98 protein-coding genes and 1 pseudogene (1 of these 99 running past the window's edge) are annotated in these 115,343 nt (G+C 55.1%); 44 read left to right on the forward strand and 55 right to left on the reverse strand.

What is annotated here, in order from left to right:
• On the forward strand, window positions 1–1,179 hold a 1,179-nt coding region (locus KO499_RS11565), incomplete at its 5' end, for a flagellin (RefSeq protein WP_266100644.1).
• A gap of 193 nt (window positions 1,180–1,372) precedes the next feature.
• The gene (locus tag KO499_RS11570; RefSeq protein WP_215983916.1) at window positions 1,373–3,373 is read left to right on the forward strand and encodes a tetratricopeptide repeat protein; all 2,001 of its coding nucleotides are present in this window, start codon (window positions 1,373–1,375) and stop codon (window positions 3,371–3,373) included.
• Window positions 3,374–3,428: 55 nt separating this feature from the next.
• Here the strand turns inward: KO499_RS11570 and sbcB are convergent, their stop codons facing one another.
• Window positions 3,429–4,874 (reverse strand): exodeoxyribonuclease I, encoded by a 1,446-nt coding sequence (gene sbcB / locus KO499_RS11575; RefSeq protein ID WP_215983917.1) that lies wholly within the window; start codon window positions 4,872–4,874, stop codon window positions 3,429–3,431.
• Between the two features lie 49 nt (window positions 4,875–4,923).
• Window positions 4,924–5,805, reverse strand: coding sequence for a hypothetical protein (locus tag KO499_RS11580; protein ID WP_215983918.1), 882 nt, complete (start codon window positions 5,803–5,805; stop codon window positions 4,924–4,926).
• Between the two features lie 374 nt (window positions 5,806–6,179).
• Between KO499_RS11580 and KO499_RS11585 the strand changes: the two genes are divergently transcribed.
• Window positions 6,180–7,208, forward strand: coding sequence for a response regulator (locus tag KO499_RS11585; RefSeq protein WP_215983919.1), 1,029 nt, complete (start codon window positions 6,180–6,182; stop codon window positions 7,206–7,208).
• A gap of 3 nt (window positions 7,209–7,211) precedes the next feature.
• Window positions 7,212–8,165, forward strand: coding sequence for a sensor domain-containing diguanylate cyclase (locus tag KO499_RS11590; RefSeq protein WP_215983920.1), 954 nt, complete (start codon window positions 7,212–7,214; stop codon window positions 8,163–8,165).
• Window positions 8,166–8,202: 37 nt separating this feature from the next.
• Here the strand turns inward: KO499_RS11590 and KO499_RS11595 are convergent, their stop codons facing one another.
• The 12 genes from KO499_RS11595 to KO499_RS11650 all read right to left on the reverse strand — a co-directional run bounded on the left by KO499_RS11595 (window position 8,203) and on the right by KO499_RS11650 (window position 23,664).
• Window positions 8,203–8,571 (reverse strand): histone-like nucleoid-structuring protein, MvaT/MvaU family, encoded by a 369-nt coding sequence (locus tag KO499_RS11595; protein WP_215983921.1) that lies wholly within the window; start codon window positions 8,569–8,571, stop codon window positions 8,203–8,205.
• A 181-nt stretch (window positions 8,572–8,752) separates the two neighbouring features.
• Complete coding sequence (gene tviB, locus KO499_RS11600; protein WP_215983922.1) at window positions 8,753–10,015, reverse strand: Vi polysaccharide biosynthesis UDP-N-acetylglucosamine C-6 dehydrogenase TviB; 1,263 nt, start codon at window positions 10,013–10,015, stop codon at window positions 8,753–8,755.
• Window positions 10,016–10,058: 43 nt separating this feature from the next.
• Window positions 10,059–11,471: an MBL fold metallo-hydrolase RNA specificity domain-containing protein gene (locus tag KO499_RS11605; RefSeq protein WP_215983923.1), complete on the reverse strand. Its 1,413-nt coding sequence runs from the start codon at window positions 11,469–11,471 to the stop codon at window positions 10,059–10,061.
• A gap of 76 nt (window positions 11,472–11,547) precedes the next feature.
• Window positions 11,548–13,491 carry a polysaccharide biosynthesis protein gene (locus tag KO499_RS11610; protein WP_215983924.1) on the reverse strand — a complete coding sequence of 648 codons (1,944 nt, stop codon included), beginning with the start codon at window positions 13,489–13,491 and terminating at the stop codon, window positions 11,548–11,550.
• Window positions 13,488–14,045: a sugar transferase gene (locus tag KO499_RS11615; RefSeq protein ID WP_215983925.1), complete on the reverse strand. Its 558-nt coding sequence runs from the start codon at window positions 14,043–14,045 to the stop codon at window positions 13,488–13,490. The genes KO499_RS11610 and KO499_RS11615 overlap by 4 nt, the downstream gene beginning before the upstream one ends.
• A 6-nt stretch (window positions 14,046–14,051) precedes the next feature.
• On the reverse strand, window positions 14,052–15,023 hold the full coding sequence (locus KO499_RS11620) for a UDP-glucose 4-epimerase family protein (protein ID WP_215983926.1): 972 nt from the start codon (window positions 15,021–15,023) through the stop codon (window positions 14,052–14,054).
• 3 nt (window positions 15,024–15,026) lie between these two features.
• Window positions 15,027–16,166, reverse strand: a complete 1,140-nt coding sequence (locus KO499_RS11625; RefSeq protein WP_215983927.1) for a glycosyltransferase family 4 protein — start codon at window positions 16,164–16,166, stop codon at window positions 15,027–15,029.
• Complete coding sequence (locus KO499_RS11630; RefSeq protein ID WP_215983928.1) at window positions 16,166–17,053, reverse strand: GDP-mannose 4,6-dehydratase; 888 nt, start codon at window positions 17,051–17,053, stop codon at window positions 16,166–16,168. The genes KO499_RS11625 and KO499_RS11630 overlap by 1 nt, the downstream gene beginning before the upstream one ends.
• Before the next feature lie 23 nt (window positions 17,054–17,076).
• Window positions 17,077–18,111 carry a GDP-mannose 4,6-dehydratase gene (gmd, locus tag KO499_RS11635; protein WP_215983929.1) on the reverse strand — a complete coding sequence of 345 codons (1,035 nt, stop codon included), beginning with the start codon at window positions 18,109–18,111 and terminating at the stop codon, window positions 17,077–17,079.
• A gap of 32 nt (window positions 18,112–18,143) precedes the next feature.
• Window positions 18,144–19,250 carry a glycosyltransferase gene (locus KO499_RS11640; RefSeq protein ID WP_323133345.1) on the reverse strand — a complete coding sequence of 369 codons (1,107 nt, stop codon included), beginning with the start codon at window positions 19,248–19,250 and terminating at the stop codon, window positions 18,144–18,146.
• Window positions 19,251–19,361: 111 nt separating this feature from the next.
• The gene (locus KO499_RS11645) at window positions 19,362–20,165 is read right to left on the reverse strand and encodes a SapC family protein (RefSeq protein ID WP_215983931.1); all 804 of its coding nucleotides are present in this window, start codon (window positions 20,163–20,165) and stop codon (window positions 19,362–19,364) included.
• A gap of 229 nt (window positions 20,166–20,394) precedes the next feature.
• Window positions 20,395–23,664 carry a DUF4214 domain-containing protein gene (locus KO499_RS11650; RefSeq protein WP_215983932.1) on the reverse strand — a complete coding sequence of 1,090 codons (3,270 nt, stop codon included), beginning with the start codon at window positions 23,662–23,664 and terminating at the stop codon, window positions 20,395–20,397.
• Between the two features lie 438 nt (window positions 23,665–24,102).
• On the opposite strand from KO499_RS11650, the gene KO499_RS11655 reads away from it, so the two are divergent.
• Window positions 24,103–25,110: an acyltransferase gene (locus KO499_RS11655; protein WP_323133343.1), complete on the forward strand. Its 1,008-nt coding sequence runs from the start codon at window positions 24,103–24,105 to the stop codon at window positions 25,108–25,110.
• Here KO499_RS11655 and KO499_RS11660 read toward each other — a convergent pair.
• From KO499_RS11660 to KO499_RS11690, 7 genes are read right to left on the reverse strand one after another with little or no spacing between them, the layout of a single operon-like run.
• Window positions 25,091–28,843, reverse strand: coding sequence for a glycosyltransferase (locus tag KO499_RS11660; RefSeq protein WP_215983934.1), 3,753 nt, complete (start codon window positions 28,841–28,843; stop codon window positions 25,091–25,093). The two genes, KO499_RS11655 and KO499_RS11660, sit on opposite strands and share 20 nt — an antisense overlap.
• The gene (locus tag KO499_RS11665) at window positions 28,843–30,150 is read right to left on the reverse strand and encodes a class I SAM-dependent methyltransferase (RefSeq protein ID WP_215983935.1); all 1,308 of its coding nucleotides are present in this window, start codon (window positions 30,148–30,150) and stop codon (window positions 28,843–28,845) included. Before KO499_RS11665 ends, KO499_RS11660 begins: the two co-directional genes overlap by 1 nt.
• The gene (locus tag KO499_RS11670) at window positions 30,147–31,358 is read right to left on the reverse strand and encodes an ABC transporter ATP-binding protein (RefSeq protein WP_215983936.1); all 1,212 of its coding nucleotides are present in this window, start codon (window positions 31,356–31,358) and stop codon (window positions 30,147–30,149) included. The genes KO499_RS11665 and KO499_RS11670 overlap by 4 nt, the downstream gene beginning before the upstream one ends.
• Window positions 31,355–32,149 (reverse strand): ABC transporter permease, encoded by a 795-nt coding sequence (locus KO499_RS11675; protein ID WP_215983937.1) that lies wholly within the window; start codon window positions 32,147–32,149, stop codon window positions 31,355–31,357. The genes KO499_RS11670 and KO499_RS11675 overlap by 4 nt, the downstream gene beginning before the upstream one ends.
• A gap of 32 nt (window positions 32,150–32,181) precedes the next feature.
• Window positions 32,182–33,492, reverse strand: a complete 1,311-nt coding sequence (locus tag KO499_RS11680) for a TolC family protein (RefSeq protein ID WP_215983938.1) — start codon at window positions 33,490–33,492, stop codon at window positions 32,182–32,184.
• 6 nt (window positions 33,493–33,498) lie between these two features.
• Window positions 33,499–34,977, reverse strand: a complete 1,479-nt coding sequence (locus tag KO499_RS11685) for an HlyD family type I secretion periplasmic adaptor subunit (protein WP_215983939.1) — start codon at window positions 34,975–34,977, stop codon at window positions 33,499–33,501.
• Window positions 34,978–34,980: 3 nt separating this feature from the next.
• The gene (locus KO499_RS11690; protein ID WP_215983940.1) at window positions 34,981–36,744 is read right to left on the reverse strand and encodes a type I secretion system permease/ATPase; all 1,764 of its coding nucleotides are present in this window, start codon (window positions 36,742–36,744) and stop codon (window positions 34,981–34,983) included.
• A gap of 303 nt (window positions 36,745–37,047) precedes the next feature.
• Here KO499_RS11690 and KO499_RS11695 point away from each other — a divergent pair, with 303 nt between their 5' ends.
• Both KO499_RS11695 and KO499_RS11700 read left to right on the forward strand, forming a co-directional pair.
• Window positions 37,048–37,239 (forward strand): DUF6447 family protein, encoded by a 192-nt coding sequence (locus tag KO499_RS11695; protein WP_215983941.1) that lies wholly within the window; start codon window positions 37,048–37,050, stop codon window positions 37,237–37,239.
• 60 nt (window positions 37,240–37,299) lie between these two features.
• Complete coding sequence (locus KO499_RS11700) at window positions 37,300–37,650, forward strand: DUF6447 family protein (protein WP_215983942.1); 351 nt, start codon at window positions 37,300–37,302, stop codon at window positions 37,648–37,650.
• A 122-nt stretch (window positions 37,651–37,772) separates the two neighbouring features.
• On the opposite strand, the gene KO499_RS19740 is transcribed toward KO499_RS11700, so the two are convergent.
• Both KO499_RS19740 and cysQ read right to left on the reverse strand, forming a co-directional pair.
• Window positions 37,773–39,179 carry a hypothetical protein gene (locus KO499_RS19740; protein ID WP_228339923.1) on the reverse strand — a complete coding sequence of 469 codons (1,407 nt, stop codon included), beginning with the start codon at window positions 39,177–39,179 and terminating at the stop codon, window positions 37,773–37,775.
• Window positions 39,180–39,313: 134 nt separating this feature from the next.
• Entirely contained in the window at window positions 39,314–40,081 is a 768-nt protein-coding gene (gene cysQ / locus KO499_RS11710; RefSeq protein WP_215983943.1) for a 3'(2'),5'-bisphosphate nucleotidase CysQ, read from the reverse strand.
• Window positions 40,082–40,171: 90 nt separating this feature from the next.
• On the opposite strand from cysQ, the gene KO499_RS11715 reads away from it, so the two are divergent.
• The 3 genes from KO499_RS11715 to KO499_RS11725 all read left to right on the forward strand — a co-directional run bounded on the left by KO499_RS11715 (window position 40,172) and on the right by KO499_RS11725 (window position 43,893).
• Window positions 40,172–41,533 (forward strand): MBL fold metallo-hydrolase RNA specificity domain-containing protein, encoded by a 1,362-nt coding sequence (locus KO499_RS11715; RefSeq protein ID WP_215983944.1) that lies wholly within the window; start codon window positions 40,172–40,174, stop codon window positions 41,531–41,533.
• 247 nt (window positions 41,534–41,780) lie between these two features.
• Window positions 41,781–42,875 (forward strand): glycosyltransferase family 4 protein, encoded by a 1,095-nt coding sequence (locus tag KO499_RS11720; protein WP_215983945.1) that lies wholly within the window; start codon window positions 41,781–41,783, stop codon window positions 42,873–42,875.
• Window position 42,876: 1 nt separating this feature from the next.
• The gene (locus KO499_RS11725; RefSeq protein ID WP_215983946.1) at window positions 42,877–43,893 is read left to right on the forward strand and encodes a glycosyltransferase family 4 protein; all 1,017 of its coding nucleotides are present in this window, start codon (window positions 42,877–42,879) and stop codon (window positions 43,891–43,893) included.
• Here the strand turns inward: KO499_RS11725 and KO499_RS11730 are convergent.
• The 7 genes and pseudogenes from KO499_RS11730 to KO499_RS19970 form a co-directional block, all read right to left on the reverse strand.
• Complete coding sequence (locus KO499_RS11730) at window positions 43,853–45,088, reverse strand: lipopolysaccharide biosynthesis protein (protein WP_215983947.1); 1,236 nt, start codon at window positions 45,086–45,088, stop codon at window positions 43,853–43,855. The genes KO499_RS11725 and KO499_RS11730 overlap by 41 nt on opposite strands.
• 16 nt (window positions 45,089–45,104) lie before the next feature.
• Window positions 45,105–45,962 (reverse strand): FkbM family methyltransferase, encoded by an 858-nt coding sequence (locus KO499_RS11735; RefSeq protein WP_215983948.1) that lies wholly within the window; start codon window positions 45,960–45,962, stop codon window positions 45,105–45,107.
• Window positions 45,959–47,155, reverse strand: coding sequence for a glycosyltransferase family 4 protein (locus KO499_RS11740; RefSeq protein WP_215983949.1), 1,197 nt, complete (start codon window positions 47,153–47,155; stop codon window positions 45,959–45,961). The genes KO499_RS11735 and KO499_RS11740 overlap by 4 nt, the downstream gene beginning before the upstream one ends.
• A gap of 35 nt (window positions 47,156–47,190) precedes the next feature.
• On the reverse strand, window positions 47,191–48,078 hold the full coding sequence (locus KO499_RS11745) for a glycosyltransferase family 2 protein (RefSeq protein ID WP_215983950.1): 888 nt from the start codon (window positions 48,076–48,078) through the stop codon (window positions 47,191–47,193).
• A 72-nt stretch (window positions 48,079–48,150) separates the two neighbouring features.
• Window positions 48,151–49,011 carry a glycosyltransferase family 2 protein gene (locus KO499_RS11750; protein WP_215983951.1) on the reverse strand — a complete coding sequence of 287 codons (861 nt, stop codon included), beginning with the start codon at window positions 49,009–49,011 and terminating at the stop codon, window positions 48,151–48,153.
• Window positions 49,008–50,855, reverse strand: a complete 1,848-nt coding sequence (locus KO499_RS11755; protein WP_215983952.1) for a DUF3488 domain-containing protein — start codon at window positions 50,853–50,855, stop codon at window positions 49,008–49,010. Before KO499_RS11755 ends, KO499_RS11750 begins: the two co-directional genes overlap by 4 nt.
• 362 nt (window positions 50,856–51,217) lie before the next feature.
• Window positions 51,218–51,341, reverse strand: a pseudogene (locus KO499_RS19970) (prepilin-type N-terminal cleavage/methylation domain-containing protein); the annotation flags it as partial.
• Window positions 51,342–51,768: 427 nt separating this feature from the next.
• On the opposite strand from KO499_RS19970, the gene pilB reads away from it, so the two are divergent.
• The 12 genes from pilB to KO499_RS11820 all read left to right on the forward strand — a co-directional run bounded on the left by pilB (window position 51,769) and on the right by KO499_RS11820 (window position 65,707).
• Entirely contained in the window at window positions 51,769–53,493 is a 1,725-nt protein-coding gene (pilB, locus tag KO499_RS11765; RefSeq protein ID WP_215983954.1) for a type IV-A pilus assembly ATPase PilB, read from the forward strand.
• 2 nt (window positions 53,494–53,495) lie between these two features.
• Window positions 53,496–54,719, forward strand: a complete 1,224-nt coding sequence (locus KO499_RS11770) for a type II secretion system F family protein (RefSeq protein WP_215983955.1) — start codon at window positions 53,496–53,498, stop codon at window positions 54,717–54,719.
• Between the two features lie 82 nt (window positions 54,720–54,801).
• Entirely contained in the window at window positions 54,802–55,677 is an 876-nt protein-coding gene (locus KO499_RS11775) for a prepilin peptidase (RefSeq protein WP_215983956.1), read from the forward strand.
• A gap of 3 nt (window positions 55,678–55,680) precedes the next feature.
• Complete coding sequence (gene coaE, locus KO499_RS11780) at window positions 55,681–56,280, forward strand: dephospho-CoA kinase (protein ID WP_215983957.1); 600 nt, start codon at window positions 55,681–55,683, stop codon at window positions 56,278–56,280.
• Window positions 56,252–57,367 carry a hypothetical protein gene (locus KO499_RS11785; RefSeq protein WP_215983958.1) on the forward strand — a complete coding sequence of 372 codons (1,116 nt, stop codon included), beginning with the start codon at window positions 56,252–56,254 and terminating at the stop codon, window positions 57,365–57,367. The genes coaE and KO499_RS11785 overlap by 29 nt, the downstream gene beginning before the upstream one ends.
• Before the next feature lie 29 nt (window positions 57,368–57,396).
• Entirely contained in the window at window positions 57,397–58,140 is a 744-nt protein-coding gene (gene tsaA, locus KO499_RS11790) for a tRNA (N6-threonylcarbamoyladenosine(37)-N6)-methyltransferase TrmO (RefSeq protein ID WP_215983959.1), read from the forward strand.
• A 43-nt stretch (window positions 58,141–58,183) separates the two neighbouring features.
• Window positions 58,184–60,535: a response regulator gene (locus KO499_RS11795; RefSeq protein WP_215983960.1), complete on the forward strand. Its 2,352-nt coding sequence runs from the start codon at window positions 58,184–58,186 to the stop codon at window positions 60,533–60,535.
• A 48-nt stretch (window positions 60,536–60,583) separates the two neighbouring features.
• Complete coding sequence (yacG, locus tag KO499_RS11800; RefSeq protein ID WP_215983961.1) at window positions 60,584–60,772, forward strand: DNA gyrase inhibitor YacG; 189 nt, start codon at window positions 60,584–60,586, stop codon at window positions 60,770–60,772.
• Window positions 60,773–60,884: 112 nt separating this feature from the next.
• Window positions 60,885–61,442 (forward strand): YfaZ family outer membrane protein, encoded by a 558-nt coding sequence (locus tag KO499_RS11805; protein ID WP_215983962.1) that lies wholly within the window; start codon window positions 60,885–60,887, stop codon window positions 61,440–61,442.
• A 139-nt stretch (window positions 61,443–61,581) separates the two neighbouring features.
• Window positions 61,582–63,768 (forward strand): hypothetical protein, encoded by a 2,187-nt coding sequence (locus KO499_RS11810; RefSeq protein WP_215983963.1) that lies wholly within the window; start codon window positions 61,582–61,584, stop codon window positions 63,766–63,768.
• 76 nt (window positions 63,769–63,844) lie between these two features.
• Complete coding sequence (locus tag KO499_RS11815; protein WP_215983964.1) at window positions 63,845–64,780, forward strand: glucosaminidase domain-containing protein; 936 nt, start codon at window positions 63,845–63,847, stop codon at window positions 64,778–64,780.
• Between the two features lie 12 nt (window positions 64,781–64,792).
• Window positions 64,793–65,707 (forward strand): acyltransferase, encoded by a 915-nt coding sequence (locus KO499_RS11820; RefSeq protein WP_215983965.1) that lies wholly within the window; start codon window positions 64,793–64,795, stop codon window positions 65,705–65,707.
• On the opposite strand, the gene KO499_RS11825 is transcribed toward KO499_RS11820, so the two are convergent.
• The 5 genes from KO499_RS11825 to zapE all read right to left on the reverse strand — a co-directional run bounded on the left by KO499_RS11825 (window position 65,673) and on the right by zapE (window position 74,589).
• A complete protein-coding gene (locus KO499_RS11825) occupies window positions 65,673–68,378 on the reverse strand; it encodes a LuxR C-terminal-related transcriptional regulator (RefSeq protein ID WP_215983966.1) in 2,706 nt (901 codons plus the stop codon). The genes KO499_RS11820 and KO499_RS11825 overlap by 35 nt on opposite strands.
• 211 nt (window positions 68,379–68,589) lie before the next feature.
• The gene (locus KO499_RS11830) at window positions 68,590–69,951 is read right to left on the reverse strand and encodes a DUF1329 domain-containing protein (protein ID WP_215983967.1); all 1,362 of its coding nucleotides are present in this window, start codon (window positions 69,949–69,951) and stop codon (window positions 68,590–68,592) included.
• A gap of 34 nt (window positions 69,952–69,985) precedes the next feature.
• Window positions 69,986–71,818: a DUF1302 domain-containing protein gene (locus KO499_RS11835; protein WP_215983968.1), complete on the reverse strand. Its 1,833-nt coding sequence runs from the start codon at window positions 71,816–71,818 to the stop codon at window positions 69,986–69,988.
• A 402-nt stretch (window positions 71,819–72,220) separates the two neighbouring features.
• Window positions 72,221–73,405, reverse strand: coding sequence for a thiolase family protein (locus tag KO499_RS11840; protein ID WP_215983969.1), 1,185 nt, complete (start codon window positions 73,403–73,405; stop codon window positions 72,221–72,223).
• Between the two features lie 86 nt (window positions 73,406–73,491).
• Complete coding sequence (gene zapE, locus KO499_RS11845) at window positions 73,492–74,589, reverse strand: cell division protein ZapE (protein WP_228339932.1); 1,098 nt, start codon at window positions 74,587–74,589, stop codon at window positions 73,492–73,494.
• Window positions 74,590–74,820: 231 nt separating this feature from the next.
• Between zapE and KO499_RS11850 the strand changes: the two genes are divergently transcribed.
• The gene (locus KO499_RS11850) at window positions 74,821–75,261 is read left to right on the forward strand and encodes a YhcB family protein (protein WP_215983971.1); all 441 of its coding nucleotides are present in this window, start codon (window positions 74,821–74,823) and stop codon (window positions 75,259–75,261) included.
• Between the two features lie 123 nt (window positions 75,262–75,384).
• On the opposite strand, the gene KO499_RS11855 is transcribed toward KO499_RS11850, so the two are convergent.
• The 11 genes from KO499_RS11855 to KO499_RS11905 form a co-directional block, all read right to left on the reverse strand.
• Entirely contained in the window at window positions 75,385–76,128 is a 744-nt protein-coding gene (locus KO499_RS11855) for a Nif3-like dinuclear metal center hexameric protein (protein ID WP_228339925.1), read from the reverse strand.
• Between the two features lie 77 nt (window positions 76,129–76,205).
• Window positions 76,206–77,258: a histidinol-phosphate transaminase gene (gene hisC, locus KO499_RS11860; RefSeq protein ID WP_215983972.1), complete on the reverse strand. Its 1,053-nt coding sequence runs from the start codon at window positions 77,256–77,258 to the stop codon at window positions 76,206–76,208.
• Window positions 77,259–77,326: 68 nt separating this feature from the next.
• On the reverse strand, window positions 77,327–78,631 hold the full coding sequence (gene hisD, locus KO499_RS11865) for a histidinol dehydrogenase (RefSeq protein WP_215983973.1): 1,305 nt from the start codon (window positions 78,629–78,631) through the stop codon (window positions 77,327–77,329).
• Between the two features lie 51 nt (window positions 78,632–78,682).
• Window positions 78,683–79,324 carry an ATP phosphoribosyltransferase gene (gene hisG / locus KO499_RS11870; RefSeq protein ID WP_215983974.1) on the reverse strand — a complete coding sequence of 214 codons (642 nt, stop codon included), beginning with the start codon at window positions 79,322–79,324 and terminating at the stop codon, window positions 78,683–78,685.
• Between the two features lie 29 nt (window positions 79,325–79,353).
• Window positions 79,354–80,616 (reverse strand): UDP-N-acetylglucosamine 1-carboxyvinyltransferase, encoded by a 1,263-nt coding sequence (gene murA, locus KO499_RS11875; RefSeq protein ID WP_215983975.1) that lies wholly within the window; start codon window positions 80,614–80,616, stop codon window positions 79,354–79,356.
• A gap of 28 nt (window positions 80,617–80,644) precedes the next feature.
• Window positions 80,645–80,887 carry a BolA family protein gene (locus tag KO499_RS11880; RefSeq protein ID WP_215983976.1) on the reverse strand — a complete coding sequence of 81 codons (243 nt, stop codon included), beginning with the start codon at window positions 80,885–80,887 and terminating at the stop codon, window positions 80,645–80,647.
• 104 nt (window positions 80,888–80,991) lie between these two features.
• Window positions 80,992–81,324: an STAS domain-containing protein gene (locus KO499_RS11885; RefSeq protein ID WP_215983977.1), complete on the reverse strand. Its 333-nt coding sequence runs from the start codon at window positions 81,322–81,324 to the stop codon at window positions 80,992–80,994.
• Entirely contained in the window at window positions 81,321–81,974 is a 654-nt protein-coding gene (locus tag KO499_RS11890) for an MlaC/ttg2D family ABC transporter substrate-binding protein (RefSeq protein WP_215983978.1), read from the reverse strand. The genes KO499_RS11885 and KO499_RS11890 overlap by 4 nt, the downstream gene beginning before the upstream one ends.
• Before the next feature lie 32 nt (window positions 81,975–82,006).
• Window positions 82,007–82,456, reverse strand: coding sequence for an outer membrane lipid asymmetry maintenance protein MlaD (gene mlaD / locus KO499_RS11895; protein ID WP_215983979.1), 450 nt, complete (start codon window positions 82,454–82,456; stop codon window positions 82,007–82,009).
• A gap of 34 nt (window positions 82,457–82,490) precedes the next feature.
• Window positions 82,491–83,273, reverse strand: coding sequence for a lipid asymmetry maintenance ABC transporter permease subunit MlaE (gene mlaE / locus KO499_RS11900; RefSeq protein ID WP_215983980.1), 783 nt, complete (start codon window positions 83,271–83,273; stop codon window positions 82,491–82,493).
• Window positions 83,270–84,082, reverse strand: coding sequence for an ATP-binding cassette domain-containing protein (locus tag KO499_RS11905; protein ID WP_215983981.1), 813 nt, complete (start codon window positions 84,080–84,082; stop codon window positions 83,270–83,272). Before KO499_RS11905 ends, mlaE begins: the two co-directional genes overlap by 4 nt.
• A 188-nt stretch (window positions 84,083–84,270) precedes the next feature.
• Here KO499_RS11905 and KO499_RS11910 point away from each other — a divergent pair, with 188 nt between their 5' ends.
• The 12 genes from KO499_RS11910 (at window position 84,271) to yjgA (ending at window position 93,480) form a co-directional block, all read left to right on the forward strand.
• Window positions 84,271–85,251: a KpsF/GutQ family sugar-phosphate isomerase gene (locus KO499_RS11910; protein ID WP_215983982.1), complete on the forward strand. Its 981-nt coding sequence runs from the start codon at window positions 84,271–84,273 to the stop codon at window positions 85,249–85,251.
• Between the two features lie 25 nt (window positions 85,252–85,276).
• Window positions 85,277–85,825, forward strand: coding sequence for a 3-deoxy-manno-octulosonate-8-phosphatase KdsC (gene kdsC / locus KO499_RS11915; protein ID WP_215983983.1), 549 nt, complete (start codon window positions 85,277–85,279; stop codon window positions 85,823–85,825).
• Window positions 85,822–86,406: an LPS export ABC transporter periplasmic protein LptC gene (lptC, locus tag KO499_RS11920; RefSeq protein ID WP_215983984.1), complete on the forward strand. Its 585-nt coding sequence runs from the start codon at window positions 85,822–85,824 to the stop codon at window positions 86,404–86,406. Before kdsC ends, lptC begins: the two co-directional genes overlap by 4 nt.
• On the forward strand, window positions 86,390–86,944 hold the full coding sequence (gene lptA / locus KO499_RS11925; protein WP_215983985.1) for a lipopolysaccharide transport periplasmic protein LptA: 555 nt from the start codon (window positions 86,390–86,392) through the stop codon (window positions 86,942–86,944). Before lptC ends, lptA begins: the two co-directional genes overlap by 17 nt.
• Window positions 86,922–87,647, forward strand: a complete 726-nt coding sequence (gene lptB, locus KO499_RS11930; protein ID WP_215983986.1) for an LPS export ABC transporter ATP-binding protein — start codon at window positions 86,922–86,924, stop codon at window positions 87,645–87,647. Before lptA ends, lptB begins: the two co-directional genes overlap by 23 nt.
• 157 nt (window positions 87,648–87,804) lie before the next feature.
• Complete coding sequence (locus KO499_RS11935; RefSeq protein WP_228339926.1) at window positions 87,805–89,325, forward strand: RNA polymerase factor sigma-54; 1,521 nt, start codon at window positions 87,805–87,807, stop codon at window positions 89,323–89,325.
• A gap of 100 nt (window positions 89,326–89,425) precedes the next feature.
• Entirely contained in the window at window positions 89,426–89,734 is a 309-nt protein-coding gene (gene hpf / locus KO499_RS11940) for a ribosome hibernation promoting factor (protein ID WP_215983988.1), read from the forward strand.
• A gap of 87 nt (window positions 89,735–89,821) precedes the next feature.
• A complete protein-coding gene (gene ptsN, locus KO499_RS11945) occupies window positions 89,822–90,292 on the forward strand; it encodes a PTS IIA-like nitrogen regulatory protein PtsN (RefSeq protein WP_215983989.1) in 471 nt (156 codons plus the stop codon).
• A gap of 28 nt (window positions 90,293–90,320) precedes the next feature.
• The gene (gene rapZ, locus KO499_RS11950) at window positions 90,321–91,205 is read left to right on the forward strand and encodes an RNase adapter RapZ (RefSeq protein WP_215983990.1); all 885 of its coding nucleotides are present in this window, start codon (window positions 90,321–90,323) and stop codon (window positions 91,203–91,205) included.
• Window positions 91,206–91,212: 7 nt separating this feature from the next.
• A complete protein-coding gene (locus tag KO499_RS11955; protein ID WP_215983991.1) occupies window positions 91,213–91,482 on the forward strand; it encodes an HPr family phosphocarrier protein in 270 nt (89 codons plus the stop codon).
• Window positions 91,483–91,575: 93 nt separating this feature from the next.
• Entirely contained in the window at window positions 91,576–92,937 is a 1,362-nt protein-coding gene (gene mgtE / locus KO499_RS11960; RefSeq protein ID WP_215983992.1) for a magnesium transporter, read from the forward strand.
• A gap of 15 nt (window positions 92,938–92,952) precedes the next feature.
• Complete coding sequence (gene yjgA, locus KO499_RS11965; RefSeq protein WP_215983993.1) at window positions 92,953–93,480, forward strand: ribosome biogenesis factor YjgA; 528 nt, start codon at window positions 92,953–92,955, stop codon at window positions 93,478–93,480.
• A gap of 35 nt (window positions 93,481–93,515) precedes the next feature.
• Here yjgA and KO499_RS11970 read toward each other — a convergent pair whose 3' ends face one another.
• The 7 genes from KO499_RS11970 to KO499_RS12000 are packed head-to-tail and all read right to left on the reverse strand — an operon-like array spanning window position 93,516 to window position 102,701.
• Window positions 93,516–94,361: a carbon-nitrogen hydrolase family protein gene (locus KO499_RS11970; RefSeq protein ID WP_215983994.1), complete on the reverse strand. Its 846-nt coding sequence runs from the start codon at window positions 94,359–94,361 to the stop codon at window positions 93,516–93,518.
• A gap of 30 nt (window positions 94,362–94,391) precedes the next feature.
• On the reverse strand, window positions 94,392–98,147 hold the full coding sequence (locus KO499_RS11975; protein WP_215983995.1) for a YhdP family protein: 3,756 nt from the start codon (window positions 98,145–98,147) through the stop codon (window positions 94,392–94,394).
• Between the two features lie 40 nt (window positions 98,148–98,187).
• Window positions 98,188–99,669, reverse strand: coding sequence for a ribonuclease G (gene rng / locus KO499_RS11980; RefSeq protein ID WP_215983996.1), 1,482 nt, complete (start codon window positions 99,667–99,669; stop codon window positions 98,188–98,190).
• Window positions 99,666–100,271, reverse strand: a complete 606-nt coding sequence (locus KO499_RS11985; protein WP_215983997.1) for a Maf family protein — start codon at window positions 100,269–100,271, stop codon at window positions 99,666–99,668. The genes rng and KO499_RS11985 overlap by 4 nt, the downstream gene beginning before the upstream one ends.
• A gap of 2 nt (window positions 100,272–100,273) precedes the next feature.
• Window positions 100,274–100,750 (reverse strand): rod shape-determining protein MreD, encoded by a 477-nt coding sequence (gene mreD / locus KO499_RS11990; RefSeq protein ID WP_215983998.1) that lies wholly within the window; start codon window positions 100,748–100,750, stop codon window positions 100,274–100,276.
• Window positions 100,750–101,658: a rod shape-determining protein MreC gene (gene mreC / locus KO499_RS11995; protein WP_228339935.1), complete on the reverse strand. Its 909-nt coding sequence runs from the start codon at window positions 101,656–101,658 to the stop codon at window positions 100,750–100,752. The genes mreD and mreC overlap by 1 nt, the downstream gene beginning before the upstream one ends.
• Window positions 101,659–101,660: 2 nt before the next feature.
• Window positions 101,661–102,701 carry a rod shape-determining protein gene (locus KO499_RS12000; protein WP_008170134.1) on the reverse strand — a complete coding sequence of 347 codons (1,041 nt, stop codon included), beginning with the start codon at window positions 102,699–102,701 and terminating at the stop codon, window positions 101,661–101,663.
• A gap of 445 nt (window positions 102,702–103,146) precedes the next feature.
• On the opposite strand from KO499_RS12000, the gene gatC reads away from it, so the two are divergent.
• From gatC to gatB, 3 genes are read left to right on the forward strand one after another with little or no spacing between them, the layout of a single operon-like run.
• Window positions 103,147–103,434: an Asp-tRNA(Asn)/Glu-tRNA(Gln) amidotransferase subunit GatC gene (gene gatC, locus KO499_RS12005; protein WP_215983999.1), complete on the forward strand. Its 288-nt coding sequence runs from the start codon at window positions 103,147–103,149 to the stop codon at window positions 103,432–103,434.
• Window positions 103,435–103,485: 51 nt separating this feature from the next.
• Window positions 103,486–104,943 carry an Asp-tRNA(Asn)/Glu-tRNA(Gln) amidotransferase subunit GatA gene (gene gatA, locus KO499_RS12010; RefSeq protein WP_215984000.1) on the forward strand — a complete coding sequence of 486 codons (1,458 nt, stop codon included), beginning with the start codon at window positions 103,486–103,488 and terminating at the stop codon, window positions 104,941–104,943.
• Window positions 104,944–104,977: 34 nt separating this feature from the next.
• Window positions 104,978–106,429: an Asp-tRNA(Asn)/Glu-tRNA(Gln) amidotransferase subunit GatB gene (gene gatB, locus KO499_RS12015; protein ID WP_215984001.1), complete on the forward strand. Its 1,452-nt coding sequence runs from the start codon at window positions 104,978–104,980 to the stop codon at window positions 106,427–106,429.
• Window positions 106,430–106,497: 68 nt separating this feature from the next.
• Here gatB and rimO read toward each other — a convergent pair whose 3' ends face one another.
• The gene (gene rimO, locus KO499_RS12020) at window positions 106,498–107,844 is read right to left on the reverse strand and encodes a 30S ribosomal protein S12 methylthiotransferase RimO (protein WP_215984002.1); all 1,347 of its coding nucleotides are present in this window, start codon (window positions 107,842–107,844) and stop codon (window positions 106,498–106,500) included.
• Window positions 107,845–108,158: 314 nt separating this feature from the next.
• Here rimO and KO499_RS12025 point away from each other — a divergent pair, with 314 nt between their 5' ends.
• The 4 genes from KO499_RS12025 (at window position 108,159) to KO499_RS12040 (ending at window position 112,534) form a co-directional block, all read left to right on the forward strand.
• Window positions 108,159–108,569 carry a PilZ domain-containing protein gene (locus tag KO499_RS12025; RefSeq protein WP_215984003.1) on the forward strand — a complete coding sequence of 137 codons (411 nt, stop codon included), beginning with the start codon at window positions 108,159–108,161 and terminating at the stop codon, window positions 108,567–108,569.
• 159 nt (window positions 108,570–108,728) lie between these two features.
• The gene (cysD, locus tag KO499_RS12030; protein WP_215984004.1) at window positions 108,729–109,637 is read left to right on the forward strand and encodes a sulfate adenylyltransferase subunit CysD; all 909 of its coding nucleotides are present in this window, start codon (window positions 108,729–108,731) and stop codon (window positions 109,635–109,637) included.
• Between the two features lies 1 nt (window position 109,638).
• Window positions 109,639–111,297, forward strand: coding sequence for a sulfate adenylyltransferase subunit CysN (gene cysN, locus KO499_RS12035; protein ID WP_215984005.1), 1,659 nt, complete (start codon window positions 109,639–109,641; stop codon window positions 111,295–111,297).
• A gap of 220 nt (window positions 111,298–111,517) precedes the next feature.
• Entirely contained in the window at window positions 111,518–112,534 is a 1,017-nt protein-coding gene (locus KO499_RS12040) for a nucleoid-associated protein (RefSeq protein ID WP_215984006.1), read from the forward strand.
• On the opposite strand, the gene trmH is transcribed toward KO499_RS12040, so the two are convergent.
• On the reverse strand, window positions 112,470–113,249 hold the full coding sequence (gene trmH / locus KO499_RS12045; protein ID WP_228339927.1) for a tRNA (guanosine(18)-2'-O)-methyltransferase TrmH: 780 nt from the start codon (window positions 113,247–113,249) through the stop codon (window positions 112,470–112,472). The genes KO499_RS12040 and trmH overlap by 65 nt on opposite strands.
• A 186-nt stretch (window positions 113,250–113,435) precedes the next feature.
• On the opposite strand from trmH, the gene miaB reads away from it, so the two are divergent.
• Together miaB and KO499_RS12055 are read left to right on the forward strand one after the other, a co-directional pair.
• A complete protein-coding gene (gene miaB / locus KO499_RS12050) occupies window positions 113,436–114,782 on the forward strand; it encodes a tRNA (N6-isopentenyl adenosine(37)-C2)-methylthiotransferase MiaB (protein WP_215984007.1) in 1,347 nt (448 codons plus the stop codon).
• A 57-nt stretch (window positions 114,783–114,839) separates the two neighbouring features.
• A protein-coding gene (locus tag KO499_RS12055) for a PhoH family protein (protein WP_215984008.1) crosses the window boundary here: on the forward strand, window positions 114,840–115,343 show its 5' portion. It continues 480 nt past the right edge of the window; only the first 504 of its 984 coding nucleotides appear in the window; its start codon is at window positions 114,840–114,842; the stop codon falls past the right edge of the window.

Below are 115,343 nucleotides of genomic sequence, written 5' to 3' on the forward strand. Positions count from 1 at the left end.
TCTGCCAACGCAACGAACAGCATCTCGGATCGCCAGGCGCTAAATCAGGAAGTGCAGCAGCGGATAGAAGAAATTAACCGGATTGCCAGCCAGACTTCATTCAACGGCTTGAAAGTCCTCGATGGTACGTTCGGCACGCAAACATTTCAGGTAGGCGCCAATACAGGCGAAACGATCGGTATCAGCGGACTGGATTCCAGAGGCAGCCAGCTTGGTGCCACAGCAGGAGCGACAACCGGTTTTGTTGCGCAGAGTGTTCCGTTTGCGACTGAAACAGATCCGACTGGTCTTGATTATACGACAGCCATAACAGGTACCATTAACCTTAATGGCACTGACTACGCTGTTGACAACGATGACGGCGGGAGCCCGGGCGATATCACCATTCTTGCAGCAAATATACAAACAGCGATTGCAGGTGATTTCCCAGACGTCACTGTCACCGGAGATGCGACCTCTGACACGCTTACATTCACCAACCCATCTGGCGAAACAATCCAGACCTCCTTTGCTCTCACTGACGCTGCTGTCACACCAAGCACATTTGCTCAATCCTTCAATGTCGAGGGCGGGTCGCTTGCAGAGTATTTTGAGAGCAATCAACAAGCTTCGGTAGACTTCACAGTAAATGGAGTTTCTTTCAACTCAACAGACATTACTTCGCTCAATGATCTGGTGGGCGCCATAAATGCCCGCTCAAACGAGACTGGCGTAGAGGCAAACCTTGACCGGACCAACGAAGAGATCATTTTCTCTTCACAGTTCGGAAATGATATTTCGGTCCAGATCACCTCGGATCTCGACGGAGATACCGTTAACGATATCGATCTGGACGAAACCTACACCTCTGCGGCCAACACCGTATCTCTTAATGATATTGACATTTCAACATCAGACGGAGCAGATTTGGCGATGATCTCGATTGATTTCGCAATCGACAAAATCAACGGCTTCAGGGCCGAGCTGGGCGCCGTCCAGAATCGGTTCGAATCCACCATCGCGAACCTGGCAACCACCTCCGAAAATCTCTCGGCTTCCAACAGCCGGATCCGGGATGCCGATTTCGCTGCAGAATCGGCCGAACTGGCCAGAACCCAGGTACTCCAGCAGGCCGGCCTCTCTGTACTGGCCCAGGCCAACGCCAGACCTCAGCAGGTACTTCAGCTGCTGCAGGGATAACGGCAGAGCCTCCCCCAAAAAAAGGGCCCGGTGCAAACCGGGCCCTTTTTTTATCCCCCCCTTCCGTCGCTTGAAACAGCCGGTTAAACGAACTGGCACGCCTTTCGCAACATATCCCTCAAAGCACGGCAAAACGCCCAGAAACTGCAGACCTTTGCCGCTTCGAACAGCGGCTATATTCACGAGGTGTCACATGCAAGCCAAGCATCAAATTCAGGTATCCCAGTCCCAACAGGCCCAGGTAGCTCGTCTGCTTTTGCAGGCCAATCTTGCCTACCGGGAATCCAACAGCAACCGCCTCAGCCATATCCAGCGGCTGAAGGCCCGGCAGGAATGCCGGGACTACCTGAACGAGGCGCTGGCCCTGGAGCCGGAGAACGCCGGAGCCCTTGGCCTGCTCGGCCGGGTGGAGATGGACGACGGGCAGCTTGAGAAAGCCCACACCCTGTTTAACGCCAGCCTGGAGCATCAGCCTGGCCAGGCCCAGCAACATTGCAACCTGGGCTACTGGGCTCTGAAAACAGAGCGCCCGACGCTTGCCGAGCAATATTTTGTGGAAGCTCTGGAATGCGACCGGCAATCTGCCGCCGCTTTCTGTGGCGTTGCCCACGCCAGACGTTTGCAGGGGCAGTTCGATGTGGCCTACCTGCACTACCGTAAACTTCTGCAATCTGGCGCTGAGTGGGATTCTGTGTACAGCGGCATGCTGTCCTGCGCCCAACACCTGGAAGTGAACTCGGCAGATTCGGCTCTGGCCAGGGATGCGATCGCCCTGTTGCAGAAGGAGGGTTTACCACACCAGGAGCTCGGCCGCTTTGTCGGCACGATCATTCATCAACAGTACGGCCTGGATAACCCGGACGCACAGATCTATCTGGATGCCGTCAGTGCCGACGAACTGTTGATCCTTGCCCTCAGGAAGACCCTGATGCCCAACCCAGCCGTTGAAGAGCTGGTAACCATGCTGCGCCGGGCCATCATTGCTGAAGTGGCGCAAACTGTTGAACTTCGGGACGAACTGCAGCGCTTGACACTCGCTATTGCCGAGTACGCCGACCGAACCGGTTATGCCCTGGCAGCCGAAGATGATGAGGAGCGTCTTGTCTGTGCCATCAATGACAGCATTCAGGCCCAGCTCGCCCTTGGCGAAGAACAGGATGGTCTTATCGGTTCGTTGATGATCAGCGCGATGTATGGCGCCCTCTTCCACCAATCCTTCGCCGTCCAGCTCGGCCAGTGGAATCTGGTGGACTGGCCTCTGGCTCTGCAACCCGTGCTGGCCGCCAGCTATTACAACCGGGCCCAAGAAGAGGCCATCAAACAGAACTTCGAAGAAAAAACGGAAGAACTCTGCCTGAAGAAAACCGATGTGCCTCAGGCATGGCCTTCCTGGTCTCAGTTGGCCTACCGCACACAAAGCAGTCTGAAATCTCTGATGGCTACGGAATTGGGACTGCCCACCGAGCATCTTCCGGCCACCCTCCGCATCATGGTGTGCGGTGCCCAGTCGGGTCAGCGAGCGATGGAGCTGGCCAGCTATCTGGATGATGTGGAAGTGATCGCGGTGGATGAATCCCTGGCCAACATCGCCAAAGCCACGCGCATGGCGAACGACATGGGCATGGACAACATCGTATTCTGGCCCTGGTCCATTGCCCGGCGCTTCGTAGCTGATGGACACCAGGTTCACTGGATCGAAGTCGGTCGCCTGCCCTCACCGGCCATGACCACCCTGTCTCTGGCAGCGCTTGCCAACGAAGCCACCGGCTCCGGCGCGGTGGTGCATTTACACACGGCCGTTGCCGAACAAACGGCGGGCGACAAACAGATTCGCAAACTGGTGAAAGAACACAGGCTTCAAGCCACCCGCCAGACCCTGCGCCAGCTCCGCCGGATGGTCCTGTCCAATCGGGGCGATGCCACCTGGCAGGAGCTGACTGCTGATGCCGATTTTTACAGCCTCGGCGGCTGCCGGGACCGCTGGTTCCGGGCACAGGATACTGCCCAGCTGAAACAACTGATGGCGATGGTCAGCAACGAGGTGGAATGGAAGCTGGTCAAAGCCCGGGATGTGGATGGCCATAGCCTGGCAACCGGGCCGGTTCAGAAACAGATTCAGGCGGAGGCGCTGGGCAGTGAGGTGCAAAGTCTGATGGGGCAGAATTTGAGTGTCTATTTCCTGAAGCGACGCTGAGCACACTCCGGGGTCAGGTGTGCTTTTCTCCTGACCCCGCCGTCCACCCTGCTTCTCAGACGTACGGAATCAAAGACTCGCCGTACAAATGCAGTTCCTCAAGCACATATCGGCGCTGGGGCGTCAGCTCCGGATCCGCCGCCAGGCGCTGTAATTCCTGAGCGTATGCCTCCAAAGACCGCCAACCCTTCTTCGGATGCATCAGCCGCTGGCTGCGAAACGCCTCCCAGCGCTCCATCTCTTCACCCATCAGGCTGCCTGGATAGTTTCTCGCCCGATAACGGAACAGCAGCTCCTGCAGTCGATCATCTTCAAAGTTTACTTCCAGCTCACCCAGGGTTTCCACTGGCTGCTCCAGCACCCAATTCAGCTTCTCGCGGTCAGTCTTGCTGATAAAACCGCCGGCATAGAGCTGCTCATCCGGATCGGTAAGATCGCTTTCGTGAGGCTGGTCAAAGGCTTCGGCAATTCTGGCTGGCAGATCCGGCGCTTTGCGTAACATCGCCAGATTGGCACGCAGAGTGTCACCATCCAACGCCAGCTCTTCGAGCCGTTCCGCAGAAAGCGTGGAAAGCATGGTCGCCGGCGCCAGCACCGGGCATTTATTCAGTTGCACACCTTTCAGAGGAAAGCGGCTCACGCCCTCCCCCAGTTCCGCCCGGGAGGTAAATACCCGCTCTCGAATCTGCGCCGGACTGGCGTTGATCAGCTCCGAGGGATCTTCCCTCAGATCGTAAACAATCACCAGATTCTTGTTGGTGGGATGATCGGCTACCGGTGCCACCATCGCGCAGCATCCGCGGCTGGCCGGATACTTGGCGGATATATGGAACACCGGCTTCATGGTGGCGGTATCCAGCATGGTGCGGGCAGAATGTTTGTCTTTGTTCTGCAACACAAAATCAAAGAGCCTCGGCTGCTTCTCCTTGATCAGTCTGGCCACCGCTATCGTTGCCTCAACATCCGACATGGCATCGTGGGCTGCCTCGTGCGTGATGCCGTTTGCGACTGTCAGCTCTTCCAGCCTGAAACTGGGGCTGCCATCTTCCTTGCGGGGCCAGTTGATACCTTCCGGACGCAGGGCGTAGGTTAGCCGCACCATATCAATGATGTCCCAGCGGGAATTACCGTTTTGCCATTCACGGGCATAGGGATCACGCAGGTTCCGGTACAGGGTGTGGCGACTAACCTCGTCATCGAAGCGCAAACTGTTATAACCCACCACACACGTGCCAGGTTGACTGAACGCTTCGTTGATCTGGGCAATAAACTCGGCCTCCGGGAAGCCGTCTTCCAGCGCTTTCTGCGGGGTAATGCCGGTAATCAGACAGGCTTCGGGTGATGGCAGGTAATCGTCCGCCGGCTTGCAGTAGATCACCAACGGGTCTTCGATGATATTGAGATCCGCATCCGTTCGCACGCCGGCAAACTGGGAAGGCCTGTCGTGAACCGGGTCTACTCCGAAGGTTTCATAATCGTGCCAGTAAAACGAGCGGATCAAGGGACTAAGCTCCTGCCAGGTAAGTTATACACGGCCCGAAGTCTAGCATTTAAAACAATTGGGTACCCATATCCACCTGATGGGTCTGCAACCGATCTACGCCCTGGGTAATCAACTGGCTCATGTCGACCTTCATGCTTGTGGGCAGATTGATAAACACCCCCTTGTCAGCATTGATAACGGTTGCGCCGTCCGGGCTCTGCCACTCTACGCCTTCCCGCTGAAAACCGATGAAGAAATCGCTGGTGAAGTCCGTAACGCCGTTGCTGCCTTCTTCGCCAACGTACAGAGACTGAAGGTGGGTCAGAGGCGCACAATTAATGCCCTGGGCACAATCTGCCGTGCCGTCGTCGATTCCAATATGGCTCGCGCGGTAGTTGGTGGCCTGCGTGTTGTCGTCGAACAGGGTAGCATCGTACTCCTGGCCACCACTGGTCAGCGTCAGTCCAATATCACCACTGAAACTGCTGGTCAGCGAAGAAACCGACCCTCTGGCTTGCTCAAACCCCATGCGAAAGCCGGAAAGCTTACCTTCGATCGGATCTTCGGCCAGTTCGATATAGGGTTTGTAAGCTTCGAAATGGACGGTATCACCGGCACTGTAGGTCGCGCCGTTGAATTGCTCACCGTCATTACGGGCAATATGGCCCAGCGCTACATGCTGAGCCGCGAAGTCCACGCCGCCGTTAATCTCACCAGCCTGCACATCATCCACGTTCAACCGGGTTTCCACATCCATGGTCAACGTCATGCGCGTAAACTCATGGGGGTTTCCCGGAATGTCCTGAATGTTCTCGATCTGCATAAAGGCCTGCCCGGTCACCTCACCCATGCTTGCATCGGAAATGGGTTTCAGTTCGGCCTGGACAACGGGCGCAATACCCAGGCAAAACAGGGTAACGACAGCGCATCCATACGCATGCTGTGTCATAGTTTTTGTCTCTGAAGTTGTTTTTAGAGTCGGTTTTCGACGCCAGACTCCACTGCGGCCCGGTTTGTTTTCGTTCTCCGGTACTCACAGGCGGCCGGGTTATACACTCTTTTTGTCAGCCGCAGGCACACTATAACCAAGGCAGTCCGGGCAAGAGAGTGAGCAGAGTCACAATCACCATTTACAATTCAGTAATACTCAGTCAATTTTGAATACAGTCACAAAACCTTTGGCCTATTATATTTACAGCATCTTACGAAACGTTACAGCTGCTGTAGCAAACGTGTACATAATAAATACTACTGGTATACTTCCGCACCTTATGACCAACCCTTTACGGCCCCACCAATGACCAACCCTTTACGGCCCCGCCAATGACCACTCGCATATTGATCTGCGATGACTCTGCGCTTGCCAGAAAACAAATGGCCCGGGCCCTGCCAGAGGGATTGCGTGGGGATGTCAGCTTCGCAAAGGACGGTGTTGAAGCTCTGGAGAAACTGCGCCGGAACGAAGCCGAGCTGATGTTTCTCGATCTGAACATGCCCGAGATGGACGGCTATCAGGTGCTGGAACACGTTCTTAAGGAAGATTTGCCGGTCATGACCATTGTCGTTTCCGGCGATATCCAGCCTGAGGCCCGGGAGCGGGTGAAGAAGCTCGGAGCGCTCGACTTCATCAAAAAACCCACAGAAACCTGGGTCGTTCTGGATCTGCTGGTCGAATACGGGGTGTACCGGCCCGGCGAGCTGGAAGACACCGCGCTGCACGACAACAACCTCAAGAGCACATCCAGCAACCGTCCTGAAATCTCGGTATCTCTGAACGACTACCTGCAGGAAATTTCCAACGTCGCCATGGGCCGGTCTTCTGACTTGCTGGCGAGGTTGTTGAAAGTCTTTGTCAAACAACCCATTCCCAAGGTTGCCTTCCTGGCCAATTCTGAATTGCACATGGCCATTTCCTCGGTCAGCGACAGTGATACCTACTCGGCCGTTTGCCAGGGGTTCACCGGTGCCGGCATTGCCGGTGAAGCACTGCTGCTGTTCGCAGACGCCAGCTTCCGGGAAATGGCCGAGATGCTGCATTATGAGAACCTTGAGGGTGAGGCAGTAAACGTCGAAGTACTGATGGATATGTCCAGCATTCTGTTCGGCGCCTTCCTCAAAGGGATTGGCGACCAGCTCGATCTGAACCTCGGCCTTGGCCACCCCACCGTCCTTGGTCAGCATCGGCAAATTAACGAATTGCTGGAACACCACAGTGCCCGGGAAGAACAGCTTTTGTGTATTGAAATATGCTACACCCTGGAAAACCGCGACATTGAATGCGACATGCTGATCCTCCTAACTGAGGATTCAGTGCCTTTTCTGGAAGATCGTCTGCAATACCTGGTGGACTGACTCATGGCCATAGAAGAATCTGAAGCCAACTCTTTTCACTGGCTCATGGACATGCTGGAATCAGTGGAAGTTGGCCTGGTGGTCCTGGATCTGGACTTCAAAGTTGAAGTCTGGAACGGGTTTATGGAGAACCACAGTGGCATCACCGCCAGCAAGATCCAGGGACAGAACCTGTTTGATGCCTTCCCGGATATTCCCGAAGCCTGGCTAACCCGCAAAGTGGACGCCGTAGCCCTTCTGAATACCAAAGCCTTCACATCCTGGGAGCAGCGCCCTTACCTGTTCAGGTTCCGCAACACCCGGCCGATAACCGGCACCGAGAAGTACATGTTCCAGAACCTCACCATCAGCCCGCTTTCCGGCACCAATGGCCAGGTCGAGAAAGTGTGCCTTATGGTGTACGACGTAACCGAATTTGCCAGCAGCAAAATGGCTCTGGAACGGGCCAACGAGCAACTGGCGAAGCTCAGTATGACCGATCGCCTCACTGGCCTGCTGAATCGCGGTACCTGGGAAAACCTGGTCGACGCCGAGTTCGAACGCTTCCGCCGCTACGGCCATGCCACCAGCCTGGTGATGTTCGATATTGACCACTTCAAACCGGTGAACGACACCCACGGCCACCTGGCCGGAGATGAAGTCATCAAACACACCGCCAGCGTTACCCGAGGTGCCATTCGCCAGACGGACAGCGCCGGGCGTTACGGCGGAGAGGAGTTCGGCATCATATTGCCGGAAACCGACGCCGAAGGCGCCCGCATCATCTGCGAACGGATACGGGAAACCATAGAAAAGAGTGTGGTGAACACCAGCGTGGCATCCATCCGCTATACCGTCAGCATTGGCATTGCCCAGTTAACCGCCGAACCGGAAAACTATATGCAGTGGATGCAGAAAGCAGATGAGGCACTGTATGAGGCGAAGGAAAGCGGAAGGAACCGGATAGTAGTGGGTTAAGCAGCCCCTCTCCGGACAGGAGAAGGGCCAACTCAGATCAGTCCTGCTGCCAGCTTTGCACAGCTTCCTTACCGTGTTTCTGACGCCACTCGTTCAGCGTCTTGTGATTGCCACCACGGGTCTGGACTACCTCACCGGTGTGCGGATTCTTGTAGGTTTTCATCGGGCGCTTGGGACGGCTACCAGACGTTGAATCGCCTTTACCACCCGCCACCGAGGGATCGATTGCAGAAAGAATCTGAAGTACATCCTTGGGTGACTTGTCATACTCCTTCATCAAGGCGCGAACCTTGTTTTCAAACTCCAGTTCACCTTTCAGAGCCTGGTCTTTTTCAAGCTTTTCCAGCTCTGCAGCAAGCTTTTCCATAAGCTGTTTTTTCTGGTAATAATCGTTGATCTTTGCCATGGAATTAAAACCTTATTCATATAGGGGTTTTAAAAACTTTATTCGGAGTTGACTAAAAGTCAGCCACAATAGTAATCAAATAAATGTAACCTGGCAAAATTATTTATTTATAACTTCTTAATAAAAAGCCGATCTACTTGATCGGCTTTTAAATCACATACCATCTGTACAAAAACCGTACTTACAGCCTGAGTTCAGCTTCACCCAACGGTAAAACACCCTTCAGATCAAACAGAACACCATTGCCTTTCAAATAAGCCCGCAATTCTTGCGCAGATCTTACGATATATTCACGATGAGGCACGGCCAGAAGCAGTGCATCATAAATGCCAGATTCCGGAGACTCTACCAGAGATATACCGTATTCATGCTCCGCCTCGGCATTGTCTGCCCAACAATCCGTTACATCCACAGAGCAACCGAAGTCCTCCAATTCCTGGATAACATCAATAACACGGGTATTTCGCAAATCCGGACAGTTTTCCTTAAATGTCAGCCCCATGACCAACACCCGGGAGGAAGCTACGGTATGCCCGGATTTAATCATCGCCTTAACAAGTTCAGCTGCCGCATAGGGGCCCATATTGTCATTTACGCGCCTGCCCGACAGAATAATTTCCGGATGGTAACCAATAGCCTGAGCTTTATGGGTCAAATAATACGGATCCACACCAATACAATGCCCACCTACCAGACCGGGTTTGAACGGCAGGAAGTTCCATTTAGTGCCGGCTGCAGCCAGAACCTCATGAGTATCAATTTTCAGGCGTGAGAAAATCATTGAAAGTTCGTTCATCAGTGCGATATTCAGGTCGCGCTGGGTATTTTCGATCACCTTGGCGGCTTCGGCCACTTTAATAGAACTAGCTTTATGGGTACCTGCAATAATCACACTGGCATAAAGCGCATCCACTTCATCGGCAATGTCCGGTGTGGAGCCAGAGGTCACCTTTATAATACTTGTTACCCGATGCTCTTTATCGCCCGGATTTATTCTCTCGGGACTGTAACCGGCAAAGAAATCCTTGTTAAACACCAGTCCCGATACTTTTTCCAGGACCGGCACGCAGACTTCTTCTGTCGCACCCGGGTATACCGTGGATTCATAAATCACGATATCGCCCTGTTTCAAAACCTGACCCACAGTTTCACTGGCCTTTACCAGAGGTGTTAAATCAGGCGTTTTAAACTCATCGATGGGCGTGGGAACCGTTACAATAAAAATCTGGCAATCGCGAATACCTTCAAGATTATCGGTGAAGGACAAGCCCGATGCCGCCGACAACTCTTCCCGGGAAACCTCCTGAGTAACATCAACGCCATCCTTTAACTGCAGAACGCGCTTACTGTTGATATCAAAGCCAACGATTTCCCGCTTTTCACCGAACGCTGCGGCAAGAGGAAGCCCGACGTAACCCAAACCAATGACTGCAATTTTTTTCATCTGAAGTCCTTTCCCAGGAAATGAAGCCCGGCGCCGATCCGCCCTACTCTGATGGAATGATTATGTCTGTAGCAGACAGGGATTGAAAACATCTTTTCAACGCCAACTTTGACTCAGGATCACCATGAACAATCCGGATCTCCCGGGGCGGCGAAGAAATACCGGCAACAAATTCCAGAAGATCGGATTGTCCCGCATGCGCTGAATAACCTCCGACCTGGTGAACCTGCGCCCGGATGTCATAGCGCTCGCCGTCCAGCTGCACCCAACCGCCCCGGGGCCCATACGTGAGAATATCCCTTCCGGGAGTCCCGGCCGCCTGATAACCGACAAACAACACATCATTGCGGCTATCCGCCAGCATCGCCTTGAGATAATTGACCACACGACCACCCGCACACATACCAGAACCCGCCAGAACCACGCAAGGGCGATGGGAACGAGCCAGATACTCCACGGTATTGAGATGCTCTTCGTGGGAATTGATAACCGTCAGCTGCTCAAAGGACAAGGGGTGGCGACCCTGAACAACCAGATCCCTGGCCTCGGCATCCCAATAGGGTTTCAGATTACGGTATATCTGAGTAAATTCGGCCGCCAGCGGCGAATCAACAACGATTTCCAGATTGCTCCAGAGCGCCCCACCAAAATCGTGAATCAAACTCTCAATTTCATACAGCAGCTCCTGCGTCCGGCCAATACTGAACGCCGGCACCAAAACCGTCCCGCCATCCTCAAGAGCGTGCTCAAGCACTGACTTCAACCGGTAGCGTCGTGTTTCCCGGTCTTCGTGGTCCTTATCCCCGTAGGTACTCTCAATCACCAGGCGATCTGCCCGCTCGGGGGATTCGGGAGCGGTGAGCAGCGGGGCATGGGCGGCTCCGAGATCGCCACTGAACACGATCCGTTCCTCAGCATCGTCCTCACGGGCGTCGCATTCTACGTAAGCCGAGCCGAGAATATGCCCGGCTCGCTGCAAACGAACTGACAAGGAACAGCCTTCGCCAGAAAACACCGAATGCCACTGGCCATAGGGCAAGGGCACCAGGCGTGAACGAATCAAATCCAGAACCCGCTCGATCAACTGGCGATCCCGGGTAAACCCGATCTTCAGAGCATCCTCCAGAATCTCGGGCAACATAATCGCGGAGGGCTCAGAGCATATGATGGGCCCATCAAAACCGGCGGCCAACAGATATGGAATACGCCCGACATGGTCGATATGGACGTGAGTCACTACCAGAGCCCGGATGTGCCCGATGGGAAACCGGATCGTCAGATCCGAACTGGAGGCGCCCCCGCCTTCGTCATGCCCCTGAAACAGACCGCAATCCACGAGTATGCCTGCAGCCCTGGCATCAGAAACGCCGGATTCCCGGCTCCCCCCGCCAAGCCTGACCTCGTGGCAGGACCCGGTGACACCGGCAGTAGCTCCGTGGTGACAAATCTCAATCATAGTCAACAATCCCTGTTGAAAGACGCAAAGACAAACTCAATTGCCTGACAAAGAAAACCCGGCCGCGGCTGCCCGGTTATCCCAATGGAAGCCGGCGGACCTTATCTCCCGTTAAACCCTGATCAACGTTTTCGCGGCCGCCGTTACACCATACGAGATCCGCAAGATGATCGCTCGGTGCGAATGCGGTCGGTGCTTCCTTGAGAATGTCGACAATGTCGCGGCAGTTAAATTCCTGACTGGCCCGCATCAAACGGTTCAGAGTAGACTCAAGTTCTTCCCAGGGCATAGAGACCTCTCTGGCCATCATAACCCGACTGTGCGCGGTGCCCTGCGGGTCATCCCCGATCAGAAGTTCTTCATAAAGCTTCTCGCCCGGACGGAGTCCCGTGAACACGATCTCTATATCACCATCCGGTCGGTCAGGGGTCTTTTCAATCATCCCCATCAAGTGGATCATCTTGCGGGCCAGATCCGCTATTTTAACGGGTTCGCCCATATCCAGAACAAATACCTCACCCCCAAGCCCCATACTTCCCGCCTGCAGAACAAGCTGACTGGCCTCGGGAATGGTCATGAAATAGCGAGTGATATCCGGATGCGTCACCGTCACCGGTCCGCCATCCCGAATCTGATCTCGGAACAAGGGCACCACGGACCCCGAAGAACCCAGAACATTTCCGAACCGCACCATAGAGAATATGGTTGCCGTTTGCCTCGCCGAAAGCCCCTGCAAGACCAGTTCAGCCATGCGCTTGCTGGCCCCCATCACATTGGTGGGTCGCACGGCTTTATCTGTGGAGATAAGAACAAAACGCTCCACATTGGCTGCTATCGCCGCTTCCGCCAGATTGAAGGTACCAAACACATTGTTCTGCACGCCCTCAATGATGTTGTGCTCGACCAGAGGAACGTGTTTGTACGCAGCCGAGTGATAGACGGTCTGAACATTGAACGCCCTCATTATGGACTCACATCGTCTGCGATGGATAACGCTGCCCAACAGCGCATGTATCTCTACCCCCAGCCCTTCTACCCGATTAATCGAAGACAACTCGCGCTCAATGAAGTAGAGCAAATATTCGCTCTGTTCCAAAAGCACCAGCTTACGGGGCTGGTTCCGCAATATCTGGCGACACAGTTCCGAGCCTATCGAACCTCCGGCACCGGTTACCATCACGGTTTTTCCAAACAGGCTGGCCGCCACCCTGGCCGAATCCGGGCGTACCGGCTCCCGGCCCAGCAAATCTGATATATCCAGGTCTCGTATGTCGTTGATCCTGGCCTGGCCGGCAACCAGTTCGGTCATGGAGGGCACGGTCTGTACGGGCACTTCCAGACTTTCGAGTTCCATCAGGAGCTGCTTTCTGTCCACGCCAGATACCGGATCAAGCGCAAGCAGTATCCGGCGTACGCCATACTTGATGATGTTCTTGGCCACAAGATCAATGGTCACCACAGGCAATCCATCAATCATGGATTTGTGGTGGTCGGGCTCCAGAGTCACGAACACTACGGGCCTGTATTCCGTCCCCTGGCGCAGTGCAGACGCCAGGGCCATACCCGTCTCGCCGGCTCCGACAATCGCCACCGGCTCCTTATGACGCTGTCCTGGATGGTTAACAAGGACACGCACCCCAAGACGCGTTCCCCCTACAAATACAAACGCCAACGCACCGTATATGATTGGCACCGAACGCGGCACGGGCACCTGCAAAATGTAACCAAAGACAATCAGCGCCAAAGAAGACGCAATCACACCATAAACAATCGTCAGAAACGCCTGATCACCCAGAAACCGGATCACGGCCCGGTACAGACCGAGCCGGATGAACACGGCAATGGTTAAAACAACCGTGATTCCTGCCACCAGCATGTGGCCACGGGTGGGAATCCACAAATCCTGCTCAAGACGGAGAGAGAAGGCCGCCCAGATGGCAAAAAACAGCACCACCATGTCCGAGGCGACCGAAATCAATCGTTTAACCAGCCTGGGCATTTGCAAAAAAGTATCTATCATTCTGCGTCCTTTACCCGGTCGCCCGTTCCTTTACCAATCACCGTTAGAAGCACATAGCGAAAATAAGCCTGCACGTTCAGATTATCGAGCATTTTCGCATCCATCTTTGCCAGTAATCGGGGCGTCGACATATCAACATGATGAATCTGGGCCAGCCCTGTAATGCCTGGTCTGGCGTTGAACACTCCACGGCATTGCCTCTCACAGACCAGCTCTTCCTGGTCCGGAAGACACGGCCGCGGCCCTACCAGACTCATGTCACCCTTAAGCACATTCCACAGTTGGGGTAACTCGTCAAGCTTGGTACGCCGGAGAAACCGGCCGAATCGCGTCACCGATGAACTGTCCACAAGATGGCTCGCTGTGGAAATAGTCCCCACGGTCATCGTTCGAAACTTTATCAACGTGAAAGGCTTCGAATGTCGACCGACCCTTCGCTGCCTGAAAAGCGGCGACCCCGTATCGAAAAAGCCGATCAACAACAGCACCACGAACACGGGAAAACCGAAAATCAAACCAAGCAATGAGAAACAGATATCCAGGAACCGGAGCATAGTGTGTTAGTGCCTGTGCCCGATTGTCTGTTTTCCGTGGCCGGAGAAGCACCGTTGCAACCCTTCGTCCAGGGTCAATGGCGGCACCCAACCCAGCCGTTCCCTTGTCTTCGAAATATCCACGGTCAGGGAAAAGAGCAAACGTCTGGCCAACGCTTTCTTTCCCGCCAGCGAGGCCAGGGTTTCCAGGAACCAGACCGGTACTGAAAACACTCTCGACGGCTTACCGGCCGCACCGGCCAATCGTTCAAGAATCTCCGGCAGAGAGAGATCTTCATCGTCACTTGCGAGAAACACCTCATTCGCCGCCGACGGGTGGTTTATACAGGTCACAATCAGGTTCGTCAGATTATCAACACCAATCATCGAGCGGCGATTCCGGACCGCACCAAACGGCAGAGGCAATCCTCTCTCGACCCAGCCGATCATACTGGCGAAATTCCCCTTCACCCCCTTACCGTATACGAGCGGTGACCGAATAACCACAACCTCCATGCCGGTCTCACGGGCAAGCTTCCCGAGCTCCTGCTCGGCCTGCCATTTTGACCGGCCGTAGGGCTCCTCAGGGGCCGGGGTATCGTCGGCCGTAAAACCGTCGTCGCCAGCTGTGTTCTCACCGTTCACTTTAATACTGCTCATAAAAATGAAACGCCGAACACCGGCCCTGGCAGCCTGCCTGGCAAGATTCAGTGTCCCGGCAACGTTCACCTCCCAAAGCGCCTGCGACAAGGCTCCACCGGGATCCTTCATTGCCTGAACCTGCGCTGCCGTATGAACGACCGCGTCTACCCCGGCCAGCGCCACGGACCAGTCGGTTTGACCATCGACTGAACCCACTACCCTTTCATCCGGGCCACCACGCCCGGACCGCACCGCACCGATAGCGGTAAACGCCCGGTCAGCGGCGAGTTCACGCATGAGATTCTGGCCAATAAAACCAGAAGCACCTGTTACCAGCACACTGCGTTGCTCGTTCATACTTCAGACACTCTGGTAAGCACTCAGTGTTTTCTCCGCCGTGGTCTTCCAGGAGAAACGATACGGCGGCAACCGGTCCGGCATGGTTGCCAGGGCCTCCTCGAGACTACCGGACAGATTGCCCAGGTCTGCCAGAAACGCCTGTTTACCGGCAACCTCCGCCATGGCACCGAAGTCCGAGGTTAATACCGGTGTACCGCAAGCTCGGGCTTCCGCAATCGGCAGGCCAAACCCCTCGTAAAATGAGGGGTAAGCAAACAATCGCGCCCCCGAAATAAGCCCCGCCAGATCAGCGCGCGGAACGCGACCTGCGAGAATGACCTTGCCGCCCCTTTGGCCAACCGATTCCACAATGCGGTAGAGCCGGTCACTGTCCCAGCCAGAACCACCAACCAGAACAAGCGGATAATCGTTCTTAAAGCGCTCAGGCAACCTGTCGTACGCCTCAACCAGACCAACCAGGTTTTTCCTCGGTTCAAGGGTAGCAACCGAAAGAATATACCCTTTGTAATCCAGGCCAAACCGGGACAGAACCTGCTGTGCCTCCGATGCCTCGAGTTGCCGGAGGTCCTCTTCCACGCCGAGGTGAACGGGCACCACTTTCCGCGCTACATCAGGAAAAAAGGAACAGATCTCGCTCTGGATGAATTCACTGTCGGTAATGACAAGATCCGCCCGATCCAGAGCACCTGGCAATTGTTTGTTCAGAAACCGCACCCGGCCCGCCGGGTGATACTCCGGATACCGCAGATGGGACAGATCGTGCACGGTCACGATCAGGGGCCCACTGAACCTGAATGGAACAAAATTAGGCTCATGGTAAAGGCATTCGCCCAGGCCCGAGACCGCTCGTGAGGCGCGCTGATCCCGCACCCATTGGCGCAGCGGGTAAGCACCCGGAACAGACCGTAAAAACGGCTTCCATCGGTTCAGGAGACCGGACGCAGAGCCCGAACCACCGGCCTGGCCACCCTCCTCATCGAGCAACTGCTCAAGAGCGCCGCCTTCAATCAACTGCCCCCTGAGAACGCCCTTTACATCAACACCCGGCAATCGGCCGAGCTCTCTGCAGAGGTGCTCCGTGTAGTAACCAATCCCCGTTCTCGGATGATCAAGCGAGTCCAGCCTGAGCACTACCCTCATCAACGGGTCTCTTCGTACATGCTTTCCAGCGTTTCTCGAAGAGGGGTCGTTCTGAGACCGCCAAGAGTTTCCCGAAGGCGGCTGTTGTCCCCCACAAGCACCGGAATCTCGTTACTGCGAACGAAGGCCGGATTTACCACAACCTTGATCCTGTAGCCGGCAATCTCAGCCATCATATCCAGCACGTCGGAGATCGAATAGGCATTACCGGAGCATAGATTGACCGGAGACGCTTCGTTCTTGGCTTCCAGCAGACCAATGTAATAGTTCACCACATCCCTGACATCGGAAAAATCACGACTCACATTAATATTGCCCAGCTCGATCATGGGCTCACCACGGGAAAAGTGGTTAACAACCTTGGGAATCAGAAATCGCTCGTTTTGCCCTGGCCCGGTGTAATTGAAAGGCCTGGTCACCGTTACTGGTAAATGCCCAAACCTGGCCGCCACCAGGTGCTCCATCGAGAGCTTGCTGGTTCCGTAGTGATTAACAGGTGATGGGCAAAGACTCTCGTCAATCCGTGACACCGAGGGCGTCCCATAGACGTTGGCGCTGCTCGCAACAATGATACGCGACGGACCGGGCTGCAGTTCGTCGATGGATTCAAGGAGGTTGAGGGTACCGATGGTGTTCACCCGGTAAAAATCCTCTGCCACGCCGTGCCCGACAAATGACAATGCCGCCAGATGGATTACGCCATCGGGGCGAACCGCACGAACCATCTCCGAGAGCGAGTTCCTGTCCAGCAGGTTTGCGTCTACAACCTTTTCACCAACCGCTCCACTGGCACCCATCGCATAGACATCATAGCCTTTCGCCAGGAGCAACGGGACCAGAAACCGGCCAGTGAAGCCACCGGCCCCAGTGACCAGAATTCGTTTCATATTTCCTCCTAATACCAACCGGCTCAGAATGAAGCGCCTTTATCGATACGCTCCAGATCCGCCTTGACCATCATGTTGCACAAGGTTTCCAGAGACGTTGCCGGCTCCCAGTTCAGCTCTTCCCGGGCCTTGGACGCATCCCCTATAAGCATATCCACCTCCGCAGGGCGGTAAAACGCCGGGTTCACCTTTACAATGGTGCGTCCGCTTGAACGCTCAATACCGCGCTCATTTTCTCCTTCGCCTTCCCAGACGATATCAAGGTCGGCCGCCTGTCCTGCCAGGCTCACAAACTGACGCACCGATTCAGTCCGGTTGGTTGCAAGAACAAATGTATCCGCTGTGGGCGCCTGCAAAATACGCCACATCCCATCCACGTAATCTCTGGCAAACCCCCAATCCCGCTCGGCATCAAGGTTACCCAGCTCCAGACAATCCAGTTTGCCCGTCGCAATGCGTGCAATGCCATCGGTGATTTTGCGGGTTACAAACTCAAGCCCACGCAACGGCGATTCATGATTAAACAGAATGCCGCTGGCTCCGAAAATGTTGTGGGATTCCCGGTAATTCACCGTCATCCAGTGAGCGTACAGCTTGGCGACGCCGTAGGGACTGCGTGGATAGAATGGCGTCTGCTCGGTCTGCGGAACCGATTGAACTTTGCCGAACATCTCAGAGGTAGATGCTTGATAGAAGCGAATTGCGGGATTCACAATACGAATCGCTTCAAGCAGATTCACCGCGCCAATGCCGGTGATTTCCCCGGTTGTAATCGGCTGATCAAAGGAAACCCCTACAAAGCTCTGTGCCGCAAGGTTATAAACTTCCTCCACCTGCGTTGTCTGCAAAAGACGGATGGCCGCTCCCATATCCGTCAGATCGAACTCGAGCAGATGCAGAGAGGGATGAGACTCAATCCCCAACTCCTGGATCCGCCAGAAATTCACAGAACTGGTTCTGCGATAGGCCCCGTAGACCTCGTAACCTTTAGAAAGCAATAATTCCGCCAGATAGGCGCCATCCTGGCCAGTAATGCCGGTGATCAACGCTTTTTTCATATATCTACCTCAAAACCTTACTCGAAGGCGACTCAACGCTGAGCCACATTTTTATATAATTCGTAATAGGAACGCCCAACCAGATCACCGGAGAATACCGATTCCAGCCGTTCGCGCCCTGCCTGGCCCAGGCGCTCTGCCCGGGCCGGCTCCCGCTCTATCTCCAGCATGGCACCTGCTAACGCCTCTGCGTCATTGGGCGGAACCACCAGCCCGGTCTCATCGGCCAGATTCACAAAGGTGGTGCCAGTCCCAATCTCACAGGTGATCAGAGGCTTGGCATGCAGTTGCCCCTCAAGAAGGGTCACACCAAACGCTTCTGAGCGAACGTACGACGGAAAAACCACCGCACGACAGCGCTCTAACAGAGCCTGCTTGAAATCGTCCGTTACAAAACCGGCAAAATGCACGTTACGGGCATCCAGCCTGCTGGCTAACTGGCGCAGACGGGCCTCTTCCGGCCCCCGCCCCGCTATCACTACCTTCAGACCGTTACGGGCCGCCGCCCGCACCAGTGTGTCCAGTCCTTTGTAGTAACGCAGGACCCCCACAAACAGATAAAAGCCCGAGCCGTAAGAGCGCTCAACCGCGGCGCTCGCTTCGGCGCTTGGCGGCGCATAGCTTTCCGGACTCAACCCGAGGGGAATAACAGAACATTTATCTCCCAGGCGACTCAGGAGCGGGCTCGACGCAAGATAATTCGGCGAGGTTGCCACAACCGCCTGCACCCTCGAAAAAAAACATGAGCGCAAAGGCCTGTACAGTGCCTCGAGACGGCGCTGCCGGATGATATCGGAATGGTAGGTTAACACTACTGGCTTGCGAACACCGGTTAACATATGGACAAGATCCGCGAAGGGCCACGGATAATGTACATGGATAACATCGGCCCACCTGGCCTGTTCCCGGTACAACCGGAACAGCCCCATACCCATGGAACAGGAGGCCGGGTCGAAATGCAGCGGGGCCCGGATGACGGTTGCCTCCGGGCGTTCCAGCGTGTCGACTGAAGGGGTTTTTGCCAGCGTTAACACCCGGTGACGAACACCGTGTTTCCCGGAAGCAATGCAAATCTGCCGTATGGCTTCTTCCACTCCTCCATGTGATTCCGGCATGTATGTGCGATAAAACTGTAGCACGTTCAAGCGCCGCATCTCCTCGAATGACCGTTCCGGGGTCAACAATTAAAAGGCAGCGATTTTATCACAAAACAATGACACTATGTGGTCAGAGGGGCGTGATTCCACCCATCAGAAATTAAAACTCAGGTCGTCGTCATCCTCCCCGAACAGATCCTCCAGATCGACATCGTCTACAGACCTTGACTGCCCGCTCGCCTGATGACGCAACTCGTAAAGCCGGGAAAGCCCCTTCAGACGATGTTCGGACAGCAACTGGGCGTAAGCCACCGATAGCGCACCACTGGCGTTCAAGGCGCTGAGCACCTCTGGATCCAGACTTCTCAGTGCGCGCTCATCTATGTGGTACAGACCCTTTACCTCAAAACCCGCTTCACTATTCGGATTACGGGCGGTGAGATCCCAGGCAACAATCACGCCGGCATCTTGTAACTGCTTCACCAGGGCGGAGGTTACTGCCGTGGCCTCCCCCAACTTTTTGAGAAACGCCACGGCGTTGCGGCCCCGCTCGGCCAGCTCTCCATGGCTGTCAAACAATCGCTCCCCTTTCTCACTGCAGCGCTGCTCAAAGGCCGGCGACTGCTCATCCACACAGACAACCTCTTGCCTGGATGAGGCATCCACAAGAACACGAAATGGATGCGCCCGATACCATGCAGGTCGATAGCCGCCAATCCAGCGACCGTTGGTATGAACATAGACGTTCACACCGGCCTGCAATGATTGCAGCGCCGCCAGCTCCAGCCCGTCATCTCTGTCGGACTTCACAAAAGCCATGGCCATGGTTGGCAACACATGGGGAACTTCCTCTGCCACTACAGGCACAACGGCCTGCTCCAACGCGAACTGATGGCCGGTTGCAACCAACCCTGACTCACGGTGGGCACTCTTACTCAAGGGAACAAAACGAGACATGACACCTCTCAATCAACTAACCAGAAAACGACGCCCAGAATAACATATCCCGGGACCTCAAGGCCGCATCACGCCAAAGACCCAGATAAAACCACCAGGAAACAAAAAACCCCCGATTGGCGAACCAACCGAGGGTTTTCTTTCGATCCTTTCCAGCTCCAGGAGCTTCGAGGATCCAGGCTACTAAGCCGAAGCTGTTCGCCTGTTTGGCCTAACCAACACTTATGCCTTAGGCAACGTTGGAATCGTCCATTCCACCCAGGCCTGTCGCCAGCTGATCTGTGAAGTCTACAGAACCAACCAGTGAAGCTGAGCTGAACGTACCGCCAACAGTGTCGTAAGACACTTCATAAACCTTGTATTCACCAAGGTTGTCACCAGCAGCACCAGAGTCAGAGTTCTCGATCATCACGATAGACTTCTGAATGTTACCAACGAAGTTAGCCGTTGGTGCGGCAGCCGAGGCGCCAGTGTTCAGAGCTTCCAGAACCTGAGCGGTAGTCAGGGTCGCGAAGTCTACAGCAGCGACAGTCGATCCGTCGATCTCATCCATCTGAGTGATAACAACATCGTTCTCACCGATTGCACCCAGACCAGCAGTCTGATCCAGCAGTGAAGTGGCGATGCGCACCTGAGAAGTGCTGGAACCAGAAGCTGACTCAACGTTATCCAGCCAAGCTGTGAAGTCCAGAACGTCTCCGCCGGCAACATCGTTGTAGTGAACAACGGTGTCGTTACCGAATCCACCTTGGTCGAAGACCAGGGTATCAAGAGTAGTGTCATCGGAGCTCAGAACAACTACGTCGTCGCCAGTGCCAGCGTTCACAACGTTGAAGCCACCCTGAACAACGGAGTCTGTACCGTTGACGGTAGTGACTGCGTAGTCGCTGATGGTATTAACGTTGTCGTACAGAGTACCAACGTCAGTAGCATCGATGTCGGAATCCTGATAGAACTCCTGCAGTGCAGACACCAGGTTGTTCTGGTTAGATGCAGAAACATCAGTCCAGTCGCCCAGTACTTCCAGCTCAACCATGTTGTCCGGAACAGCAGTATCAGATGCGCCGTCGATCAGGTAGGACACGATCAGGTGACCGTTGCTGTCAACTTCTGCAAAAACCAGCTTGTTAGCAACCGGATCTTCGTTGATCGCAGCAGCCGCAGCTTCGTACAGATCACGCTCGGTAGTCACGCCACCGTCGGATGCTTCGATCTGCGCAGTAACTTCGATACCGTCAATGAAGGAGTCAGCGCCGATAATAGGAGCTTCTTCCGGCATTGCCACGGTTACCTGAACGGTACGACCCGCCAGAACCTGAGCACCATTGATGGTTGAAGTTGAGCTAAGCTGAGTTGCAGCCAGAACATTACTAGTACCGGCGTCCAGCTGAGCAACAGTCTTGTCGCCAGTGTTTTCAGCGTAAACAACATCGTTGCCGCCGCCAGTGTTGGTAATCAGGTCGGTAGAACCGCCAGTTACCACATCAGCGCCACTGCCCAGAACAACCGTTGCAGTGTTTGACTCAGGATCGTTCAGATCTGAAGTCAGAGTAACAACGTTATCACCGCCTGTTGAGTTGATGGTCAGGCTGGCTTCGGTGCTTCCAGAGGTAGAGGTACCGTCCAGATCAGCCACGATGAGATCATCACCAGAACCGGTGTTGATAGTGAACGCCTGTGCGTCAGACGGACGGCCATCACCATCATAGTCAGCGATGAAGGTTACGTCAGTGTTGGAACCAGCGCTGTTGAATGAAACCAGGTCGCTTACAACCGCACCTTCACCAATGCTCAGCTCTTCGCCATCAAACGCAGTCGCGTTGATCACGTTCAGGTCGCTATCTACGGCACCGATCCACAAAGAACCGTCATCACCCATAGAGTCGATGTAGATCTCTTGCAGCGCAGCACTGTTTGTGGCTGTTTGGGTCAGGGATTCAATCTTGCTGCTACGATCAACGGTTACGTTGAAACGCTCAACACCGATAAGAGAATCGGACTCACCACCAATTTGAACGTCACCAGCAGTTGAACCACGACCGGCGTTGTCCAGAATCAGGTTGGACTCGATCAGGTTGCTGCTTACAGAAGGATCAACCGGCTCAGCGTTACCCGCTACCAGGAAGCCACCTTCTACAGACTCGATCGCCGCCTGGGTGAAGTCAACTTCACCGAACTCTGCACCATCCGGATCAGTGATCAGGATTTCCTGAGCAGTGAACGGCAGGTTTACGGTGTTGTTAGCAACAGTAACCTGCTCGTACGGAGTAGACAGGGTTACGTTCAGTGAGCCCAGACCCTGAGCAGCCAGAGCTGCATCAATAGCAGTTACCAGACCCTGGTAGGAACCGTCGGTAGATACAACGTCATCCAGAGTGAAGGCATTGCCGTCCAGCTCAAAACCAAGCGTTACGCTTACGTTGGCAAGCGGAGTTGCCGGAGTTTCGGTGGATACGTCAGCGATGCGGATCAGCAGCTGGGAGTTAGAAGCTTCTTCCGGCGCGCGCAGCAGAGACTGGCTGTCGAAGGTCGCAGTAAAGTCGGTTCCGAACTGGGTATCTTTGATACCGAAGGTAACATCCTTGGTGATGTTCAGGTTGTTGCCTTGCAGGTTAACGTTGTTCACTTCGAAGTCGCCGCGACCGAAATCGGCCCAGAACTCTTCAACGTTTTCCATGCGAGTCGCATCAAGAACCACGTCTTCCAGAGCTTCGATGTAAACTTCTTCGACGTTCTGGGTGTAAGGACGCGGAGCCTGAGCATCGAAAGCATCGCTTTCGTTATCGTTGATCATGGACGCCTGGATCGTGTCACGACCAGAACCACCGTCGATGCTGTCGCCAGTAGCGAACTCGTTGGTCAGCGAACCATCTTGGTTCTGACCTACGAAGCCAACAAAGACGTCGTCGTTGTCAGTACCGGTCAGGTAATCACGGCCTTCGGTCAGCTGGAGGGTGTCACCAGGCTCGCCGCCCGGAGTACCGCCAGAACCGGCCAGGTCATCAACTTCAGACTGGGCAGAAGCGATAGTTGTAGGATCAGAGGTAACGATCAGGCCGTCGCCAAAGGTAACGTCGTCCAGGCTATCGAGCTCAACAGATGCCAGGTTATCTGCGGTGTAATCAGAAACTGCAACCCGATTCAGGAACTGATCCTGAGCAGCACCGGCGTTGGCTGGATCCTGTGCAGCGGCTACCAGGTCAGCAATGACCTGACCACGGCTGGTGCCGCTATCGAGAGCGTCAACCCAGTACTGGATGCCTGTAGGATCGTCAGCAAGAGTCTTGCCGAGTGTGTTCAGGTAGATGTGCTCAATGAAAGCCTGGTTGGTGTCGAGAGAGCTGCCGAAGTAATCCTGTGCAGCGTCCGTTTCCAACATGGCAGTAGCTGCAGCAGCAACAGATGCTTCGCTCTGCCAGAATTGATTCCCTTCACCTTCTGAAGCCCTGTTAAAAATGGCGACATAAAGTTCGGAAACTTGAGTCTTGGTTAGTGCCATTGGTTATTCTCTCCTAATCGGATTGCGATCTAAAACGACCAGTTTTAGCGTTGTTAAAAAACAACTCGGGCAAAGATGCACGAGCTAAGAAACGAAGTCAACACTCTAACGTCAAAGAACCATGAACTTTAATCCCTGTTTACAGGCTGTTACATGGCACGGTCAGCTAGCTTTTAAAATCCTCCTTAATTTCGTCACAGAAACCCAGTATGATTTCCGGCTCTTCTAATTATATGAACAGACGCTTCGCATGGTCTGCGGCAACCAATGCGCTGCGACCTGTTATGACGTTCCGACATTGACGATTAGAGAATATAGCACGTTTCCGTTAGGTTGCAACGCTGTTGAAGCCCGCAGCATGGCGTGTTTCGCAAAATACCGTGCGGGTCACAGTTGTGCACTGTTCCGCTGCCCAATGACTGAGGTTCATTCGTTTCCGTGGGTTTTTTTCGCTTTATACTGGCATCGTTGGTTCTGGTAAGTCACATGGGGATAACCATTTCCGGGCTTAATCCCGGCGTCACGGCCGTGGTGATATTTTATCTGCTGGCCGGGCAAGTGGTATGCAGACTCTGGCAGCGACAGGCCCAGCTGCCGTACCCACAGCGGGTGCGGTGGTTTTACCGTGACAGGCTTTGGCGCATCCTCCCGATGTACGGTTATGTGCTTATAGTGGGTTATACGGCCTGGCTGGTCGGGGCAGACTCCTACTTTCTGTCGTCCACACCCGGATTAACAGACTGGCTGAACAATGTGCTGGTCATTCCGCTCAACTATTACATGTTCAACCAGTCTGATACGTTTACCCTGCTTCCGCCGGCGTGGTCGCTGGCCGTAGAGCTTCAGTTCTATCTGCTGGTGCCGATTCTGCTCCTGCGGTCGCACTGGCTCGCACTGGCCTGGTTAATGAGCGTTGCGGTTTTTGTTGCCGCGCAAAGCTCCCTGCTTGATACCGACGTCTTTGGCTATCGCCTGCTGGCAGGCGTGGGCTTTGTGTTCATCTGCGGGTGCTGGCTGGCGACTTCGGAAGACAGGAAACACGCCATTCAACACCCTCTGGCCCTGACTCTCTTATGGTCTGGCATCTCAGTGTATGTGGCCATTCTTCTTTATTACCCGGATCTGCGCCAGCCCTTCAATCTGGAAGTTGCCCTGGGCTTTGCCGCAGGGCTACCTGCGGTGATCCTGGTCTCCCGCTGGAAACTCTCTGGTCGGCTTCACAAGGCGCAACGGCTCGCAGGGGCCCTCAGTTACGGCGTATTCCTGGCACACTTCCCGGTGATCTGGCTATTGGAACTCTGGGCACCGATGCTTTCACACAATGTGGCAGCGGTTCTTGCCGGTTCCACTCTGGTGGCTCTGATCGGGCATCTGGGGGTCGAACGGCCGTTATGGCGACGCCACAGGGCGTTTGTCGACCCGCCCGTCACCTCGCCTGGCTTTTGATAAGTATGTCAACCAGCTGTGCGGCGCTCTCTTTCCAGGTAAGCCATGGCATGTCATCAGGTTTCGGGTGAGCGCCTTCCTGATAAGCCGCCAGCCAGCCCTTGATGGCTTCGGGCAACGCCCTATCCGAGGGGTAGAACCATGCCGCGGTACCAGCCACCTCCCGAAAAACTGGGATGTCGCGAGCCATAACCGGCAGCTTATGCTGGGCAGCCTCAATCAGTGGCAAACCGAAACCTTCACCGTATGAAGCGGCAATCAGACAGGTGCTGGCACCGTAGACCTTTCCCAGATATTCATCACTGATGCCGGGCAACCAGAACAGCCGCTTGCCATCCTCCGGATGGGCTTTGAGTCGCTCAAGGGTCTTGAGTATCCCGGCGCGCTCCGAATCTGCCAAACCTTTCCATCCCTCCTGCCCTACAATCACCAGGTTAACATCCACACCCTGGCTCCATAGCTGTTCAAAGGCGTCCAGCACCGGCAGGTGGCCCTTTCTCGGCTCAATGGTACCAACCATTAAAAAGGTCGGTCGCGCACCCAGGAGGCCCAGCGTGCGCTCTGCACCAGGCAGCACCCCGCGGCTGGGCGCAGAGCTGGCAACGTCCGCCCCCAGATGGAACCACCTGACATCAAAGGCTCGCCCTTGCTCACGCGCCAGACCCACTTCCGCCTGCCATTCCGACAGATCCCCGGCCACCGTTCTGGAGATACACACGGCACCATCGAACTGTGAAACCGTTCTTAACCATTCGGTGTGACCAGAACGGGCGCCAGCAGGAAAAACATCCGGCATTTGCACCGGAAGCAAATCAAACACCGTGAAATAGACACGCACCCCCCGGTTCCGGTAATCGACAAACAACCCGGATTGCGCCGCCTGCACCAGTACATCACCGGACAAATCCAGCCCGAGGAGAATATCGCCAGACTCCGGCTCCACGATCTCATCCTCCAGCGCGTCGGTCGGACAGCCCAGCAGACCAAGAACATAATGGCTGGCATAACGATAATGCCAGCGTCCGCCCGTATTACTCAGATAAACCGGTTCAACACGGTAGCCTTCGGGACAGGACTCAAGCAGTGCCATCAAAACAGATCGGGCAACCCGCTCAATGCCGGTCTTGAGGTCATTGCGACAGGTGGCGGTCAGATCCAGGAAAAGCCGGCGCGCCGGCTTTGGCAATGGTAGCGAGGCCGCAATGCATTCAGACAGCGGAATCAGGGCACTGTCAGGTACTTCAGATTTTTGTGACGCCACGGCCCGGATCAGGCTCTCGGAACCTGTAGCGGCGCGACCATGGAAACGCTCCAATGATTCAGCATACTGGCGGGCGCACTCGGCGGGGGCATGACGGCTCAGGATTATGTCTCTTGCATGCTGCCCAAGTGCCTCTCGCTTCTGCGGTTCGCCCCACAAGGTTTCGAGCGCACCTGTGAGGTCCGTATCGGCAAACTCATCGTCCAGCAGCCAGACAGCCTCGTTGTCCAGCTCGGCCATTGATCCGTTCGCGTTGACAATAACGGGCAAGCCATGCCCCATGCAGTCCAGAACCGCCGCCGAGGTTTCACCACGTGAATGGGCGCGCAACTGTACCGCGACGTCGGCCGCCAAAAGATAGTCCCGGAACTGCTCAGCCGAGGCGAATCCCGTAATGTGAATGCGATCACCGCAACCGCTGGCATCAATGGTTTTCAGCAAGCCTTTGCCGTAGTCGTCCTCCGGACATTGACCGACAAACACCAGTTTCGAGTTTGAGCTCTGCGAAACCGCGCTCTGCAACCACGATTCGAGCAGCCTGTGGTTCAGCTTGGTGGCATCGAGAAAGCCGAAACTGCAAATCATGAAGTCGCCGTCGCCCAGCCCCAGCTTCGCCCGGGCCTGCTGCCGGTTGTTCTCTTGCTCTGGTTGGCGAACAAGAGGAATGACATCCACCGAATCAACAAGTTCGCGACCATACCACTGGTGCATCAGACGGCGCGAATAGTCGGAATGAACAATCATCCCCTGGGCATTCTGGAGTACCTGAAAGTTGGCCGGGTATTTCAACTTTGCGGCTTCAACATCACGGAAGCGTTCCCGCACTGCTGAATAACCATGAGCGTTATACAGAGCGCGCGTCCAGGCGTGTTCGTGGCCAGCCTGAATCTCCAGCCAGGACATCAGTCCACTGAGGTAAAAGTCGTGCATGACCACCGTGCCAGGCACTTCTTCGAGCAACGACAGCATGTGGGTGTGGAAGGGCGCATTACCCATCTGGTAAAGCACACGATCCATCTGGCCGGCATTTTCCCTGAGCCAGTCCACGTCCCGTACCTGGAACTGCTCCCCAATCCGGGAAGGGGCAACTTCTTTCTGGGCAACGACCAGTTCAATGTTGTAGTACTCGGCCAGTGCTGGCAGCAATTCCGCGCTGTAATCCGCGATTCCCGTGCGCTCCGGGGGCATGGGAGAAACAAATGCCAGCCTGGGCTTGCCATCAGGACGAGGGGCGCAACACTCCTCGACTCGCGGTTTATCCAGCGTGCCCCACGCGCTGAGCGCGCGTTGTGCTGTAATGTCCCATGAAAAAAGCTCAGCCTGCCCCAGACCATGGGTGCGAAGCTCATTCCTGAACGCTTCATCCATCAACGCACGGGCCATTTTCTCGCTGATGCTGTCAACATCGAATGGATCAAACATTGCAGCGTCCAGCGCGATGACTTCCGGCAAGCTGGACGTATTTGCGCCTATTACAGGCGCGCCGCAGGCCATAGCTTCAAGGGCCGGCAAACCAAACCCTTCATGCCACGATGGAAATACATAGAGCCGGCAGAGGTTGTAAAGGAGTATCAGATCATGATCCGTTACGTAGCCTGTGAAGCACAGGTTGTCGGGGGCCAGGCCGCACTCCCTGGCGCACCGGCGCAACTCCGCAATGTTGGCCTCCGACATTTTCCCCGCAAACACCAGCTGATGTTCGGTCTGGATTTGCTGAGGGAGTTTCGCAAATGCCTCAATAAGCCGAGGCAGGTTTTTTCGCTCATCGGCGCCGCCGGTATACAGTACGAAAGGCTGCCTGATACTGAATTTGCCCAGCACGGATGACGCCACCGCCGCGTCCACGTCCAGCTTCTGGAACTCGGGATCGATGGCCGACGAGACATTGACGAAACAATCGCCTGAGCGTTGAAGATTCTCCATGCCCTCCTGTTTTGCGGAGTCGGAGATCGCAAGGAACAGTTCTGCTCGCGTCAGATGTTCAATTTTTTGCTTGTAAAAGCGCTGGAACGGGGGATTTGGCGTGAGGTAGTGATCCGGGTTCAGCAGGGGAATAAGATCGTGAATCGTCACGCTGACGGGTGTTGAGCTGTCAAAACAGCCAATACTGCTGACGGCGTCGTCAACAAACCCTTCGAACATGCTGACGATATGGATAACATCTGCATTGAGGCTCGCGAGAAACGCTTCTCTTACGAGCTCTGCCGACCGGCGTCGGGATTCGTTGCCAGGTTCGCATTCCCTCACTGGCCCTGGCGCATACCAGACCCGGATATTTTCCTGCGGCAATAAACCGTCGAACGCTGTGCGGATAGACTCAACGGTGTCGGGAAAGAGTCCGTTCAGCGCAAGTATGACGTCATGATCGCCCCGGTTACGGGCTACTGCCTGGGCAAAAGAAAGCGTATGCCGCCCAATACCACGGAAACGACTTTCCGTCTGGGCACCCTGCATATCAATAACAATGCGCATTACGCCTGCTTCCTTTTTCTATCCATTGCCGTGCGAAGCTTGAAATAGGTTTGACGGGCGTGGGGCGTGAGCTCTCCCAGGGTTTCTGACGAGGAGCGGAATTCCTGAAACGCCCCCCCACTTGTGCCAACCTGTCTGAAAAAACCACCTCCGTGGTACAGACTCCTCATGCGGCTGTATAACCCCAGCCGCTGGGCCATGGTCACACACCACGTCCGCAGGCGTGGCCGGGAACCGATAAAGGCCACCAGGAACGCGATTACTGGCAACATGATTTTACGAATCAGGGCCTTACCACGCGCGGCCGGACCAAGTTTCCGCAGTAGCGAAACCTGAAAAGCCGACCACCGCAAAGGCGCTGTTATTCGCCAGGAGCGGCTCCTGTAGACGCTGGCCAGCTCTGTCTCGGTCGCCGTGGCTCTGGCTTGAGCCTCATCAGCAATCACTTCCGCGCGCCCGGCTCTTTCTGCCGCCAGCCTGGCTTCGGCCATGGCACGCTCGGCATAATCCGCACTCTGGTTGGCCAGTTCGGCAGTCCGAGCCAATGCCGTATCAACCTGGCTGTCGTAGCGCCCGGTCAGCGCCGCGAGTGTCACACCTCGCTCCGTGCTGAACGCATCGTTCAGTAGCCCGGTGACCTCTTCGCTGGCTGCTTTCTGTGCCACCACCGCATAATCCGGACTTACGCCTTCAAAAACATCCAGCAACCGAAGTGGAGAGGCCCCCTCCGAGACCCATTTCTGCTCCTGCAGCCTCAACACACGGGTCCGGCAGAAGCCGTAATATTCGGGCAGAAATGACAGCAGTTCGGGGGGAATCGGTCGCTCGTGGGTGGGGTCCAGATAAAAGCTGTTGGCGCCGACCGTGACGTTTTCAGGATTGGGTGTTTCCAGTATCAGCAATCCTCCGGGAATCAACACCCGGTGAGCAAGCTCGATAAGACGCTGCAAGACGTCGAAGGGCAGATGCTCGGCAATATGAAATCCCGACACCACGGAAGCGCTGGCTTCCGGTTGCTTCTGCAAATAGGTAACAACATCCTCAAGCTCGACTTTCAGCCCCCGGCTCTTTGCCGCTTCCAGCATGCCGGAGCTCAGATCAACGCCAACCGCCTCAAAACCAATGTCGCCAAGAAGCTCCAGCCACTCACCTCTGCCGCACCCCAGATCAATGGCGTGGGCACCGCCACCAACTTCCAACAACGGCTCGACGAAAGGCCGGTACACATCAAGGCGACCTTTGATCGACTCCCGGGAACCCCGGTATTTATCCTCGAAGGCCCTGTAAAAATCCTGTTGATCGTTCATACGGTAATCTTCGGCTCAATCCAATTGCAGCCCTGGAACTGCATCCTGTTGACATTCACCACATTGAAAACCATCGCAAGATCCCGCCATTCGTAATTGGCCTCAATGTGCGAATCCATGGCATGAAGCGCAGTAACCACTGAATAACTGCCCACGCCCAGATTGGCGGGAAACGCGATAACAAACCGGTGAACACTGCCTACTTCGGGATCAACAATCGCCTGGCGGCTATGCCATGTGTTGGTACCGTACATTACCTGTCCGAGACGATCCTTGATCCCGTAGCCAAGCACAAGGCTGCTGATCGGTTTATGAACCTTGACCGATATTCGAAGCTCGACGTTCTCACCCACTTCAATGTATTCCGCCATCTCGCCCCGGGCGTTGAAAAGCGCAATGTCTTCGATTTTCGCTTCGCCGGTGCCGGATTGCGTCTGCACCTTGCCACTGTCGAGTTTTTTGACTTTTACGGTGCTGTTTTCTTTTTCTGCAATCAGCGCGTTATAAAAGTCCATAACTTCTTCGGGCGCGCCGTCCTTGATCACGGCCCCTTTTTCCAGCAGAAGAACACGATCACACAGAGCCTGAATCGAGGTACGGTCATGAGAAACAATAAGGAGCGTTGTTCCCTCGGCCTGGAACTCGCGGATTCGACCAAAACTCTTGTGCTGGAAATAGGAATCGCCGACGGAAAGCGCCTCGTCCACAATCAGAACGTCCGGACGCCAGGCGGTGGCCACCGCAAACGCCACTCTTACCTGCATCCCGCTGGAATAGGTGCGAACCGGCTCGTCGAAATAAGCGCCTACTTCCGCGAAGGCTTCAATCCGGTCAATGGCTTCGTCGACCTCGGCTTTGCCAAACCCCATGATCGACGCTGCGTGATAGACATTCTGGCGGCCGCTTAACTCCGGGTTAAAGCCCATCCCCAGTTCGAGAATGGCGGATACCCGCCCATTCAGAACAACGTTGCCACCACTGGGCTGCAATGTGCCGGTGATCAACTTGAGCAGCGTGCTCTTCCCTGCACCATTCTGACCAACCAGCCCGACAGCCTCCCCGGCGCCGACCTCGAAGGTAATATCATTGATTATCCTGGATACGGCCACTGGCCTGACCGGCACGCCAAACCAGGTGGCCACGCGTTTCCATTCCGAGCTGAACTCACGGAACTCTTTGGTCAGACGCTGAACACTCAGGACGCTCACAGTTTGTCCACCATTTCTGCATTGGCCTTACGAACCAACCACAGCCCCAACACCAGAAGCACGGCCCCGATCAGCCCAAGGATACCCAAATCGAAAAGGTTCGGTGATTGCTGATACGCCAGTACGTCATGGTAGGCGTTTACCAACAGGTACACCGGATTGAAAAACAGAAACCCCCTGACGTCTTCAGGAATGATCACAACGGGATAGACTATTGGCGTAAACCAGAACAAGAATTGCAGGACGATGGGGACCACCTGCGCCAGGTCTCTGAGGAAAACGTTCAAGACGCCAATGATCACGCCCAGCCCCAATGCAAACAGCAGCAACACTCCAGTAATGACCGGCATCCAGACTATTGTCATTGTTGGCGCGTGTCCTAAAAATGCGAAGATCACGATGATCGCCGCAAAAAGGACCAGGTTGTTTATCAGTACCGTGCCAGCGGTTATGAGAGGCAGCGTTACTTTCGGTATACGCATTTTCTTGAGCAAATCACCATTACCCACGAACAGGTTCAGGCAACGCGAGAGAGTGTCGCTGAACAGCGTCCAGGCGAGTATTCCGGATGTGAGATAGATGGCATAGGCATACCGGTTGTCAATGCCATCAAATTTTGCAGACAACACCGCAGAAAGGACAAAAGCATAGATCGCAACCATCACCAGAGGGTGGATGATTAACCACAATCCCCCAAGACGGCTGCGCGCAAACTGGTTTACCAGTTCATTGCGAATGGAAGAGGCCAGAAAATGCCGGTAAAGATAGACTCCCTTAAGCCAGCCGTTCATGAAACATCTCCCCAGGGCAGAGGCATCATGGCCTACTGGCTTACCGCGATCATGTCATTTACAGAAAGCGTGCCCGCAATCTGGCGCAATTCAAACTGAAGCAACGCATTGGAAAATACTTCCCGGGTTTTATCACGACGTATGCCGGATAACCTGTTGCGACTGTCCAGCACCTCATTGAGCCCGCGCACGCCTCCCAGAAAACCCTGCTCAGCAGCATCAAGGGCAGCTCGTGCCGAACTTTCTGCGGTGCGCAGCGCCTCGATCCGGCTGTAGCTTCCCCGAAGTTTTTCTGTGACCCGAGAGACCTCCACCTGCACCTGGTTCAGGGTATCTTTCACAGAATACTCTGCGGCATACATGCGGGCGGTGGCCTGCCTCACACGAGACGAGGTTCCGCCCCCTTTGTACAGGGGAACCCTCAACTGGAGCTCAACCCGCGCTTCCTTCCGGATGGTGGTCGCAAAGGTGTCGTTATCGGTGTAACTGGCACTCAGATACAGCTCAGGCCAGTGCGCAGCTTTTTCAGCCTTTCGTGTTGCTTCTGCCAGACCGAGTTCACCTTTCGCACGCAACAGTTGCGTAGCATTCTGAGCCGCCAGCTCCGCCCAGTTCTTTTCCAGAAGAACCGGCGTACTGCGCCAGATATCCCTGGGGATGGGCTGCAACTCCTGGTCCTCCACCCGAATACCTGAAACCGCCTCGAGGTTTTTTATGGCGGCCCGGAAGTCATGACGCAAACCGGCAAGTTCCGCCGAAACCTCGTCAATTCTTGCTTTCGCATCCAGAGTGTCCGCCTTGGTGGCAAAGCCACGGGCGCGCATGTTTTCTAGCTGATCGAGCCGCCGCTCATGGCTTTCCCGCTCTTCTTCAACAATCTCTGTTTCAGCGAGCAACATTTGCGCGTGAAGGAACGCCTCAATTGCAGAGTACCCGATTTCAAGTTCGCGCCCGGCAAGCTGGTCCGCCGCGAGTTTTTCTCCCGCTTTGGCCCGATCAATTGCCCTGAAAGCCCTTTCCGAATAGACAACCTGATCCAGGCTAACGTCATAGCTGGTGTGCTGATCCCGGTCAGTAAGACTGCTTTGCACGTCAAAATCCCGGGTATATTCAGAGGTACCGTAGCTGGCGGTAGCCTCAACCTGTGGCAAGACTCCTGCCCAGGCTTCCCGCACGCCTTCTTTTTCTGCCTGATAGATGTACTGCTCACTCTGAATACCAAAGTTCTTCTCTAAAGCGCTCTGGTACACGTCAGCCAGGCCAACCCTGCCAACAGGCTCTGCGGCGACAGACAACGTCGACAAAAGCGAGAACACCGAAACAATCGTTCGCTGAAACTTCATACTGTGTTACTCCTCCCGAAACGCGCGCTGGAACATGCGAGTAACCGGATCAAGAAGATACTGAAGCGCTGTGCGCTCTCCGGTCTTGATCATGACCTCGGCGGGCATCCCGGGTAACAAATACATACCCTGATGCTGCATGGTTTCTCTTCCGGCCTTAGTGACTTTCACTTTGGCCTCGTAATAGCGCTCCTCGCTTTTCTCGTCTTCCAGCGCATCGGCAGACAGGCCAACCAGCTCACCTTCAATGATATCGGCGGTTTGCTGATTGAACGCAGACAGCCTGACATCGGCGGTCTGACCAATCGCTACCCGATCAATATCCTGTGGCTGCACTCGAACCTTGATCGTGTATTCCTGATTGCTTGGAACAATCTCCATGACCGTGTCTCCGGACCTGACAACCCCTCCGACGGTGTGCACAGCCATAGCGACCACGGTACCGGTAACAGAAGCCGTAATCGTTGTTCGCTCAAGCGTATCCCGCAGCGCTGTTCTCCGGGCCCGCAGATCCGCCATGGTTTGCTGTGTTTCTCTCAGGCGCTCTGCAACTTCTTCGGCATAGTTCTGCTTAGTGACCAGCAACTCGGACCGTGTTTCACCAATCTTGATTTCCAGTTCAGCCAACCGGGATTCATTGCTCGCCTTTTCGCCTTGCAGGCGATACAGCTCCCGCTGCATTTCGTTTATCCGGTTCCGGTCTGCAAGTTCCTGCTCGAAGAGCTCCTGCCAATTTTTCAGCTCTTCCTGATAGCTCTCGATGCGAGAGTTCAGGTTACGGTTCATCGCGCGCAGGCCATCCATTTGCTGGGTAAGTGCCCGAATCCTCTGGCTGTAGATATCAATCTGACCATCCAGAGCCTCGGTTCGGGACTCAAACAGGCCTCTCTGGCCTTCCACGATGTTACGCGCTGAAGGAATATCCTGCTGCAAGAGCTCCTCGGGAAACTCGATTTCGTCAGCACCAACCCGTTCCGCCCGAAGCCGCGCTTCCCGGCCGAGCACTTCCCGGAGTTCGGATTCAACAACATCAAGCTCCGCACGGGCTCTGGTGTCGGACAGAACGATTAACGGATCACCTTTTTCAACCTGATCTCCGTCTTGCACCATCAATTCGTCGATAATTCCGCCTTCCAGGTGCTGAACAACGCGGTTCTGGGACTCAACAATGACCTGCCCCGGAGCAATAGCCGCTCCATCCAGCGGGGCCAGTGCGGCCCAACCGCCCGCACCAACAAAGGTCACCAGAAGGACCGTCAGGCCTGCTCGTATGCGACGACCATAATCCGTAGGGATGCGTTCCATCCCCTTGGAGACGTTCCCCGAACCTTCTTTGGTCTCCCGGGTATAGGTTCCGGGAAGAGCGCTTTCATCCACTTCTTCCCACGCTTCTTCCTGTTCCTCACGGGGGGATGCTTCAGCTTCGGAGGGCTGAGTTTCTTTATGAGCTTCCGATTGCTCCCGAAGATCTTTGTCGTTCGCCATGGATTAAGCCCCGCCCCCTTGTTTGGTTTGTCCGGACTTCGCCTCTTTGGCTTTCCCCTGTCCGATGGCAATCTGCCCGTCCTGGAGCGCTCGCATCACATCGTCTCTCTCACCAAATCCTGCAACCTGCCCATCTGACAGCACAAGCATTTTATCCACCAGCCGGAGAATTGGCTTACGATGAGTAATCAGAGCCACCGTGACCTCTCGCCGCTTGAGCTCTTCAAGCGCCACCAGAAGGGCCTGTTCGCCCTGATCATCAAGGTTTGAATTCGGCTCATCCAGAACAACAAGGCTCGGCTCACCGTAAACAGCCCTTGCCAACCCGATTCGTTGCCGCTGCCCGCCGGACAAAACGCCACCAACAACAGCTATCTGGGTGTCGTAGCCATTCGGAAGGCGAAGAATCAACTGGTGAACACCAGCCAGCTTGGCAGCCTCCACCACTTTTGCAGGATCCAGCTCGCCAAAGCGACAGATGTTTTCACTGATTGTGCCTTCGAACAGCTCTATGTCCTGTGGCAGATAGCCAATATGGGGCCCCAACTGGTTCTTGTCCCATTGATGAATATCCGCGCCATCGAGCCTCACCGTACCGTTGGCCACAGGCCAGACACCGAGCATGGCTCTTGCAAGACTCGATTTTCCGGCAGCACTGGGGCCGACAATCGCCAGCATATCGCCTTTCTGGAGCTCAAAACCCACGCCCCTGAGGGAGGGCGCCTGAGCGCCAGGCGGCACAACCACCAGCGAATTGATACTTACCGAACCCTCAGGCGATGGCAGCGGCATGGATTGACGCTCTGAGTAGTAACTGCGGAATAACTCCTGCAGGCGCTCATAGGCCGATCTGGCTCCGGAAAAACCTTTCCAGGAGCCAATCATTAGATCCAGAGGCGCCAGAGCCCGCCCCATCAGAATAGAGCCGGCAATGACCATGCCCGGCGTGATTTCCTGTTCGATAGCAAGATAAGCACCAAGGCCCAGCATCAGAGACTGAAACATCATCCGAAGCGTTTTGGAGGCATTGGTAAGGATGCCAGCGCGGTCACTGGCGTCGCCCTGGTTCAGAAGGAAGTCCAGGTGACGGTTGCCCCAGCGACTCTTAAGGTTATTCTCCATGCCCATGGCGTGAACCACCTCGGCATTGCGAAGGCAGGAACTTGCATACTGGGTTGACTGAATACTGGCCTGGCCAGCCTCTGCCAGCATCTTCCCGGTCATTTTTTCGTTCGCGTAAGCCAATGCGAGAAGAATGAGCGCAGCCACAATGGCAAAGACGCCAAACCAGGGATGGAACATAAACAGGACAGCAATGAATATCGGCAGCCAGGGACCGTCGAAAAATGCGATCGGGCCCTGCCCCGTGAGGAACTGGCGTAGCGTGGTGAGGTCCGTGAGAGGCTGAGCACTCTGTCGCTCCGGCTTGTCTATTGCTTGCTTGAACATTGACGAGAAAATCTTTTCGCCTAGCTTCTTATCAATGTTGTTTCCAACGCGAACAAGAATGGCCGAGCGCACCATCTGCAAGAGCGCCATTGTCACAAACAGGCCGACGACCACCAGGGTGAGCATGATGAGGGTGTCGACACTCCTGCTGCCCAGAGCCCTGTCGTATACCTGCAGCATGTAAATAGCCGGAACCAGCATGAGTATGTTGATAAACAGACTAAACAGACCTACCGAGAGAAACCCCCGCTTGCATTCCTTGAGGGCGCGCTCCAGCTCAGTTGGCTCAGCTTGCTCTGGATTCGCTTTGTTCGACATAACAGCGGTACCGGTTGATTAACAGGAAAGAAAACGTCACACGCCTGCAATAGAGCGCCGGGATAGTTGAAGCCGGCCATTCTAGGGAGGGTGCCCAAGGGTGTCAACGAAGCCTGATTGGCCAGTCTCCACACTAAAAATCGCGCAACGATAGCCTTCAATGGTTACAAAAGGTCAGAGTTCAACCCCGGCAGATTATACCTTCATTAACTTTTGCCAATCCTGTTGCCAACCGCTGCGTTTCGCGTGCGTTTCCGGCTATGTTATATTCCACCTTTTACGATGATTCGAATTGGTGGTTTTATGGAAAGCATTACTGTTGATGGCAAGACATACAAACTTAAGGATCTATCAACCGAAGGGCGGCTTCTGGCCCGCCAGGCCTCTGCCACAAATGATCACATCAAGAGGTTGGAGGCAAGACTGGCCGTAGCCCGAACCGCCCAGTCCAGCTACGTGGATCGCCTGAAATCAATTGCTGGCAAGAAAGCCTGAAGTAGCGGATCCACCTGGCACCTCAATTTATCCCAGTAAAATAGTCAGTCGGAGTTCTTCATGACGGAAAAGAAAACAAGCGCAACATCAAAGCCCCGCAAGACAACAGCCTCAAAAACAACGGCAAGCAAGCCTGCGGCAAGAAAAACGGCTAGCACTGCGGCCACAAAAAAGACAACGCGCAAAACTGACACCAAAAAAGCATCAGGTGAAACAGTCACTATTGATGGCAAAACCTATCCAGTGGATGCGCTGAACGAGAATGCCAAAGCTCAAATCACCAATCTGCGCGTCACAGACCGACTGATCGGAGAGCTTGAAACAGAGCTCGCGATCACCCGCACAGCGCGCCAACGGTATGGTGAAGCTCTGGAGCACGAATTGAAAACACTCAACACCACTATTCAGTGAATTAGACTAGCAATTCGCCGTTTATTAAGTTAGTTTAAAGTTTGCGATCGGACAGTTAGCACTAGCCGGCCTTCAAGGCCGGCGTTTTTCCCTCCTCAATTACCGAACGCCGAAAGCTCCCCCTATCTGGCAATCGTTTTACTCACAACGCCTGACCAGGCACTGGCGAGCCCATTCACATCCAATGTCCGGATGGCAAAAAACCAGGTACCCTCTCCAAGACCTGAAATCTCGAATGCCATTACCTGACCATCTTCGATAACAACCTCGCTCGACATCGCCTGGACATCCTCTTCCAGACCATAACGGACAACGTACTGGTCAATTTCTCCCATAGCCAGAGATTCCCCATTTTCACGAGTCAAAGGGGCCTGCCAACGCAACTTCGCTGACCCTGTAACCTGACCAGGGGCAGGCTCGGGGCTTATCCCCGGGACTGGTTCGGATTCCGATGCGGGTTCGGGCTCTGGTGCGGGTTCCGGCGCACGCTCTGTAGTCGGCACAGACTCTGGCGCGGGGGCGGGCTCGGGCACGGGCACGGTGACAGAATCAGGCTCTGGCACACTGGAGCCGGGGACATAGCCAATATTGAGCAAAGACGCGTCGATGGATGCCAGCGCCGACGTCAGACTGCTCTCCACCGCCCCCCTCTCAAGCGCAGCCTCATGATGCATGTCCGCTTGCTCACGCGCCGCCAGCAGCACCAGCTCAGCGCTTGGGGAAAGGTAGTACCCGGAACGTTCGGGCAGGTAACCATTGCCGGCAATGACCACCTCAAAACTATTGATGACACTGGCCAGCGTGCCCCAACGATCATCCCCCGCAAGAGCCAGAAAGCCCGCATTAACGAGAGATGACAAAATCATTTCAGAATCAGAACCCAGGGCATCGGGCGACGCCAGATCGACTTGTGGCTGGCTCAGAACACCGTCCGACAGACCAAATTCGGCTTCCAATGTGCGAAGCGCAGACTGATAGCCACCCTCTCCGAGTGCGCCGTTATTCAGCGACAATTGATAAGCAAGGGAACCGACAGGAGACAGGACGGCCTGCGATGAGGCAGTTGATGATGGATTAACCACGGTAACCATGGAGAGATCGTTGCCCGGCCAGAAGTGCTCACCAAAGGTGACCCAGCCTCCTCCCGGTGTCCTGCATGCAGGGCGGACATCACAGCGCATCTGAGTAGCGCTGTCGGACCCCAGGACCACTTTCAGCCCCTGCCCCGTGAACTCCACCGGAACTCCAATGCGAAAGCGCCCCTCACCATCGGTGCGAACACTCTCCCCTACCCGGAGCCAGACATTACCTCCAGCCGGCCGGTAAATAGAGATCAAGCCCTTGCTGATCGTACCCTTTACCGCAGAGCCTTCTACCCAGACCATCTGCCCAGAAGTCTCAGCGCCGGACCTAACCCCGTCCTGGCCATCCGCAGACTGCCCACTGCCGCCACCACCACAGGCGGCGAGCAAAAGGCTAAACACAACTATCAGTGAGGGCCTGACCCACCAATTGGCTGAGGAAAACATTGCAGCTCCGAAATAAAAAATACAACGGTGCCATAATATCCACCACAATTGTCAAATAACGTTAAAAGCGTTGGGTTTCTGGCGATGATCTTCGTCATTTTTTCGCCAGTCACCGTGACGTCTTCAGGCCAAAACTATTGAAACCAGTCCCCCGAGGCGATAAAGAAGGGATTAAGAACATCTTCCTTACCATAGCTTAGCGGCTTGCCATCCAGAGTCTGGACCTTGCCCCCGGCAGCCATCAGGACAGCCTGCCCCGCTCCTGTATCCCATTCACAGGTGGGACCCAGTCTGGGGTAAATATCCGCATGTCCCTCTGCGATCCGACAAAACTTGAGAGAACTACCGGCCCGCACCAGTTCATGCTCGCCGAGCTTATCAATGAAGCTTCTGGTTTCTTCATTGAGATGGTTCTTGCTGGCCACAACACGCTTTACTGCCGTTGGCTCCGCCACCCGGATTCGCCGAACCTTTCCAGTACGATCCCGCAAATGCGCGCCCTCACCAACAACGCCCCAAAACGCTTCCTTCAGGGCCGGCGCAATCACCACACCCATCACCGGCTCACCGTCTTCGATCATCGCGATGTTGACCGTGAATTCCCCCGAACGCTGGGTAAAGTCCCTGGTTCCATCAATGGGATCAACCAGCCAGAAGCGGCGCCAGTGTCTGCGCTCCTCCCAGGGAATGTCTTTGCCTTCTTCGGAGAGTATGGGAATGTCCCGACTGATGTGGCGCAAGCCCCGAACAATGATCTCGTGGCTCGCCGTGTCGGCAGCGGTTATGGGCGAATGATCACTTTTGAAACCGACTTTGAAATCCGACTGGTAAATATGAAGCGCCTTTTCACTGGCTTCGTCAGCTACCTTTATGACATCCGGGAGAATGGAGCTGTAATGCATGCGATTCCCTTCCTGATTCAGATCAAAACGGAATGAACTATGATGGATAATAGTAACACTCCCCAAACAAAGAACCAGAAGGATGCCTCTATGAAACTTCGCTTCCTTGGCGGCACAGGAACGGTCACCGGCTCCCGCTATTTGCTCTCGGATGAAAAGCATCGGGTACTGGTAGACTGCGGCATGTACCAGGGCGTAAAAACTCTGCGCCGGCGCAACTGGGCGAAGTTTCCGGTGGATCCATCCACCATTGACGCAGTCGTACTGACCCATGCCCATATCGACCATTCGGGCTATCTTCCGGCGCTGGTAAAGAACGGCTTCAAAGGCAAGGTCTTTTGCACCAAGGCGACCCATGAACTGTGTAAGGTTCTGTTGCCCGATGCAGGCTTTCTTCAGGAGGAAGACGCAAAATACGCGTTCCGCAAGAAATTCTCGAAACATGAAAAGCCGGAGCCCCTGTTTACCGAAAAAGACGCCCGGGAAGCTCTCAAACATTTTGAATCCCTGCACTATCACGAAGCCTTCGAACCCGTGAAAAACTTTGAGGTAACCTTTACTCCTGCCGGACACATACTGGGCTCGTCTTGCGTTCATGTTCGTCATAAGGTTGCAGACAGAACCGTTGTATTCAGCGGAGACGTTGGCCGACAGAGCGACCTCATCATGCGCCCGCCGGAGCCACTGCAAAAGGCGGATGTACTGCTGTGTGAATCAACTTATGGGGACCGCATCCATGGCGAGACAGATCCGGAAGCAGAACTCGCAGAAATCATCACCAGAACGGCCGGCCGGGGTGGTATCGTTCTTATTCCTGCGTTTGCGGTTGGTCGCGCTCAGATGCTGCTGTACGCGATCCACAAGATAATGGGAGACGGGAGGATTCCCAAACTACCGGTGTTTCTGAATAGCCCCATGGCCATCAAGGCAACTGAGATCTTTTGCAAACACCATAAAGAGCACAAACTGAATGCAGCGCAGTGTGAGCTGATCGACGAAAAAACAACGTTCGTGCGCAAAGTGGAAGAATCTATTGAACTGGATGCGGTACGTTATCCATGCGTAATTATTTCCGCGAGCGGCATGGCCAGTGGCGGACGGGTACTGCACCACCTGAAGACTCTGCTTCCAAATCCTCGAAATAGCGTTGTGTTCGCTGGTTTCCAGGCACCCGGAACACGAGGCGACGCCTTGGTAAACGGCACCAGATCTGTGAAAATTCATGGCGAATACTGGCCTGTTAAGGCCGAAATCCATAATCTGGATTCCCTTTCCGCTCATGGGGATTACAATGAGATTCTGTCCTGGCTCGAACAAGGCACTCTGAAGCCAGAAAAGGTTTACGTTACGCACGGAGAAATGCTTGCCAGTGACGTAATGCGCAAACGGATTCAGGAAAAATTTGGCTGGGATGTGGAAGTGCCTGAGTTGTTTGAGGAGGTTGAGATTTAGGGCAAACAACACAGCAAAGGCAAGAAGAGTCAGAAAGCAAAGGCTCGGGATTATTACGTCGAGCCTTCAGGAATCTGGTCAGACTTGATGTCATCAAGATATCCCACTCCACCCTTCTCTAAGATTACAAGCCGGAACATGCGCCCAATTTACCAGGTAGCGAGTTAAAGTGACGCATCAACAACACCCGCCCAAGAGAATCAAGGTCCTACTCCTCACACGTAATCTGCCGCCCCTGGTTGGCGGTATGGAACGCCTCAATTGGCACATGGCCGACGAACTATCTCAGTACACCCAGGTTCAGGTAGTGGGCCCGAAAGGAGCCGCGGCAACGAAACCAGAAAAAACCACACTGAGTGAGGCACCGCTCAAGCCTTTACCCGGCTTTATGTTCATAGCCTTTTGCAAGGCGCTATGGGTGGCTCTGCGCTGGAACCCCCACTATATCATTGCCGGTAGTGGACTCACGGCACCTCTGGTCTGGCTGATCAGCAAATGTTCCGGAGCGCAGTCTGCCGTTTACCTTCATGGCTTCGACATCACAGCTCCGAGTTCAATCTATCAAAAGCTATGGAAACCGCTATTCAAAAAAATGGACTGCATCCTCGTTAACAGTACGCCTACCAAACAGTTGGCACTCTCTGCAGGCGTGCCAGAAAACAAAATCCACCTTGTTTTCCCCGGCGTCAGTCTACCCGAAGCCCCTCAATCGGCAGAGATGATCAGTGCATTCAAGCGAAAGCACGGACTGGAAGGTAAGAAGATTCTGCTTTCAGTTGGTCGGCTGACCACTCGCAAGGGGCTTCGCGAGTTTGTAGAGCATGCTCTACCTGAAATTGTAAAACTGGAACCCGATGCCGTACTGGCAGTCGTTGGCGAAGCCCCTAAGAACTCCCTTGGAGCCGGCATTCAAACGGAAGACAGTATAAGAGAACAAGCCCAAAAATCGGGTGTGTCCGGACATGTGCTTTTTCTTGGGGTCATTACCGACAAGAGGCAACTGGCAACGGTATACGAGGCAAGCGATGTACACGTATTCCCTGTCCGTCACATTCCAAATGATCCGGAAGGGTTTGGCATGGTGGCAATTGAAGCTGCCGCTCACGGTTTGCCAACGGCGGCCTTTGCAACCGGCGGGATTGTCGATGCAGTTTGTCACGGGAAATCCGGACTCCTGGCCGAGCAAAACGATTATACCCAGCTCTGGCAACATACAATGCAACTGCTGCAAAACCCCTTGTCCGATGGGGATATGAAGGACTTTGCACAAGACTTTGCGTGGCATAATTTCGGTACACGTATCACCAGCGCCCTGACATCCAGTGCCGTTGTGGAGTGGTAAAATGGAACGAACCCCAGCAGTCTGGTTTCCTACTGTGCGAACCAACACTGGCACGGATATTTTTACCGAACGACTCGTAAAAGAGTTGAATCAGAGAGGTATTCGGGCCGAAATCACCTGGCTACCGTTACGTTCAGAATATGCGCCCTGGACTGTTCCTCTACCTGAAGCCCCCAATTGGGCGACAATAGCGCACGTAAATACCTGGCTTCACCCCAGATTTGCTCCCCAAAATCTGCCATTTGTAGCGACAATTCACCACTCTGTGCATCATCCGGATGCTCTCAGCTATAAAGGATGGCTCAGAGCCGCCTACCATAAATTCTGGATTGCCCCCATCGAACGAGAGATCATGCGGCGTGCAGCCAAAGTCATTGCAGTCAGCCATTTTGTTGCGGATACAGCAAAACAGACTCTGGCCGACGTACCTATCGAGGTCATCTACAACGGTGTCGATACGGCAATATTCAAGCCCAGGAATCGCATACGCACTCCGGGGGAACCGTTCCAGCTACTTTATGTAGGTAGCTGGATGGCCCGAAAAGGCGTGGATCTGCTGGCACCAATCATGCGCGAACTGGGCGATCAGTTTGAACTGCGATACACCGGCGGGCCCGCAGCTGAGAAAGACAAACCCGACATGCCCTCCAATATGAAAGATATTGGTCGCCTTGACGGTGATGCTGAGGTGGCACGGGCAATGCAAAACTCTGATGCTTTTCTGTTTCCATCCCGGAGTGAGGGACATCCTTTGGTCGCTATCGAGGCAATAGCCTGTGGGATACCCGTGGTCGCGACGCGTGGATCATCACTGACAGAAGTCATTAAGGACCAACAAACAGGCGTTTTATGCACGCAAGATGACGTCCACGCATTCACCAAAGCTGTAAGACGAATAGCCAGTACTCCTACAACCGCCTCCCAACAGCCCAGCGTCGCGCCACCATCCATTAGTCAGAACAGCAGCTCACATATAGCTATTTATGAAAACGTTTTGAGGAAAAGCTCCCCCTCTTGAAGAAAATGACAGCTATGAGGATCCAGAAGATCTCTGCTGCCATAATACCGACAGACGTACCAACGGCCCCATACAGAGGAATCAGGTAGACAGCGAGTCCCAGAAAGAAGAGGCCCGATGCAATATCCAGATACACCCTCTCTTTCACTCTGTCTGTGGTAGTCAGTACAGCACCGATCAACTGCCGTATGGAATAAAATGGTAACCAGGCACCCAATATCAATACCAGATCACCTATAGATCCAAAGCCCTCCCCCAAGAGCAAACCAATATAATCGGACAGTATCCAGAAAAACAAAAAGCAAACAGAACCATACAGCAAGAATGCCAGCACATAGCGGAACAGGAATGTGAAGTGCTCTTCCTTCAATACAGACCCATAACCAAAAAGACGATAGGACTGCGACTGAATAACAGAGTTTATTGGCAAAGCAGCGGCCGACACTACTCTCATGGCCGCCCCATACAGCCCCACATCAGCCACGCCTGACATCCCCATTGTTAGCGGTTTACTCCCCTCCAGGGTTCCCTGATTGGTCAGACTATTCACAGAATAGAGAATATCACTCCCCACTTTCCAGGCTTCGGAAGTGGAAGGCCAAACCACCGAAGGAAGAAACTTGATCGCAAGGATCATGGATACCGCCGAAGCCACTGCAGTGCTCCCGGCCATTATGAAAAAGAATGCTTCTAACTCCAGAGAACCACCAGCGACGAGAAATACCAATAACAGACAGGTTTTCAACAGTGGCGCGACTAGCTGCATCAGCAGCGACACCCTTACCCGACCGTAGGCCATAAACGCATATGCGGTAACCATACACAGGGGAAGCAACACAACTTCTGACAGGGCAACAAGCGCCCATGACAGATAGCCCATGGTTTCATCAACAAACCACAAGCCAAGAAACAAATACAGCAATCCCAGCAGCAGCCCCGAGCATAAATACCTTAGCAACGCGGATCCCCAGGCCAGGGAGAAAGACTCTGGATCCCTTGCGGATTCACGAATGCTGGCGACGCCTGAGCCTAGCCCTACAAACTGAACAAACAACAAGGCGACACTGGTAGCAACAGCAACATAGCCATAGCCCTCTGGCCCAAGAGCACGAGTAGCAAGTATCAAGTAAGCAGCCAACAGCAACACTTTCGTGCCCTGTGCGCCGATAGCAACAACCTGATGGCTGAGCAACATCCTGGAGAGCGACGCTCTAAATGGCAATTTCGTCAACCGATGCAAAAATGGTGGGATAGAACCTGTTTTCAATCTTATCTATTTTTCTGAGAGAATAACTTTTCTTGAAGGAGAGCAGATCTCTTAAATTAATACTATTCCACTGAAAAACTCTGGTTGCCTTTATCTCATAAAAGTAGGAATACCCTGACTCAGAAAGACATCCAACGACTGCCTCCCCCTCTTCGGCATTTCTAGATTCAAAGGCAATCAACGGTTTGTCTCGTATAAGACATTCACGCATCCCTTTAAAAACAGAAACCTCCATCCCCTCCACATCCACTTTCACAAAACCAATAGGACGTTTCCTGTCCAGAATCAGATCATCTGCCTTGCATATATCAACCGTTCCTTCCCTGTCTGTCTCACCGGTGATAATTCCTTCCAGCTCAACCATGCCTGTATTTTGCTCATTAACATTTTTTACAAAGGCAGTTCCTTGCTCTTCGCCCAAACCACAACAAAATACCTCTACATTCTTTCGCCCATTGCGAAGTACGTTTGCCCTTAAGACCAGATTAAGTGTCTGACTTGGCTCAAAGGCAATAACTGCGTCAAAAATTCTCGAGAAGTATAAAGTATGGTTTCCTATATTCGCTCCCACATCCAGAGCTGACTTATCGGCAATACCGAGCCGTTTTACCAGCACATCAAGGCACGAAAGAAACTCTCGCTCATAACTGCCATAAGCTTGAATTACAGCACCTATACGGTCATTGTGCGACGCGAAAAAAAGGTCCTTCCTCTCAGAGATAGGTAGCTCAGACCTTCTCAATATATGGTAAAGCACCTTTCTTTTAAAAAACTCGAAGTATGTTACGGAGTACAATTTCATGAGTTCATTCTCATCCTGTTGGAAAGAGAGCTATAACCATGAACCATCTTTCGCAAATCATATCTAGCTGCTACTCGGCGTGAACGAAGGCTCAAGGACTCTGGGGTTTCCGTTGATAACAAGTCTTCAACTGCATCAACAACTGATTGAGCCTCAAACCCTCTGGCAGTGTAGCCCGCCCCATTGATCGTTTCAGGTAAGCCGCCGCACGGTGTAGCAACCACAGCTAATCCGCTAGCCATCCCCTCCACCGCAACTCGGCAAAATGCTTCTTCCCAACCGTCTTCTGTACTCTGTGAACAGACCATCAATACATCGGCCTCCTGCATCACAGCCGGCATAGCGTGATAGTCCAGGCCGCCAAGGTAGCAAACCCTGTCTGACAAACCGGCTGCCTGAGCCTGTTCTACAAGAGCCTCATACTCTTCCCCGCTGCCCACAATCGAAAGCCGGGAATCCCATTCCGGATGACGGGAATGAAGGATTCTCAGAGCTTCAATCGCCACATCATGCCCCTTGCAGCGGGTCAACCTTCCGACTGACATAAATCTCAACGGGCGCGGCCATTGTTGTCCTTTTTCAACATTCGGCACAAACCGCCCGGTATCAACTCCCATCACTATGGATTCAACCTTGCTGCCCATATTCTCCCGAAGCCTGCGACGGACAAATTCACTGTGTCCCACTAAAACAGCTCTATTCAAATGGCACTGATACAGGCCCCACCCATTCTTCTTGGTATACGAAGTAACGTCGTATCCATGAAAATTTACAACTAAAGGCAAATTCAACCCTTTCAGTGCTATAGCTGCCAAAACACCATTTGATCCAAAATGTGCGTGGATCAGGTCGGGACAAACGTCCCGTATCACGCCTGACAGGCACTGAGCCTTGACGGCCATGGCCCGGGCATTTAAAGAGCCTGGCACCGGATGACATTCAATCCCCTCAAACGCTTTGCCCGCCAATGTAACAACACCTTCCCCCAATAGTCGCGACGGAGAAAAATACGTCAGCAACTCAGGTCTGCTTGCCTCACCAGCGAAGAAAGCGTCAAAGAGTTTTCTGTCGATATTCTCGGCTACAACCGAAACCTCCCAGCCGGACTCCAGCATGCCTTTGACATGGTCGACAACAAATGTCTCGGAGTACACAGGAAAACTGGAGACCACTACTAAGACATGCTTTCTCAATTTCGGCTCCCTCGCAGAACGTAGCAGCTCGGCAACTAACGCCTTTCCATTTTGCTACCTAGCCTGAGCCGGATAGTTTCAAGCTTTCTGGCGAGAAAAATAAGAGTGGCAACCCCAAAAACGCGGAGCCTCATGCCCACCCCGAAATCGGAATGCCCAAGAACAAACCCAGCCTTGTCTACCAAACCTTTCTCAGAGGAAGGGCGACTGGTTGTAACGGCCTCACCTGGCTTCTGGCTCTCCAGCATGACATACCGGCCTCCGGCCACTCGCCTGGCTTGAGTGATCGCCTGCATGAGCGTCTTTCTTGGCTCGGTATAAACAATGGCTGATGCATCAAAAACAACCGGGCACCCTGCCTCTCCGGCTCTCAGGCACCACTCCTTATCGCCTCCAGACAGCAACCCCTCATTGAATCCACCAACCTCTCGGATGGTTGTCATTCTGGTAAAGAGATTTGCTGTTACGGAGAAATGCCTTTCTCTGATATTTTCTTCCTGACCGAACCCCACCATCAGTTGATACACTTCAGTTGCTGAAGGCTTTTCTGACTTGAAGAAACGGACATCCCCACCCACGATACAAGGCCCGTCATAACCCAGCAGCGTTTTCAGGCCATTCAGAAGCCAACCCTCTGCCGGCACACAGTCTGCATCCAGAAACACAAGAACATCGGCATTCGATTCAGCCACACCGGCATTCCGTGCCGCATATGATCCAGGCGTTTCACACCTGACCAGCCGTACTGGAATACTGGCGGCAACAACTGGTTCAACCGGCGGCGATGAACCGTTATCCACGACAATAACACCACAGGACGGAAACGCCTCCAGTTGCTCCTCAAGGGCAAGCAGACAGCGCTTCAAACCGATGGGATCATTGAAAACAGGGATTATGATGTCGACCTTGCAACCACTGAACATTTCATTCCTATATAGAATCGTTTAGTCCGCCGATCAAAGTCCCGGTTACCGGCACTCCATGAGCTTGAGCAGTCAGCCTTTATCCTTGTACATCAATGCCGTTATCTGTTCCGAGACCAACCCCATCAAAAAAACCAGTATTGCTGTCGTAAACAGCAATGCACTCATATTGGTAAAACGACCTTCCGTAAGGTAGGTATAGGCATAGTAGCTGACCCCGCCGCCGCCCAGCCCCACGGAGATAGGGAAAAACAGCTTCAAGGGTGAATACAAGGTACCGATTTTGAAGATAATCAAAAGAAAACGCAGGCCATCTTTCCAAAGACTGATGTGACTCTTGGAACCTTCAGCACGGCTTAAAACAGAGATAGGCACATAAGCAACAGAATGACCTGCGCGGAAAAAGGCCATGGTGCTTGTGGTCGGGTAGGAGAAACCATTGGGCAACAAGTAGAGAAATTCCAAAAACATCGTTCTTCTGACCGCCCTGAATCCAGAGGTCAGATCATCGACCTTGTGCCCGGTCATGAACGAAGCCAGTCTGTTGTAGAAACGATTCGCCAAACCGCGACCAACACTGGCCTGGGAACCAGCCCCCCTGGCTCCCACTACCAGATCGAATCCTTCTTCGATTTTCTCGAGCAATAGAGGAATATCTTCCGGTCTATGCTGCCCATCAGCATCCATAAAAACAATCACATCGCCCGTCGCGGCTCTGGCCCCCGACTTTATTGCTGCCCCATTTCCCTTGCTGTACCGGTGAGATACAACCCTTGCTCCGGCAGTCTGCGCTATCTCCGCAGTATCGTCGTCAGAACCATCATCAATTACGATAACCTCGGCCTGTGGCAGAAGGCGGCAAATGGACTGGATTACAGGACCAATGGCTTCCGCTTCATTTTTTGCAGGAAGAACTATGGATACGCTGTTCATCGGATCTCATCATCCTGTTTGGCTTGCTCGATTTCTCTTAGCTGGTCAGACCACTCACTGTGACCAGCGTCCGTCAGTTCCTGAATTATTCGGATGAGATTATCATCACCTGCAGCGGCGCTCTCGGCAAATTTGAGAAAATACGGCAGCGCATCCTGCTGTTCTCCAAACTTGTAGATGAATACCGCCATGCGAAGATACTGATCCTGACTCAAGCGGGTTTTGGCCGTGAGTACATCGATTGCTTTTACTACCCACGACGGGTCTATATCAATGCCGCGCTCAACGTTCGTCATCATGGTCCAAACAACGAACTTGTTTTGCCAGCTTCGGGGTGCATCGCGCAAGGAATCCAGGAAACGCTGCCAGTCATTATCAGTAACCTCACCCAGCACGGATTTGTAGATTACCAAATTGCCTGCGAACTGAGGGGCCTCGACTGCGGCGAAGCCTTCGGCATTGACTCTTATGGCATTTCGTAAATCGCGTTCCTCTTTCGTTGCCTTGTAAAGGTCAAAGTGAGCCCCGCCCAACTGTGTCCAGGCCCTGACTGAGTAGGGATGCAATTCTACCTGCTTTTCACCATGGCGAACCGGATCACCCCAGGTATAAGCCCGAGCAACCGTTGCCGTACTCACAATGATCGACGCGGCCGCCAGGCATACTCCGGCCTGAAGGCGACTGAACCGAAAACGACGGCCCACCAATATTGCCAGATCAGCAATTGCCAGGACTGCCCCAATCAGCGGGAAATGATTCCTGTGTTCAAAAACCAGTTCCAGGCCAATCACGTTGCTGGTAATGAAGTGGCCCGAGAAGAACAGAAACACACCCAGGGAAAAGAGCGGTCGACGAGCACGCCAGCGCCAGGCCCATATCAGCAACCCGAGAATCAATAATAAACTCGGCAGCGTTGTCCAAGGGCTCCAGAGACTGCGAGACACCGCCAGACTGTCGTACAAGAACGTCATATTGTCCGGATAGGGAAACACAATCTGGCCGAGGTGCATGACCAGCACCCGAGCCTGGGTCATCAAACGCTCCAGAGAGGAAAAATCTCTTCCAGTGTACGCCTCCCATTGCCAATAATGAGGCACCACCACAAACACGTAGATCGCTCCAGCCAGAACGGTCAGAACCAGAAAGCTCTGGCGCAGGCCCCTGGCAATATCAGGTTGCACCGCCCGAAAGCGCAAGACGGTTAATTCAAGAGCCAACACATAGAAGAACAACAGAGGCGCATCCTCTTTACATGCAACTGCCAGCAAAAAGAACACCAGGACCAGAATGCCGTGGAGACGCCCACGGCTGCTGCCAACAATCTGAAGCTGTCGCATACCAAGGTATGCCCAAAGCGCAAGAACCAGAAACATCGTCGCCATGGTTTGCATGCGCTGAACCACATACATAACAGAAGAGACCTGTAACGGGTGAACCGCCCAGGCCAGCGCCAGAACCAGAGCACCCCATGCGGCTTTCTCTGGCGCACAACCTGCCAACACCAATAAACGCCGAAAAAAGAAAGCGAGAAAAACGGTGGTTAACAGATGAATAATAAGGTTGGTGGTTTTAAAAGCAGTGGCATCCATGCTGCCAGCGCGCCAGTAGTCAAGCGCAAAACTCAACATGGGCAATGGGCGGGCACCATTTCCATCATGAAAACTGAATGCAGCATTAATTAGCGAATCTGAACTCAAGTTTTCCAAATACAGAACCCGATTGTCCAGGATATTGAATCCGTCATCGAGAACAAAGTCGCCGCTCAAGCCGGGGGAAAAAACAAGAAAAACGAAGAAGGCACTACACAAAGACAGAAATATGAACTGCGCCGTTAATCTATTCATCTACCCATTACCTAACAATTGGCGCACAGGAATTCCATTCTCTTTTGTTTAAAAAAACAAAAAGCGCCCGGAGACGCTTTTTGTTCAATCTATGCGATTAGCTTTGCGATATTACTGAAGCTCACACGCACCGGTGCCTGCATCACACTGAGTGTCCTGCTTGATAGCAGTATTACCCTGCTCTTTCGCAGCGAAGGTCAGTGAGTTACCAGCGTTGTAATCAGCAATGGTCATGGTAACGGATGTTGACGAATCACAAGCACTTGCCTCAAAAGCGGTCGGTGTGCGGTTATCAGCTGCGTCAGAAACCGCTGCGCTCATGTAAGCCTTGGCTTCTGCCAGGCAAGCACCGTTAGCGGAGCGCTGAGTGTAGTCACGATACTGCGGCAGAGCGATGGCTGCCAGAATACCAATGATCGCAATTACGATCATCAGTTCGATAAGTGTGAAACCCTTTTGAGCGTTAGTAGCCTGAATCTTCTTCATTTTTCGACCTCTATGGTTGTCGGTAATCAACTCGGTATGGCCCTGGCCTCGCGCTACTGCACCGGATGACCTTTTCGTCGAGCCTGATCATCAGAAAGCACACGCCGTGCCAGAACCCAGGGAACTATATCGAAAAAACGGAAAGGTCGGTATTTTCAAGCAGATAATGATTACTCACCGGTATTCCCCGAACCTTCCAAAACCCTCCCCCACTGCCCCCGAACGTCGATGACTGACAATATTTGTCACTCATCGTCATTTTCTCATTCCACCAAACAACGAGTTGCGTAAATAAAAGTGAGGCACAGGCGCTTTCCAAAATGAGGCCATGCATCTAAACTCACTGGAATTGACAAAACCCCGGTTTCAATTACTTAGACTGTGGTTTTCACTTCATTTATGTCTTGCAACAGAAGCACAATTATCTATGTCTACCGATAGAAGCAATGTCACTCTAACTGGCCTGGCGAGGCGCTTCGTAGATGACGGGCTCCTTGACGAAGCCACTGCAAAAGATGCCTTTTTGCAGGCTTCAAAAAACCGAATTCCGTTGATCACCTATCTTACTCAGAACAGTCTGGCGGATAGTTCGAAGCTCGCCTTTTCAGCGGCGATGGAATTTGGCGTGTCAGTTCTGGACCTTGCTGCGTTCGCGCCAGAGATGATGCCCGAGAAATCCGTCGATGAGAAACTGATCCGGAAACACAACGCCCTGCCTCTGTATAAACGCGGAAACCGGCTGTTTATTGCTGTATCGGACCCCACCAACCTCCAGGCCCTGGATGAGATCAAATTCAATACCGGGCTAAGCACAGACGCCGTTCTGGTTGACGATGCCAAGCTGCGGGCAGCCATAGAAAAATATCTTGAATCGCAAGATACCACCATGGGCGACCTCGAAGATGCCGACCTGGGTGACGTGGAAACCGAAGGCGGTGATGGCAGCGAGGATTCGGAAGACGGCGCACCCCCGGGTACCGATGTTGATGATGCACCGATCGTAAAATACGTGAACAAGATGCTCCTGGACGCCATTCGTGGCGGAGCGTCAGACATTCATTTCGAGCCCTACGAAAAAGCCTATCGTGTTCGCTACCGTACGGACGGCATCCTGAAGGAGGTTTCTCGCCCGTCGATCAAACTGGCGCCAAAGATCTCAGCCCGGGTCAAGATCATGGCCCAGCTGGACATCTCCGAGCGCCGGGTGCCTCAGGATGGCCGCATCAAAATGAAGCTCTCCAGAACCAAGGCGATCGATTTCCGGGTGAACACGCTGCCCACGCTGTGGGGAGAAAAGATTGTTCTGCGTATCCTGGACCCGAGCCAGGCCAAGCTTGGCATCGATGTTCTGGGCTACGAAGAAGACCAGAAGCAGCTATTCCTCGATGCCCTCGAACAACCTCAGGGCATGATTCTTGTTACGGGGCCAACGGGGTCGGGTAAAACCGTTTCTCTGTACACGGGCCTGAACATACTCAACACGCCGGGTATCAACATTTCCACAGCAGAAGACCCGGCCGAGATAAACCTTGAGGGCATAAACCAGGTCAACGTTAACGCCAAGGTCGGGCTTGGTTTCGCCGAGGCGCTCAGGGCCTTCCTGCGTCAGGACCCTGATGTCATCATGGTGGGTGAGATCCGGGACCTTGAAACCGCAAATATTGCCATAAAAGCGGCGCAAACCGGTCACCTGGTACTTTCTACGCTGCACACGAACAGCGCAGCGGAAACACTCACCCGAATGATGAACATGGGCGTGCCTGCCTTCAATATTGCCACGTCTGTGAGCCTGATTATTGCACAGCGATTGGGGCGCCGGCTTTGCAGCAGCTGTAAACAACCGGCCTCGATTCCCGAAGACGTACTTTTGGCGGAAGGGTTCACACAAGAACAAATTGATACAGGCTTTACGTTGTACCGCCCCAAGGGCTGTGATAAATGCACTATGGGATACAAGGGCCGCGTTGGTATTTACGAGGTGGTCAAGATCACCGATGAGCTGGCGAACATGATTATGGAAGAAGCCAGCTCCATCAAAATTGCAAAACAGGCTCAAGTTGAAGGTTTCCGTAATTTGCGACAGTCCGCGCTTCGCAAAGTCATCGAAGGCGTAACCAGCCTTGAGGAAGCCAACCGCGTGACGAAGGATTAAGCATGGCTGAGAAAGCACAGAAGCTGGAATCGTACATTTGGGAAGGGAAAGACCGGAAGGGCAACAAGTCCAAGGGCGAGCTTACTGGCTCGAACATGGCTCTGGTCAAGGCACAGCTACGCAAACAGGGTATTATTCCTGACAAGGTCAAAAAGAAGCCCAAGCCTCTTTTTGGCGCGGGTAAAAAGAAGATCAGCCCGTTTGACATCGCCCTTCTGACCCGCCAACTGGCGACCATGATGAAGGCCGGTGTGCCTCTGGTGCAGAGTTTCGATATTGTCGCCGACGGGATGGACAACAAGACCCTTCAAGAGCTGGTGGTTACGATTCGCAATGATATTGCATCGGGTACTACCTTCGCCGCTGCCCTTCGCCGACACCCGAAGCACTTTAATGACCTGTACTGCAACCTCGTTGAATCGGGCGAGAAAGCCGGTGCGCTGGAGCATATGCTGAGCCGGATTGCGCTCTATCTGGAAAAAACCGAGCTACTGAAGAAGAAGGTCAAGAAAGCAATGACCTACCCAATTGCGGTAGTTGTAGTTGCAATCATAGTTTCAGCCATTCTGCTGATTAAAGTGGTGCCCCAGTTTGAGGAGCTGTTCAGTGGCTTCGGTGCAGACCTCCCCGTTTTCACCCAGTTTGTCATCAATATATCTGAGTGGCTCCAGACGTGGTGGTTTGTTGTACTGATGGGAATTTTCGGCTTTCTCTACATTTTCAAGGAAGCGAAGCGACGATCAAGGGTTTTCTCAGATGCAGTGGACAAATACGTCCTCAAGCTACCAATTGTCGGGGAGATTCTGGACAAGTCGGCTGTTGCCAAGTTTGGCCGGGTGCTTTCCACCACTTTTGCCGCCGGTGTTCCATTGGTTGATGCCCTGGATTCCGTGGCAGGGGCAACCGGCAACGCGGTTTACCGGGATGCCATTAACAACATCAAGAATGACGTATCCAGCGGTACTCAACTGCAGGCAAGCATGCGCCAGCAGGAAGTGTTTCCGGTCATGGCCATACAGTTGACGGCAATCGGCGAAGAATCCGGTAATCTGGACGACATGCTCGAGAAAGTGGCCATACATTACGAAGGGGTGGTTGATGATATGGTCGACAACCTGACCGCGCTCATGGAACCCATGATCATGTCGGTCCTTGGCATTCTGGTTGGTGGCTTGATCATTGCCATGTACCTGCCCATCTTCCAGATGGGTCAGGTTGTCGGCTAAACCGGACCCACCCTCATAAAGTGGGGTCAGAAGGATCAACTCTTCTGACCCCGATTTAGTTCTGCTGCTCCCCGGATAATTGATGCTAACTCTGGACTCCCTTCTTGCTACGCCCTGGCTTCTGTACCTCATTACGGCACTGGTTTCGCTCTGTATCGGAAGCTTCCTGAACGTTGTAATTCTTCGTTTGCCCAAAATGATGCATCAGGACTGGCGTTGCCAGTGCGAGGAATTCCTGGAACTGCCCGATGCACAATGCAAGCAGGAGGAGCGGGTTACCCTCTCCAAACCAGCCTCCACCTGCCCTTCCTGCGGCCATAAGATACGGGCCTGGGAAAACATTCCGGTGGTAAGCTGGCTGATACTTCGTGGCAAATGCGCTTCCTGCAAAGCCCCTATCTCGCCCCGCTATCCGATTATCGAGGCCGTTACTGCGATTTTTTCAGTGGTGACCATTGCGGTTATCGGACACAACGAATCTGCGCTCTGGGCTCTGCTGTTGGTTTGGGCTCTGGTTGCCCTGACCGTGATTGATTTTGACACCCAACTGCTGCCAGACAGTATGACTTTGCCCCTGATGTGGCTTGGCCTCGTGTTGAACTATTTCGGCATACTCACCGACTTTAACAGTGCTTTCTGGGGCGCAGTGGCCGGTTATCTGTCTCTGTGGTCTGTTTATTGGCTGTTCAAGTTAGTAACAGGCAAGGAAGGCATGGGCCATGGTGATTTTAAATTGCTCGCGGCACTTGGTGCCTGGCTGGGGTGGCAGTTGTTGCCGGCGGTCATTCTGCTGTCTTCATTGGTGGGCGCCGTGGTCGGTATCAGCCTGATGGTATTCAAGCAGCACGGACGGGAGGTGCCGATTCCATTCGGTCCTTACCTGGCAACGGCGGGGCTGCTTTGTTTGTGGTTCGGTAGTGAGATTCAGGCCTTCTGGTACGGTTTCCTGGGAGCCTGATTCATGAATATTGTAGGCCTGACCGGCGGGATTGGTTCCGGGAAATCCACGGTGGCGCGTATGTTCGGTGACCTCGGTGTGCACTGGGTGGACGCCGACGATGTTGCCCGGGAGGTTGTTGAGCCCGGGACACCGGCACTTGTGCGGATTGCGGAACATTTTGGCGACGAAATTCTCACGTCCGGAGGGGCTCTGGATCGGGCCAGGCTTCGCGACATCGTCTTTCAGCAGCCGGAAGAGCGGGCTTGGCTGGAATCACTTTTGCATCCTGTTATTCGTGACGAATTGATTCGGCAATTAAACCCGGAGAACGGCCAGTTACCCTATGCGCTTCTGGTCTCCCCTCTGCTCCTCGAGACCGATCAGCACAAACTGGTAGACCGTATTGTGGTAATCGATGTGCCAAGAGAGGTTCAGTTGGAACGCACGATGGCCAGGGATACCAACTCCCGGGAGCAGGTTGAACGGATTATCGGGGCTCAGATGTCCCGTAAAGATCGGCTGGCGCAGGCGGATGAGGTGATTGATAATGATCGCCCTGTGGATGATGTAACGCGTCAGGTGCGGAAACTGCATGAAAGGTTGTTGCTGGAATTTGGTTGATTGTTGTTTGCGCTACCGTATCGCTGGAGTTGCGGCGGCATTCTCTCTGACGTTCTCGCCCCCGGGCTATAGTGTTGAGCCGGTGTTTGAGGTTCGCGAGCGATCCGTGGCCGAGATTCTGTCACCCACACAGTTGCCTCTGGAGTTCTACACATTCGAGCCGGATGAATACTGGGACGAACCCCGGGATTCCTACTGGATGGACTTCAGCAACTGGGTGCTCCGGCAGGAGCGTCTGCACGGGCAGACGGTCCAGTCTGTTGGCCAATGGGCAGACCGGACACTGTCCAGGAGTGCCCAGAGTCTCCCCAACAATGAAAGCTATCTGCGCATCGGTTTTGCGACAGAGTCTGAGTATGGGGACCCGGCGCAGTTTGAGCCGGAGGCCCGGTTCCGCCTGGACGTTCCAACAACGAAACGTAAGCTGCGTCTGGTTATCGAAAGTGAAAGTGACGAGCTGATCCCCCTGGGAGAGCGCCAGCGGGACCGCCAACTGACCGAGCCGGATCGTACCGATACACAAGCTACAGGCGCCCTGCGCTATCTGACCCAGATTGGCGATGCCATCAATTTCTCCAATGATGTGGGTGTGCGTCTACGACTTCCTCCGGACGCGTTCTGGCGGGCGACAGCCGAGAAACGCTGGCAACTCGACGACAAGTGGATTCTGAATATCCAGCAGCGGTTTTACTATTTTCACCGGGACGGCTGGGGGGAGCGAACCTGGGTTGGCGTAGGCCGCCCAGTCGGCAATGACTGGCACTTCCGCTCGTCGTCGGAACTTAACTGGGTTCATCGGGACAGCAAGTTTGAAGCGGCGCAAATCTTCAGCGTGCGCAAACGCATAGACAACCGACTGATTGTCACACCGCGCCTTGGCCTGCTGGGTGAGAGCCAACCCTCATGGCGCCCGACCTCGGCGTTCGCGGATCTCACCTTTCGCTACCGGCTGCACAGTAATTGGCTCTACGCAGAGCTTATTCCGGCACTGGAATTCCCACGTGAGGAAAGCTTCAAGGACCGGGCCTCTGTGGTTTTCCGGGTAGAAATGTTTTTCTCCGGTATTATTGGGACCGATCGCCTTTAACTTCTTGCACGGCCAGATATTGACGCGTTATGCCAAGACATCCCTCAAAACCGGCGGCCGAGGCCCTGTCTCTCACGCCGATTGCCATCACCCACTCCTGCTTCCAGGACAAATTCGGGGTGCCTCGTCAGCCAGGGTTGACCCGGCATGCCTGGGCCGAGCTGGCTATCCAACCGCCCTTTGACAGAGAAGATGCCTTTCGCGGGCTGGAGACGGCGAGCCACCTCTGGCTGACGTTTCAGTTTCACGAGGCCGTACGGGCCGAATGGAGGCCCGTCGTGCGCCCTCCCCGCCTGGGCGGAAACCGGAAAATGGGGGTATTTGCCAGCCGCTCTCCGTTTCGCCCCAATAGCCTGGGGTTGTCCGTAGTTCGCAATGAGGGGCTGATTCGCAGAAACAGGCAGCTCATCCTGCGTATCAGCGATCACGACCTGATAGAGGGTACGCCCATCCTCGACATCAAACCCTACCTGCCATTCGCCGATTCCGTACCCGATGCCAGCCTGGGCTGGGCAGACTCTCCGCCAACAGAAAGGCTGGATGTCGTTTTTTTGCCCGAAGCGGAGGCGCAGATCAACCAGCTTTCGCCCGATTCCTACCCTGAGCTGAGACCTCTGATTGAAGATGTTGTTGGCTACGATCCACGCCCTTCGTTTCGACGAGGCCGAGATGAAGAGCGAATCTATGGCGCACATTTATACGACCTCAACGTGCGCTTCCGGTTCGTAAATGAACAGTCACGACAGCGTGTCGAAGTGCTGACGGTCTGTTAGACTGAACCTGAAGATGTTGTAGTCGACACAGGGAATATGTGCCTTGCCTTCAAAGCGTTTATTCAAGCGATTGGGAATACGGCCATTAGCGGCGAGGTTGTTTGCCTACGTATTGCTTTTCAGTCTTGTTTTATCGCTGGTGGCAACCGGAGTTCAGTTGATTGGCGAGTTTGAACGCCGTAAAAGCGATTTGCTGAACGAGCAGACACGAACCGCCGAGCTGGTTTCCGGAAGCATAAGCAACAATATCTGGCTGATGAATTTCAGCGAAGTGGCCAACAGTCTGGATGATATGAAGGCGGTGCCCGCCATCCAGTACGGTCGCGTAGTGACCAGCACCGGTGAAACATTCAGCACTGGCACCTACCCTGAAGGCCGGGTGATTTCACAGATCTTCCCGCTGGTGTTTGACCGTTCCAGCACTCGCAGCCCCGAAAACGTCGGCACGCTGACCATTACCTCGTCTATCGACCATATCTATGCAGAGCTCAGGAATCAGGCTCTGCTGAACCTGCTGTTTCAATCAATTGTGGTGATGCTGGGTACCTTAGGGTTGCTTCTGATCGTTCGCCTGACGCTCTCCCGGCATCTGGAAACCATGGCCGATTACGCCACCCGGCTTAACCTGGATGCCCTGGTAGACCCTCTGCAACTAAAACGTAAGGCCCCGAAAACCCCGGATGAGCTCACAGAGCTGGAGCAGGCCCTGAACAAGATGCGCCTGCAGATCCTTGAAGACACCCGCTCGTTGCGCCAGACAACCCTTCAGTCTCAAGGTGAACGGGATCAAGCGGTGCGAGCCAACCACGCCAAGAACCGGTTCCTCGCCAATGTCAGCCATGAACTGCGCATTCCCTTGCAATCCGTGCTTGGCTACGCAAACCTGCTGACGGACACACCACTGGATCAGGAACAGCGAGAATATGTTCAGACCCTGCTGAGCGCCTCAGAGAGCCTTTCAGCCATTATCAATGACCTGCTGGACATCTCCAGCATGGAAGCGGGCAAGCTGGTGCTGGATGACATTCCCTTTGATCTTCGGGAGACCCTTAATGATCTGGTCCACATGCTTGGCGCCAGAGCCCGGGAAAAGGGCCTGGCACTGGAACTTCGAATCGACGAAAACCTGCCCCGCGCCCTGAAGGGCGACCCGGTCCGAATTCGCCAGATCCTGCTGAACCTCACGTCCAACGCCATCAAATTTACCGATTCAGGCCATGTGCTGATCAGTATTGAGGTGTTAGGTCGCCGGGACGACAAGGCACGCCTTCGGATTGCCGTGGAAGATACCGGCGTCGGGATCAATCCGGAAGATGTCCCTCTGGTTTACGAACCCTATGTGCAGCTGGGCCAACAGTTCCAGCGGCAGTTACCGGGAGCAGGCCTGGGCCTGACAATTTGCCGACAGCTGGTGGGGCTGATGGATGGTTCCATGGATCTGGAAAGCCTTCCCGGAGAGGGCTCGACCTTCTGGATGGAACTGACCCTGCCTGTGGTACCTCAGAGCGCAACCAGGGTTCGACCGGATACCCGGATGGTGAAAGATCGCCGGATTCTGGTAGTCGATTCCTATGAACTGTCCCGTAAAATTACGCTGGAAATGCTGTCGCGCCACGAGGTGCATATTGAGGCTGTAAAGTCTGCTGGCGAGGCACTGACTTCCCTGCGCACAGCGTTCGATGGTCAACAGCCCTTCGACGCCATCATCCTGGATGGTTTTGTACCGGACATGGACAGCGATTTGCTCTGCCGGCAGATTCGCAGTAATCCGCTCTGGTCAGATATGCGCTTACTGATTCTGTCGTCCAATCCCCAGCGGGGCGACGCCGAACATTTCCGTCAGGCCGGCGCCGATGCCTTCCTGAGCAAATCTCTGCGAGAGTCCTGTCTGACTCCGATTCTCAATCAGTTGTTTTCCGATGCCGTCAAAGAGGAACGACGTTTCCTGACCCGTTTTTCTCTTCAGGCAGTCACTGACACTGCCCGGCGCAGGAAATTGCCCTGCGGCAGAATGAAGGTCCTGTTAGTGGAAGACAACCCGGTCAACCGCACCCTGACCCAGCGTCTGCTGGAAAAGCTGGGCTGTGACGTCATGACTGCCAACGATGGCGAGGCCGCGGCGAGTCTGTGGCAATGGCACCCGTTCGACCTGGTATTCATGGATTGTGTTATGCCACGCGTAGATGGTTTTGAAGCCACACGGCGTCTCCGGGAATGGGAAAAAGCCCACAACCGGGCACCCATCCCCGTGGTCGCCCTGACCGCGAGCGCCATGGAAGAAGACGAGGAACGTTCACGTCAATGTGGAATGGATTCTTTCGTTGCCAAGCCTGTCAATATTGAAATGCTACGGGCAGTACTGGAACAATATTGTCAGGCGTCTGCTGCCTCCTGAAACAATGGCTCAGACATCAAGACACGTTTCCAATACCCGAAGGCAACCATGAACGTTGAATGTCCCACCTGCAAGAAATCCGTCGAATGGACCGAGACCAACTCCTGGCGCCCTTTCTGTTCCGAGCGCTGCAAACTGATCGATCTGGGGGCGTGGGCCAACGAGGAATATCGGGTGCCCGCAGAGAACGCATCACCAGAAGATCTGGACCAGGGCGGCGAAACTACCCGGCACTGATCGTAAAAAAATATAAATTAACGGGGACTTACTGGCATTTAAGTTGAGTGGTCACGGGTGCATCGTTAACATATCGGCAATTCTGCCAGTAACTACATGAAGGTGCACACATATGAAAGCGTCCCGGATTTCCCTGATGGTTCTCTCATTGGCTGTCGGGCCTGCCTTCGCAGGGGATGTTGACCTGAGCCTCACCAACGACTCTGTGAAGGGTCAGGTAAACTTCTTCGACACCAACAACGACATCCAGCTTGGCACCGGTTACACCTATCACGAAGGTGGTCGCGATATTTTCAACGTGGATTTCCATGCCCAGGGCCGCACAGCTATCGGTAACCTGCCAACCACGGCCGGCATCGGCATGCATGGTATCTACTGGGATCAAGATCGCGCGGACGGCGGAGCTGTGGGGCTGGGCGGTTTTGCAACCGTCAACATTCCGGATGTTCCGGGGCTCTCCTTCACCGGTGGTCTGCATTACGCACCCAGCATTCTTTCATTCGGCGACTCCGATGATATGACCAGTCTGGAGTTGCGCGCCAGTTATCGTGTTATCCGTAATGCCGAGGTGTTCGTCGGCTACCGCTATCTGAACACTGACCTGGAGAACTCCTCACAAGACGTCAATCTCGATGAAGGCGTTATGGCAGGCATGAAAATCTTCTTCTGATCCTGCATTTACTGAAACGGGCTCCACCTCAGGGGCCCGTTGCGCGCTCTTTGCATAACTCTTTCGTGCTTTCCCTCACGCTTTCCTGAAAACCCGGCTGTTAGACTGTTTGCCTGTATATTTGCACGGATCCTCAGGCATGCGATTTACGTTCGGTTTACTGCTCTACTCGACCCTGTTGATCACCGCCGGATGCGGAAGCGGCGAAGATGCCATTGAAGGAGCTCGCAGCCAGCCGAATGACTTCGTTGGCAACAAGAATCCTGTGGAAGACTTCAGCACGGGCAGTACCGGCGATTCCAGCAATGCCGGCGGTCTGGCCAGCAACGAAGTACGGATAACCATGGAAGTGCCGGATGGAGTCACCAGCGAAGGTGAAACCACCCGACGCAACCTCAGAATCGTTCAGCCAGACAGGGTAAGCGTTTACTATACCAATCCGGCCCTGCAAAACCTGGGCGAGCCGCCAGTTTCGATTCGTACCGACAGTGAAGGCTTCACCATTATCGAATTCACCAACGGCCTGCCCCTGGGTCCGGACGTGATCATCGATGCCAGCTATGGCAACACCCGCATGCGGGCACTGGCTGCCGATGCCGATCGTGATGTAAAGGTGAACCCTTTCTCCGAATACCTGGTGCGCAATACCCTCAGTCGTTACACAGCAGACGAGTTCCAGACCATCATGGATTGCGTCGCCGATAACAATGGCGAGTTATGCCTGAACAAGTATGTGTGGTCGACGTTGGCCGATCAGGTGCACGACTTTGAAATCGACATCCCCTCCAATGTGGGCCTGAGCGGAGCTCTGGATGTACTGGAGAGTCGAGCTGATTTTTCCCGATACGTAAGCGCCATGGCCGGCTATGCCGTGCTGGATGAAACATCCTCCGGCAAGATCAGCGCCAGTTCCGCAGACTACAACACGGTCTTCCTCGGCATTGAGTTAGGCCAGACATTTCTGGAATCCACCCTGAGCGGATCCGGACAATGGGGTGTGCGCACCGCACAGGAAGAGCAGCTGACAGATGAGAATGGCACCGGTTATGTGTACCCGGCGCTAACCTTGACCAGTTTCGATGCGTTTGATATCCGGGTCACCTCCCTGGCTAATGATATCCCCTACGATCGCGAAGTCCTGATTCATCAAGCCGGCAATGAGTTCTTTGTTCGTGGTTCAGACCAATGGGAGCGGAACACTCACTCTTCATCACCGGGTGCCGCCACTCTGCTGGAAGACACACGCTTGCTGGCGGGGAGAGCCCTGTTCCAAAGCATTACCGGCCGTGACAGTTCACGAATCATTGGCTGGACCCGCAACCCCTACTATCTGGATGCCCTTACCAGCGCGCCTCTGGATGAAACCACAGGGCCGGACAGAGTGATCAGTAGCTACTTCAGTGCCGGAAAAGCAATCGAACTGGAGGCTGAAGGCGACCAGTTGCAGCGACTGACGACACTGGAAGATCAGTACCTGTCCGTTCTGGAGGTAAATCTTCTCCGCAAGGAGGGCTTCGAATCCACTACTCTGAATGGTCGAAACTACAACACAGTGTACCTCGCAACCCGTTTCAGCGAGCAAACAACGCCCCTGACGGTTGAGACGGGCCTGGGACAGTGGCAAATTGATGGGGGCACGATTAGTCAATCCCAGACATACACCGCGGTGCAGCGCAACAACTCAGGCACTGTGACTACGCCCGCTACCGGCACCAGAACTGAATCCTGGACTCTGAGCAACCGGACGTCCCGACTCAGCAAAGGTGACCTGGATATTGGCCGCCTGAACCTCGACATCACCACCGCTTCCAGTGATTTGGCGCAACCGGATATCGGCATAGGTGCAAGCACGCCTGACGGTACCCTGATGGCATTCAATCTGGAAGACAGTCCGCTAGGTGACGGCATATTGATTGCCTCGGAGCAAACCGCCAACAGCGCACCAGTCACCGGCCAGTTTCGGTTTCAGGGCGTAGCACTCGCCCTGACAGCAGACACTAACCGCCTCCGGCATTTTGACAATGCACTGCTGACCATTGATTCCTCCAGCGCCGCAACGCTGTCGTCCGTCGCCCTGACCAGCACCCACTTTGTGGACAAAGGCACGGTAACAACGCCAACTCTGGAAAGCCCTCCAGACACTTCCCTGACGTATCGCCAGCTCGGTGCCGGTCAGGTGCAATTCACGGCAGGAAACCTCACTCTTGAGGGCTTTTACACCGCCAGCCAGGACCAATTCTTCCTGCGCTTGCGGTCAACGCAAGGGAATGAGGAGCAGATCGGTCTGGTCATTGCCACCCGCACGCCCTCATCACTCCAGCCATAGGTTAAAAGCCCAACGGGCAGACGCTCTCGTATAACCTGTTATAATTCCAGCTATATCTATTTTGGCGAGAGGTTCTATGTCTGCGGGTAAACGGGCCGTCATGTTGATGGTTCCCTTGATTGCGTTTGCTATCGGGGGCGGCTTTTATACGCCACAAGCAAGCGTTGACCAACGCAGTTCCGGGAATTCAGATACCGGGACCGCTCTCGCGTCCCTGCCTCCGTTACCCAGCTGGGCCAATGACGCGCTCCCGGATTTTTCACGGTTCCAGGACACCACGGAGAAAAAAGCCGCCTTTTTTTCGTTTCTCTATCCCCGAATCGTTCTGGCCAACTCGCGGATCCTGATTGAACGCGACTACCTGAAGGGTCTGGCAGATAAGGATACCCTGACCAGCCAGGAACATAGCTGGCTGACCTGGCAGTCCGAGCGGTTGAGAGTAGATGCCGAGCCCGGCAGCGATCAGCAGTTCGCTCTCTTGAGCAAACGCCTGGACGTAGTTCCACCATCTCTTATCCTGGCCCAGGCTGCCAACGAATCGGCCTGGGGCACGTCCCGGTTCGCGACTGAGGGCAACAATCTGTTTGGTCAATGGTGCTTTTCCGCGGGTTGCGGCCTTGTTCCTCAAAGTCGTAAAGATGGAGCCAGCCACGAGGTGGAGACATTTTCCTCGCCGTACCTTTCGGTCGAGGCCTACATCGAGAACCTGAACCGGCATCCAACCTACCAGCTATTGCGCGACATCCGGCTGCAGGATCGACGTAACAATACGCCATTATCCGGGCTGGAACTGGCTCAGGGACTGCTTGGCTATTCCGAGCGCGGCGAAGACTACATAAAAGAGATTCGGGCAATGATTCACTACAATAACCTGGAATTCTACGATGATGATTTCAGCAACGTGGTTCGCAACCTCAAACCGGGTAGCCTTGAGCAACTAGCCTCCACGGAAACGGAAACCGGTTTATTGCCCCGCCAATCATCACTGAACACCAACCCGGCTGAAGGTTAGAGACCCCACCCCATGCTCAATTTTCTCCCCGCGCCGTTAAAGGGGACTTTAGCGGCCCTGCTCATCTTGTGTAACACGCTGGTGCTGTTCCCGGCTCTTCTGGTATTCGCCCTGCTGAAACTTGTGTTGCCGATTACCGCAATCCGCAAAGGCTGCACAGTAGTCCTGAATACCATCGCCTGGATCTGGATCGGCTTCAACAATGTACTCATGAAGCTTCTGCACCGGGTCACATGGGATGTTCGTGGCGTTGAAAATCTCAGTCGTACAAACTGGTATTTTGTAACCTGCAACCACCAGAGCTGGGCCGACATACCCGCTATTCAATATGTACTCAACAGCCGTATTCCCTTGCTGAAGTTCTTCCTGAAGAAGCAACTGATCTGGGTGCCATTTCTCGGCGTCGCCTGGTGGGCGCTGGACTTCCCCTTTATGCACCGCCATACCAAAGAGCAGATTGCCAAACGCCCCGATCTGAAAGGCAAAGATGTCGCAGCCACCCAGGCGGCCTGCGAAAAATTCCGCTACACGCCGGTGACCATCTTTAATTTCATGGAAGGCACTCGGTTTACACCGGAAAAGCACAAGCGCCAGAATTCACCTTACCGGCACCTTCTGAAACCCAGGGCCGGCGGCACGGCGTTCGTACTGGGCGCAATGGGAGAGATGGTTCACACCATGCTGGACGTCACCATTGTATACCCGGAAGGTCGTGCAGGTTTCTGGGATTACCTGTGCGGGCGAATACACAGGATTATTATTGACGTACGTGTACGCGAAATTCCAGATGAGTTTCTGGGAATGGATTACGAAAATAACCGGGAAATCCGGATCGCGTTTCAACGCTGGGTGAGCCAGATCTGGGCAGAGAAAGATGCCCGGATTGATGAGCTTAAAGCAGCCCAAGCTCCCGGGCCCGGACAATAGCCTGGGTTCTGGATTTCACTTCCAGCTTGGCGTTGATACGACGAGCATGAGTTTTCACCGTGTGCAGGGAAATATGTAGTTTGTCAGCAATTTCCTGATTTGAGAGCCCTCGGGCAATCAGTTCAAGCACGCCCTGCTCTCGCTCACTGATCGGTTCGGCGAGGGCATCCGCACCGGCCGCACCCGCCACCGGCAGCTCGAACAAGTCACCCAGTGCGTCCTTGAATGCACTCGCTGGCAGCTGACCAAAGCCCTTTGCCATCAAATCCTGCAGCTCACCCCGCAGTTCCCGGAAGGGACTGATGAAGTGCTCTTCAGCCGCCTGATTAACGACTGCAGACAGAATTTTAAGAGCAACAACTGCGCCCTTCTCATCCAGAACAATGACAGCCTCCAGCAGGCGCATATGCAACTCCACGCCCCACGGGATCACGCCTTCATAGCGCTCACGTATGCCTTGCAGAGTTTCCTTTGCCCGAATGACATCGCCGCGCGCGAGATCAACCCGAACCTGAAGACAATCCAACAGACCCGGCATCATCGGGAACAGCTCCGGCACGCAACCGGCCTCCCGGTAGGGAGCCAGTTTCCGAACGGCCTGATCTGCGCTGTCGATCTGATTCTGAGATAGCCAGCAATTGGCTTTGAGAGCCTCCAGAACCGGCACAAACAGGGACTCATCGACTTGCCATGAATGCATGGTACGCTCGGCCCGCCCAATCCAGACAAACGCATCCTCAAGTCGCCCTTGAGATCGACACATCAATACGCGGATCGTCATCGCAAGCAGCAGCCCCAGATCACGGGTCTGTTCGGCATGGCGTCCGCAGATAACGAGGAGACGATCTGCCTCAGCCTCACGGCCCTGATGCCAGAGTACCAGCACCAGATTCAGCTGTAGGCGGGTCTCACCAATCCGGGCAGGGCGTGCCAGCTCCTGCATGGCCGTATCGAGACCGGTCCGCAACAATTGCTCAGCGTGCTTGAGGGCGCCTTTACCCAGTTCGATTCGGGCATGGGCGTATACAGCCAGGGCTTCACAGCCGGAATCATCGGCTTCCCGGGCAAGTCTCGACGCCGCCCGATTGGCTTCACGTGCCTCCTGGAAACGTCCCGCGGCGCACAGGGCACTGGACCGAACCATTTGGGTCACCAGCTGCCCCTGGGAACTAAGTTCGCCTTCGGTCAGGGCCCGCTCGGCCATTTCCAGGGCCGAGCCCACGCTGCCCTCGCCTCTGAGGATAAACGCTTTCAGTGCACAGATGCGCGCCGCCTGTTCCTGCTGCTCGGCCTCACTCAGGCCGTCAATAAGCGCCCTGGCCTGGCGGAACTGGCCCCCGATAGCATGGACCCAGCTATAAACAATCCGCAAACGCACGCTCCGTTCCAGAAGCTGGGGCGGCAAGCTCTTGCGAAGCCGCAACAGTGACGCCGTATCCTGTCCCAGCAGCAAGGCTTCTGAGCCCTCAGAAGCTATACGAATAACCTCCTCGGCATCGCCCGCCAACAACGCGTACTTGAGGGCCTCAGGGAACTGGTCGCGCACACCGAACCATCGACTGGCCCGGGACATTCGCTCGGTATATCCTGCCATGACGGGGGACTTCAGCCACTCCTGCAAGAGCGGGTTAAGGCGATACCAACGTCCGCGGCCGGGCATGGACCTCAACGGCAAGCCCCGCTCGACGGCCTGGGAAGGAACAAACCCGGCATCCGGCAAGAGCGGCTCCAGCGCCAGGAACAATTCGTCGGAACACAACTCAAGCTCGGCAATACCACGCATACAACGCATCTGCCCCGGCGTGAGGCTGCCAAGGACCGATTCCTTGAGAAACCGCTCAACACTTGGCGCTTCCTGAATCGGCTTTCTTTCAATATTCTGGCACACCTCCCGGCGATACAGCGCCAGGGGCGTCGCCCAGCCTTCGGTTATGTCGTAGAGACTATCCACAGCGACACTGGTCAATCCACCATTTGCCGTCGCCGAACGGAAAAACTGGAAGGTTTCTGAACGAGAAAATTCGAGTGCTTCAGGCCCGATGCGGGTAAACCGATTCTCCAGTTCAAGACTGTGAGTCTCAAAGGGCAATGCGGTGCGCGAAATCAGAACAATGGAGGATTCGGCCGGTAAATCAGCAATCAGTTGCTGAAGCAGATCCACAACCGCGGGGTTGCTGAGATTATGCAGGTTGTCCAGCACCAGAATCCTGGGCTGAACGGTAGTTTTACGAGCCCATCCAGCCTGCATCATCGACAGGGTGTCTGAGAAGGTCGCGCCACTTTGCAGCCCCTGATCCGGGATGCTTGGCACATCCAGAGTAATCGCCAGCAGAGTCAGGAAACGGGACGGCGCATTATCCTGGGAATTCAATGAAACCCAGCGAATCTGATCGGCTGGTATCGGTGAACTACCCAGCGCACTGATTACGGCCTGGGATTTCCCGTAGCCACAGGGCGCTTCCAAAAAAAGAACGCCTCTGGACGTCAGTGCCTCGGAGAGTTTGCTATCAAGCCCGGGCCGGGCCAGCAGTTCGGACGGAACCGCGGGAAGCTGTAACCTTTGCCGGAGCAGGTCTCTGATCAGCTCACCCCGTTGAAGACCACTGTTCGCTGACTGGTATTCGTCGTTGGCTGCACAGCCGTCATTGAATGGTTTCACGCACTGCCCCATTTAACTCCGGCCTGAACTGCCTTCCATTGCCGGACAAGTGGATCTTACACTAACGTAAGCACGGCGACCGACATCGGGTACGCCTTTAGTATGAGATGTAGGTTAAACCAATTGAGGGGTGGGCTGCAAAATTTTGACGTGAAAGGACTTTCTCGTGTGTTAAAAAAACGGCGGGCCTGAGCCCGCCGTTTTCCCTGTCTGGCAATAGCGCTTACCGGGTACCGGCTCGGCGCAGTGCAGCAGGCGTATAATCCCTTGAGCGACGCTCTACGCCAAACTCATACGGATTTTCTTCTTCATTGGTCAGGCCAAGTGCAAGGTAACGGCCCGAGAGCAGATCGTACAGGGTCTCGATAGCATACCAGGGCACGTCCTGATCGTAGAACTGCATATTGTGGGCTTCCGCCACGCGCCAGAGCTCACCACGGCCATCATAATGATCAATGATAGACGCCTGCCAGGAGTCTTCATCGATGTAGAAATCACGCTGTCCGTAGATGTGACGCGCGCCGTCCTTCAGAGTTGCCCGGACGTGCCATACGCGATGCAGCTCGTAACGAGTGTAATCCTGGTTGATATGTCCAGCCTTGACGATCTGATCGTAGCTCAGGCTCCGGTCCACCAGCTTGTAGGAGTTGTACGGAATATACATTTCCTTCTTGCCGACCAGCTCCCAGTCGTAGCGATCCGGAGCGCCGTTGAACATATCGAAGTTATCGGATGTACGCATGCCGTCAGACGCGGTACCCGGTCCGTCATAGGCCACCTGGGGCGCCCGACGAACACGACGCTGACCCGCGTTGTATACCCACGCACGGCGCGGTTCGGCAACCTGATCGATGGTTTCGTGCACCAACAGTACGTTACCTGCCAAACGGGCCGGAGCGGTTATCGCCTGCTTGAAATAGAAAAGAACGTTCGCGTCATCCTCCGGGCTATAGTCGTCGAGGTAGGTTCGCCACGTGAGCTCATCCTGGAATTTCACCACGGAAAAGGCGCCGCCTTCGGTCGGCGTTACCTGACCAACCGTGCGCTGGACTGAACCTCCGCGATAGCGGGTGATGTGGTTCCAGATCGCTTCCAGACCATTCTGGGGAATCGGGAACGGAGTGGCAGATTGATAGTTGCCCAGACCGTTACCGTCCTTGATAAGGTCAACCGCGCTTGCGTTCTCAACCGTTTTCGCCATGACCTCATCAGGGTATGCAGCGGTACGATGGGTTTCGTACACCGGCATAAAGTAGTCGTCATAACGCTCAATCATCGCAACCTGACCCGGAGACAGCTTGTCTTTGTACTGATCGACGTTGCTCTGATCAATGGTGAATTTCGGTTGCTCATCCGGGAATGGATTCACATAAATCCCGTCACCCTTATAACCCGCTGGCGGAGTGGTCAAGCCTCCGTTCCAGGCTGGAATCTCACCACCGTTGCCCGCTTTTTCGGCACCCATCGGTGTCAGCGAATCACCCAGCTTGGCCGCTTCTTCAGCAGAAACCGCACCCCAGGCCTGGCCGGCAATCATGCTCGCTGCCAGAACGCCTGTGGCCAGTAGTTTCTTGTTCAGTTTCATGTAAATTTCCTCGTTCAACGAATTCTTTCCGGGTTCAGAATGAGTATGAAACGCTCGCACTCACGAAGTCGCGGTCAGTCAACTCGTTATACGGCTTGCCGCCGAAAAAGTTTGTATAACCGATATTGCCGGTGATGCTGTTCTGATACACCGCCTGCAACGACAAACCGATGGCTTTGCTGCCTTCGTTGAAAGCGCCACCCGGTTGCGGACTGTAGCCCTCAACATCGTGACTCCAGGCCAACTGTGGTGACAGATTGACGCCGGCAATAGCATTCGGATAATTCCACACCAGGCGTGTACGGTAGCCCCAGGAGAAGTCGGTTGTGAGCCCATCGGTAGTGCAGTAAGTGGAGTTCAGGTTAAGTACCTCACACCCACCGCCAGGCAATGCCGGAATGCCAAACGTTCCCGATCTGCCGTACTGGGCTTCATCGTAGTCCGGCAAATTATGGACGTAGGTCGCACCAAATTCGGTGATAAGAGAGAGACGACTGGCCCCCATAACCTGATCAAAGAACTTGATCAGCGTGAATTGCGCCTGAGAAACCTTGAAACGGTCATTACCGCTCACAGCTTGCCCGCTGAGATCCGCTCCTCCGGCTTCAGCCAAACGCTGGTCCTGCAACTGACTGGCGTTGTCGCCGGTAACCGGGTTCTGAAGCTGCAGACCACCGTAAATCAGCTGGAACGCATTCCATTGCAGAGGCAGGTTCTCACGGAAGCTGTATTCAGCACCAAGAGACCATCCACCCGGGGTGGTGGTGTTGATACTGATACCGTAGAGGTTGATGTTCTCTGGGTATTCGATGAAATACGAGGGGAACTGTACGCCATTGGCAGGATCATTAACCTGCCCGCTTACGTACGGCAACCGGCTGTTGTATTTGATGTAGTAGAAGCCCAGCTCAGAATCGTTCAGCTCAGGCACGTACCAGCGCAACGCAACACCGAACTGGTCTTTGGAATCAGCTTCGTCATCGCCGAGCCGGGGAGCGATAAACCCTTGCTCGTAAGCCTGAGAATCCGACAACTGTCCCGCCAGCAATACAGGACCACAGCCATCAGCGGCAAAGTCATTCGTTGAGAAGAAGGTTCCGCAGTCATCCGGGCGCACCGGCTCCCAGTCAGCCTGCACAAAGGTTTCTACTGTGAGGTTCTCAGTAATACCGGCAGACATGTAGAACATCTCGACCGGCAAAAGTGCATCTTTCAATTCAGAGCCCGGCGCCCGGAATGCCGGAACGTCTACCGGGTTGATAACGTTGATACCACCCTGGATAAACGTGCTTTCACCCCAGCTTACAACCTGCTTGCCATAACGGAGACTTACCGGGACATCACCAAAGTACCAATCCGAGAAGACGTAGGCATCGAGAATCTCACCCCCGGAGGCATTGGCTTTCGCTGAGTCGTTCAGTTCACGGGTATTACCAACGTCATCAACTGCCCGACTCTCGTCTTTCAGTTCAAAGTCGTACCAATAGCGACCGCGCAGAAGCCCGCCAACTCGAGTCAGGTAAGCATTATCAACGTAATAGTTCAGGTACAGCTCACTGTTACCTTTGACAATTTTCGAGTAGGTATCGCCTTTATCAAAGTTCAGGTTGCCATCGTCGTAGTTGTTGGTGGAAGCGCCAACCGTCGTATTCGCAAACTGAGGCCCCAGGTTACCCTGGGCGATCAGACGCTTGTCCTGATCTTCAACCCGCCACCCGGCGCCGGCAGACAATGTGGTATTGAACTGGGCTTCCACGTCGCCCATATAGAACGAATAGGCTGTCGCCTGACCGGACATACCGGCTGCAACTGCCACGGCCAGCGGTAATTTAGTCCAACGCTGCCATTGATGTGTTTTTCTTGTCATTGGAAGGCTACTCCATTGTTGTTCTGAGTCGCTGCTCTGATTATTGGTGTTCACGATGTATTGGAGGCTTCATGCACAGTGCTCGTGATGTTGGCACTATAGCTAACGCTCTGGGGCGCTTTGATCAGTCAAAAGTATGATTTTGCTCTCACACCTCTATTACCGCCGGGTTTCGTCGCACAGAATCACTATAGACAACAAATTTGGATGCAACCACTTTGGTTTTGGTGGTTTTTTTTGCGGATTTGATTGCGGTTTCAGGTCGGGTGAAGCGCTGAGGGGTGACGTGTTTCCCGGAAAGCATTCGCCCCCCCTCAGCACCAGGCCCTGGTGTGCGCGATCCACTCATTCTGCCAATGAGCATTATGTGAAAGCGACGGCCTGGTAATTCGGCTGGCAGAATCAGAGCATTTCGATTGCCATAGCCGTAGCTTCACCACCCCCGATGCAAAGGGCAGCGATGCCTTTCTTTTTACCGTAACGCTGGAGGGCATACATCAGAGTTACCAGCAGGCGGGAACCGGTAGACCCTACGGGGTGCCCCTGTGCACAGGCACCCCCATGAATGTTGACCTTCTCAGGATCGAGACCAAGTTCGCGGATAGGCATCATGGCAACCATGGCGAATGCTTCATTGATTTCGAACAAATCAACATCGTCTTTGGTCCATCCGGTTTTTCCGAACAGAGTTTCGATGGCTCCCACCGGCGCACAAGTGAACTCCGAAGGATGCTGAGACTGCGTGCTGTGGCCAACAATACGGGCCAGGGGCTTAAGTCCCCGCTTTTCGGCTTCGGATTCGCGCATCAGCAGCAGTGCAGAAGCGCCATCCGAGATCGAGGACGCGTTCGCGGCTGTCACCGTGCCGTCTTTGGCGAAAGCGGGACGCAGGCTCGGGATTTTATCGATCTTGGCGTTGTGTGGCTGCTCGTCATCCTCGACAACCGCCTCCCCCTTGCGGCTTTTTACAGTAACCGGAACGATTTCATCCTTCAGCAACCCTTCATCGATCGCCTTTTTTGCACGGGTCAGGGAGGTAATGGCGTATTCGTCCATTTCCTCACGGGTGTAGCCTTTCTTGTCGGCCATCTCCTGAGCGAACGCCCCCATCAACCGGCCTGTTTCGGCATCTTCGAGTCCATCAAGGAACATGTGATCCTGGGGTGCCTGACCAGGGCCCATGCGGTAACCGCTGCGGACACCTTGCAGAATGTAGGGTGCGTTGGACATGCTCTCCATACCGCCGGCGATCATAATGTCATTGCTACCCGCCTTGATCAGGTCGTGGGCAAACATAGTGGCCTTCATACCGGAGCCACAAAGCTTGTTGACCGTTGTCGCGCCAGTGTAATCCGGAAGGCCGGCCTTGCGCATGGCTTGACGAGCCGGGCCCTGTTTGAGACCTGCAGGGAGCACGTTACCCATGATGACTTCCTGCACATCTGCAGGCTGAAGCCCGGCGCGTTTTACCGCCTCGGCAATAGTGATGGCACCGAGGTCGGTGGCACTCACGTTAGCCAGGCTGCCCTGGAATCCACCCATGGGGGTACGGGCACCGCTTACAATAACGACGTTGTCTGCGCTCATTTGTGACTCTCTCTTTTGGTTGTCTGACAGGCTTTGTGTCGGATTGCGCCTTGCACATCCGACCTGCTCAGGGTTGTTATCTTTATTCAGGGTCTGTGAGGGGCTTCGAGATATTCCTGCGATTGCATTTCAAGCAGCCGCGATTCGGTGCGTTCAAATTCGAAGCTCAGACGGCCGCCGGCATAGAGTTCGGTAATCGGCGCAGCCGCCGAAATAATCACCTTGACGTTACGGTCGTAGAATTCGTCGATCATGTTGATGAAACGGCGGGCCTGATCGTCCTTGCTCTTGCCGAGCACAGGCACGTTGCTGACAATAATGGCGTGAAACTGCCGGGCCATTTCAATGTAGTCGTTCTGGCTTCGGGGTCCGTCACACACGTCTTTGAAATCGAACCAGACAACGTCGTCGGCATGGGCCTGGGCCGGAATTTTCCGGCCATTGATTTCCATAGCCTTGCTGTGTTTTCCCGCCTCTACGGCCAAAGCATCAAAGCTCTGTCGCAGGCTGATATCCGCGTTCTCATCGAGGGGCGAGTGGAACAGCTCCGCCTGCTCCAGTGTCCTCAAACGGTAATCCACTCCGCCATCCACATTGACCACATCCGTGTGTTTCTTTACCAGCTCAATTGCCGGCAGAAAACGCGCACGTTGCAGACCATCCTTGTACAGGCCATCTGGCACAATGTTGGAGGTGCACACCAGAGTGACGCCCCGGCTAAACAGACCATCCATAAGAGTGGCAAGGATCATGGCATCGCCAATGTCCGACACGAAAAACTCGTCGAAACAGATAACCCGGGTTTCATCGGCAAACTTCCTGGAAACCAGCTCCAGCGGGTTCTTCTCCCCCTTCAGGGATCGGAGTTCCTTGTGCACCCGCTGCATAAAGCGATGGAAGTGAACCCGCATCTTGCGATCAAATGGCAGGGATTCGAAGAACGTGTCCATCAGATAGGTTTTTCCGCGACCTACTCCGCCCCAGAAATACAGACCTTTAACCGGCTCTTCTTTGCCTTTTTTAAGTTTGCGCAAAAGTTTCGCTTTGGGTTTGGCGCGATCCCTTTCGGCTTCCACCAGTTTGTCGTAAAGTGACTGGAGGCGCTTGACGGCATCCTCCTGGGCCGCATCCTGCCTGAAATCCGGGCGTTCAAGATCCTTCTGGTAACGTTGCCAAGGGGTCATGGTCACACTGATTTCGGAGGACATCGCAGCTGTCATCAAGGTATTCCCGGAAGTTGATCGTAGATTTCGGCGCAGTATTGTCGCGCATTTGGCGGATTTTCGCCACGTTGACCGTCCGGTCCATCAATACGACGATTGGCGCAGGCGACAATAATGGGATGATGGCGCCCGGGGCGTTATACTCGTGTATCGGGGCTTGGCTCACTTCTAGGCAAAAGGACGACACAGCATATGACAAACCTGATTCTGGCAGCGATTGCCGCTTTGGTTGTTGGCATTGTCATCGGGGTACTTGTTGGCCGTTCCGGGCAGGGAACGACACTTCGGCAACGCCGGGCGGAACAGCAGATTGAGGAACTGAGAAGCGAGTATACCCGCTACCAGGCCCAGGTGAATGAACACTTCATGGAATCGGCCCACCTGCTGAGACGGTTCAATGACGCATACCGCGACGTAAACCAGCACATGGCCCGCGGTGCCAATCGTCTCTGCAATGACGAAGAATGGATGGAAGAGCTGGCACAGGAAACATCCAAGAAACGTCTGGAAGAAGTTCGCGAGGACTCCGCCGAACCACCACGGGATTACGCACCCAAGACAGATCCTGAGGATTCCGGGACACTGGCTGAAGACTTCGGCCTCAAGAAAGGCGACAAGGCCCCGCAGGCCTGAGTTTCTATTCCGGCAAAAGCTTGGGCGTTAGGTCTCGATAAAACGGCCAGGCTCAGGAAGGGCGCGGGATAGCCGCCCCCTTCTCAGCCAGATAAAAAACCAGATCTGGCCCAGTGTCTTCTGCTAGACCGGATTGTTGCAATCAATGAATGTGTGAGCAACGCCGAACGCCTCCGCCAACGCCTTTCCGAGAGCCTGAACACCATAGCGCTCGGTAGCATGATGACCAGCTGCAAAATAGTGGATCCCACACTCTCTGGCGGTATGCGTTGTCGGCTCGGAGATTTCACCGCTGATGTAGGCATCAAGGCCCGCCTCCAGAGCAGTGCTGATAAATCCCTGAGCAGCGCCGGTGCACCAACCCACCCGTTTGATCATTGCAGGACCTTCTCCGACCCAGAGCGGTTCACGATGAAGCTGTCTGGCGATATGAAGGCCGAACTTCTCGGGAGACATTGCGTCTTCCAGCTCACCTTCCCAAACCAGACCGCCTAATGGACGCGGATTCTTGATGTTGAGAACATCTGCCAGCTGACGGTTGTTGCCATACTCCGGATGATCATCCAGCGGGAGATGGTAGGCAACAAGATTGATGTCATTGTCCAGAAGTTGCTTCAAGCGCTCGCGTTTCATGCCCTGGATTCGCGGGTCTTCACCTTTCCAGAAGTAACCGTGATGGACCAGGATCATATCGGCTTTTGCTTCAATTGCCGCTTCGATGAGCGCCTGTGTGGCAGTCACACCAGAAATAATGGTGCCGATCTCAGATTTGCCCTCGACCTGCAATCCATTTGGACAGTAGTCCTGAAAATTCTCCGGCTGCAACCACTCGCTGATTTTCTTCAGGATGTCGTTCCGATTCGCCATAAAACCCCTCTCCTGACTATTTCATGCAATCTGGACGAGCAGGGGGTGCCCACCTGCCCTGCCCGCCAAAACGCGGGCTAGAGTGTTTCGAGGCCAGCAATCAAAGCATCATTCTGCTCGACAGTACCAATGGTGATTCTCAGGAACTCGCTAATGCGCGGCTTGTTAAAGTGGCGAACAATAATGCCCTGCTCTCTCAAGCCTTTCGCCAGAACCTCTCCAGGCTGATCTTTATGACGGGCAAACACAAAGTTTGCCTTTGAGGGCAACACCTCGAACCCCAGTTCCCCGAGAGCCGCCGTTACGCGCTCGCGTTCCGAGATAACGCCATCGCAGCATTTCCGGAACCAGGCTTCATCCTCGTAGGCCGCCTTCGCGCCGGCCAGGGCCAGTCGATCCAGTGGGTAGCTGTTGAAGCTGTTCTTGACCCGGTTCAGTGCCTCGATCAGGTCTGGATGACCAACGGCGAAACCTACCCGCAAACCGGCCAGTGAACGGGCTTTGGAAAGTGTCTGTGACACCAGCAGATTCGGATACTTGTCGACCAGAGTGATCGCCGACTCGCCACCGAAATCAATATAGGCTTCATCGACCACGACCACTCGATCCGGGTTCGAATTCAGAATTTCTTCAACATGCGCCAATTCCAGATAGCGACCGGTCGGCGCATTCGGGTTCGGGAAGATCACCCCGCCATTGGGTTGCTTGAAGTCGTCCGGATTAATTTCAAAGCTCTCGGTGAGCGGAACGACTTTGCTCTGGATGTTATAGAGGCCGCAGTACACCGGGTAGAAGCTGTAAGTGATGTCCGGGAACAGGATGGGCTCGTCATGCTGAAACAGGCCGAAAAAGATGTGCGCCAGGACTTCGTCCGAACCGTTACCAAGGAATACCTGTTCTGGCTTGAGGCTGTGATAGGACGCAATGGTCTCGCGCAGGCTCTCACCTTCCGGATCCGGATAGAGGCGGAGGCCGTCGTTCAGTTCCGCCTTGATGGCGTCGACAACCCGGGGTGATGGGCCAAAGGGATTCTCATTGGTGTTCAGCTTTACCAGGTTCGCCATTTTTGGCTGTTCGCCGGGAACATAGGGAACCAGGTCGTTTACCAGGGGGCTCCAGAATTTGCTCATTTCTAACTCCGAGCTTACGGTCTGCCGGTCTTCACCAGCCTCCGTGCGCAAATAGGGGATGCAGTCTCTCAGTCTTCAATACGATACTCGGCCGACCGGGCGTGAGCCGTAAGCCCCTCGCCCCGGGCCAGAACGGACGCCACACGCCCCATACGGTCGGCGCCAGCGGCGCTGAAACCAATAATGGAAGAGCGTTTCTGGAAATCGTATACACCCAGGGGCGAGGAAAATCGCGCAGTACCGCTGGTCGGCAGAACATGATTCGGGCCCGCACAGTAATCGCCCAGAGCCTCGGCGGTGTAACGACCCATGAAAATAGCGCCGGCATGGCGGATGTCTTCGAGCATGGCCTCTGGCTCTTCAACCGACAACTCGAGATGCTCCGGAGCGATTCGGTTGGAAACCGCAGCGGCTTCTTTCAGATCAGCAACCTGGATCAGCGCGGCACGGTCGGTCATGGAGGTTCGGATGATATCGGCCCGCTCCATGGTCGGCAGCAGCTTGTTGATGCTGGCCTCGACGGCATCCAGAAACGCTGCATCCGGGCTGATCAGAATGGACTGTGCCTGCTCGTCGTGCTCTGCCTGCGAGAACAGATCCATGGCGATCCAGTCAGGATCGGTTTTACCGTCGCAGATCACCAGGATTTCGGAGGGGCCTGCGATCATATCGATACCAACAACGCCGAAAACCTCCCGCTTGGCGGTGGCAACGAAGATGTTGCCCGGGCCGACGATTTTATCGACCGCCGGGATGGTTTCTGTGCCATAGGCCAACGCGCCAACGGCCTGAGCGCCACCAACGGTGAACACCCGGTCGACGCCGGCAATAGCGGCAGAAGCCAGAACCATATCATTTACAACGCCGTCGGGTGTCGGAACAACCATCACCACTTCACTGACACCGGCAACCTTGGCCGGAATGGCGTTCATGAGCACAGATGACGGGTAAGCCGCCTTACCGCCGGGCACATACAGGCCGGCCCGATCCAGCGGTGTGACTTTCTGGCCAAGAACCGTCCCATCGTCATCCGCGTACTGCCAGGATTTCTGGTTCTGACGTTCGTGGTAATCCCGAATCCGCCCAGCCGCTTTTTCCAGCGCCACACGCTGATCCCCGGGAATGGTTTCCAGAGCCTGCTGCAAACGACTCTGGGTCATTTCCAGTTCAGCAACAGCCCCCACTTTCAAGCGATCAAACTTCTCGGTAAATTCGAGAACCGCCTGATCTCCGCGGGTTTTCACCTCATGCAGGATATGACGTACCGACTCGTTCACCTGATGATCAACGCTATCGTCCCAGGCCAGCAGTTTGGCCAGGGAGCTGTCAAAGTTACTTTGTGAAGCGTTTAATCTCGTGATCTTGGCGGTCATAACTCAAATCCTGTATTGGATTAACTTCTAACGTTCCTGACCGACCCTGCACTAGGGCCGACGTTTGTCCACGGCTGCAGACATCTTTTCAATGATGGGGTTGATACGCTCGTGTTTCATCTTCATGGATGCCCGATTAACCACCAGCCGGCTGCTGATATGCTCTATCAGCTCCCGGGCTTCCAGACCGTTGGCCTTCAGGGTATTTCCGGTGTCGACGATATCGACAATTTCATCGGCAAGCCCCAATATCGGAGCCAGCTCCATGGCACCGTATAGCTTGATGATATCGGCCTGGCGCCCCTGTGCAGAATAATAACGGCGAGCCAGGTTCACGAACTTTGTCGCCACCTTGATGCGACCAGGTGGCGGAGTCTGATTTTTCGGGCCGGCGGTCATCAGGCGACAACGGGAAATATTGAGGTCCAGCGGCTCGTACAGCCCTTCTCCGCCGTGCTCCATCAGAACATCTTTGCCGGTCACCCCGAGATCCGCCCCTCCGTACTGAACATAGGTCGGCACGTCTGTGGCCCGGATGATCAACACTCGCACATTGGGATCCGTGGTCGGGAATACCAGTTTGCGTGATTTCTTGACGTCGTCGATCAGCTCAATACCCGCTTCCGCGAGCAACGGCAGGGTCTCTTCCAGGATTCGTCCCTTCGACAAGGCGATGGTAATGGAATCTGTCATGGGTTATTCCGGTTTCCCGTTGTTGTCTTTTACGCTGGCAGGCGGCGGATGGTAGCACCCAGCAACTGCAGTTTCTCTTCGATGCACTCGTACCCGCGGTCTATATGATAGATACGGTCTACGATGGTATCGCCGTCAGCCATGAGCCCCGCTATGACCAGACTGGCTGATGCCCTGAGGTCCGTGGCCATGACCGGCGCACCGGTGAGGTGATCAACGCCCTTGATGATGGCGGCATTGCCTTCAAGCGTGATCTCGGCACCCATGCGGATCAACTCCTGAAGGTGCATGAACCGGTTCTCGAACACGGTCTCCACGATGGTACCTGTGCCTTCGGCCACTGCATTCATCGCTGCAAACTGGGCCTGCATGTCCGTTGGAAATGCGGGATAAGGCGCCGTACGCAGGCTCACCGCCTTCGGGCGATTGCCTTTCATATCCAGCTCAATCCAGTCCGGGCCGGTATTAATGTGAGCACCCGCCTCTTCCAGCTTGAGCACAACGGCTTCCAGAAGATCTTCCCGGGTATCTTTCAGCTTCACCCGGCCACCGGTGGCTGCCGCAGCTACCAGGTAAGTACCGGTTTCAACACGGTCAGGCAGCACGTTGTAATGGCATCCGTGCAAACGCTCTACACCGTTAATTTCGATCGTGGCGGTGCCATGCCCTTTGATGTCAGCGCCCATGGCGATCAGACATTCTGCAAGATCAACGACTTCCGGTTCACGGGCCGCGTTTTCCAGAATGGTTTTACCGTCTGCCAGTGCTGCAGCCATCATCAGGTTTTCAGTACCGGTCACAGTGACGGTATCGAGGAAGATATGGGCGCCCTTCAGGCGGCCGTTAGTCTTCGCCTTGATATAGCCATTCTCAACCTTGATGTCCGCGCCCATCATTTCCAGCCCGTGAATGTGCAGGTTCACCGGTCGACTGCCGATGGCGCACCCACCGGGCAGGGAAACTTCGGCTTCGCCGAAATGGGCAACCAGCGGGCCCAGCACAAGGATCGAGGCGCGCATGGTTTTCACCAGTTCATAGGGCGCGTGAACGTGCTTGATGGTATTGGCGTGAATCTCCACGCTCATTTTTTCATCAATAATCACTTCTACGCCCATACGGCCCAGAAGCTCGATCATGGTGGTTACATCGTGCAGGTGCGGCAAGTTGCCGACAGTCACCGGCTCATCCGCCAGCAGAGTTGCCGCCAGAATTGGCAGTGCGGCGTTTTTGGCACCCGAAATCCGGATTTCACCATCCAGAGGCTTACGACCTCTGATCAGAAGTTTATCCACAATAAATGTCCTGTTTTGTCCGGGCCGCTCAGCCTTGGCGCTCTGCCCATTCAGCCGGCGTAAATGCTTTCGGATGAAGTGCGTGAATCGAGCCATCCATAATCTGCTGGAACAGCGCCTTATTGATCAGCTGCTGGCGCTTGATGGTCGGCAGGCCTTCAAATACATCACCCACCACGACGACCAGGTAATGGCTACCATCAACCTGTACCTGAACTTCACAGCCGGGCAACGCTTCCTTGACCAGCTCAGTGACTTGGGCGGCATCCATAGAAAATCCTCGGGTGTTTTGAAATCAGGGGCGAGATTGTAACCAATTCCGGCGCCCGGGTCAGCTTTACCGTCCCGTAAACACAAGGGCCGGAACTGGCAAAGTCAGCGGAGGGAATGCGGGAATTCCGGGCCAAACCCCGCGAACTGCTCATCAAGGGTGCTCAACGCCGCCAGTGAGGCCAAAGGCCCACTGACACCCCGGAACGACAGCGAAATACCTGCCCGACGCGCAAGGCGCTGCCAACACAGCAGCATAGACAAAACCACACTGTGGGCGGTCACCAGTCCGCCAAGATCAACAACCAGGCTGCTGGTGACAGAGCTGATCAGTTTCTCACCCTGCCTTCTGACGCCGACCACAGTGTCTATGGTTACCTCGCCGGAAACGACCAGCACTCCATCAGAGAGCAGGACCCGCGGTGTGGCCGCAGTCATGAATTGTCGACTTCCTGCTCCAGATTCAGGGATTCAACAGTGTCGCCCCAACCGTCAATCACGGCCTGAATCTGACCGCGATTTTCCTCAATTTCCTGACTGAAGCGGTCACGGAAAGCCAAACCGATGTTAACGCCTTCAACAATAACGTTTTCCATCAGCCAGTTGCCTTCCGAATTCCTGTACATCGAATAAATCACCGGGTAGCGATCACCAGATGCGCTGATCACTTCCATTTCCACAGACGCCCGCCCTTCATTCTGCGGATTAATGGTCGCTTCCTTGACCTGGATTTCGAAATCATCCGCATTGACCAAAGCTTGTGCGTAACTGTCAAACAGGCTGCGCTTGAACTTGGCCACGAACTCGTCCCGCTGATCGGGAGTCGTCTGGCGAGCATAGCGACCCATCACCCGGGCCGCAATTCGGCGAAAATCCACAAAATCCGTCAGCGCCTGATCCATGCTCCTGTAGAACGCTTCCGGGTCCCGCTCGTACAGACCTCGCTCCTCATTGAGCTGGTCAACCAGCCGCTGGGTGTTTTTATCCACATACTCGCGGAGATCCTCCGCTTCGCCAGCCTGTACCGGCAAGACCAGAGCCAGGGCCATCATCAGGCCGAGCAGAATATGGTGTCTCATTGCAAACATCAGGATCTCCTGTTGAATGTTTCCGGCCCGAATCAGCGGCCCGATGCAAAGTTGCTGATCAGCCGTTCAAGGTTCATGGCCGACTGTGTCGAGTAGAAGGTATCGCCCTCTTTCAGCGAATCCATTTCAGCCCCGATCGATATATCAATGTACTGTTCACCGAGCAGGCCGGATGTACGTATAACTGCGGAACTGTCCGACGGGATGTTGTCGATGTCTGAATGAATCGACATTTCCACCCGGGCCTGAAACGTATCTTTGTTCAGGCTGATTGACTCGATAGCGCCAACGGTCACGCCAGCCATAGAGACCCGCCCCCGGGGTGTGAGTCCGCCAGTGTCATTAAAATCTGCAAAGATGGTATAGGTACTCTCTGCCGACTTCGGCGACAGCCCGCTCACCTGCAGCGCGAGGAAAAGCAGCGCCGCACAGCCTGCAACCATAAACAGGCCAACAATGATTTCCGTGGTTCTCTGCGCCATTTCCGGCTCCGGTATTATCTCGTTGATCGATGATTCAGAAATCGCCAAACATGACAGCGGTCATTACAAAATCGAGCCCCAGCACCGCCAGCGATGAGTACACGACGGTCTTGGTGGTGGCCGAACTGATACCTGCCGATGTCGGCACGCAGTCATATCCCTGATAGACCGCAATCCAGGCACAAACAAAACCGAAAACAATACTTTTAATGACGCCATTAAGGACGTCATCGACAAAATCCACCGACGATTGCATATTGCCCCAGAAGGAACCTTCAAAGACGCCCAGCCAGTCCACCCCAACCAGCATGCCGCCCCAGATCCCGACAACCGAGAAGATCACGGCGAGGACCGGCATGGCAATGAACCCGGCCCAGAGCCTAGGTGCAATCACTCTGCGCAGCGGGTCCACGCCCATCATTTCCATACTGGAAAGCTGCTCTGTGGCCTTCATCAGACCAATTTCAGCCGTCAGCGCCGACCCCGCCCGACCCGCAAACAATAAGGCAGTGACCACCGGCCCGAGTTCGCGCACAAGTGTCAGGGCAATCATCTGGCCAATGGCCGCTTCAGAGCCATAATCACTCAGGATAGTGAATCCCTGCAGCCCCAGCACCATGCCGATAAACAGACCTGAGACCACAATAATGGCCAGTGACAGAACACCAACGGCGTAAAGTTGCTTCAACAGCAGGGGAAACCCGGTTGCCGGCCTGGGCACGCCAGCCAGAACACCCGCAAGAAAACGGCCAGAACGACCAAAGGACGAAACCACATCCAGCCCCAGACGCCCGAACGCCGCGATCCTGTCAATCAAGACACACCCCCGGACAATTCAAAGTCCTGCGCGACACCCGCGGCCGGATAGTGGAATGGCACTGGCCCGTCCGGCTGGCCCTGAAGGAACTGCTGAACCTTCTCTGACGGATGCGCCCGTAACTGTTCCGGAGTGCCCTCACCAATCACCTTACCGTCTGAAATAATGCAGGCGTAGTGACAGATACTCAGAGATTCAGGCACATCATGGGAGACCAGAACGCTGGTCAGCCCCATGGAACTGTTAAGATCATGAATCAGCTTGACCAAAACCCCCATGGCAATCGGATCCTGTCCGGCGAACGGTTCGTCGTACATGATCAGTTCCGGATCCAGCGCAATGCTGCGGGCCAGCGCAACCCGGCGGGTCATGCCACCCGACAGCTCCGAAGGCATCAACCGGCGGGCGCCACGCAAACCGACCGCTTCAAGCTTCATCAGGACTATGTCGCGAATCATGTCTTCCGGCAGTTCTGTATGTACACGAAGTGGGAAGGCCACGTTCTCGAATACGCTCAGGTCGGTGAACAACGCCCCGCTCTGAAACAACATGCCGATCTTTTCCCGAAGCCGGTACAGCGCCTTGCGTTTGAGCTTCGGCACGTCATGACCATCCAGCACAACACTGCCTGAATCCGGCTTCAGCTGGCCGCCAATCAGACGAAGCAATGTGGTCTTCCCGGTTCCACTGGGCCCCATAATGGCGGTGACTTTGCCACGGGGAATGTCCAGGCTGACACCGTCGAAGATACGGCGCCCTGAACGGGAGAACACAACGTCCCTGAGCGATATGTAAGCCGGTGAGTTCATAGTCCTTACCTTTCGAAGAGGCGCTACATTATGACATGAAGCGCACAAGCTCAATTCAAAGAACCCAAAATGTACTGATAGCAATGATCAGTTTGTTTGAACTTTCGGTAACCGGGCATCGTTTTCGGGTGAAAATGGTATACTCTGCCCTACATTTTCCATGTCCAGACAACCAGGCCCCAAGCCCGATGACCGAACAAACTTCCAACGATTTCCGAACCTCTGCCATCCGCGCCATTCGCATCGAACGAGATGCCATCGATGCCCTTGAGAGCCGAATCGACAACGAGTTCACCCGGGCCTGCGAAGTCATCATGAGCTGCAAGGGGCGCGTCGTTGTTACCGGCATGGGAAAATCCGGCCACATTGGCAACAAGATTGCGGCCACCCTGGCCAGTACCGGAACGCCGTCCTTTTTTGTCCACCCCGGTGAGGCGAGTCACGGGGACATGGGTATGATCACACCTCAGGATGTGGTCATTGCCATTTCCAACAGCGGCAACACAAGCGAAGTGATCACCATCCTGCCACTGATCAAACGCATGGGCACCCCACTGATCAGCATGACCGGCAATGCCAGCTCCACCCTCGCCCGGGAAGCCGTGGCCAACCTGGATGTCAGCGTCATGGTCGAAGCCTGCCCCCTGGGCCTGGCACCCACCTCGTCAACAACCGCGACTCTGGTCATGGGCGACGCTCTGGCGGTTGCCCTGCTTGAGGCCCGAGGTTTCAGCGCCGAGGATTTTGCATTTTCCCATCCAGGTGGCAGCCTGGGACGCCGACTCCTGCTCCGGGTATCCGACATTATGCATACGGGTGACCAGATCCCGGTCGTCAGCGAGGGCACACCTCTGAGTGGCGCCCTTCTGGAGATCTCCCGCAAGGGACTGGGCATGACCACTGTCGTCAGCAAGAGTGGAACCCTGACCGGAATCTTTACGGACGGTGACCTCAGACGAACTCTGGACCGGTCGGTGGATATTCACCATACCCCGATTAATGAAGTGATGACCCGGCACGGCAAAACCATTCAGGCCGATCAGCTGGCTGCTGAAGCACTTAACATCATGGAAGAAATGAAGATCAACGCCTTGCCGGTGACAGACGAAGAAGGTGCCCTCATTGGCGCCATCAATATGCACGACCTCCTGCGGGCCGGCGTGATTTGAAAGGCTACCAGAGGAGCTGTTTGACATGAATTACGAATGGCCGGATACACTGCTGGCAAAAGCCGCCAACATCCGCCTGATTGCTCTGGATGTCGACGGCATAATGAGTGACGGCAAATTGTATTTCAGTGCCAACGGCGACGAACTCAAGGCGTTCAATATCCTGGACGGTCTTGGCCTGAAACAACTGATGGCCGCAGGCATAACCGTTGCCGTTATCACTGGCAGGCAATCGCCTCTGACCGAGAAACGCATGCGGGATCTGGGCATCCGGCATCTGATGCAAGGGCGCGAAGACAAAAAGGTAGCGCTGCAGGAACTGGTCAGCTCAATGGACCTCTGCCCCGAGGCCATCGCCTACATGGGTGATGACCTTCCGGATCTGCCGGCCCTCAGGTTTGCAGGCCTGGGCATTACAGTCCCTAATGGTTACTGGCTGGTACAACAACACGCCGACTACTGTACCCGCGCCCGGGGCGGCGAAGGCGCAGTTCGGGAAGCCTGCGATCTGCTCCTGACGGCTCAAGACAAACTTGAAACCGTGCTCGCGCCCTATCTGGAGCCCAAGACGTGAACTGGCTGCCGGACCGACCCTGGTTGAGGACGCTCGCTCTGGCCGGCACAGTTGTGGCAGCTGTATTCCTGCTATGGCAAAGCGATGAACCACCGGTTCTCAATGAAGACGTGGCCGCATTGCGAGGAGACGCAGAGCCGGATGGTTTCGTGATTGATGGGCAATACACCTCCTTTGACGCATCGGGCAATCTCAATATCCGGTTTTCCAGTCCACGCATTGAACAGTTTGAAGAAGGTAACCTGGCCACCATGGAAGCACCCCGGGCCGAGCTTTACGGAGGTGGAGCCCCCCGTCCCTGGATTGTCGAGGCCGACAATGGCAGCCTGCTCCAGAACCAGAATCTGGTGTACCTGACGGACAATGTTCGCATTCAGCGCACTATTGGCGAACGTGAGGCCACCCTGACAACATCAACCCTGACCCTGGATAATGACCGGGGTTTGGTTTATACCGACGCACCCATAGAGATACGCGACGTTACCGGCATTACCCGGGCCACGGGCATGAAGGCGTGGATAAACGAGCGGATTCTGGAACTGAACTCCCAGGTGGAAGGACGCTATGAAACCGGAAACTAACCGATACCAGAGCCTGCTTGCGACTCTGCTGACGATCGTGATGACCGGCCCCGCGGCCGCTTTCGATCTTGATTCCGATACTCCGATCAAGGTCACCGCCGACAACGCCCGTCTCGACGATGGCCAGGGCATCGCAACTTATTCCGGGGCCGTGGAACTTGAGCAAGGCGGGACCCACCTGAACGCCGACCGGGTCGTATTGTACCGCACGGAAGAAGGCCTGAGCCGGATTGAAGCCACTGGCACGCCCGCCCGATACCGGCAACCGACCGGTGAAGGTGAAGGCGAAACCGACGCCAGAGCCCTGAACATTACCTGGTCGGCGACCGACAGCCGACTGACTTTTGAACGGGAAGCTGTCATCGAGCAGAATGGCAACCTGTTCCGCGGTGATGTGATTCATTATGATACCGCTGGCCGGGTTGTTACCGCAGAGGGCGGAGCGGATACCGGCGAAGGCAACGGCCGGGTAGAGATGGTGATTCAGCCACGCAGCACCAACAGACAGGGATCCGATGGCAGTTCTGAGAGCCAGTAATCTGGCAAAAAGTTATAAACAGAAGAAAGTGGTGATTGATGTTTCCCTGGAGATCCGCAGCGGGGAAATTGTCGGACTGCTCGGCCCCAATGGCGCCGGCAAAACCACTTGCTTCTACATGATCGTGGGCCTGGTTCCTGCCGATCGCGGTCGGATTACTGTCGATAGCCGGGACATTACCCCGCTACCCATGCATGGGCGAGCCCGCCAGGGTATCGGCTATCTGCCGCAGGAAGCCTCGGTGTTCCGCAAGCTGTCCGTACGCGACAATATTATGGCGATCCTCGAGACTCGCCGCGGGCTGAGCAAGGCAGAGAGAGAGAAAAAGCTCGAAGAACTCCTGGAGGAGTTCCATATAACCCACATCCGCGACAGCATTGGTATGGCCCTGTCCGGCGGTGAGCGGCGACGGGTAGAGATTGCCCGGGCCCTGGCCATGGAACCGGCGTTCATTCTCCTGGACGAACCCTTCGCAGGTGTTGATCCCATATCTGTGAGTGACATCAAGCACATCATCCGGCATCTTCGGGACAAGGGGATTGGTGTGCTGATTACCGATCACAATGTTCGCGAGACGCTGGATATCTGCGAGAACGCCTACATAGTGTCCGGCGGCCACATCATCGCCTCGGGTAATGCCGACGCGATCCTGGCCAACCAACAGGTCAAGGAAGTCTACCTGGGCGACGAATTCAGGCTATGACACCGAATGGCTCATTGTTTTGATGATCGGTAGCAAGTAAACTCGGCAAAGAACTTGCTAGGGTAAATCAAAAATACGGCAAGTAACGGGCATATAAAGATTTTTTTCTACTAACGACATATTAGCGCTGATGAGTGACGGATCCTGAATCATGGTTATGAAAGCCTCCTTACAGTTAAAGCTGGGTCAAAGCCTGACCATGACGCCCCAGCTGCAACAGGCGATCCGGCTTCTCCAGCTTTCCACCCTCGATCTCCAGCAGGAAATCCAGCAAGCACTGGAATCCAACCCCATGCTGGAAACTCCCGAGGACGATGACCAGACCGAAGCAGCCACCGACAATGATGAGCGCGAGGCCAATGCTACCGAGTCTGCTGCTGAGGTTGCGCCGGAATCGACCAGCGACTGGGACGAATCCGAAAACGGTCCGGACTGGTCCTCAGAAACCGACATCCCTGATAACCTCCCGGATGATCTGCCGGTAGATACTGCATGGGATGACGTATACCAGTCAGCGCCCGCGCCGGCAGCGCGCAACGACGATGAAAACGACCACGATTTCGAAACCCGCAACTCCCCCACAGAAACGCTGCAGGATCATCTGGAATGGCAACTGAATCTGACGCCCCTGAGTGAGCGGGATCAGGCCATTGCCCATGCCTTGATGGATGCGGTGGATGAGCGGGGCTATCTCACCAGCCCTCTGGAAGATATTCACGCAGGGCTGCTGGATGAAAACGAAGAAGATCCACTTGAACTGGATGAAGTGCAAGCAGTCGTTCGCCGGCTCCAGCACTTTGATCCACCTGGCGTATTTGCCCGGGACCTTCAGGAATGCCTGCTGATCCAGCTTAACCAGTTACCGCCGGAAACGCCTTGGCTAGCTCAGGCACGCCTGGTAATCACCCACTATATCAATCTGTTGGGTAACCGGGACTACGCCCAATTGCTGCGCCGCAGCCGTCTCAAGGAAGACCAGTTACGGGAAGTCCTTGCGCTGATTACCGGTCTGAATCCTCGGCCGGGCGATGTTATTGACCGCGCCGAACCTGACTATGTGATACCGGACGTTATCGTTCGCAAACACAACGGCCGCTGGCGTGTTGAACTAAATCCTGAGATTGCACCACGCATCCGGGTAAATGCCAGCTATGCTTCACTTATAAGACGTGCGGACAGCAGTGCTGACAACACCTATATGCGGGACCAGTTGCAGGAGGCGAAGTGGTTTATCAAGAGCCTGCAAAGCCGTAACGAAACACTGCTGAAAGTGGCGACCCGTATTGTCGAGCATCAGCAGGGATTCCTGGATCACGGTGAAGAAGCCATGAAGCCGCTGATCCTTTCGGACATTGCCCAGGCGGTAGAAATGCATGAATCGACAATTTCGCGGGTTACCACCCAGAAATACATGCATACCCCGCGGGGGATCTTCGAACTGAAATATTTCTTCTCCAGCCATGTCAGTACCGACGAGGGCGGAGAATGCTCATCTACGGCCATACGCGCGATGATCAAAAAGCTGATTGCTGCGGAAACACCTAAAAAGCCGTTGAGCGACAGTAAAATTGCAGCCATGCTAGGGGAACAGGGAATCAAGGTTGCGCGACGCACCGTTGCCAAGTACCGGGAGGCTATGCACATTCCGCCGTCCAATGAGCGAAAGCGGCTGGTCTGAAAACTCACGGGCGGAACGCAACACCGCATTCGCCGGCGCACAATGCGCCAGCACCCAGACCGGCTCCCGGGAGCCGGCATGATGACAACAGGAGACGCCTATGCAACTCAACATTTCAGGCCATCACGTAGAACTGACTCCCGCACTGAAGGACTATGTTTCAGAAAAGTTCCAGAAGCTCGAACGTCACTTTGACCACATCAGTAACTGCCAGGTGACGCTGGAAGTGGAAAAGGTACGCCAGATTGCGGAAGCCACATTGCACGTGGTTGGTGGTGAAGTTCACGCAAAGGCAGAAAACGAAGATATGTACGCGGCTATTGATGCCCTGATTGACAAGCTGGACCGCCAGATACTGAAACACAAAGAAAAGAATGTAGACAGGATGCAAGGGAACGGCTCTCGCTAACTGGCTGTTTTCATGCAAATCATCTAATCGAGCTGCGACATGATCAACATGTCGCAGCCTTTTTTTTAACGGAAATGCAGTCGATCCATGAGCGATACATCCCTGACCATAGACAATATTCTTGCTCCGGCGCTCACCCTTTGCAGGGTCCCTGCGTCGAGCAAGAAACGGGCCCTGGAGTTTATTGCCGAGCAAATAAACCACCAGGACAACACGCTCAGCGAAACCCAGCTGTTCAACAACCTGATTTCCCGTGAGCGCCTCGGCAGCACCGGCATTGGCCAGGGAATAGCGATTCCCCATTGCCGGCTGGAGGGCCTTGATCACGTAGTGGGCGTGCTGATGACGCTTGAAGAAAGCGTTGAATACGATGCTATCGACAATCAGCCCGTGGATCTGATTTTTGCCCTGATCGTTCCCAAAGAGGCAACCAGTGAACATCTGGAACTTCTCAGCCAGTTGGCCGAAAAGTTCAATGAACGGTCGTTCTGTGATCGACTCCGGCAATGCGAGGACGCCAGCACACTGTACAAGCGCATGACCGCCTCGGGCGGATGATATTCATTGCAGTGGAGGTAAGGTGTTCATGAAGTTGATTATCGTCAGTGGCAGGTCAGGTTCGGGCAAGAGTACTGCACTTCATGTGCTGGAGGATCTTGGGTTCTACTGTATCGACAACCTTCCCATCGGCCTCCTGTTTCCTCTGACCAGAGAAGCCGCCAGTCAGACTAAGCCCGGTCGACTGGGCAAGATGGCGGTGAGCATTGATGCCCGCAATCTGTCCGGGGAACTGGCCAATTTCGAAGAGATCTACCGGGACCTTCAGGAAACCGGTGTTACCGTTGAGATCATTTTCCTGGATGCCGACGAGCAGTCTCTTCTTCAGCGTTTCCATGCTACGCGTCGCAAGCATCCCTTAAGCGACGACAGAACCTCGCTTCGGGAAGCCATTACCAACGAGAAGACGCTTCTTGAGCCCCTTTCGAAGCTATCCGATCTCTATGTGAATACCACCGGCATGTCCATGTACGAGCTCCGGGACATGGTCAAACAAAGGGTCGTGGGTCGGAAGGATCAGGAGTTGGCCCTGCTGCTTCAGTCGTTTGGCTTCAAGCACGGCGTACCACTGGATTCCGATTATGTCTTCGATGTTCGATGTCTGCCGAACCCTTATTGGGATACCAATCTCAGAAAATATGTGGGCACCGACCAGCCGGTGATTGAGTTCCTGGAAAAAGAGCCGGCAAGCCGGAAAATGATTGAGGATCTCAAGGCGTTTCTGGATACCTGGCTACCCTCTTTCGCGGATAGCAACCGCAGCTATATGACCATTTCCATTGGTTGTACCGGAGGCCAGCACCGCTCGGTTTATGTCTGTGAACAGCTCGCCGAATACTTCCGGCAACGCTACAGCAACGTGCAGGTACGCCATACCGAGCTGCCTCACCTGCAAACCCGGGAAGAGATCTGAGCAGACCATGATTCGCCGCCCGATTACCATTATTAATAAACTTGGTCTGCACGCCCGCGCTACTGCAAAGCTGGTTGCCACGGCCTCTGAATTCGAAAGCAGTGTCAGAATCAGTGGCAAGGGCCGGGACGTTGATGCAAAAAACATCATGCAGGTCATGATGCTGGCCGCCAGCAAGGGCACAGATGTGGAGCTGACAGTTGACGGGTCGGACGAGGAACAGGCTATCGAGGCTCTGGTGGAGCTGATTAACGACTATTTTGGTGAGGGCGAGTAGCTCGGACCCCGTACGGCATTCACCTACAACTCTTTCTCACTGATCTTGCCTAACTCCGCTATAATACAGGCGTTTTCTGACGCCGGGTGATTCATGACCGATATTCTGGAAAAAAGCCAGGCCCGCCAGCGCCTTCGCTCCCTGAGCGAAGCCCTGGACAGTGGCGCACTGAAGCAGGTTGCCCGCATCCTGAACGGTGGCCTGAGCCCCAGTGATATTGCACACCTGCTGGAGTCCTCTCCACCCCGCCAGCGCGCCCTGCTCTGGAATCTTGTCGACAAGCAACTGGAAGGGGAAGTTCTCCAGTACCTGAGTGATGATATTCGTGGTTATTTCCTGAGCCAGCTGAACGCCCAGGAACTGGCGGATATTATCGAGGACTTCGAGTCAGACGACCTGGCCGACCTCTTGCAGCAGTTACCGGACACGGTGATCCAGGAAGTTCTGGACACCATGGACGAGCAGGACCGGCAACGTGTGGAGGAAGTGCTTTCCTACCCAGAGGACACTGCCGGTGGCCTGATGAACACGGACACCATCACGGTGCGCCCGGACATCAGCATTGACGTAGTCCTCCGTTATCTGCGCCGGCACCGAACGCTGCCTCCGATGACCGACAGCCTGATTGTGGTCAGTCGCCGCGATGATTTTATCGGTATGCTGCCCATCACCAAGATGCTGGTATCCAATCCCGCGGCCACCGTGCGGGAGGTGATGGATACCGAGATCGAACCTATTCCCGTAAGCCTCTCAGACACCAAGGTAGCGACCTTGTTTGAACGCTACGATCTGATCTCGGCACCGGTGGTCAACGAGGACGGCCGTCTGCTCGGACGTATTACTATCGATGACGTGGTCGACGTCATCCGGGAGGATGCGGATCACTCACTGATGAGCATGGCCGGTCTGGATGAAGACGAAGATACCTTCGCTCCGGTCTGGAAAACCACCCGCCGCCGTGCGGTATGGCTTGGCATCAACCTGATTACCGCACTGACTGCATCGGCGGTAATCGGCCTGTTTGAGGATACCATCGCCAAAGTCGTAGCCCTGGCAGTGCTCATGCCGATCGTCGCCAGCATGGGCGGCATTGCCGGCAGCCAGACCCTGACCCTGGTTATCCGGGGCATGGCAGTGGGTCAGATCAGCGGCGCGAACGTTGGCTGGCTGCTCAACCGGGAATTTCTTTCCGGGATACTGAACGGCCTGCTCTGGGCCGCGGTTGTGGCCGGCGCCGCCATGCTCTGGTTCCAGGATGTACTCATTGGAGCGATCATCGCGGCGGCCCTGATAATAAACCTGGTTGCCGCGGCATTTGTGGGTACGGTTCTGCCTTTATTTCTCAAATCGCGCAATATCGACCCGGCCCTTGCGGGCAGCGTGATTCTGACCACCGTCACGGACGTGATCGGGTTTATGGCCTTTCTTGGCCTCGCTACCATTTTCTATGCTTAACCGGATGCCGGATACATGAACGAAAACCACGACAACGAAGCGCCAGAATATGATGGCCCCAGCAAATCCCAGTTAAAAAGGGAAATGCACGCCCTGCAGACACTGGGCAAGCGGATGCTGGACCTGAGCATCGACCAACTGGAGACTCTGCCGATCAGTGACACGCTTCGAGCGGCCATCGAAGAGTCCAGGCGTATCCGCCAGAACGAGGCGAAACGACGACATCTGCAATACATCGGCAAGATCATCCGCCAGGAAGACGACCCCGAAGCCCTGGCGAAAGCCATCGACGCCTTTGATGCCGGTAGTGAAGAGCATACGCGTCGGCATCATCTGGCCGAACGCTGGAGAGATCGTATGATTGCCGAAGGCGATTCCGTTGTTGGCGAATTTTTCAGTTACTGCCCCAGTGCTGACATGCAGCATCTGCGCAACCTGGCACGCAACGCCCGCAAAGACGTGGAGAAACAGAAGAACACCGGCCAGCCCCGGAAACTGTTTCGCTATCTTCGTGAATGCATTGATGATGCAGAGGCCATGTAAGCCCGCAGGCAGATGAGCAATCATCTGCCTGTCGTTTAGGCCTTAAGCCGACGGTGCTCCCAAACCGGCATGCGGGCACGTAAACTGGCTGTCTGGTCTGAATCCAGCTCGGTCATTGCAATGCCCGGCCCTTCTCCAAGCTCTGTTGCCACCCGTCCCCAGGGATCACAGATCAGACTATGACCGTAGGTGTGCCGACGCTCGCTGTTATGCCCCCCCTGACCCGAAGCGACAATCCATACCTGGTTCTCGATGGCACGTGCTCGAATCAGTGAATGCCAATGGGCCTCACCGGTCTGCCAGGTAAAGGCACTCGGCAGGCAAATCCAGTCTACGGCCTGCTCACGGAGCAACCGGAACAGTTCCGGGAAGCGCAAATCGTAACAAATCGCCAGGCCCAGCTTCCCTGCAGGCGTCTCCACGGTAACCACCTGCTCGCCTGGCTCGAACGTGTCAGATTCCCTGTACTGCCCATGAGCATCTTCTACCATCGCATCGAACAGGTGGATCTTATCGTAACGAGCAACTTCCTTGCCGTGATCGTCATAGACAAGGCAGCTTGCCCGGACCCGATCCACAATATCTGAACCATCCGCTCGCCTGGCCAGTGGCATTGATCCGCCAACGATCCAGATTCCCAGTTTGCGTGCCTGCTCGGCGAGAAATGCCCGGATGACAGGCTCCGGCCCGACCTCCTGCCGACCACAGGCAACCATCTGCCGGGTTGCCAGCACGGCAAAGTTCTCTGGCAGTACTGCGATCGCAGCGCCCTGCGCATCGGCCTCGGCCAATAGTCGTTCCGCTTCGGCCAGGTTGGCCTTGATATCGTGACCGCTGACCATCTGAATGGCTGCCACCCGGTTGGAAACATGTGTACTCATGACTGCCTCCGTTTTTGCCGAACAGAAAAGTTACTCACCCGTATCGAATACCCGTTCCAGCTCTACCTCAGGCTCATCCCATGTTCCGGTCACACTGTAGGTTGCGCTGGTCAGCCTGCTCAGAGGATCGCCCAGAATCTTGTCCAGCACAAACAGCGCGCCGCCAATGGGCGCTCCCGCCCCCATCAGCAAGGCAGCCAGTGGCAGATTCTGAGTCAGGGGCAACACGACCACAAGCCGCATATCCAGTTCCTCAACGGCCATATTGGTAGTGCCACTGAGTTTGAAGGCGCCCGATGGCCCTACAATTTGAAGCTCCGGATCCATGGTCAGCAATCCATTGATGATCTGCGCTTTGCCCGAGATTGCATCAAAAGCCACGCCACGCTCGTAAAGATCTGAGAAATCCAGCTTCAGGCGTCGCCACAGTGTGTCAGAGTTCAACAGATTGAAGACCCGGAACAGTTGAGCGGTATTATTTCGCTCAAGAATCACACCCTCGTCCAGTCTCAAGCTTACCGAACCACTGAGGTCCGGTATGGAAAACTCATCCGGTCGGCCCGGCCAGTCCAGATCCAGTTGGATGTTAGTACCTTCATTCGTTACCGGCATCTCGGTGTTCAAAAGTTCGTTCAGGTCCGTCAGAGAGCCGCCGGTAACGGAACCCGAGAAGCGGCTGGTTTCACGGTCTCCAACGATGCTCCAGGTTATATCGCCAAGTAACGTCAGGGCGTTCAGTCGGCCTTCAATATCATTCACTTTCAGCCGGAACGGTTCAGGGCGGAACCTGAAGCCCCACTGACCCAGGGATTCCTCATTCAGCTGAAGCTCGGCAATCGACACATCAATGTCTGGCCAACTTGCCATATCCAGCGCCCGGAAGGCTTCCAACTGTTCTTCAAGATTGAGCAATTCAGGCGATTTCTCGCGGGGAGTCTCATTGCGAACAAGCCGCAACACCTCAAAATCCGCTTTCACCGTGTCGCCATTCTGCGGCAGAACCAGCCGGCCCTTTGCCCGTTGCGAATTGGTAGTTACTACCCAGCGGTCACCAAGATCCAGGGCATTGATATCAATATCGTTCAGTACCTGGCTACCGAGATAAAGGCGACCAAGGCGCAAATCGAACCCGGTATCTTTCCAAACCAGATCGAATGTAGCCCGGTTTTCCCAGTCGCCGGTAATTCCCAGGCCGTCACTGGTGGTCAGATCGATGGTCGCCTCCAACGGAGCAACCTCGCTTGCGGTTTTTGAAAGCGGCTCGGGCCAGTCAACCGCCAGCCCCTCAAGACTGGACCGCACACGAATGCCAGACGTTGACTCTGTCCCCACATCCAGGTCTGCCGTGTAGGCAAGCGTGCCCTGCAGACCAAAACCGGAATCAGTCCCGAGTCCCGCCCGCTCAAAGACATCCGGCACCGGCAGACTACCCGACTGGCGGATACTGAGCGCATGGTCCGCCGCAGACTTGCTGAAGGCAACATTTACCGGCTCTCCGAAAAACTCTGCGGCTAAAGGATCGCCCGAAAACCCGTTTTCGCTGTGGTAAGTCAGTTCACCACGAATGGATTGCCAGGCCAATCCTGCTGCGGGATAAGCAACAGAGCCCTCCTCGACCGCAACGCTCGCCTCGACAACCGGCGGTTGTTCCGATCCCAGCATCAGATCAATATCCAGACCTAACTGATATTCTCCGCCATACTGCAGCGTCTGTGCCGCCATCCCGGCCATATCACCCAACGGGCTGTTTTCCATCCAGTAGCTCACCGACTCGCCGGGCACAAGTGCCGAGGTATCCACCCGTATCCTGGTGCCTTCATCAGACGGAATAGCACGGACGGTTCCCGGATCAAGCGTCAGCCCTCCGGTCTGCCCGGACTCAATCCGGACCAACGTGTCCCCATTGTGGATCCTGACGTTACCCCGAGCCCCGGTGACGTCTGGCCAGGCCTCATCGTAGCGAACGGAGGCCTGATCGAATTCGTAGTACATTGAGGTATCGAATGACCCGGCAGGGGCATCCGAGCCTATCTGGCCGTGGCCAAAAAACGTCCCCGATTGAATGTCTGCCTTGAGGATGGCAGTCGTAAGCCAATCGTACAGTCCCGGGTCGACTACTTTCACCGGTACGAAATCAGCGAGCATACCGGCGTCGCCGTTTTTCACCGAAACCCTCAGGCCGAGATTGTCTTCACCCTCACGGTCCATTCTGAGATCAAAGGCACCCTCAAATTCAGTGGCCTCGCCATAGTTCATCCGCACGCCATCTGAGAATACGCGCGTGATAGCATCATCCAGTTGCCAGGCCACCTCGCCCTCAAGCTCGGGAAATGACCAGGCACCACCGAAAAGCAGGGGAAACTCGAGCGAAACCGGCATTTCTCCGGCCGCGACCCGGACATAACCGTTTCGACGATTCAGGAAGATTTCACCATTAAGGGCGCTGACCCCCGGTGCGCCACCGTATGCTCTGACGCTGACTTCCCGCAAGCGCCCGGAAAACTCAAAATCCTCAGGCGCGCTGTCGGGAAGGAACAGTTTCAGTTGATCAAGGAAACCCTCGGGCTGATAGTTGGTCAGGGCTCTGAGTGCCTGTTCTGGCAGGATGGGAAGCCGGGCCGCGAGACGGCGGGTAGGCGCCAGCGGCAAGGCGTCGGCGATAACAGTCATGCCCCCCTCCGAGGGAGCCAGACGTAAGCTGAACGGTGAGACCACATCGCCGTCCCAGGTCCACTGCAATTGCTTCAGATGCCACTCTCCCAGAGCGAAAGCGTCTGATTCAACCAAGGTTTCATCGGTCATTACAGTCTCATGACGACGCCAGCCAAATCTCGCCTGAATGTCTTCAAGGGGCGCCAGTGATTCGTATCCAACCCCCAGTTGGAGATAGGGCGTCCGGACCGTTCCTGTCACTTGTTGTAGCAACCCGTTCCGGAAAGTGAGCCAGGCTTCGCCCCCAAGATCAAAGCCCTCAACCCGGAGCGTCCGCCACTGGTATTCGTCTATCAAGCCATCAAACAATCGACCGGAATCCACATCAAGATACAGCTGGCCGGTAAAGTCGCCTCGGAAGAAATGTCGGCCCACCAAGGCAAAGCTGGCCAGTTGCTCGGTGGTGCCAGATTGCATCGCCCGGCCTGACGCATGGAAAAGTCCACGACGGTAGTTCAGGTCTAGTTGGGGAATATCCAGATGTCGAAGGTTGCCCTGATTGTCGCGGATACCCAGATTGACACGGGTAATTTTGACGTAGGGATCAGACAACCAGTTGCCTGCCAGCTCGAGCCACTCCTGGAACTGATTGTTGAGCGGTTCGGGTATTTCTGCACCCCTCACCGCTACATCGCCACCACTTTCCTGGTTAATGGTCAATTCCAGGCCGTCCGCCTCAAAGTCCTCAAAGACAACTCTTAGATGGGTCAGAGAGGTGAGCGCATCAAAGCGGATATTCAGGTGTTGGAGATTGGCAACAACAACACCTGTGTCAGGATGGCTGATCTGAATGTCGCTGGCCGTAAAGGCAGGATCAAGCCAATACCACCGGGAGGAAAGACGTCCAATACGAACGTCATGGCCCAGTCGGTCTGACAACTCCCGCGCAAGATCATCACGGAAGCTGTCCACGTTCTGGGTCAGTTGACGACCAAGCCCGGCGTATAGTGCCAGAAGCACCAGCAGCGTTAACAGCATCCACCAGGTCAGGCTGGCGAGCCGAGCCAGTAGCCGAACAGGAGGGCTCTCGGGCAGGTTCTCCGGTAGCGACGGTTCGTGATCAGCGGCGGACATCCCGGCCCCTTAATCCAGTAACCGGCGCAGTTTCCCGGGGCTAGAGCAGAACAACATCGTACTGCTCCTGACTGTAGAATGGTTCCACCTGAAACCTGATGGTCTTGCTGATAAAGGTCTCCAGGTCGGCGACATTGTCCGATTCCTCATCCAGCAGACGATCGACCACGCTCTGGGAGGCCATCACCAGATAGCTTTCGGCATCATAGGCACGATTTACCCGAAGAATTTCACGAAAAATCTCATAGCAGACGGTTTCAGTGGTTTTCAGGAAACCGCGTCCATCACAGACCGGGCAAGGTTCGCAAAGCACCTGCCCAAGGCTTTCCGTGGTGCGTTTTCGGGTCATTTCCACCAGCCCCAGTTCCGACACCCCGGTGATCTTGGTCTTGGCATGATCACGTTCGAGCATTTTTTCCAGCATACGGTGAACCTGACGCTGATGCTCCGGATCTTCCATGTCGATAAAATCGATGATGATAATGCCACCGAGGTTACGCAGGCGCAGCTGCCGACTGATGGAGCGGGCGGCCTCAAGATTGGTCTTGAAAATAGTCTCTTCAAGGTTTCGATGCCCCACGAATCCACCGGTATTGATGTCGATCGTGGTCATGGCCTCGGTCTGGTCGATGATCACATAACCGCCAGACTTGAGCTGAACCTTTCGGCTCAACGCTTTCTGAATCTCATCCTCCACCGAGTAGAGATCGAAAATAGGACGCTCACCCGGGTAATATTCAACTTTGTCAGCAAATTCTGTAACGAACTCCTCGACAAACTCCATCACCCGCTGATAGCTCTCCCGACTGTCGATTCGGATCTTTTCCGTCTGGGGTCTTATCAGATCCCGGATAGTTCGGATAAACAACGGCAGGTCCTGGTAGACAACAGCCGGGGCCTGGACTCGGGCAATCCGCTCATGGATTGAATGACTCAACCGATGCAGGTAGGCCATATCGCCAGTCAGATCCTCAGGTGACGCCGCTTCTGCCGCTGTCCGGATGATATAACCACCCTGAACGTCCTGATCCTCCACTGCGGCCTCGCCCACCAGCGCTTTCAAACGCGCCCGCTCGGTTTCATCTTCAATCCGCTGGGAAATACCAACATGGCTGACACCTGGCATAAACACCAGATACCGGGATGGAATGGAAAGCTGGGTGGTCAGACGTGCGCCCTTGGTACCAATGGGGTCTTTGGTAACCTGGACAACCAGAGACTGCCCTTCACGGAGCAAGCTGCGAATATCCGGGACAGTCTTCGGGGAATAGACGGGCTCATCGCCATTGGACTGACTCGGAACCACATCAGACGCATGTATAAATGCAGCCCGTTCCAGACCAATATCGACGAACGCCGCTTCCATACCCGGTAAAACACGTACCACCTTGCCCTTGTAGATATTCCCGACAATGCCTTTCCTGCTGGCGCGCTCTATGTAAGCCTCCTGCAGCATGCCGTTCTCGACAAGGGCCACCCGTGTTTCCACGGGAGTGACGTTGATAAGAATTTCTTCACTCATAAGGTTTGGCTCTCCAGACTGCTCGGCCAGTTTTTCCAGACCGGGTAACCGGCACCAGCCAGCAATGCGGCGGTTTCCTGCAGCGGCAGACCAACCACGGCACTGTAGCTACCCCGGAGCTCATCAACAAAAATACCACCAAGTCCCTGAATCCCATAACTTCCGGCCTTATCCATGGGTTCGCCACTCGCCACGTAGGCTTCGATCTCGGCCTCCGGGAGCTGCCTGAAACGCACCTCGGTAATTACCAGAACCGACTGGCATTGCCCTTCAAAGGCCAATGCTACGGCAGTCATGACGTGATGAGTGGCACCGGATAGCCGGGCCAGGGTTTCCGAGGCATCTGTGGGATCTGAAGGTTTGCCCAGGATCTGTCCATCGAGCACGACCGAGGTGTCCGACCCCAGAACCAGACACTCTGGCGCCCCCTCGGCGACGCTCAGGGCCTTCTCCCGAGCTAATCGTTCAACATAGTGCTCTGGCGTTTCATCGGCCTCAGGGGTTTCATCTATATCCGCCGGACAAGTCCTGAAGCTCAGGCCGATTTGCTGCAACAGCTCTCCCCGGCGGGGCGAGGCAGATGCGAGAATGATGGATGCCATGGCTAACCCAGTTTGCGGTTAATGTTGTCCAGCAGGATACAGAAGAAGGGCCATACCAGTGCGCTGGTCAGGGCCGGCCAGAGGTAACTGAATCCAGCATCGTCGGCGCCCAGTAACTGCTTCACGAAATGCACCAGCATCTGATTGATACCCAGTAACAAAAACACCATCAGGCATTGCTGGGGCATCGGATACATACGCAGACGCTGGTGAATGGTCAACACCAGTATGGCGATCAGCGCCATGGCCATGGCATTGACGCCCAGAGGAGTGGCTTCCAGCACGTCCAGCAGCAAGCCAAGGCACCAGGCCAGCAGTATGCCGAACTGTGCAGGCGCCCTGAAGGTCCAGTAAAAAACCACCAGCCCCAGCCACTCTGGTCGAAACTCGAACCAGCCAACAGGAAACAGGGAAATACTGAACACCAGGGCAAAGACCACGGAAAGTGCAAAGACCGGATAACTGATTACCGATAACATCAGTCCTGCCCTCCCTGGGCGTTTTCTTCGCCAACATTGGCAGCAGACTCGGCCTCAGTGCTGGAGGCGCCTTCCGGCGGAAAAACCACCAGCACGAGACGACTCTGATTCAGCTGTGCCTTGGGCGTGGCCTGGATAGAAACGAAAGGCTCACCAGGCTCCTTGGAAATACGGCTGACTTCCGCCACCGGATAGCCTCTTGGGAAGCGGCCACCAAGACCAGAACTGACCAAAAGATCGCCTTCACGGATATCGGCGGTGTCCGGCACGTGAACAAGATCCAGAGCATCGGTATTGCCGGTACCCAGCAGAATCGCCCGTAATCCGTTACGCACCACCTCTACAGGCACTGCATGACTACTGTCAGAGACCAGCAATACACGAGAGGTTATCTGGCTGCTCTGTACTACCTGCCCCATCAGGCCATGGGCATCGAGAATGGCCTGCCCCGGTGACAGTCCGTCCCTGCGCCCCTTGTTGACAATAATCTCATGGGAAAAAGGATCTGGCGAAACACCAACCACCTCACCAACGATCACCCGGTCGTCCAGCACCTCAGACGAGTTCATCAGGCGTCGCAATTCGTTGTTCTCAGAGGCCAGCGCTGCGTATTTCAGGGCACGGCGTTCAAGGATCAGCAAACGGGCCCGGAGATCTTCATTCTCTGCCTGCAGGTCCTGCTTGTTTTCGAACAGTCCGGCCGCCCAGTCCGTAAACTCGTAGGGCGCATTGCCCAGCCAGTATACCGGAGCCAGGCCAGTCGCAATGGTGCTGCGCACGGTTGAGAGTTTGTCGAAACGCGCATCGACAACCACCAGGGCTGCCGATAAAACAAGAACAAGGAGGAGTCTGAAACCAGGAACAGGCCCCTGAACAAAGATGGTTTTAATGGCGAGCCCTCCCCACAGGATTATCCCTCCTGGGAGAACATTCCGATGCCACCGCGATCAATCACTTCCAGCGCTTTGCCGCCGCCACGGGCGACACAGGTCAGCGGATCTTCTGCAATAATGACCGGCAATCCGGTCTCTTCGCTGATCAGCTTGTCAAGCCCGCGAAGCAAGGCCCCACCACCAGTCAGCACGATACCGCGCTCGGCAATATCCGAGGCCAGTTCGGGCGGCGACTGCTCCAGAGCACTCTTGACCGTCTGAACGATCTGGGCCAGAGACTCCTGCAGAGCGTCGAGAATTTCCTCGCTGTTGAGGGTGAATGCCCGAGGCACACCTTCAGCCAGGTTGCGACCTCGGACGTCGATCTCGCGAATTTCCAGCCCCTCATAAGCGCAACCGATTTCATGCTTGATACGTTCAGCTGTGGAATCACCAATCAGGCTGCCGTAGTTGCGGCGCACGTAGGTCACGATGGCTTCGTCAAACTTGTCCCCCCCCACCCGGACGGATTCGGCATAGACAATACCGTTCAGGGAGATGATGGCGATTTCGGTAGTACCACCACCGATATCAACAATCATGGAACCACTGGCCTCTTCAACCGGAAGCCCGGCACCAATAGCTGCGGCCATGGGCTCTTCGATGAGAAACACTTCCCGGGCGCCGGCACCGAGCGCCGATTCACGAATGGCTTTGCGCTCAACCTGGGTGGACTTGCTGGGCACGCACACCAGTACTCTCGGGCTGGGCGTAATGAAACTGTTCTCATGCACCTTATGAATGAAGTGCTGAAGCATTTTCTCGGTAACGACGAAGTCTGCAATCACGCCATCTTTCATGGGACGGATAGCGGTGATATTGCCCGGCGTACGGCCGAGCATACGCTTGGCCTCAGCGCCAACGGCGGCCACCATTTTCTGTGAGTTGTTGGTGCGAATGGCCACTACCGAGGGCTCGTTCAGCACGATTCCGCGCTCACGCACGTAGATCAGGGTGTTGGCGGTGCCCAGGTCGATGGACAGATCGCTGGAGAAGATGCCTCGGAGTCTTTTTATCAACATTCGTGTAGTTTCAACCTGAGAGTTGCAGTCGCAAAGAAAAGATGCGGCAACTTTAGCAGTGAGCACCCCTGCAGGCAAGGCGCGAACAGGCCTCCCGCCTTACGGTTCACACATTTACCTTAAGAGCTGGGGTCTCCCGCCGGTGTTCGAATCTGTTACCATAGCGCGCTTATATTTGATTTGGGTGCAAGGACGGTTGGAAAAGGCTGTCCAAAACACGTTGCAAGCGCCCTCAAGCGGGGCCAGCCAGCAATCACCGATTGCTGTCGTGACGCGGCACGCGTGGCTTCGCTTCCATGGCGCCTGCTTCGCCCATGTTCGCTTGCTTCGAGCCATCGCTGGCCCTTTACAGTTTTGGACAGCCTTTTCCAACCACCCCAAATCCCGTGCATATTCTGATTTTTTTTACTTACCGACATTTCATTTATCTGGGAGGCAATGCGTGACCATTTCCCGTGAGGACATTGAGAAAGTCGCTGTGCTCGCCCGCATTCGTGTGGATGACGAGCAGGTTTCGGCTCTGGAGAAGGATCTGGGCAATATCCTGGATCTGGTAGATCAACTGGGTGCAGCAGACACCGATTCGGTTGAGCCCATGGCCCATCCACTGAATGCCGTCCAGCGTCTTCGCGCTGATGAGGTGACAGAGACCAATCAACGGGAGTCGTTCCAGGCAATTGCGCCAGCTACCGAGAACGGGCTTTATCTGGTTCCCAGAGTGATTGAGTGAGCGATTCACGGGAATTAAGTGATCTGACGAACAGCGATTTCAGGATTCATCATGCATAACAAATCCGTAGCAGAGCTTTCCCGGGAACTGGAAAGCGGCCAGATTTCCAGTGTGGAGCTGACGCAGCAGTTCCTTGACCGCATTGATCAGGAAGATGGCAAATACAACAGTTTTATTACCGTCACCCGAGAGCAAGCCCTGGCCGACGCCCGGGCGGCCGATGAGCAGCGGGCCGCAGGGAATGTAACGCCCTGGACGGGGATTCCGTTTGCTCACAAGGATATTTTCTGTACCAACGGGGTTCGCACCACCTGTGGCTCGAAAATGCTGGAGGCGTTCACTCCCCCTTACGATGCAACCGTCACGGCGAATTTCCGCCAGGCGGGCGCCGTCTGTCTGGGCAAAACCAATATGGACGAGTTCGCCATGGGCTCCTCCAATGAATCCAGTCATTTTGGTGCAGTCACCAACCCCTGGGGTCTGAGCCAGGGCGAGAAGCGGGTACCAGGCGGTTCATCTGGCGGGTCTGCCGCAGCGGTTGCAGCGCGACTGGTTCCGGCAGCGACAGCCACGGACACCGGTGGTTCCATCCGGCAGCCGGCGGCGCTTTGCGGTGTCACCGGACTGAAGCCGACCTATGGCCGGGTGTCCCGCTACGGAATGATTGCCTTTGCCTCCAGTCTCGATCAGGGCGGCACCATGGCCCGCACAGCCGAAGACAATGCGCTGATGCTGAACGTGATGGCAGGCTTTGACCCCAAGGATTCCACCTCGCTTGATCGTGAGGTGCCGGATTACACCGCAACGCTCAATGAGCCGCTAAAGGGCCTGAAAATTGGCTTGCCGAAAGAGTATTTCAGTGATCAGCTCAGCCCGGCGATGGAGCAGCAGGTTCGCAATGCAGTTAAAGAATACGAGAAGCTGGGGGCCACCGTTAAAGAGGTCTCACTGCCCAATGCAAAGCTGGCCATTGCAGCCTATTACGTGATTGCACCGGCAGAGGCGTCCGCCAACCTGTCCCGCTTTGACGGGGTGCGTTACGGCTACCGCTGTGAAGACCCGAAAGACCTGATGGACCTTTACACCCGCTCCCGGGCCGAGGGTTTTGGCACCGAGGTGAAACGTCGGATTCTGGTCGGCACCTACGCCCTTTCTGCAGGCTATTTTGATGCCTATTATCTGAAAGCTCAGAAGGTTCGCCGTCTGATTCAGCAAGATTTCATCAATGCTTTCAAAGAAGTGGACGTGCTCATGAGCCCGACCACGCCCTCGCCTGCCTTTATTCAGGGCGAGAAGACCAGCGATCCGGTAACCATGTACCTGGAAGATGTTTTCACCATCGCTATCAACCTGGCGGGCATTCCTGCCATGTCGGTACCCGCAGGCTTCGTGGATGGTCTACCAGTGGGACTTCAGATAATCGGGGATTACTTCTCAGAGGCCCGATTGCTGAACGCCGCCCATCAATTCCAGCAGGTGACCGACTGGCACCAGCGTGAACCGCAATAAGTCCGGGACAGGCCCCATACAGGAGAGAGCAATTATGCAGTGGGACATTGTGATCGGGCTGGAAATTCACGTTCAGCTCGCCACCAAAACCAAGATCTTTTCCGGCTCCAGCACCGCTTACGGTGCCGAGCCCAACACCCAGGCCAACGCCGTTGACCTGGCCATGCCCGGCACACTGCCAGTACCCAACGAACAGGCATTTCGCTATGCGGTGATGTTCGGCCTGGCCGTGAATGCCGACATCGAACGCCGCTCGGTGTTCGAGCGGAAAAACTATTTCTACCCTGATCTGCCCAAAGGCTATCAGACCACCCAACTGGAGCGCCCGATCGTGGGCCCCGGCTTTGTGGACATCGAACTGGCGAATGGCGAGTCCAAGCGCGTGCGCATTCACCACGCCCACCTGGAAGAGGATGCCGGCAAATCCCTGCATGAAGACTTCCATGGCATGACCGGCGTGGACCTCAACCGGGCGGGAACACCGCTGATTGAAGTGGTCACCGAGCCAGACATGACCAGCTCCGAGGAAGCGGTCGCCTTTGCCAAGAAGCTGCACGGCATCGTAACGTCTCTGGGCATCTGCGACGGCGATATGTCTCAGGGCTCCATGCGTTTCGATGTCAACATCTCGCTGAAACCAAAGGGCTCAGAAACTCTGGGCACCCGTACCGAGACCAAAAACCTGAACTCTTTCCGCTTTATGGAACAGGCCATTGCCCACGAAGTGGAACGGCAGATGGACATCCTTGAAGACGGCGGCTCTATCGTTCAGGAAACCCGGCTGTACAACGGGGACCGGGATGAATCCCGGTCGATGCGGACCAAGGAAGAAGCCAACGATTACCGGTACTTCCCCTGCCCGGACCTGCTTCCGGTAGAGATCGATGAATCGTTCATCGAGGCTGCCCGAGCCAACCTTCCGGAACTGCCCGACGCCCGTAAAGCCCGGTTTATGGACCAGTACAGCCTGAACGATTACGACGCAGGCCTGCTCAGTAGCGATTCGAAACTGGCCGCGTTCTTTGAGGAAGCCGCCAGCCACGCCAAGGACGCCAAACTGGTGGCCAACTGGATTCAGGGCGAATTCTCCGCCCGCCTGAACGCCGAGGAGAAGACCGTTGCCGACTCCCCGATTACCGGCGCCCAGCTGGGTAACCTGGTGGTGCGGATTGCCGACAACACAATCTCTTCTGCCGGCGCGAAGAAGGTCTTCGAGGCACTCTGGTCTGGCGAGAACGATAATGTCGACGCCATTATCGACGCCAAGGGACTGAAGCAGGTGTCTGACACCGGCGCCCTGGAAGCCATGGTGGATGAGGTTCTGACGGGCATGCCAGATCAGGTGGCCCAGTACCAGAATGAAGAAGATCCGAAGAAGCGCAAGAAAATGCTTGGCGGCTTCATGGGGCCACTGATGAAAGCCTCTAAAGGCCAGGGTAACCCGAAACTGTTCAACGAGATTCTTGTTCGCAAGCTCGGAGGATGACCTGCCGACCCGGGCCGTGGCTTATCGCCGCGGCCCGGGTCGTTCAGTCCGGGGGAAGCCCTGACAACTCAGACCAGACGGGCCCAGAGATCGTGCTCATCGGCATGCTCAACGACAGCCTGAACAATTTCCCCGGGAGCAAGGCCGGTTTCTTCATTCAGGTAGACCATGCCGTCGATTTCCGGAGCGTCGGCTTTTGACCGACCAATAGCACCCTCCTCATCTACCTCGTCGATCAGGACATCAATGGTCTGGCCGATTTTGGCCTGCAGGCGAGCCGCTGAAATGGTCGCTTGTTTTTCCATGAACCGGGCCAGGCGCTCCTCTTTTACTTCCTCAGGCACGGCACCTTCCAGTTCGTTGGCCCTGGCGCCCTCTACCGGGCTGTACTTGAACGCACCCACACGGTCGAGCTGAGCGTCATCCAGCCAGTCCAGCAGGTACTGGAAATCTTCCTCGGTTTCACCGGGGAAACCGACAATAAACGTGGAGCGGATGGTCAACTCGGGGCAGATCTCGCGCCATTTTCGGATACGCTCCAGGGTTTTGCTGTCGTGGGCCGGACGTTTCATCGCCTTGAGGACTTTCGGGCTGGCGTGCTGGAACGGGATATCCAGGTAAGGCAGGATCTTGCCTTCGGCCATCAGGGGAATGATGGCGTCTACGTGAGGATAGGGGTAAACATAGTGCAGGCGGACCCACACACCCATTTCGCCAAGAGCCTCACATAGCGACTGCATTTTGGTCTTCAGCGGGCGGCCCTGCCAGAAACCTGTACGGTATTTGGTATCTACACCGTAAGCCGACGTGTCCTGAGAGATCACCAGCAGCTCTTTCACGCCAGCATCCACAAGGCGCTGGGCCTCGTCCATTACATCTCCGATGGGTCGACTGACCAGATCGCCTCGCATCGAGGGAATGATGCAGAAGGTGCATCGGTGATTGCAGCCCTCGGAAATCTTCAGGTAGGCGTAGTGCCGGGGGGTAAGCTTGATCCCCTGGGGCGGAACCAGATCGGTAAAAGGATCGTGCTGTTTGTCCTGGGGAACATGTTGGTGGACCGCACCGACCACCTCTTCATAGGCATGGGGACCGGAAACCGCCAGAACACCGGGATGAGTGTCACGAATCTTGTCCGCTTCAACCCCCATACAACCGGTCACAATCACCTTGCCGTTTTCGCTGATAGCCTCACCAATGGCGTCCAGAGACTCCTGTTTGGCTGCATCGATGAATCCGCAGGTGTTGACCACCACAATATCGGCGTCATTATAAGTGGGCACAACGTCGTAACCGTCCAGCCTCAGCTGGGTGAGAATACGCTCGGAGTCTACGAGAGCCTTGGGACACCCCAGGCTGATGAAACCAACTTTGCCGTTCCCGGATGCGGTGGGGTTCTGAGTGTTATCTGTCATATAAAGCTTGGAATTCCCGGAGCTCAGCACGAGCCCACAAATGAATGAAGGCACCGATTTTACACCAGGCATGGGGCCGACTGCAGCAAAAGAGAGATCGCTACCCTCTGGAGGAGGCATCAGCAGATACCAAATTTGTGACGTCTCGGTCAGAAAGATTCAACAAATCTGCCACTATAGGCGGCAGACCTCTTGCTGATCACAAAGTAAACAACTACACTTTCATGCGCTTATCATGAGTTTAAGTGTTTCTCTGGAAGGGATTTATGGGAAAGGCAGCCTCATTTGAAACCGAACACGCCAGAAGAGTGAACATGAAACCTGTCGCCGCCAAACTGAACCTGCGTAACCAGCAGCGAGTGGACGTAGCCACTGATATCACCATCGAGAAACCCGACGGCTGCTGCCTGACCTGCTCGGTTTCAAACCTCTCTCGCACCGGTGTTATGATCTCCTGCAACCAAGAGGCGGTAAAACAACTCATACCCGCGCAAAAGGCACCGGCGCCAGGCAACTGGATTGGGGTGAAGACCTGCTTCGCGGTGCCTGTGGTTGCCACACAGCCGGTTTCCGTTATCGCGGATGGCAACATTGTTCATATACGCCGTATCGCGCGGGACGAATTCCAGCTCGGTATTCAGTTCGCGGAATTTGAAGGCAATGGTTTTGATTACATCGACCGCTATGTCTCCAAATTACTTGCCGACGCCCGCAACTCGGCTTAAGCACGCCCCTGCGGTATCCTGAGCCCCGGCACCGCCCCTGCTATATTGTTATAACGCCAATGTCTAGTTGGCCGCCTTCTTATACCCTCACCTGCTCTGGTATAGTTGCCTTATCAATTCGCATAGCCAAAACGGCCCACACGGCGGCAACGGATTACCATGACCACATACAATCTCACGCATCTGAAACAGCTGGAAGCAGAAAGCATCCACATCATCCGGGAAGTAGCAGCCGAATTCGACAATCCGGTAATGCTATATTCCATTGGCAAGGATTCCGCGGTGATGCTGCATCTGGCCCTGAAAGCCTTCTACCCGGGAAAGCCACCTTTTCCGCTGATGCACGTCGACACGACCTGGAAGTTCCGGGACATGATCACATTCAGGGACAAAGTCGCTGAGAAGCTTGGTCTGGATCTGATTGTTCACACCAACCAGGAGGGGGTAGATCAGGGGATCGGGCCATTCTCCCACGGCAGTGCAAAGCACACCGATGTGATGAAAACCCAGGCCCTGAAGCAAGCACTGGACAAGTACAAGTTCGATGCTGCGTTCGGCGGAGCCCGCAGGGATGAGGAAAAATCCCGCGCCAAGGAGCGAGTGTATTCCTTCCGCGATGAATACCACCGCTGGGATCCAAAAAACCAGCGCCCCGAGTTGTGGAACATCTACAACGGCAAGGTCAATAAAGGCGAAAGTATCCGGGTGTTTCCGCTGTCCAACTGGACCGAGCTGGACATCTGGCAATACATCTACCTGGAAAATATTGACATCGTTCCACTTTACTTCGCCGCCGAGCGCCCTGTAGTCGAGCGCGACGGCACTCTCATCATGGTGGACGACGACCGCATGCCACTGAAGGAAGGCGAGAAACCGATGATGAAATCTGTCCGTTTCCGGACACTGGGCTGCTACCCATTGACGGGCGCCATCGAATCCGAAGCCAATACGCTTCCGGACATTATCCAGGAAATGTTGCTGGCCACGAGTTCCGAACGCCAGGGTCGGGTGATCGACCACGACTCAGCCGGTTCCATGGAACAGAAAAAGCGGGAAGGATACTTCTAAGATGTCACACCAGTCTGATCTTATTGCAGAAGATATTCAGGCCTACCTGAAGCAGCACGAAAACAAAGAACTCCTGCGCTTGCTCACCTGTGGCAGCGTGGACGATGGTAAAAGCACGCTGATCGGCCGCCTGCTCCATGACACCAAGATGATCTACGAAGATCACATGGCGAGCCTGAAAACCGACAGCGCCAAAATGGGAACGACCGGCGAAAAGCTGGACCTCGCACTACTGGTTGATGGCCTGCAGGCTGAGCGGGAACAGGGCATCACCATCGATGTAGCCTATCGCTATTTCTCCACGGACAAACGCAAATTCATCATTGCCGACACCCCGGGCCACGAGCAATACACGCGCAACATGGCTACCGGTGCGTCCACCGCGCAAGTGGCAATCCTGATGATTGACGCCCGTCATGGCGTCCTAACCCAGACTCGCCGCCACTCCTACATTGCCTCTTTGCTGGGCATCCGCCATATTGTGGTCGCCGTAAACAAGATGGATCTGGTGGATTTCAGCGAGGCACGCTTCAATGAAATCAAAGACGATTATCTGGCATTTGCCGCCAAGCTGGGCCCGAAAGATATCCGCTTTGTACCGCTGTCGGCTCTTGAGGGCGACAACGTTGTGAACAAGAGCGAGAACACGCCCTGGTTCACCGGCCAACCACTTATGGAAATTCTGGAAACCGTGGAAGTCGGCCGGGACAAGAACCTGGAGCACTTCCGCTTCCCGGTTCAGTATGTAACCCGTCCAAACCTCAATTTCCGGGGCTTCTGCGGCACCATCGCCTCAGGCGTAATCCGTCCCGGCGAGCAGGTCATGGCCCTGCCCTCCCGGCGCACCAGCACGGTGAAAGAGGTTGTAACCTTCGACGGCAATCTGGACGAAGCCTTCATTGACCAGGCCGTCACCCTGACACTGGCCGATGAGATCGACATCAGCCGGGGCGACATGCTGGTGAAAGTGGAAGACGAACCGGAAGTGGGCAATCGCTTCAACGCCAACATCGTATGGATGACCGATGCTCCGCTGGAAACCGGTCGGCTCTACGACATCAAGCTGGGCCCGACCTTTACCTCCGGTACGGTCAAAAAAATCCACCACCAGACCGACGTAAACTCCCTTGAACAGCAAGCCAATCCAAGCCAGCTCCAGCTGAACGAGATTGGCCTGTGTGAGCTGACTCTGAACCAACCGATCGCCTTTGATGCGTACCAGCGTAACCACGCCACCGGTAGCTTTATCGTGATCGACCGGCTGTCCAACGTCACCGTCGGGGCGGGCATGGTGGCCGGTCTGGCCGACAGCGGCGAATCCCTGGACCCTGTGTCCGTGGAGGAACGCGAACGCCGACTGGCTCAGAAGCCGGCGATCATCGCCTGCAATGGCCGTCAGGCACCGGCATTGGCACTTGCGGTTGAGCGCGCATTGTTTGACCAGGGCAAGACCGCTGTGGTGGTCACTGAAGAGAACGCCGGCGATGCCGACGAACGTCGCCGCGCGTCTCAGCTCCTGACTTCCCATGGCCTGGTTGCCATTACCGTCAACCTTGGCACGGACATCGCCAACGCTGCAGTAACCGCTGACAGTGAGCAGGAAATTCCTGAGGCGGTGAGCAAACTTGTTCAGGAGTTGATTCGCAGCAAGCGGATTTGATATTTGGCTTCTGAGTAGATCTGAGATTCCCCTGCCCCGGCGGCTGGCGCCGGGGCAGGGGATCTCTCTGTTGTTACCCTTCCAGGTAAAAAACGAGAAAAAAGAATCACCTGCCCTGCGGCCTGCCCCAAAACCCGAAGCCTGCGAATGAATCCCACGCCAATCCATGGCAGAATCCCGCGTCTCTGAGTTAACCGAAACAACGAACAGGAGCCAAACAATGGCCATCAAACACCTCCGCACTGCCTTCGCCAGCCAGTACCAGCCGGGCCAGCCTGCCCGCCTCGTGACCGGTGAGGCCCTGCAGGAGCCCGGTGGCGATTACGAAGGCCTCCATAAACAGATGAAGCGTCTGTTTAACAGCAAGCCTGGCAAGAAATACGGCCGGTTCTCCGAGGACCTGGGCGAGTGCCCGTTCAGTGCCTGGCTCAAGGATTACCTGGAAGACAAGCAGACCTTCGGCGCCATGACCGACCGACTGTTCGGCCAATGGCAGGAACTGTTGACCGGAAGTCAGGAAGAATTCGACGGCCATCTGATGATCGCGCACGAGGCCCTCGCGGATGCAGAGGTGGTCTATCTGTACATCGTGGAAACCGACAGCGCCATGCGCTTTGATGGCAAACAGGCACTGGACGCCACAGACGTTCTAAGCATCTCCCGGCTCAACCTGGCGGTTCGCATAGAGCTTGATGACTGGCGTGGCAACGGCTCGTCAGAAAACTACCTTACGCTGGTGCACGGCCGTGGCACCGGTGAGCCCGGAGAACTGTTCATTCGTCTGTGCGGCTTTACCAACCAGGTCGATGTAGAAAAAGAAACCATCACTTTCCTGGATGCCGTGGAAGCCTTCGCCAAGTCTTCTGAGCCAGAGAAGGCCGGCGAGGTTCGCCACAAGGCGTACGAGTTCTGCAAGGAGCAGCATGCCCTTGGTGAACCGGTTGAAATCGAGGCACTGTCTGGCTATCTGGACGAAAGCGAGCCGCAACGGTTCAAGGAATTTGCCTCAAAGGCCGCCGAGCTGCCTGAAAGCGGGGTACTGCACCCGGATCACCGCAAGGTGAAGAAACTGGTGCGTATTGCAGGTTCCGGCGGCGGTATGAGCGTGTCGTTTTCATCTGACCTGGTGAATCAGGCGGTTTACTACGACCGAGATAAAGACGCCCTGACGATTACCCGTCTTCCCAAGGCTTTGCGGGAGCAGCTTCAGCGCTATCTGGAAGCTCGGGAGGAGTAATGGCTTTATCGTCCCACCTGGGGCGATTGGCCCGCAGTTTACGGACCTCCTGCATCCAGCCGACGCCGTCAATTAACTCCCCGGTTTCCGGGTCGATCGGCGGGTACGGCAGGTTGCGGTCGTCACAGTAGCGTTTGATCGTTGGCTGGCACCAGCGGAACAGCAGGCGGTTGTATTCGTCATCCGGCAACCGGCGCTGGTCGAACATGCCCGCCAACGCCCTCTGCCTTTGAGCTTCGGTGAGGATAATCGCGCAGGCGGACGATACGTTGAGCGATTCCACCATCCCCATCATCGGAATCACAATGTGCTCATCGGCCCGGGCGGCAGCATCAGCACTTACACCATCCACTTCGTTACCCATAATGATCGTACACGGCACCGTGTAGTCTGCCTCCCGGAAGTCGATAGCACGGCCGGAAAGCTGCGCAGCGTAGAGTTTATGGCCCTGCCCTTTCAGGCTCTCGATCGCCTCGTCCATGCTCCGGTGGGTGTGGGTGGTTACCCAGTTGTAACTGCCGCCGGCGGTTTTACGAAAAGCCCGGAATCCTTCCTTCGGCCAGACCACGTGCATGTTCGCCAACCCGAAGGCGTCACAGGACCGAATGATAGCGGACAGGTTCCGCGGCTTGTGCACCTGGTCGGTGAGGACACTCAGATCAGGTTGCCTGGTATTGAGAGTTTGCTTGATTCTGGCAAGGCGTTCGGGGGTCATGGCGCGTTTGAAAATGGTCTTTGGCTGCAGAAGGACGGAAATAATATCACAACCCAACTAGCAACAACCCGAGACAGAGGTGGTTGAAGAATGAGCACCCCGTTATAATACGCAGTTCCTTTTTTCTGGCGCCCCGTTTCGACCATCCAGTTCCCGGCGCGACACCCAACAGATTACGTGAGACTCATGGCCAAAAAGCTGTACATCAAAACCCACGGCTGTCAGATGAACGAGTATGACTCTGCCCGCATGGCGGATCTGCTCAAAACTGGCGAAACCGTCGAAATGACCGACTCGCCCGACAATGCCGACATCCTGTTGCTCAACACCTGCTCCATTCGGGAAAAAGCCCAGGAGAAGGTTTTCCATCAGCTCGGCCGCTGGAAAAAACTCAAAACCAAAAAGCCCGACATGATTATTGGTGTTGGTGGCTGCGTGGCCTCCCAGGAAGGGCAGGCCATTCTCGACCGCGCGCCCTACGTGGACATGGTGTTCGGCCCGCAAACCCTGCATCGACTGCCGGACATGATTACTGAAGTCCGCGCCAAAGGTAATGGCGTGGGCGTGGTGGACGTCAGCTTTCCGGAAATCGAGAAGTTCGACAATCTGCCCGAACCCGGCGCGGACGGTCCCTCCGCGTTTGTCTCTATCATGGAAGGCTGCAGTAAATACTGCACGTTCTGTGTGGTGCCCTACACCCGTGGTGAAGAAGTCAGCCGCCCCGCAGATGACGTAATTGCAGAAGTCGCCCACCTGGCCAGCCAGGGCGTTCGCGAAGTAAACCTGCTGGGCCAGAACGTGAATGCCTACCGCGGCGAAACCCACGATGGCGACACCATGGACCTGGCAGAACTGATCGAACTGATCGCCACGATCGATGGCATCGACCGGATCCGCTACACCACCTCGCACCCTGTCGAATTCTCGGATGCTCTGATTGACGTCTATGAGCGCGTGCCGGAACTGGTAAGTCATCTGCACCTGCCGGTCCAGAGCGGCTCTGACCGAATCCTCGCTGCCATGAAACGTGGCCACACAGCACTGGAGTACAAGTCCAAACTCCGCCGCCTGCGCAAGATTCGTCCGGACATCAGCTTCTCGTCCGATTTCATCATCGGCTTCCCTGGTGAAACCGAGAAAGACTTCGAAGACACCATGAAGCTGATCAACGATATCGGCTTCGACATGTCCTTCAGCTTCGTATACAGCGCCCGTCCGGGCACGCCGGCATCAGACCTGCCGGATGACACGCCGATGGACGTGAAGAAACAGCGCCTGAGCATCCTACAGGATCGCCTTAATCAGAACGTGATGGACATCAGCCGCAAAATGGTCGGTTCTGTACAGCGGATTCTGGTCACTGGCCTGTCCAAGAAAGACCCTGGGGAATATGCCGGACGTACGGAGAACAATCGTATTGTGAATTTCCGGCATGAAAATCCGGAGGTTGTCGGGCGGTTTATCGATGTCGACATTGTCGAGGCTTACCCCAATTCACTTCGCGGTGTGCCTGTCAGCCCGGAGTTGTACTAGGCCCGCACCCGTGACACCAGAATCAGATACACGTTCTCTCCAACAAACGGAGCACTTTTGAACACCAACGATCACAGACAATTTGACCTTCACCCGGTGGACCAGCGTCGGCTGACAACACTGTGTGGCCAGTTTGATGAAAACCTGAAGATGATTGAAAAACGCCTGCACGTGAAAATCGGCAGGCGCGGCCATCATTTCCGGGTAGAAGGGGAAACCGAGCATGTGGCAGCAGCCGTTGAGGTGCTCCGGCATCTGTATCGGGAAACCGAGGCTACAGACGACATTCCGCCCGATACCGTGCATCTGTTTATCCGGGAAACCGGTTTTGAGCGCCTGCCGGAAGACGTACCCTACGACGGCTCTGTGACAGTGATCAAGACGCCGAAGCTGCAGGCCAAACCCCGGGGCGCAAACCAGCAGAAGTATGTGCACAACATCCGCACCCACGATATCAACTTCGGGATCGGCCCGGCAGGCACCGGCAAGACCTGGTTGGCCGTGGCCTGCGCAGTGGAAGCTCTGAAAGATGAGCAGGTGAAGCGCATCCTCCTGGTCCGG

Origin of the sequence: Marinobacter sp. F3R08 (genome assembly GCF_018860425.1) — a bacterium.
GTDB lineage: Bacteria > Pseudomonadota > Gammaproteobacteria > Pseudomonadales > Oleiphilaceae > Marinobacter.

Bases quoted from the DNA above. Each gene is read 5' to 3' on its own strand.
- coaE (WP_215983957.1), top strand. From the start codon at position 55,681: ATGAATATTGTAGGCCTGACCGGCGGGATTGGTTCCGGGAAATCCACG.
- KO499_RS11890 (WP_215983978.1), bottom strand. From the start codon at position 81,974: ATGTTTGCAATGAGACACCATATTCTGCTCGGCCTGATGATGGCCCTG.
- trmH (WP_228339927.1), bottom strand. From the start codon at position 113,249: ATGACCCCCGAACGCCTTGCCAGAATCAAGCAAACTCTCAATACCAGG.
- cysQ (WP_215983943.1), bottom strand. From the start codon at position 40,081: ATGCATTACAGCTCCATTCTCCCGGATGTCATAAAGGTAGCTGACGAA.
- KO499_RS11645 (WP_215983931.1), bottom strand. From the start codon at position 20,165: ATGTCTCGTTTTGTTCCCTTGAGTAAGAGTGCCCACCGTGAGTCAGGG.
- kdsC (WP_215983983.1), top strand. From the start codon at position 85,277: ATGAATTACGAATGGCCGGATACACTGCTGGCAAAAGCCGCCAACATC.
- KO499_RS11615 (WP_215983925.1), bottom strand. From the start codon at position 14,045: ATGCTCCGGTTCCTGGATATCTGTTTCTCATTGCTTGGTTTGATTTTC.
- KO499_RS11770 (WP_215983955.1), top strand. From the start codon at position 53,496: ATGGCTGAGAAAGCACAGAAGCTGGAATCGTACATTTGGGAAGGGAAA.
- KO499_RS11850 (WP_215983971.1), top strand. From the start codon at position 74,821: ATGACAAACCTGATTCTGGCAGCGATTGCCGCTTTGGTTGTTGGCATT.
- cysD (WP_215984004.1), top strand. From the start codon at position 108,729: ATGACCACATACAATCTCACGCATCTGAAACAGCTGGAAGCAGAAAGC.
- KO499_RS11605 (WP_215983923.1), bottom strand. From the start codon at position 11,471: ATGATTGAGATTTGTCACCACGGAGCTACTGCCGGTGTCACCGGGTCC.
- KO499_RS11775 (WP_215983956.1), top strand. From the start codon at position 54,802: ATGCTAACTCTGGACTCCCTTCTTGCTACGCCCTGGCTTCTGTACCTC.
- KO499_RS11675 (WP_215983937.1), bottom strand. From the start codon at position 32,149: ATGAACGGCTGGCTTAAGGGAGTCTATCTTTACCGGCATTTTCTGGCC.
- KO499_RS11835 (WP_215983968.1), bottom strand. From the start codon at position 71,818: ATGACAAGAAAAACACATCAATGGCAGCGTTGGACTAAATTACCGCTG.
- rapZ (WP_215983990.1), top strand. From the start codon at position 90,321: ATGAAGTTGATTATCGTCAGTGGCAGGTCAGGTTCGGGCAAGAGTACT.
- tsaA (WP_215983959.1), top strand. From the start codon at position 57,397: ATGCCAAGACATCCCTCAAAACCGGCGGCCGAGGCCCTGTCTCTCACG.
- KO499_RS12025 (WP_215984003.1), top strand. From the start codon at position 108,159: ATGAAACCTGTCGCCGCCAAACTGAACCTGCGTAACCAGCAGCGAGTG.
- KO499_RS11620 (WP_215983926.1), bottom strand. From the start codon at position 15,023: ATGAACGAGCAACGCAGTGTGCTGGTAACAGGTGCTTCTGGTTTTATT.
- zapE (WP_228339932.1), bottom strand. From the start codon at position 74,589: ATGACCCCTTGGCAACGTTACCAGAAGGATCTTGAACGCCCGGATTTC.
- KO499_RS11745 (WP_215983950.1), bottom strand. From the start codon at position 48,078: ATGTTCAGTGGTTGCAAGGTCGACATCATAATCCCTGTTTTCAATGAT.
- KO499_RS11660 (WP_215983934.1), bottom strand. From the start codon at position 28,843: ATGCGCATTGTTATTGATATGCAGGGTGCCCAGACGGAAAGTCGTTTC.
- KO499_RS11830 (WP_215983967.1), bottom strand. From the start codon at position 69,951: ATGAAACTGAACAAGAAACTACTGGCCACAGGCGTTCTGGCAGCGAGC.
- cysN (WP_215984005.1), top strand. From the start codon at position 109,639: ATGTCACACCAGTCTGATCTTATTGCAGAAGATATTCAGGCCTACCTG.
- rimO (WP_215984002.1), bottom strand. From the start codon at position 107,844: ATGACAGATAACACTCAGAACCCCACCGCATCCGGGAACGGCAAAGTT.
- lptA (WP_215983985.1), top strand. From the start codon at position 86,390: ATGAAACCGGAAACTAACCGATACCAGAGCCTGCTTGCGACTCTGCTG.
- rng (WP_215983996.1), bottom strand. From the start codon at position 99,669: ATGAGTGAAGAAATTCTTATCAACGTCACTCCCGTGGAAACACGGGTG.
- KO499_RS11580 (WP_215983918.1), bottom strand. From the start codon at position 5,805: ATGACACAGCATGCGTATGGATGCGCTGTCGTTACCCTGTTTTGCCTG.
- lptB (WP_215983986.1), top strand. From the start codon at position 86,922: ATGGCAGTTCTGAGAGCCAGTAATCTGGCAAAAAGTTATAAACAGAAG.
- hisC (WP_215983972.1), bottom strand. From the start codon at position 77,258: ATGAGCAAATTCTGGAGCCCCCTGGTAAACGACCTGGTTCCCTATGTT.
- KO499_RS11715 (WP_215983944.1), top strand. From the start codon at position 40,172: ATGAAACTTCGCTTCCTTGGCGGCACAGGAACGGTCACCGGCTCCCGC.
- KO499_RS11855 (WP_228339925.1), bottom strand. From the start codon at position 76,128: ATGGCGAATCGGAACGACATCCTGAAGAAAATCAGCGAGTGGTTGCAG.
- KO499_RS11685 (WP_215983939.1), bottom strand. From the start codon at position 34,977: ATGGCGAACGACAAAGATCTTCGGGAGCAATCGGAAGCTCATAAAGAA.
- KO499_RS11970 (WP_215983994.1), bottom strand. From the start codon at position 94,361: ATGAGTACACATGTTTCCAACCGGGTGGCAGCCATTCAGATGGTCAGC.
- KO499_RS11785 (WP_215983958.1), top strand. From the start codon at position 56,252: ATGAAAGGTTGTTGCTGGAATTTGGTTGATTGTTGTTTGCGCTACCGT.
- KO499_RS11880 (WP_215983976.1), bottom strand. From the start codon at position 80,887: ATGGATGCCGCCCAAGTCACTGAGCTGGTCAAGGAAGCGTTGCCCGGC.
- KO499_RS11725 (WP_215983946.1), top strand. From the start codon at position 42,877: ATGGAACGAACCCCAGCAGTCTGGTTTCCTACTGTGCGAACCAACACT.
- KO499_RS11905 (WP_215983981.1), bottom strand. From the start codon at position 84,082: ATGAACTCACCGGCTTACATATCGCTCAGGGACGTTGTGTTCTCCCGT.
- mlaD (WP_215983979.1), bottom strand. From the start codon at position 82,456: ATGGCGCAGAGAACCACGGAAATCATTGTTGGCCTGTTTATGGTTGCA.
- KO499_RS11985 (WP_215983997.1), bottom strand. From the start codon at position 100,271: ATGGCATCCATCATTCTCGCATCTGCCTCGCCCCGCCGGGGAGAGCTG.
- KO499_RS11700 (WP_215983942.1), top strand. From the start codon at position 37,300: ATGACGGAAAAGAAAACAAGCGCAACATCAAAGCCCCGCAAGACAACA.
- KO499_RS11935 (WP_228339926.1), top strand. From the start codon at position 87,805: ATGAAAGCCTCCTTACAGTTAAAGCTGGGTCAAAGCCTGACCATGACG.
- KO499_RS11975 (WP_215983995.1), bottom strand. From the start codon at position 98,147: ATGTCCGCCGCTGATCACGAACCGTCGCTACCGGAGAACCTGCCCGAG.
- ptsN (WP_215983989.1), top strand. From the start codon at position 89,822: ATGAGCGATACATCCCTGACCATAGACAATATTCTTGCTCCGGCGCTC.
- KO499_RS11720 (WP_215983945.1), top strand. From the start codon at position 41,781: ATGGAACGCCTCAATTGGCACATGGCCGACGAACTATCTCAGTACACC.
- hisD (WP_215983973.1), bottom strand. From the start codon at position 78,631: ATGACCGCCAAGATCACGAGATTAAACGCTTCACAAAGTAACTTTGAC.
- KO499_RS11730 (WP_215983947.1), bottom strand. From the start codon at position 45,088: ATGTTGCTCAGCCATCAGGTTGTTGCTATCGGCGCACAGGGCACGAAA.
- KO499_RS11595 (WP_215983921.1), bottom strand. From the start codon at position 8,571: ATGGCAAAGATCAACGATTATTACCAGAAAAAACAGCTTATGGAAAAG.
- KO499_RS11650 (WP_215983932.1), bottom strand. From the start codon at position 23,664: ATGGCACTAACCAAGACTCAAGTTTCCGAACTTTATGTCGCCATTTTT.
- KO499_RS12040 (WP_215984006.1), top strand. From the start codon at position 111,518: ATGGCCATCAAACACCTCCGCACTGCCTTCGCCAGCCAGTACCAGCCG.
- KO499_RS11815 (WP_215983964.1), top strand. From the start codon at position 63,845: ATGTCTGCGGGTAAACGGGCCGTCATGTTGATGGTTCCCTTGATTGCG.
- KO499_RS19740 (WP_228339923.1), bottom strand. From the start codon at position 39,179: ATGTTTTCCTCAGCCAATTGGTGGGTCAGGCCCTCACTGATAGTTGTG.
- KO499_RS11680 (WP_215983938.1), bottom strand. From the start codon at position 33,492: ATGAAGTTTCAGCGAACGATTGTTTCGGTGTTCTCGCTTTTGTCGACG.
- KO499_RS11955 (WP_215983991.1), top strand. From the start codon at position 91,213: ATGATTCGCCGCCCGATTACCATTATTAATAAACTTGGTCTGCACGCC.
- KO499_RS11695 (WP_215983941.1), top strand. From the start codon at position 37,048: ATGGAAAGCATTACTGTTGATGGCAAGACATACAAACTTAAGGATCTA.
- KO499_RS11585 (WP_215983919.1), top strand. From the start codon at position 6,180: ATGACCACTCGCATATTGATCTGCGATGACTCTGCGCTTGCCAGAAAA.
- KO499_RS11690 (WP_215983940.1), bottom strand. From the start codon at position 36,744: ATGTCGAACAAAGCGAATCCAGAGCAAGCTGAGCCAACTGAGCTGGAG.
- hisG (WP_215983974.1), bottom strand. From the start codon at position 79,324: ATGACAGATTCCATTACCATCGCCTTGTCGAAGGGACGAATCCTGGAA.
- KO499_RS11665 (WP_215983935.1), bottom strand. From the start codon at position 30,150: ATGAACGATCAACAGGATTTTTACAGGGCCTTCGAGGATAAATACCGG.
- KO499_RS11885 (WP_215983977.1), bottom strand. From the start codon at position 81,324: ATGACTGCGGCCACACCGCGGGTCCTGCTCTCTGATGGAGTGCTGGTC.
- yjgA (WP_215983993.1), top strand. From the start codon at position 92,953: ATGAACGAAAACCACGACAACGAAGCGCCAGAATATGATGGCCCCAGC.
- mreD (WP_215983998.1), bottom strand. From the start codon at position 100,750: ATGTTATCGGTAATCAGTTATCCGGTCTTTGCACTTTCCGTGGTCTTT.
- KO499_RS11910 (WP_215983982.1), top strand. From the start codon at position 84,271: ATGACCGAACAAACTTCCAACGATTTCCGAACCTCTGCCATCCGCGCC.
- KO499_RS11610 (WP_215983924.1), bottom strand. From the start codon at position 13,491: ATGATAGATACTTTTTTGCAAATGCCCAGGCTGGTTAAACGATTGATT.
- KO499_RS11735 (WP_215983948.1), bottom strand. From the start codon at position 45,962: ATGAAATTGTACTCCGTAACATACTTCGAGTTTTTTAAAAGAAAGGTG.
- KO499_RS11630 (WP_215983928.1), bottom strand. From the start codon at position 17,053: ATGAAACGAATTCTGGTCACTGGGGCCGGTGGCTTCACTGGCCGGTTT.
- KO499_RS11840 (WP_215983969.1), bottom strand. From the start codon at position 73,405: ATGAGCGCAGACAACGTCGTTATTGTAAGCGGTGCCCGTACCCCCATG.
- KO499_RS11625 (WP_215983927.1), bottom strand. From the start codon at position 16,166: ATGAGGGTAGTGCTCAGGCTGGACTCGCTTGATCATCCGAGAACGGGG.
- KO499_RS11570 (WP_215983916.1), top strand. From the start codon at position 1,373: ATGCAAGCCAAGCATCAAATTCAGGTATCCCAGTCCCAACAGGCCCAG.
- KO499_RS11755 (WP_215983952.1), bottom strand. From the start codon at position 50,855: ATGAATAGATTAACGGCGCAGTTCATATTTCTGTCTTTGTGTAGTGCC.
- gatB (WP_215984001.1), top strand. From the start codon at position 104,978: ATGCAGTGGGACATTGTGATCGGGCTGGAAATTCACGTTCAGCTCGCC.
- KO499_RS11810 (WP_215983963.1), top strand. From the start codon at position 61,582: ATGCGATTTACGTTCGGTTTACTGCTCTACTCGACCCTGTTGATCACC.
- pilB (WP_215983954.1), top strand. From the start codon at position 51,769: ATGTCTACCGATAGAAGCAATGTCACTCTAACTGGCCTGGCGAGGCGC.
- gmd (WP_215983929.1), bottom strand. From the start codon at position 18,111: ATGAAAAAAGCGTTGATCACCGGCATTACTGGCCAGGATGGCGCCTAT.
- KO499_RS11820 (WP_215983965.1), top strand. From the start codon at position 64,793: ATGCTCAATTTTCTCCCCGCGCCGTTAAAGGGGACTTTAGCGGCCCTG.
- hpf (WP_215983988.1), top strand. From the start codon at position 89,426: ATGCAACTCAACATTTCAGGCCATCACGTAGAACTGACTCCCGCACTG.
- gatA (WP_215984000.1), top strand. From the start codon at position 103,486: ATGCATAACAAATCCGTAGCAGAGCTTTCCCGGGAACTGGAAAGCGGC.
- KO499_RS11750 (WP_215983951.1), bottom strand. From the start codon at position 49,011: ATGAACAGCGTATCCATAGTTCTTCCTGCAAAAAATGAAGCGGAAGCC.
- KO499_RS11825 (WP_215983966.1), bottom strand. From the start codon at position 68,378: ATGGGGCAGTGCGTGAAACCATTCAATGACGGCTGTGCAGCCAACGAC.
- mgtE (WP_215983992.1), top strand. From the start codon at position 91,576: ATGACCGATATTCTGGAAAAAAGCCAGGCCCGCCAGCGCCTTCGCTCC.
- KO499_RS11590 (WP_215983920.1), top strand. From the start codon at position 7,212: ATGGCCATAGAAGAATCTGAAGCCAACTCTTTTCACTGGCTCATGGAC.
- miaB (WP_215984007.1), top strand. From the start codon at position 113,436: ATGGCCAAAAAGCTGTACATCAAAACCCACGGCTGTCAGATGAACGAG.
- yacG (WP_215983961.1), top strand. From the start codon at position 60,584: ATGAACGTTGAATGTCCCACCTGCAAGAAATCCGTCGAATGGACCGAG.
- KO499_RS11805 (WP_215983962.1), top strand. From the start codon at position 60,885: ATGAAAGCGTCCCGGATTTCCCTGATGGTTCTCTCATTGGCTGTCGGG.
- tviB (WP_215983922.1), bottom strand. From the start codon at position 10,015: ATGAAAAAAATTGCAGTCATTGGTTTGGGTTACGTCGGGCTTCCTCTT.